Here is a 115,343-nt window from a genome sequence, read left to right on the forward strand (position 1 = left end):
CTCATGGTGCGAGTGCATGCCTACCTCAACGCGCGGAATGCACAGCGCTCTGCCTGTCCATCCCTGCGTCGAGCCGACCTCAGGCGTGCCTCCTGACGTCGTGCGGGAATCGAGATCGTTGGTTTAGAGCTTCTCGATGAGTAGCGTCAGGGCCTGACCGGGCGCGCTAAACGCCACACACGGCCGCACATTTTCCCTTCGAGATGTCGTTGTATGCGGACTGTGGTCCCATGATGACCCATCCGATGATGCCTCTCGCGGAAGAGGCGCGGCCTGCGTTTCAGGTGGATGCGCGTGGAGGGCTCCTGGGTCGTCATGCCGAAGGAACCACCACCGATTTAGAGCACGCACCTCCAGCGCGGCGCGGCTGAAGGAGACGGCGCCGCGAGTGGACTGGGCGGAGTTTCACAAGAGGATGTTCGACTTCGACGTGTTCGCGTGCGTGAGGTGTGGAGGCAGGCGGCCACGCCGCGCGGGATGGACTTCGGGGTGGCCGAGCACGTGCTGAACCGGCGGTACCACGGGGCGCCTGGTCAGGTCTGAGCCCGATTGGCAGAACCTGCTTGCTATCCCACCGGTCGTCCGATTCAGACTGTCCGTATGAACCGTATCCTCCTGCTGGCCGGATTGCTGAGCCTCGTTGCGTGCAAGGGCTCCATCACGCCAGGCACCGACCCCGGAGACCCCAACAACCCCGGTGGTCCCGGGGGGCCAGGTGGTCCCGGGGGGGGCTTGGGGGCCGCGTGCGTGGTGCAGTCGGTGCTCACCGATCGCTGCGCCACCTGTCACGGCGCGCTGCCAACCCAGGGGGCGACGATGCCGCTGCGCACCCTGCACGACATGCGGGTGAGCTCGGCGATGGATGGGAGCCTCAGCAACGCCCGGCGCGCGCTCATCCGCATGCGCGACGACGCGTCTCCGATGCCGCCGGCCCCGCATGCGCGTGCGAGCGCAGCTGAGCTCACCGCGCTCGAGACGTGGATCGGGGAGGGGATGCCCCTCTGCAGTGGCACGGGCGGCCCACCCGTGACGGTGGTGTCCGAGCCCAACCTGCTCGATCAGTCCACGCTCTTTAGCTGCACCGAGGGCGTGCGCTCGGATGCGTCGACGCGCATTCGCCGCATGAACCGGCGCGAGTTCACCCGCAACGTTGGTGGTTCGGTCGAGCGCAGCTGGACCGGGTTCAGCTTCTACGACAACCCGCTCGATCCCAGCGCCATCGAGCAGTACAGCTCCTGGGCCACGGACGAGACGCTGGACGAGGCCACGGTGGAGCTCTTCCTGCCGGTGGTCGGCGAGGCCGCCGCGCCGTGGACCATGAACTACCCGGACGGCAACCGGATGGAGCGTGTCTACACCGACAGGCGCTTCAACTGCATGTTCGTCGACGCGAACCCGAGCGACACCTGCAAGCGCTTCCACCTCGGCCAGATGCTCGAGTTCGGCGTCTTCTTCCGCCCGCCCACGGAGGATGAGCTCACCCGCCTCACCGCCTTCGCGACCGAGGTCATCGCGCAGGAGCCGAGCAACTCCCCGACAAACCGCGCGGCCTCCATCACGCGGATCTCCAACGCCGCGTGGATGATGACCGGCGCCGTGTTCCGCCGCGAGATGGGCGGCGAGCCGGCCGACGGTCGCGTGGAGCTGACCAGCCTCGAGCTGGGCTCTCAGCTGGCCTACGCGCTGGCGGGGCGGGCGCCCTCGGCCACGCCGAGCTTCGTGTACCCTCACTACTCCGCGCCCCTCGAGGGGCATCTGGCGGACGTGGCCACCGCCGCGAAGGACGGCTCGCTCATGCAGGATGCGACGACCACCGCCCTGATCGAGAAGTACCTGGGCGGAGTCGACGCCAACCAGAACGGGACGCCGCGCTTCGATCTGGTGCAGGACTACAACGAGGAGCAGCGCTCCAAGCGCGGGCAGTACTGGCTGGGTGACGGCGTCGCGGGTTTCTTCCGCGAGTGGCTCGGCTACGAGCACGTGTCCGCGGTGTTCAAGGAGTCTCCGGCGGCGACCTCGCGCTTCGAAATCGAGGGGCTCGGCTACATCAGCGCGGTCTCGTACGACAACCTGCTCACCAACTTCCATCCGCTGGAGCCGACCTTCATCCAGCAGTTCGACGATCTGATCGCGCGGGTGGTCATCGAGGATCAGGACGTGCTGGCGAATCTGCTCACCACGCGCACCTTCTACGTACCCTCCATGCAGCACGCGGCGTACGATTCGCACAAGGGCCTCTCGCACCCCTACAACGTCAGCGAGATTCTCCCGGCGACCGTCGCGGGCCGCTGGAAGACGCTGCCCGCCACCGAGCGCGCGGGCGTGCTGACCCACCCGGTGTGGCTGGCCGCGCACGGAGGCAACTTCGAGGATGATCCATCCATCGTCCACCGCGGCAAGTGGGTGCGAGAGAACCTCCTGTGCGGCTTCGTCCCGCCGCTCAGCAGCGTGCAGGTGGCAGCCCAGGTCGGCGCTCACGCGGCCGACAAGAACGCTCGCCGCCGCCTGCAGGAGGCGACCGCCGGATCGCAGTGTCAGGGCTGTCACCGCCTGATGGAGCCGCTCGGTCTGCCCTTCGAGATCTACAACCACGCGGGCTTCCTGCGCGCGCGGGATCACTCGCCCAGCGGAGGCTGGACCACGCCGGATGGAAGCTCGACGCTCACGTCGATGCCGGACCCCGCGCTGAACGGCACGGTGCGCGACGCGGTGGAGCTGAGCGAGCGCCTGGCGACCTCGCGGCACGTGAAACGCTGCTTCATGCGACAAGCCTTCCGCTACTTCATGGGCCGCCCGGAGAACCCGAGCGACGCCTGCACGCTGACGCAAATGGAGCAGGCCTATGATCAGAACAACGGCTCGTTCTCCAAGATGCTGACCACGTTGATGACCAGTGACACCTGGAAGACGCGGCGCGTGCCGCAGGCTGGAGAGTGACTGCCATGTTCTCGCGACGAACCGTCCTGAAGGGCATGGCCGCCGGCCTCTTCGCGCCCTACTTCCACGACGTCTACGCCCAGTCGTCAGCGCGGCCGGCGCGTCTGGTGCTGGTCCTCGAATGCAATGGCGTCTACCCCCGCGCGCTCCTGAGCACGGGCACCCGCACGGCGCTGGGTGGACGCGCCAACACCTCCGATCGCCTCTTCTGGGACGCGTACAAGGACGCGCCGCTGGTTCGTGAGGGCGACAATCTCGCCAGTGCCATCAGCCTCGGGCCGCTGGCGGCGTCTTCCGGCAACATCGACCTGGTGAACCGCTCCGCCGTGCTGCTGGGGCTCTCGAGCCTCATCGCGGGCGGCGGGCACTCCAGCGGGACGGGCGGGCTGAGTTGCGCGGTGAACGGCGCGGGCGCGACCTTCGACGCGGTGATCGCCCCTCGCCTGCGTCGTGGTGCACCGTTCGACGTGCTGCGCCTGGGCACCAGCTCCGCACGGGTGTCGATTGTGTACGAGACCTGCGCGCTCGGACCGCGCAAGCCCGCGGGCATCATCGTCAACCCGTCGCTCGCGTTCGACAGCACCTTCGGCTCGCTGCTCGGCGGCTCGACGAACGGGCGTGATCGCAAGATGCTCTTCGACTTCGCGCTGGCCGACTCGCGCAAGGCGCTGGCGGAGTTCAGAGGCAACTCCAACGAGCGGCTGAAACTGGAGCGCTACCTCTCCTCGCTCGAATCGCTGCGCACGCGGGAGGATCAGCTCGCGGGCATGGCGGACCGCGTGCGGCCCTACCTGCCGCTGGCGCCGAAGGACAACCCGCTCATCACTGGCGCGGGCTCACCGCCCGACTCGCTGAAGTGGTTCGAGGCGCAGTTCCAGATCGCCACGGCGTCCCTCCTGGGTGGGCTGACGAACACGGTGGTACTGGCGACGGGCACCTCGGGTTTTGACGTGGCCTACGGCCCGGACGTGGCCGACATCGCGCGACACAGCCTGCAGCACGGCCTGGATGCCGGGCAGAACTGGGATCGCGTCGCGGAGGTCACCCGCCGGCACGTGCAGTTGGTGGCGAACCTGGCGAGGACGCTGGCCGCTACGCCAGAGGTCGGCGCGAGCGGCTCGATGCTGGACCACACCGCGATTGTCTTCATGTCCGACAACGGCGAGCAGCACCACTCCACCTCGCGTGAGTGGCCGAAGCTCGTGGTGGGCGGCAACGCGCTGGGCCTGAAGACCGACGGGCGCACAGTGGTGTACCCGAAGTACGACGCGGCCCGGAACCGGCAGGTCTCCAACCTCTTCAACACGCTCGGCCACGCGTTCGGAGACGCGGACTTCAACACCTTCGGGCAAGAGGGCAGCACGCGCATCGCGCCGGGACCGCTGAGCGAGCTGTATGGCTGAGCCGCGAGAGTGGGCTGGGCGGGTGTGACGCCGCCACGGGCGCCCAGCAGGAAGCGGCGCGGTGCCCTCCATTTGTGGAGTGCCAGCCGCGCCGCGCGGGTGCCTCGAGTGTGAAGGCAGGCTGCAGTGGACTCGCGCCAGCGAGCGTGGAGAGGGTGGCCTGTACACGCTCCGGCTCAAGGTGGGCGCAGAGGGCGCGCGGGGACGGATTTTGACCTGAGTCCCCGCGGGCCGGCCCGGGTTACTTGTCCAGCACCACTACCGGCGCGAAGCCGCCGTAGATCATCCGCGCGCCGTCGAAGGGCATCGGGTTCTGCTCGGGGCTCATGCTTGGGTCCTTCATCATCTTCTCCATGCCAGCGTCGCGCGTGGCCTTGTCGGGCCATTCAATCCACGAGAAGACCACCGTCTCATCGTCCTTGGCCTGCACGGCCCTGCGGAAGTCGGTGAGCTTGCCGCTCGGCACGTCGTCCCCCCAGCACTCCAGCACGCGGAGGGCACCGTACCCGATGAAGGCGGGGTCGCCCTTGCGGGCATGTGCGATGAACTTCTCCTTGTTCGCGGTCGGCACGGCGATGACGAAACCATCGATGTAAGACATGGGATGCTCCTCTGGGAATGAGGGGACGCCGGCAGGGCGCCTTCAAGAGCGCGACGATTGGGCAGTACGGGGATCGACATGAATCGCTCCGCGGACTCGTGAATCTGGCGACGACGACGCCTCCGCGCGACATTCCGGGGGCAGAGGGCTGAGCCCTGGCTGGGGGGCCCACGGCCTGCCGAACCGGCGACTTCCCGTCCAAGGGGCGTACCGGACACCTGGGTCTGGGGGCACTCGTCGTGATGGCTCCCCCTGGACGTGGGCCTTGAGGCTTCCTGTTCAGTCCGGTGTCCCCCGGAGGGGGCGCGTCGCGGACGTAACGCCGTACTTCAAGCCCTGGAACCATCTCCAGAATGCGATTCGGGGTCGCCTGGAGGCCAGCCGAGTTCTGTCGAGCGGAAATTGTCAGCAGCCATGCTCGGCCCTCAGCACCAGCCCAACCCTCAACACAGCTCCTATTCGTCTTCCGCTCGTTTCCTTCTCACGGTTGGTTCTTCATTCTCCTTGATGAGACAATCACGGGCCGACCATGTTGAAACGCGACGACGTCATCCGCGGAATTGACCTCGCCTTCAGGGATGCGGCCATTCCACGAACCGAGGAAGAGCTTGCACCGCCGGGCATCGAGGCCAAGTACGTTGTCGACCACTTCTTCGGCAAGATGCGGCGCGACGTGGAATCCCAGCCATTCCCTGGCTCGCTGTACATGGAAGACTTCTCGTACATGACGGACGCCGCCGTCCTGTACTACCTGCCTTCGGTTCTCCGCGTCATGCTGGCGAATTCGACCGACTTCGAGCTGTGGATTCATCTCCACGGCTTTCTTTGTCGCATTGATGGTGACTATCCGGCCCCTGTGTTGACGACTCTCAGCGTCGCGCAGCGCAAGGCGATTGCGGACTGGGCAGACACTCTCAGCCAAGAGTGGGCATCGTCGAAGTGGATGTCGCGGTTCTCCAAAAAGTCCGCCCAGCTGGCTCGGACTTATCGCTCAGCAGGAACCTGAGCTTGTGTAGGACGGCGACGTTTGACGGCGGAGCACCTTGAGGATGCCGATGCTCTCGTCACGGACGCACAGCCACCCGCTGCTAGCGCAGCGCCGCGAGGGCCGCGCCGACCTTCGCCACCGTCACCGACACGGGCGTCGTCACCTCCGGCGCGAAGATGGCCACGCGGAGTTCCTCGAAGTCCCACCGCAGCGCCTGCACCGCCTCCTGGTCACGCACGGTGGCGCGCCTGGCGAGGAAGGTCTCCCACAGGGGGGTGAAGGGCGCGGCCTTCCCCGCGTCCTTGCCGGGGTTCGCCACCGCACGCGACAGCCGTGCCTGCGCTGCCCGGACGTAGCGCGGGTAGTTCAGCAGGCGCGCGAAGGGAATCCACTCGATGAGGTTCGCGGGGAACAGGTGCCCGAGCTGCGCGCGGATGTCCCGCACGGCCGCCGCGCCGCTCGGCCCCTTTGATGCCGCCTTGAGTGCGGCGAGCGTCGCGGAGAGTTCCGCGGAGGTGACAACGACGGCGTTCGCCCAGTCCCGGGCCGCGGGCTCGATGCGCGGTGAGCCCTCACGGACCAGCGCCTCGAAGGCCGCCTTCGTGCGGGGCAGCGGCGCGCCCGGTGCGAGCTTGAACGCATCGTCGACGCTGCGTGCGAGGACGAGCGCCCGGAAGGCGTCGGCCTGGCCCCGCGCGGGCGGCGCGCCGTCCAGGGACGGGAAGGGCAGCGGCATGCGCGAGGCGCTGACGGCCACGTGTCCGCGCGCGGCGAGCATCAGGAGCCGGCGGACCCCCGTGCGAGTGGCCGCCTCGGCGGCGGAGGATGTCTCGAGCAGCACCAGGTCCACGGCAGCACCCCGGTCGACGAGCGCGGGGTAGCTGCGGACGTCGAGCCCGCCGACGCGGCGGGTGACCACGGGGGGCAGCTCGCCGAAGGTCCAGGTCGTCAGTCCCTGGCGCTCCCAGTCCGAAGTCGGCGCTGCGCTGCGCAGCGCCGCCCGTGCGCGTCCCCCGTACTGCTCCAGCAGCGCGTCGGCGTCGCGGCTCCGCGCGAGCTCCTTTCCCCGCTCGTCGAGCACCCGGAGCGTGATGCGCAGGTACGGCGCCACGGTATCCGGCCGGAGGGACTCCTCGGGCACGTCCACGCCGCACAGCCGGGACACCGCACGCACGAGCGCCGGAATCATCGGCCCGCGGAAGGGCACCAGTTCCTTCTCGAGACGGTCGACCAGCGTTGGCAGAGGCCCCAACTGCTTGCGCTGGGCGCGGGGGATCTGCTCGAGCAGGGCGGTGAGTTTCTCCCGCTGCCACCCCGGGATGGTCCAGTCGAATTCACCCGGGACCAACTGGGCGAGCAGCAGCAGCGGCACGCTCAGGGTGATGCCGTCGTCCTCGGCCGAGGGGTCGAAGGTGTACGTCACCGGCACGGATGCGCCGTTCAGGGTGATGGCGTCCGGGTAGTGCGCGGGGGACAGGCCCGGGTCGTGCGAGAGGGCATCCTCCATCGAGAGGACGAGCACGTCGGGGTCGGCCGCCTCGGCCTTGCGGCGCCAGGCCTCGAAGCTCGCTCCGTCCGTCACGTCCGCCGGGAGGCGCTGGTCGAAGAACGTCAGCATCGCCTCGCTGTCGAGCAGCTCGCTGCGCCGGGCCTTGTCCCGCAGGCGCGCCACGCGCTCGAACACCTGGCGGTTCTTCTCCTGGAACGCCCCCCGGGTGCGGTACTCGCCGCGCACCAGGGCATGCTCCAGGAACATCAGCCGTGCCCGGGCGGGGTCCATGCTGGCCAGGGCCACGGGGCGCTCCTTGAAGACCTGAAGCCCGAAGAGGGTCGCGTTCTCCTTCACCACCGCGCGCGCGGACTTCTCCGACCAGTGCGGGTCGGAGTAGCTGCGCTTGAGCAGGTGGGGGGCCGCCGCCGCGAGCCACTCGGGGTCGAGCTTCGCCACGGTGCGCGCGAACAACTGGGACGTCTCCACGAGCTCGAACGCCATCACCCAGGCAGGGGGCTTTTTCGCGAGCGCCGACGAGGGGTGAACCATGAAGCGCGTCTGCTTCGCACCCGTATAAAGGCGCTGCTCCGGATTCCACTGGCCGATGCGGGACAGGAGCCCGGTGAGGAGCGCCTGGTGCAGGACGTCCCCGCGCGCCGGGGTGCCCCGGCCCTTGCGCGGCAGGCGCAGCTCTCGGACGGTCTCCTCGAGCTGGCGCTGGACGTCCCGCCACTCGCGCACCCTCAAGAAGGACAGGAAGTTGTCCCGGCACACGCGCCGCAGATGGGACGTCCCCCGGCCCTCGGCCTCGCTCACGAACGCCCACAGCTTGAGGAGCCCCGTGAAGTCCGAGTGCTCGTCACGGAAGCGCCGGTGCAGCTCATCCGCCTTCTGCGCGAGCTCCCGTGGCCGCTCGCGCGGGTCCTGCAGGTTGAGCGCCGCGGCGACGATGAGCACCTCGTCCAGACACCCGTACTCGGCGCCGGCGAGAATCATCCGTGCGATGCGCGGGTCCACCGGGAAGCGCGCGAGCTGGTGCCCGAGCGGCGTCAAGGTGCGCTCCTGGCCCTCGATGGCCCCGAGCTCCTCGAGCACCCGCCAGCCCTCGGCGATGGCTCTCGGCTGGGGCGGGTCGAGGAAGGGGAAGTCCTCGACGTCACCGAGGCCCAGGGACTTCATCCGCAGGATGACCCCCGCGAGCCCGGTGCGCTTGATTTCCGGGTCGGTGAAGGCGGGGCGCGTGGTGAAGCTCACCTCGTCGTAGAGGCGCACGCAGATGCCCTCGCGCACGCGTCCGCAGCGCCCTTTGCGCTGGTCGGCGCTGGCCTGGGAGACCGGCTCGATGTGCAGGCGCGTGGTGCCCGAGCGGGGGTCGTAGCGCGACAGGCGCGCCACCCCCGTGTCCACGACGTAAACGATTCCCGGGATGGTGACCGACGTCTCCGCGACGTTGGTGGCGAGGATGACCCGGCGCTCAGGGATGGTGGAGAAGACGCGCGACTGCTCGGCGGCCGACAGGCGCGAATACAGGGGTTGCACCACCGTGCCGCGGAGCGCGCGCGCGTTCAGGGCATTCTCGGCCTCGCGGATTTCCCGCTCCCCGGGGAGGAACACGAGGACGTCCCCGTCCGGGTCGAGCGAGAGCACGTTTGTCACCGCATCGGCGACGGAGTCGGTGAGCTCGTCGTCCTCGGGGGGCGGCTCGTAGAGCACGTCCACCGGAAAGGTGCGGCCCTCCACCTGGATGACCGGAGCCCCCCCGAAGAACTGCGAGAAGCGCTCGGTCTCGATGGTGGCCGAGCTCACCACCACCTTGAGGTCGGGGCGCCGGGGGAGGATGCGCTTGAGCCACCCCAGCAGGAAGTCGATGGTGAGGCTGCGCTCGTGGGCCTCGTCGAGCACGATGGTGTCGTAGCGGTTCAGGAGCGGGTCGCTGTGAATCTGAGCGAGGAGGACTCCGTCGGTCATGAACTTCACGGCCGTCCGCCGGGACGAGCGGTCCTCGAAGCGAATCTGGTAGCCGACGTCCGTGCCCAGCTCCGTGCCGAGCTCGCGTGCCACGCGCGCCGCCACGCTCGTCGCGGCGATACGCCGGGGCTGGGTGACACCAATCTGGCGCGGGCGGCCGCGCCCCATGGCGAGCAGGACTTTCGGCAGCTGCGTCGTCTTCCCCGAGCCGGTGGCCCCCGCGACAATGACCACCTGATGGGCGGTGATGGCCGCGGTGATGTCCTCCACCCGGCTCGAGATGGGGAGCTCGGGGGGGAAGTGCAGGGTGGGCAAGCCGCCGGGGGCGGGGACGGGGGAGTCGCCGGACATGACAGCAGGGCCTAGCATTGAAGCGCGCGCTCCGCCCCCGACGAATCGGCTGGGGAGGGCGGGATGCGTCTCCGTCTTGGAGACATCCTGGAGACGAGAAGCAGCCTGAAAAGAATCGGGGCCGGAAGCCGCTGAGATTCCAGCGGCTTCCGGCCCCGATTGCAGTGTCCCCGACGGGATTCGAACCCGTGTTACCGGCTTGAAAGGCCAGCGTCCTGGGCCTCTAGACGACGGGGACGTCGCCACCTACATGAGTCGCGGGGGGATCGAACCCCCGACCCTCGGCTTAAAAGGCCGGTGCTCTACCATCTGAGCTAGCGACTCGCACTATTCTTTTGTTCAAAAAAACTCGCGCGGCCCGCCTGGGCCCGAAGGCAGGCGCTTCCTACCCGAACTCCTTCGCGCTTTCCACTGGCGAGCGCATGTCTCCCATCCTGACGGCGCTTCCACCGCCTCCCGGTGAACGCCTGGGGCCCCGCCACACGCCGCCGTCAGTCATCGGTTGTATACAGCAGGCATGGCCCAGGACCTCCCCCCTGAAGAACACGAAGACACGGAGGCCGAGGACGGCGACGAGAAGGCTCCCTTCCGCCGCTACCTCACCCGCCCGGGCGCCGAGCGGATGCACCGGGAGCTCGTCCGGCTGCTCAACGAGGAGCGCCCCAAGGTGACCGCCGAGGTCTCCGCCGCCGCCGCCCAGGGGGACCGCTCCGAGAACGCCGAGTACATCTACGGAAAGAAGCGCCTGCGCGAAATCGACCGCCGCATCCGCTTCCTACAGAGGCGCCTGGACACCGCCACCATCGTCACGCCTTCTGAACAGAGCGACCGTGCACGCGTTTACTTCGGCGCCACGGTCACCCTGGAGGACGAGGACGGGGCACGCACGAAGTACCAGATTGTCGGGTCCGACGAAATCGACGCCGCCGGAGGTCGCATCAGCGTGGAGTCCCCCATCGGTCGCGCCCTTCTTCGCAAGAGCGTGGGTGACTCCGTCGAGGTGCACCGCCCCCGGGGCGAAATCGAGCTGACCGTCATCGACATCCGCTACGACTAGGAGGCCCCATGCCTCGGACGCTGCCCATCAACCCCCGCTTCCGCCGCATCTATCAGCACCTGAGCGGGGCGGACCTGGCCGCGCTCGACCCCGAGGAACTCTCCCTCGAGGACCTGGGCCTGGGCGACTCCCAGAAGACCCGCGTGGGCCTGCTGTTCGGGACCTACAGCCACCAGGGCCTCGAGCGCGTCCTGCGCACCTACGGCCTGTTCCAGCGCGCAGAGGAGCGGGTGGGGCCCATCGAACTGCGCATCCAGGGCGAGGATCCGTTCCGCCCCCGGGTCGTCTTGTGGAGCCGCCGCTTCTACGCCCCCGTCGCCGACCTGTCCCTGCGCATGGCCACCGGCGCCGAGGTCGGCCTCGGTGACGCGCTCGCCACCGCGCCCCTGCTCTATGTGGACGCGCTGCTGCTCCAGAATCCGGGCCGCTCGTTCGACTGGCACCGCCCACCGCTGCCAGGGCAGAGCCACCCCGGGCTCGCGCTCTCCGCGCCCCTGTTGGAACTCTTGATGCTCATGGCCCGTCGCATCGGCGCTGAGGCCCTGGCCCTCACGCCCTCCACCTTCGCCGCCGCGAGCGTCTATGACCGGCGCTTCCTCTTCGTGGACGGCGCGGCCCAGGGGCGCTTCCTCGCGTTGCGCGGCGCTGGCGGCAAGCGCCCTCGCTGGCTGCTCGCGTGGGCCGTGGAGCTGGGCTGCATGCGCGACGCGGAAGGGCAGCCGCTCCCCTTCACCCCCATGCCCATGTTGTCTCCGCTCAGTCGCCGGCTGATCCGCTCGTTCGACGCCAAGGCCTGGGCCGAAGCGCGCGAGCAGACGGGGCGACAGGTGGTGACGCTCGACGAGGAGGCGCTCCAGCAGCGCTTCCCCTGGGAGCGCATGCCCCCGGGGCCGCCCCCCGAGCGGCTGGCGGAGCTGCTGGGGTACGACCCGCTCGCCCCCGTGCTCGCGCACTGAGCGCCAAGGCGTGGGGTTTCGAACAACCGGCGTCCCCGACGCCAACCTGGCTGCTTCCGTCGGAGCCGCTGTCTATATTGGAGTGGGCGTCAGGCTCAGCCACGTCGCACGGTCCCCAGCGGTCGCACCCGAACCAATCAGGTCGCGCGAACCCACGATGCGAAAGAACTTCATCCTCGATACCAACGTCCTCCTCCATGATCCGCGCAGCATCTACGGCTTCGAGGACAACAACGTCATCATCCCCATCTACGTCATCGAGGAGATTGATCAGTTCAAGAGAGATCTCTCCGAGCTGGGGCGCAACGCCCGCATGGTGGCGCGCTACCTGGACACCTTCCGCGCGGAGGGCTCGCTGAAGGAAGGGGTGCCCATGCCGAGGGGCGGCCTCTTGCGCGTGTGCTTCACGGACCGCGACCTGCCGCTGTCCATGGCGGACAGCAACCTGATGGACAACCGCATCCTCGCGGTGGCCATCGACCTGATGGAGCAGGAGCCTGACACCCAGGCCGTCTTCATCACCAAGGACACCAACCTGCGCATCCGCGCGGACGCGCTGGGCCTCATCGCAGAGGACTACGACACCGAGCGGGTGGAGATCACCGAGCTGTACACGGGCTTCACCGAGCGGCTCGTCCCCAAGGAGCTGGTGGACCAGATGTACAGGCCCGGCGCGGAGGTGGAGCTGCCGGACGTGGACACGCTCTTCCCCAATCAGCTGGTGCTGCTCAAGGACGAGACGAACCCGTCGCACACCGCCATGGGGCGCCTGCACGGGCTCAAGAACCGGCTGGTGCCGCTGCTCCGCCAGAGCAAGGAAGGCACCTGGGGCATCCGTCCGCGCAACATGGAGCAGGCCTTCTGCCTGGACCTGCTGCTCAACGACGACATCAAGCTCGTCACCATCGTCGGCAAGGCGGGCACGGGCAAGACGCTGCTGGCCATCGCCGCGGGGCTCCAGAAGGTGACGGAGGAGAACCTCTACCAGAAGCTCCTGGTGAGCCGCCCCATCTTCCCCCTGGGGCGGGACATCGGGTATCTGCCCGGCAGCGTCGAGGAGAAGCTCAACCCCTGGATGCAGCCCATCTTCGACAACGTGGAGTTCCTGATGAACCTCAGCCGCGCGGACAAGAAGGCCGGCCGCGGCTATCACGAACTGCTGGACCTGGGGCTGATGGAAATCGAGCCGCTCACGTACATCCGTGGCCGGAGCATCCCCAACCAGTTCATCATCGTGGACGAAGCGCAGAACCTCACGCCTCACGAGGTGAAGACCATCATCACCCGCGTGGGTGACAACACGAAGATCATCCTCACGGGGGATCCGTTCCAGATCGACAACCCCTATGTGGATTCGACCAACAACGGCCTGGTGCACGTGGTCAATCGCTTCAAGAGCGAGAAGATCGCCGCGCACATCACCATGGCCAAGGGCGAGCGCAGTGCCCTGGCCGAGCTCGCCGCCAACCTGCTCTAGGCACCCGCGGGTGCCTGCGCGAAGAGACGTGTCATGACGAACGACGGCCCTGGAGACACCCCTCCGGAAGACGGAGAGAAGAAGCCCCTCATCGAGTACCCCGCGGTCTACACCTTCAAGGTGATGGGCCTGCAGGGGCCCGGCTTCGCCGAGCACGTGAGGGACTTGTTCCGGAAGATGATGGGCTCCGAAATCTCTCCGGACTCCATCCACGAGCAGCCCAGCAGCAAGGGCAAGTACCTGTCCCTCAGCGTGTCGGTGTACCTGCTGTCCGAGGAGCAGCGGCGCTCCATCTATGAACAGCTGAAAAAGGACCCGCGCGTCGTCTACTACCTGTGACGCCGGACGCGCGCGGCCTCCTCTGTCGGGTGGGGGGCCCGCGCCGTCTCTGGAAGTCCGGGCGGGGTTGGGTATATGAGGAGCCCATGAGCCCGGCAGATCCCTTTCCGCTGTACCACCCCGCGGACGCCCGGCGCGCGTTCAGCTCGGACGACGTGACTCGGCGGTTCGCCAAGGTGGCCCAACTGGAGCCGGGCGCCCGGGTGCTGGTGCTCGGGTGTGGCGCGGATGGCAGCGCGGCGCTGCTGCTCGCCCGGGAGATGGGCTGCACCGTGCTGGCCGCGGACATGGACGAGGCCCTGGTCTCCTCCGCCCGCGAGCGGGTGCGCCATCAAGGGCTGACGGACCGCATCGATGTGCGCGGCGTGGCCCTGGATTCGCTCGGACTGCCGGACGGCGCTTTCGACGCCATCCTCGTCCAGGGCCGGGTGCTGTACACCCTGCGCGGGACGCTGTCGGCCCTGCGGCCGCTCCTGGCGAGAAGAGGGCGGCTGGGAATGACCTTCCCCGCGAGGGTGGCGCGAGTCGTCCCCAAGGCCGCCGCCGAGCTCTGGGAGCGCCGTCTGGGCGCCCCCCTGTTGCTGCCGCGCGAGCTGCTCCAGTCGCTGGAGCTGGGCGGATTCGAGCCCGAGTCGGCGGAGACGCTGCACGACGTGGAACTCGACGACTACTACCGAGAGGTGGAGTCCAGCCTGAAGCCCATGTCGGGTTCCCAGGCGTCCGCGCTGCGCGAGGAACTGGCGCTGCACCGCGAGAGCAACGGCAAGGCCACGGTCAGCTACGCCTTCGTGGTGGGACGCCGCAAGGAGCCGGGCGAGAAGCCCCCGGCTTCACGCGACAGGGGCTAGTCGGCCAGGCGGGGGAGGGCGGCAATCTGGCCGCCCCCTTCCAGCCCAGCGGGCTAGTTCAGCGCGCCGTTGAAGTCGACGAGCTCGATGGACTCGGGCGCCACGGACAGCGACACCTGATCCCGATATCCGGCCGCGTCGCCGCCCACCTGGAAGGGCATGGGGCGCGCGAAGCGGATGGTGGCGTCGCGGACGTGGAAGTCGTGCAGGCCCTCGGGGAACCAGCGCCCGTTCCAGAGGCGGGGCAGGTTCGCCAGCACCTGCGTGGGAGTCACCTGGCCCAGCCGCAGTTGCATGAAGCCGCGCCGGCCACACGCGAAGGGGAACATGCGGAAGCCATAGCCGTAGAAGGGCATGGTGCCCGCGGCGGCCATCATCAGCCTGCCCCGGAAGAGCAGCTCGCCAGGGGCCACCGGCTCGCCCATGGGCTGGCCGTCCGCGCCCAGGCGGTACGCCTCGCCGGCCTGCCCGTTGACGACCTCGCACTCCACCCAGGTGGAGTTCGTCAGGTAGTGCGGCACCGTCTTGCAGGCCACCGCGGAGAAGTAGCCACCGCTGCCGGACAGCACGCTCTTGAGGAGACCCTTGCCCAGGTTCTCCTTCACCCAGATGTAGTCGTTGAGCACCTTGCCATCCACGCCCAGCCCCGCGAAGGGCGCGCGCTGCCCATCCACCATCAGGAGGTCCATTGGGCGGAAGCCCGGGACTTCACCGGTGCGGGCGCGCAGCACGTCGTTGAGGATTCCGTCGCCCCGGGTGCCGGAGGCGTTGACGTGGGCGGCGATACCGTTGCCCGTGCCCAGCTTGAGGATGCCGAAGCGGGGCGCCTGCTGACCGGCGAAGCGGCCTCGGGGGCCGACCAACTGGAGGACCTCGTTCACGAAGCCCATGAACGTGCCGTCGCCGCCGCCCGTGAAGACCAGGGGATAGCCGCGCTCCAGCACCGTCTGGGCGATGCGGCGGCCGTCCAACTGCGAGCGGGAGAGGAACAGGTCCTGCTCCGGCACCACGTGCGACAGCGACTTCACCACCCGGGCGTCCACCTTCCGGGCATTGGCGTTGAGGAGCACCGCGACCTTCGGTTCAGCGGATACGTCCGCCGACGGGGAGCGGCGGAGGTCCGGAGAGCGCAGGGGCTGAACCAACATGAGGATGGCTCCAGGGTAGGTGCGGGTGGGGGAACCCGACATCGACGCGTCGCCGCAATGTGCACTTTCATTGCCAACCGGTGACGCGAGGCGTCAGCAGGCGGGCAGGCATGTCATTCCAAGGGGTTGCAGCGTTGGTTGCTGTTCGAAAGGTCGCCCGGTTGCTACCTGGAGGTGACGGCGGTGTAGAGCGCGTTACGCACCCGTGCCGTGAAGGTGGCGATGACGTGACGCGGCAACCAGCCTCGTGCGCACTGCGCTACGCACCCGGGAGCACCACCTTGTGCCAGAGGGCCCGACGCCACCTCCGGTTTGACACAGGGGGGTGGGTGGTTACGTTGGGCGTACATCAGGAGCTTTCGCAGAAAACGCAGTTATTTCCGGAGGATACGAACCGTGGGCAAGATTATTGGGATCGACCTGGGCACCACGAACAGCGTGGTGGCGATCATGGAGGGTCGCGAGCCCAAGGTCATCGTCAACGAGGAAGGCAGCCGCATCACGCCCTCGGTCGTCGCGTTCACCAAGGACGGCGAGCGACTGGTTGGTCAGGTGGCGAAGCGCCAGGCCATCACCAATCCGGAGCGCACCATCTACTCCAGCAAGCGCTTCATGGGCCGGCGGCATGACGAGGTGACCGAGGAGGCGAAGCTCGTCCCTTACAAGGTTGCTCGAGGGCCGAACGGTGACGCGCGCATCGAACTGGACGGCAAGCAGTACAGCGCGCCGGAGATCAGCGCGCAGATCCTGCTGAAGCTGAAGCGGGCGGCGGAGAACTACCTGGGTGAGAAGGTGACGGAGGCGGTCATCACCGTCCCCGCGTACTTCAACGACGCCCAGCGCCAGGCCACGAAGGACGCGGGTGAAATCGCGGGCCTCACGGTGCGGCGCATCGTGAACGAGCCGACCGCCGCGGCGCTCGCGTACGGCCTGGACAAGAAGAAGGACGAGAAGATCGCCGTCTACGACTTCGGCGGCGGCACGTTCGACATCTCCATCCTGGAGGTGGGTGAGAGCGTGGTCGACGTGCTCGCGACCAACGGCGACACGCACCTGGGCGGTGACAACATCGACCAGCGGATCATGGACTGGCTGATCTCCGAGTTCAAGAAGGACACGGGGCTGGACGTCAGCAAGGACAAGATGGTCCTCCAGCGCCTGAAGGAGGCGGCGGAGAAGGCGAAGATCGAGCTGTCGAGCGCGACGGAGACGGACATCAACCTGCCGTTCCTCACGGCGGATGCGACCGGTCCCAAGCACCTCAACCTGAAGCTCACGCGCGCCAAGTTCGAGGCGATGATCGATGACCTCATCGAGCGCTCGCTGGAGCCGTGCCGCAAGTGCCTGAAGGACTCGGGCGTGGACCTCAAGGACCTCAACGAGGTCGTGCTCGTGGGCGGTACCACGCGCATCCCGAAGGTGCAGGAAGCGGTGAAGCGGCTGTTCGGCAAGGAGCCGAACCGTTCGGTGAACCCGGACGAGGTCGTCGCCGTCGGCGCGGCGGTGCAGGCGGGTGTGCTCTCCGGCGAGGTGAAGGACATCCTCCTGCTGGACGTGACGCCGTTGAGCCTGGGCGTGGAGACGCTGGGTGGCGTGATGACCAAGCTCATCGAGCGCAACACCACCATCCCCACGCGCAAGTCGGAGACGTTCTCCACGGCCGCGGATGGCCAGTCGCAGGTGGAGATCCACGTGCTCCAGGGTGAGCGCGAGATGGCGAACGACAACCGGAGCCTGGGCCGCTTCCACCTGACGGGCCTGCCCCCGGCGCCGCGCGGCGTGCCGCAGATCGAGGTGACGTTCGACCTTGACGCCAACGGCATCCTCAACGTCAACGCCAAGGACAAGGCCACCGGCAAGGAGCAGAAGGTCACCATCACCCACTCGTCCGGTCTCGCGAAGGACGAGGTGGAGAAGATGGTCGCCGACGCCCGCTCGAACGAGGCGGCCGACAAGGAGCGCCGCGAGCTGGTGGAGCTGAAGAACCAGGCGGAGGCCCAGTCCTACGCCGCGGAGAAGCTCGTCAAGGAGAACAAGGAGAAGCTCACTCCGGACGTGGCGAAGGCGCTCGAGGACAGCGTGGCGGAGCTCAACAAGGTGCGCGAGGGCCAGGACAAGGACGCCATCAAGTCCGCGCTCGAGAAGCTCCAGGCCGCCAGCTACAAGGCCGCGGAGGAGATGTACAAGGCCACTGGTGGGGCGCCGGGTGGCGAGCCGCCTCCGGGTGCTGCTCCCGGGGCTCAGCCGGGCGCGAAGAAGGACGACGTGGTGGACGCCGAGTTCCGCCAGTCGTGACGCCGGGGCCGTGAGGCCCGGGTGTTGAAGCAGAGGGCCGGTGCTCCCGCCACACGCGGGGGGCCGGCCCTTCTGCGTTGCGGGACTCGGGGCGGACCTTCCGAAAGGATGGATGGCCGTGTGCGTGGCGAGACTTGGGGCGGGTGCAAGGGATTGAGGGGACTGGGGTGGGGGCTGGTGACGAAGGTGCAACAGGCTGGGGCTCCACGTCTTCTTGAGAGGTGCCTGGCATGTCCCGCGTCTCGTCCCCGCTGTCTCCCGCCTCGTCCTTGCCCATCGAACGGGAGTCCGCGGCTGCTTCCCTCGACTCCGCTCCAGTCCGCGGCACGCTGTCTCCGACGAAGAGTCCGTCGGCCAGCACGCTGGAGGTCTTTCAGGGCCCGTCCGGAACGGTTGGAGCCTTCTCCGTGCCCGGGCCTCGCTGCGGGCCCAGGATGGGGGAGTCGAATGGCTTCGACTTCGCGGTGGGCGGCTCCTTTCCTCCTCGCCCCACGGGCAACGTGCGGGAGCAGATGAAGCAGGGGGCCTTCACGCTCGCCCAGTCGGAGGCCGCCACCGCGAGCCTGCTGATGAAGGGCGGCAGCGTCGTGGACGCCTATGCACGGGGGCACCTGCGGCTCCTGGAGCCCAGCCCTCCCATCCAGGGCGCGCCCACGTCCCTGACGGACTACACCAGCGCGCTTCCGGGAGTCCCTCCCGAGGCGGCCTGGGGCTACTTCGTGCGCAATCCCGGGCCGGTGTTCGAGTCCGCCGGCATCCGCATCCAGCCATCCACCGTCGCGCTGACGGATGGGGCGAAGGTGTTCCTGGAAGAGAAGGGGCCTCCTCCTGTCTGGGCCCCGGTTTCGTTCCGGTTGGAGGCGGAGACGAACACCGTGCACATCACCACCCTGGACGGGCACCCTCTGCGGGGGACGAACCGCTTCGTCTTCGAGGACGACGGGGAGGGTGGAACGCGACTGCGCCAGTACTCGGCCTTCCAGGGCAGCTCACCCGCGACGGCGGTGGGCCTCATGCTGATGGACCCCATCGAACGGCAGCATGACATCTGGCGCGGCGTACATTCGCATCTGCATGACACGCTCGTCTCACGCTGACATAGAACCGAGGGTTGGAGGTGACGCGGATGGTGCTGAGGACGACGCCGCCGGGACATGATGTGATCCTCTACGACGGGCATTGCCGCATCTGCAGCGGCGCGGCCCGCGAGTTCCAGAAGCTGCTGGGAGGGCGGGGGACGCAGCTGCGCTCGTTCCGGGACGAGGGCGTGCTGGTGGGCTTCCCGGGCATCAGCGCGGAGCGGTGCGAGAACGCCATGCAGCTCGTCCAGGCGGATGGGCGGGTGCTGGAAGGCGCGGAGGCCATCGTCCGGGCGCTGGGCAGGCACCCCCTGGGCCGCCTGCTGTACGTCTACTACGTCCCTGGCCTCCGCCAGCTGGTTGACGTCTTCTACCGGGCCTTCGCCCGCTACCGGTTCAAGATTGCCGGGCGGACCTGTTCGGACGGTGGTTGCGAGGTCCACTTCAAATAGACAGAGGCCGGCGGGTAGCATGGGGCCAACCCCGCTGCCCCTGGATTGTTCGTGCAAGCTCATCCGCCGCCGTACCTCCAGGCCGCTCGCGCCTTTCGCCACTTCTTCAGCGAGCTGCGGGATGTCTACCTGGAGCGAGAAACGCTCTTCACGCAGCTCGAGCTGGCGCTGCTGAGCCGGGAGCATGTGCTCGTCGTAGGGCCACCCGGGACGGCCAAGAGCGCCATCGCCAGCGCGGTGCTGGGGCGCATCTTCGACGAGCACACCGGCCTGCCCTCGCTGTTCTCCAAGCAGCTCGCCGAGTCCACCGTGCAGACGGACCTGCTGGGTCCGGTGGACTTCAAGGTGCTGACGGAGACGGGGCGCACGGAGTACCTCACCGACGAGGGCATGCTGGGCTCGCAGCACGCGTTCCTGGATGAAATCTTCGACGGCCGGGACATGCTGTTGCGCTCCATCCTCAACGTGCTCTTCGAACGGGAACTCAAGCACGGTCGGCGGGTGACGGCGGGACGCACCGAGTGCGTCATCATGACGAGCAACCGGTATCTCTCCGAGGTGCTGGCGCGCTCGCCGGAGCTGTTGCTCGCCTTCGCTGACCGGCTGAGCTTCATCAGCTTCGTGCCCAAGTCCTTCGCCCGGAAGGAGAGCCGGGCCGCCATGCTGCAGCGCTTCGCGCAGGGCGCGCGCGCGGACCTGCGGGCTCCTCTTTCGCTGCAGCAGATGGACCTGCTGCAGGACGCCGTTTCGCGGGTGAAGGTGCCCAGTGACGTGCTGGAGGGCGTGGAGTTGCTGGCGGATGCCCTGGAGCGGGCCCTGACGGCCCAGGTTTCCAAGCTGCCCGACTATGTGCCCACGAAGTACTTCTCCCAGCGCTCGGCGGTGAAGGCCCTGTGGGCACTCAAGGCGGCGGTGGTGCGGGACCAGATCTACCGGCGGCCGGAGCGACCGCTGGAGGCGTCCGTGGAGGACCTGGACGCGCTGCGCTGGTTCTTCCTGCTGGGCGGTCCCCCCTCGACGGAGACGGAGGCGCTGCTCAAGTCGGTGGTGGACCCCCGTGAGCGGGCGCAGCTCGAAATTGTCCGGTTGGAGCAGCGCACGTTCGACGAGGTCATCGCGAAGGTGCGGCAGGAGCTGGGCGGGGGCCTGGAACGCGAGGCCCAGGTGCTGGGCTCGGCGGAGGAGGCCTCGGCCGTGGAGGCCCTCTCACGCAACTGGCAGCCTTCCATGGCGTCCACCTCCGCGCGGGGCCTTTTGACGAAGCTCGTCCCCGGTCCGCGTCATGCGCAGAACCGCGCTCCGTTGCTGGTGTCCGCCCGGGCGCTGGTGGCGGCGATGGACCAGCGGCTCGCGCGCGGCATGGCGGGGCAGGGAGAGGGACGGGGAGGGCTGGCCCTGCTGTCCTCATTCCAGGACGTGCTGGAGCTGTGCCGCGTCATCCCTGAACTCAAGGTCGGCCTGTCCCCCCTGAGTGAGTCCACGGCCCGATTCCTCGAGGGGGCCCTGGAGATGATTGCCCTGACCGCGGAGAGCGCGGACTTCGAGGAGGGCCTCAAGCTGGAGGGGCTGGTGGGGCTGGCGGACAACCTGGAAGAGGAGCTGTCCAGGTCGGCGGACCTGGTGGGCATCCTGGCGGAAGGTGCTCCGGTGGCGGTGGAGCGGCTGCGCCAGTCGGAGGCCGCCGCGCGAAAGCGGGTGGTGGGGGCGTTGCGGCGCCGGGCGACCGTTGCCTTCCAGGGTGCATCCGCACGCGGACGCAAGGAGCCGCTGGAGACGCTGGCCGCGGACTCGCGCCGACTGTCGCAGCTGGAGCAGTCGCTGGTCGCGCTGGACCCGACGCAGCGAAGCTTCAAGGAGGAGCTGCTGCTGCCCCTGGGCCTCGCCTATGCGCGCGAGGTGCTGGCCTCCACGCCGTTCGAGCGCATCGAACAATACGGGCGCGCGGTGCAGGCCGTGGCGGAGAACCTGCGGCGCGAAGGACTGCCCGTCGACGTGGTGATGGGAGAGTGCCAGAGCCTCCTCGACGGTCGGCTGCGCGAGCACGCTCGACTCCTCACGCGCGACGTGCCGAGCCCGCCTCCGCCGGCCGCCTCCGTCCTCAACGGCGACGCGTACGTCTTCTACCGGGGCGAGTTTTCCGCCAAGGCCCCGGATGGCGAGCTGGCGGCGTTGTTGGGCCTGGACGGACAGCTCGCGTTCACCCGAGGGGGTTCAGCGTCGGCCTTCTTCTCGGAGAACGCCCGCGCGGCGGTGGCCCAGGCGGAGCTCACGTTCATCCAGACGCGCGTCAAGTACCTGCGCAGCTGGCTGACCCAACTGCTCACCTCGCTGCCCTCGCCGGAGGCCCTGACGGAGCGGCCCGAGGTGGAGCGCACGGTGGACCGACTGGTTCGCAGCCGCTTCCCCCTGCTGGCGTTGAAGGAAGGGGAGCTGGTGCGCCTCAAGGGGGTGCTGTCGCTGCTCGCGGCCATTCCAGGCGAAGTGGGCGAGAGCGCGCAGCGCCTGGAGGCGCAGCTACGGGGCATCGACGAGGACTTCGGGCGGTACAGCCGTCAGGTGCTGGAGCGGCGGTCCGCCGCATGAGCACGCCCGAGTCGCATAGGGCGCGGAGGGAGGGCTGAGCATGCTCTCCCGGCGGCTCACGGACCTGCGACGGCGCCTGGACCTGTTCCGTCAGCCCGCGCCCCCGGTAGGGGGCATGCGCCGGTGGACGTTCGGGCGCAAGGTGACGGGGCCCGGCGACCTCGCCCTTCCCGTGCTCGCGGTGCTGGACCGGGAACTCGACAAGGTGGGCATCCACACCTCGGCGGACGCGCAGTTGCTGCGTGAGCTGGGGGCCCGTCGAGGGCTCGCGGGGGCATTGTCCCAGGGGCTCCAGGCCCGGGCCGGGCAGGCACTTCAAGAGCTCGAGGCGTGTGTGGAGCGCGTGGAGCGCGCCTGGCGGGCGGGAGTGACGCCGCCGGGAACCCTCACGGTACTCGATAGGGCCTTTGTCCAGCTCGCGAGGGCCGTGAAGGTGGCCGACCTCTTCGCCCGTCCGCCCACCGAGGACGTCGACGACGACGAGGGCTTCATCGCCTTCGAGCGTCCAGCATCCCCGCGCAGGCAGCGCGCGCCCAGCAGCTCCCGGATGGCCGTGGCCGAGTACTTCGCGCTGCGCGCCCGGGAGAACGTCGTCGACGTCGTGCAGAAGCGCAGGGACCTGGACCTGGCCCACGAGATGTTGCTGCGCCTGGGAGCGGACCACGACCGGGAGCGCGGCCTGCCCCTGCGCCGCGAGGTGGCCGAGGCCCGGGAGCGCACTCGCGCGGTGCCGGCCGTGCGCTCCCTGGAGGAACTCCTGCGGCACGTGCGGCACGCGGCCCGGCATGACCCCCAGGCAGCCTACCGTTCGCTGCGCGGCCTCTACGAGCGGGCGGTGGAGGCGGGAGACCTGGAGCTGGCGGCGGCGGCTCGCGCGGCCCTGGAGCCCCTGTTGCCCTCACGCTCCCAGTTGACGGCCCTGGTGGAGCGCGCCGAGCGGGACGCGCTGGCCCACTGGTTCGGCGAGTCTCCCCCGGAGGAGAAGCCCGAGGTGGCCACTCCACGTCCGGACGAGCTGCTGGCGGACCTGGCCTTCTCGTTGCGACCCGAGCAGCTCGCCACCTTCGAACTGGCGGCGGGGTGTGCCCGTTACTTCGACGTGGAGGACGCGCTCTCCGAGGAAATCGTCCTGGCGGAGACCCAGGTGTCGAGGCCCGTGCCCCGGCGCGTTCCCTATCCCACCCAGACGATGACCTTCGAGGTGACGGGCGGCCTGCACGAGGTGAACAACTTCGTCCTGACAGACCCGAGGATGTTGCTGAGGGACCTCGCGGCCAACCGGCAGCTCGTGCGGGCCTACCTGGAAGAAGCGCCACCTCCCCAGTCGAAGAAGGTGAAGCGCACCGCCGTGCGCGTCTATGTCTGTGACGCCTCCGGCTCCATGCATGGCGCCCGGGCCCGCTTCCGTGACGCCCTCATCATCGCGGAGCTGAACAACCTGCGCGTCAAGGCGCGCCGTGGGGAGACGTTCGACCCGCTCTACTTCAGCTTCTTCAACGACGTGCCCACCGAGTTGGCCCGCGTGGACACCGCCGCCGAGGCCACCCGGCAGATAGAGCGACTCTTCCGAGACTCGCCCGCCGAGGGGCAGACCGACATCTCGCTCGCGCTGATGTCGGCCTTCGACTCCATCCGCGCCGCGCAGGGCAGGGACCCCTACCTCGCCCGGGCCACTGTCGTCCTCGTCACCGATGGCGAGGACCGCGTGGACCTGGAGCTCATCCGCCGCACCCGCGCGCCCATGGGTTCGCTCGACATCGCCCTGAGCTTCATCTCCCTGGGCGAGGAGAACCCGGACCTCCGCTCACTGGTTCGCGAGCAGCGCGCCTCCGGCATCCGCGCCTTCTACCACCACCTCTCCGACGAGGAGATTCAGTGGGCCCGTACCGAGTTCGACACGCCCTGGCGCACGCTGCTGCCTCGGGACGTGCCCGCCACGCCGGATTCGCTGGAGCAGCTCGCGCCTCACCTGGAGGCCCTGGAGCGCGTCGCCGGTGGGCGGAGCACCTCGGCCACCGTCGCCGTGGAGGCCTCGTTCGAGGCCCTCTTCCCCGAGTCACCGCCGCGCCCTGAAGGCGGACAGGTGCCCGGCTCGGACGTCGTGGGCCGCGTGGTGGACATCCTCGGCGCGCTGGTGGAAGCCGCCTCGCTGGCTCCGGCGGACAAGCGCGCCACGGAGAGCGTGGTGCTCCTCCAGCACCTGTTGGCGGTGTATGGGCTGACCCCGGCGCGGTACCTCGCCGCCCTGTCCGTGGGTGGACCGTCGGTGACGGATGCGCTCGCGCGGGTGCGGCTGTTGTGCCGGCCCTTCGGGTAGTCTCCGGCCCACGCCATGTTCTTCGGCCTCTGGAAACGGAAGAAGGAGCCCGCCCGCCCGGCGGACCCGCTCGTCGCCTTCGACGAGCTGCTCGAGAACCTGGACCGGCAGGCCGCCGAGCTGCGCAAGTCCGCGGCCACGCTGCTCGCCCTGAAGGGGGACCTTGCTCGCGCCGTGGAGCGCTACTCCCGTCGCCTGGAGGACCTGGCCTCGCGCCATGCCACCGCCGCGTCGCGAGGGGACTCGAAGGCCGTGGGGGTGCTCGCGAGAGACTCCACCCAAGCCGAGGCCCTGCTGGCCACTACCCGGGAGTCGCTGGAGCGCGCGGACTCGGATGGAAAGCTGCTGCTGGAAGCCGCCGCGGAGCTGGGGGACCGGGTGGAGGAGCTGCGCCGCGAGCGGGAGAGCGCCTCCGCGCGCCTCACCCTGGGCGGCATCGTCACCGACGCGCTGAAGGAGCGTGTCGCCCGCTTCGAGCAAGCGTTGGTGGTGGATGCGGCGCGTGACGAGGTGGAGCGCGCGCACGCGCTGGCGGAGGTCTACCGGGAGGAGCGCCGGGAAAAGGCGGACTGAGCCAGCCGTCTCAGGTGCGGCGCGCCGTCTGGTGCAGCTCCAGGACGATGTTGCCGCCCTTGAAGAGGCGCACCGCGCCGGACGTCTGGCTCACCACCAGCGCGATGCAGGCCGTAGACGAAGTGATTCCCGCGGCGGCCGCGTGCCGGGCGCCCAGGCCGAGCGGAATCTTCACCATCTCGTCCTGCGCGGACAGGTAGCGTCCGGCGGCCAGCACCACGCCGTCCTCGCGGATGACGAAGGCTCCGTCCAGCACGGAGAAGTTCTTGATGGCCTCGCGAATCTTCGGGTCCAACACGTTCCGTTCGGCCTCGGAGAGGCCCTGGAACGGGTTGATGGTCATCTGCCGGCTCTTCTCCAGCACCGTCGTGTGGTCGCCGATGGTGATGATGGTGCCGATGGGATGACCCTCGAAGCCCTCCTGACCAATCTGGAGCGCCAACTGGATGAGCGCGTCCACCACCTGGGAGTTAAACTCCTCGCCCAATTTCACGCCTTCAATCGCGAGCCGATCATCCAGCGAACCACCAATCCGCATCTGCATCAGCGTGTCGGGAGCACGACCCACACGCCCCGTCATGCAGAGCACCAGGTCGCCTTCCTTGAACGCTCCCTGCGAGAGCGCGGAGACGAGGGCCACCTTCACCCGTTCGGTGCGCGAATAGTCGTAGGCGGGGATGACGAGCGCACGGACCTTCCGAAGCAGGTGCTCCTGTGCCAGCTTGTCCAGCGTCACCGCATACACGAGCTTCTTGCGAGCAGGCCGGCCCCGGAGTTCCTCGGGAGGGATGGGCGTGTCACAGATGTAGAGAAAATGATCCACATCGCTCTTGGCGGCCAGCGAGAGGGCCGAGCGCAGGAACTCCCGATCAAACTTCGTGTTCTCGCTCAACCGCCCTCCCGTTCACCCGCAGTCGTGACTGGGTCAGCTTGACACCGACGGCTCTCTGAATAAAGCTTTCGGGCCCGTTTTTTGGGGGACAGGGCCCAAAAACCCTCGCGCACTGGAGCGAAGGCTGTGAACCAGAAAGATCTCAAGCGTTACAAGAAGATGCTCGAGGACAGCAAGACGAGCCTGCTCGAGAGCGCCAAGAAGACCCTGGTGGAGGAGTCGAATTTCGACACGGACGACCTCCCCGATGAGATTGACCTGGCCTCTTCCGAGTACGCGCAGTCAATGGTGTTCCGACTGCGGGACCGAGAGAAGTTCTTGCTGCAGAAGATTGATCGGGCGCTGACCCGGATCGAAGACGGCACGTTCGGCGTCTGCGAGCGTTGTGAAGAGGACATCTCCCCCAAGCGGTTGGAGGCACGTCCGGTGACGACGCTCTGCATCCGCTGCAAGGAGGAGCAGGAGAAGAAAGAGAAGTCCTACGGCTGAGTGCCGTGGGAGCCCAGGGCCGCGCGGGAATCCCCCGTGCGGCCCGGGTGAGTCCGGGGAAGAGCGGCGCCGCCTCAGGCGAGGGGCGCTTGGATCTCCACCCGGAGCAGCTGTCGGCCGATGAGGTAGTGGTCGCCGTTGTCCACGAAGGTGGGGCCGGCCAGCCGCATGAAGGTGCCGTTCGACGAGCCGACGTCACGCACGGTCAGCCGGTCCTGGCGGACCTGCAGCACCGCGTGACGCCCGGAGACGAAGCCGTCCGTGGGGAAGGTGAGGTCGCCCTGCTCGCGTCCCAGCAGGTTGTCGCCCTCGCGAAGCGGATACGCCGCGCCCCGGAGTCCCCCCTCGAGCAACTGGATGAGCCGCAGGCGGTAGCCGGGATCCGGCGAGCCCCAGATCTGCGTTCCTCCAGGCCCCTGCGTCGCGGTGGGGATGGGCTCCAGCACCAGCCGCTGACGTCCCAGGCGCACTTCACCGCCGGGTGACAGCTCGCGCTCCTGGCGCAGCCGCACGAAGACGCCGTTGGCGCCGCCCACGTCCTCTACCGCCAGGCGCGAGCCGGAGAAGAAGAAGCGCATCTGGACGGGCATGATGAAGGGGTCGTCCGGGAGCGAGAGTTCCCCCTGCTGGCCGCAGGTGAGGGTGTCTCGCTGCATGCGGACGACGGACTCGGGGCCGCCGTCGGCCCGCACCACGCGGATGGAGACCTGGGGGCGGGAGGACAGGCTGGCCACGGCCATGACCATCGTTCCGGAGCGCAGCGGCGAGCCGCACGCTCGGCAGACGGTGGCGTCCCGGGGGTTTTCGGTATCACAGCGGGGGCAGTATTCCATCGCTTCCATGAGGGCTCCGCGTTTCTACCAGGGGTGACGCGAGGTTGCTCGTCTTGCGAGCGGCTTGCTCAGTACCCGAGCGACGTGGTGAACTCCGTGACCCACCCTTCGGGGAAGTTGACTTGCACTGCCCCTCCTGCGGCGCTGACGCCCAAGAATCCTCCCGTTTCTGCCCGGCCTGCGGTGCGACCCTCGTGCGCACGCCGGATGCTGACGACTACGTCGGCCTGACCATTGCCCAGAAATATCGGGTCGAGGCCCTCATTGGCGAGGGCGGCATGGGGCGGGTGTTCCGAGCCCGGCAGATTTCGCTCGACAAGGTCGTGGTGCTCAAGGTGCTCCGGCACACGTTGCTGTCGGACGAGCGCACCGTGGCGCGCTTCCAGCGCGAGGCCAAGGCCGCCAGCCGACTGAACCACCGCAACTCCATCAGCGTGCTGGACTTCGGCCAGGCCGAGGACGGGGCGCTCTTCATCGCCATGGAGTACGTGGCGGGGCAGGACCTGCACCAGATTCTCAGCCGCGAGTGGCCCCTGGGCGAGGGGCGCGTGGTGCGCATCGTGAGCCAGGTGCTCGGCGCGCTGTCGGACGCGCACGGCGCTGGCGTCATCCACCGGGACCTCAAGCCCGAGAACATCATGGTGGAGCAGCGGCGCAACGAGCCGGACTTCGTCAAGGTGCTCGACTTCGGCATCGCGAAGATCACCGACTCCACCGACGACGGACCGGCGCTCACGCGCGCGGGCTTCGTCTGCGGCACGCCCGAGTACATGTCGCCGGAGCAGGCGCGCGGCGCGACGTTGGACCACCGCTCCGATTTGTACGCGGTGGGTGTCATCCTCTACCAGCTCATGACGGGCCTACTGCCGTTCGAGTCGGACTCGGCGGTGGGGTTCGCCACCAAGCACCTCACCGAGGAGCCGCCGCCCCCGACGCGGCGCCGGCCCGACGCGCGCATCTCCCCGGCGATGGAGCGGCTCATCCTGCGCACGCTCTCCAAGAGCCCGGATGACCGGCCCGCCAACGCGGAGGCCTTCCGCGCGGAGTTGATGGCGGTGGAGAAGGAGCGTCGTCGCTCGGAGGCGCCTCCTCGGCGGCCCCAGCCCTCGGCGGTGCTCGCGCCTCTGCCGCGCAAGTCGACGGGACGCAACGACGACAGTCGCGATGCCACGGCTCCAGGGTGGGGCAGCGAGGTGACGGTGGAAGCCACCGTCCGCGCGCTTCCGGACGTGCTCTCGCCGCTTCCCTCCAATGCCGACGCGATGCCCGCGACGCGGGAGAAGACGGACTCCATCATTCCCACCCAGCCCGGGGTGGGGGGCGGAGGGCTGGGCTTCTTCTTCAAGTCGCTCACCGTGCTGCTGGTGGTCGGCGCGGGCCTCTTCTTCGCGTACTACTTCTATTACTTGAACGGCGGGGGGAAGCCGGGCGTTGTCTCCCCCTTCTCGCTGCCTCGCAACGCGCCCGTTCCCGGGAACGTGGGGAGCACGGCGGGGGACTCCGAGCAGCCGCTCTACGAGCAGCAGATCCCCGCGGCGAACCGCAACCTGGAGGAATCCAGCCGCCATGCGCAGGCGGGAGATCAGGCGCTGGAGCGCGGCGACCTGGGGCTCGCCAAGTCGAAGTACAAGGACGCCTTCCAGAGCAACCCGGACCCGGAGCTGGCCCTCAAGCTGGGCGAGCTGTACTGGCAGCAGGATCAGCTCGACGAGGCCAGGGGCTGGTGGTCGCGGCATCTGCGCGAGGTGTCGAACTCGAAGGCCAGGCCTCTCATCGAGCAGCGCCTGGGGGGCACCGTGGCCCGCCCGTCGAGTCCGTAGCGAGGAGCCACTCGACTCCCTCGAGACGCTTGCTCTGGCTGGGTGTCTCTCCCTCGAGTACGCGGTGCTCGGTACCCCGGGCCGCTCGCGCGGGAGGACAGGCTGGGTGTCTCTCCCTTGAGTACGCGGTGCTCGGTACCCCGGGGCCACTCGCGCGGGAGGACAGGCTGGGTGTCTCTCCCTCGAGTACGCGGTGCTCGGTACCCCGGGACCACTCGCGCGGGAGGACAGGCAGCGTGTCGTCTCGGCGAACACGCGACGCGTGGCCCCCAAACGGGTGCTCGCAATGGCCGCGCGTCGTCTCAGCGAGCAGGTGATGCGCGGACCCAGAAGAGGTGCTCGCAATGGCCGCGCGTCGTCTCAGCGAACAGGTGACGCGCCCGCGCCCCGAGATGCTCACAGCGACCGCTCGCCGTCTCAGCGAACACACGAGGCGCGGTGCCCCACGAAGCGCGCAATGGCCCGAGGCGCGGTGCCCCTCGAAGCGCGCAATAGCCGAGCATCGTCTCAACGAACACGTGACGCGCGGTGCCCCACGAAGCGCGCAATGGCCGAGCATCGTCTCAACGAACACGTGACGCGCGGGTGCCCCGAGACGCTCGTAACGACAGCTCGCTGTCTCAGCGATCACATGATGCGCGGTGCTCCCGGAGGTGCTCGCAATGGCCGTGCGTCATCTCAACGAACACGTGACGCGTGGACACCATCAGTGCTCGCAAGGGCCGTGCGTTCTCTCGACGAGCACATGAATCGCGGTGCTCCCGGAGGTGCTCGCAATGGCCGCGCGTTGTCTCAGCGAGCACATGACGCGCGGTGCCCAGAGGTGCACGCAATGGCCGAGCGTCGTCTCAACGAACACGTGACGCGTGGACACCAGAGGTGCCCGCAATGGCTGTGCGCCGTCTCAGCGATCACATGATGCGCGGTGCTCCCGGAGGTGCTCGCAATGGCCGTGCTTCGTCTCAACGAACACGTGACGCGTGGACACCATCATTGCTCGCAATGGCCGTGCGCCGTCTCAACGAAGACGTGACGCGCGGACACCAGAGGTGCTCGCAATGGCCGCGCGTCGTCTCAGCGAGCACATGAGGCGCGGTACCCGAGCCGCTCGCGCTAACCGAGCGTTTCGACCTGGAGCACGTGCTGTCCCAGCCGGACCCGGTCTCCGGGACGCAGGGGGCGCTCCTCGCCCGCGGGGATGCGCACGTAGGTGCCCAGGCCGCCGGACAAGTCCCGCAGGAGCGCTCCGGTCGGCGTGGGGGACAGCTCGCAGTGGCGACCCGCGAGGCCCTCGTCGCCCGGGAAGCTCAGGTCGCAGTGCGCCTGTCCCAGCGTGAGCAGTGGGGCGGCTGTCACCACCGCGCGGCCTCCCCGGCCACCGAAGATGACCTCCTCCACGCCGTACACGGCCTGCCCGAGCGGCACGGGAGCGCCGTAGACGATGGGGCGACCGGCCACCGGCGCGGGCGTCTCCAGTCGGCCCGTGAAGCGGAACAACCGCTGACCCGCGCTGAAGTGGGTGCGCGCGGTGATGGCCTCCGTGCCCGCCACCGTGACGAACACACCGGAGGCGCTGGACTCGTCCCGCACGAAGAGCGCGCCGTCCTTCACCAGGAAGGTGGCGTGCAGCGGCGACACGAAGCCGTCATCCGGGAAGAGGATGGCGCCGCGCTGGCGGCCCACCACACAGCCCGTGACGGGAAGCTTGTAGCGCTGACCCCGCGTCGAACCCGCGATGACCGCCAGTCCGAAGCGCGAGGCCGCGGGGGCGGGGCGGGGGGCCGCGACCGGGGGCGCCGTGGCACCTGTCCGGCCAGGGAGGGCGGAGTCGGGCACCGGGGGCGGCGGACGCGTGTTGGCGGGCCCTGCGGGCGCGGTGCCTCGAGGGGACAGGGAGGGAGGGGTCGCCGGAGGCGCGGTCGGAGCAGGGGGGCGGGTGGCGGCGGGCCGCTCCACCATCAACCCGGCAGCGGCCGTCGGAGGCGGCGTCCGGGCCGAGGGGCGCATTCCCGGAGGGATGGCGCTGGGCGGAGGCGGCGTGACGGGGGGGCTGGCGGGCTCCGCCGGCCGGGGGCCAGGGAAGGAGGCCACGGCCGCGGGCCGGCCCCCCTGGGGCGTCGCGGCGGGTGGGCGCGCCGTCGCCGCGGGCTTCGCGGCGGCAGGCCGAGCGGCCGGGGCATCCCCGAGGGCCTGGCCGCAGAGCACGCAAGAGGCCGAGCGCGGCGGATTGAACCCGTCACAGTTCGGGCAGACCACGGAGAGAGCCGACAACAAGAGCTGTGACATGGGCGAACCAGAATCTACGGGCGCGTAAAACGTCGGGTCAACGAAAGCGAACGCGATGGGTGGGACAAGCCCGGAAGAGAAATGTGACAGGTTCCGTGGGGCAACGTTGCCCCCCCTCCGGCACGAAGTTACGATTCCCCCTGCTTCGATGATCCGCCTGAACGACATCCTCCAACGGGTTTCCTCGTACCACCCGGACCCCGACCTGGACATCATCAAGAAGGCCTACGTCTACTCGGCCAAGGTGCATCAGGGCCAACTGAGGAAGTCAGGCGAGCCCTATCTCGTCCACCCGCTCGAGGTGGCCGGCATCCTCGCGGACCTCAAGCTGGACGAGGCGTCCATCGTCACCGGTCTGCTCCACGACACCATCGAGGACACGCTCGCCACCGCGGAGGAGCTCACGGAGCTGTTCGGCGCGGAGGTGGCCCAGCTGGTGGACGGCGTCACCAAGCTGTCCAAGTTCTCCGCGTCCGCCACGCTCTCCCAGGAGGAGAAGCAGGCGGAGAACTTCCGGAAGATGATCATCGCGATGGCGCAGGACATCCGCGTCATCCTCGTGAAGCTGGCGGACCGCACGCACAACATGCGGACGCTGGACCACATGAACGAGGAGAAGCAGGCGCGCATCGCCCAGGAGACGCTGGACATCTACGCGCCCCTGGCGAACCGGCTCGGTATCTCCTGGATCAAGACGGAGCTGGAGGACCTGAGCTTCCGCTACGTGAAGCCGCAGGAGTTCTTCGGCCTCCAGGAGAAGCTCAACAAGCGCAAGAAGGAGCGGGAGAAGTACATCGAGGACACCTGCGACCTCATCCGCTCCAAGCTCGCGGAGCGCGGACTGAAGGGCGAGGTCTCCGGCCGCTTCAAGCACGTCTACAGCATCTACAAGAAGATCAAGTCGCAGGGCATCGACTTCGATCAGATCCACGACATCATCGCCTTCCGCATCATCTCCCCCGCCGCGCCCGCCTGCTACGAGGCGCTGGGCCTGGTGCACGAGATGTGGAAGCCGGTGCCGGGTCGCTTCAAGGACTTCATCGCGATCCCGAAGCCCAACATGTACCAGTCGCTGCACACCACCGTGATTGGCCCGTTGAGCGAGCGCGTGGAGGTGCAGATTCGCACCGCGGAGATGCACAAGATCGCCGAGGAAGGCATCGCCGCGCACTGGAAGTACAAAGAGGGCAAGGCCGTCATCTCCAAGGATGACGAGAAGTTCGCCTGGCTGCGCCAGCTCATGGAGTGGCAGCAGGACCTGAAGGACCCGAAGGAGTTCCTCGAGACGGTGAAGGTGGACCTCTTCACCGACGAGGTCTTCGTCTTCACGCCCAAGGGCGACGTGCGCTCGCTGCCGCGCGGCGCGACGCCGGTGGACTTCGCGTACGCCATCCACTCGGACGTGGGCAACCGGTGCGTGGGCGCGAAGGTGAACGGCAAGATTGTTCCCCTGCGCTACAAGCTGAAGAACGGCGACACGGTGGAGGTCCTCACCAGCCCGCAGCAGCACCCGTCCAAGGACTGGCTCACCTTCGTCAAGACGAGCCGCGCGCAGCAGCGCATCCGCGGCTTCATCAAGCAGCAGCAGCGCGAGAAGAGCCTGCAACTGGGGCGCGAGCTGACGGACCGCGAGTTCAAGCGCTTCCAGCTCAACTTCAACAAGCTGCTCAAGTCCGGCGAGGTGAAGAAGGTCGCCGAGGAGCTGGGCTTCCGAATCGAAGACGACCTGCTGGTGGCCATCGGCTACGGCAAGGTGACGCCGCAGCAACTGGTGCAGCGCCTGGTCCCCGAGGAGAAGCGCAACGAAGCGGAGGCCACGCCCCGAGGCGACGGCTCCGGCAACGGCTCGCACGCGGGAGGCTCGTCCATGCTCCCCGGGCTGTCCCGCGTGACGGACCTGGCCAAGCGCCTGGTGGGCCGCAGCAACCGCAGCGGCGTGCAGATTGGCGGCGTGGACGATGTGCTCGTGCGCTTCGGACGGTGTTGCAACCCCGTCCCCGGCGACCCCATCGCCGGCTTCATCACCCGGGGACGGGGAGTCACGGTGCACACGGTGGGCTGCGAGAAGGCGTTGGCGACGGACCCCGAGCGGCGCGTGGACGTGAGCTGGGACGTGCGGGGTGACTTCAAGCGCCCCGTCACCCTGCGCGTGCTGACGGCGGACCGGACGGGTCTGTTGGCCGACATCTCCAACATCTTCTCGAAGAAGGGCGTCAACATCTCCCAGGCCAACTGTCGGGCCACGGGCGATGACCGGGCGGTGAACACCTTCGAGGTCATCATCTCGGACCTGAAGCAGCTCACGGACCTGATGCGCACCATCGAGCGCCTGAGCGGCGTCTACTCCGTGGAGCGAATCTAATCCGCCGCCTTTCGTGCTAGAGCGCCCGAGAAATCCGGCGGCCTGTCTCTCAGGGCCGCCCGAACCCTCGAGGTGCGCTCCATGGCTCGGAAGACTCTTCACTCGGACCAGGCTCCCAAGGCCATTGGCCCGTACTCGCAGGCGGTGCAGGTGGACGCCGGGAAGCTGACCTTCCTCTCCGGACAGATTCCCCTGGACCCCGTCACCATGGAGATGGTGCAGGGGGACGTCGTCGCCCAGGCGGAGCGGGTGATGCTCAACCTCCAGGCGGTGCTGGCGGCGGGCGGGCTGGACTTCAGCCACGTCGTGCGCTGCACCATCTTCCTCACGGACCTGGGTGACTTCGCCAAGGTGAACGAGGTGTACGGCCGCTACTTCACCGGCGCGCCGCCGGCCCGCGCCACCGTGCAGGTATCCGCGCTGCCCCGCGGCTCCAAGGTGGAGATCGACGCCATCGCCGTCTCCTGAGCGTCCTTCCCCCGTCGTCCAAAGCAAGAGGCCGCCGGACCTTGTCGGTCCGACGGCCTCTGGTGCTTCAGGGCTCGAGAAGCAGCCCGGTGGAGCGGATTACTTCCCGTCCGCCGCGACGGCGCCGGCCTTCTTCAGCTCTTCATCGATGATGCGCTTGAAGCCGTCCAGCGGCTGGGCGCCCACGAGCGTCCGGCCGTTGATGAAGAACGTGGGGGTGCCGGTGGCGCCCAGGCGGGAGCCCTCGGCGGCGTCCGCGTCGATCTGCGCCGCGAACTTGTTCTCGTCCAGGGCGGCCTTGAACTTGGCGACGTTCAGGCCCAGCTCCTGCGCGTACTTGTCCAGGGACGCGCGGTCCAGCGCGCGCTGGTTGGCGAAGAGCTTGTCGTGCATCTCCCAGAACTTGCCCTGCTCGTGCGCGGCCAGCGCGGCGGCCGCGGCGGCCTTGGCGTTGCCGTGCATGGGCAGCGGCTGGTTCTTGAAGGCCACCTTCACCTTGCCCTGGTACTGCTCCTCGATCTGCTTGAGCGTCGGGACGACGCGGCTGCAGAAGGGGCACTCGAAGTCGGAGAAGGCGACGATGGTGACGGGCGCGTTCTTCGGGCCCTTCACCGGGGCGTTGCCCACGTCCACCTTCTGCACGGGCGGCTCGGCGGGGGCGCCCGCGGGAGGCGCGGCCGGAGCCTCGGCGACGTTCTGCGCGTTCAGCTTCGCGTAGAGCTCCTCGGCCTTGGTGCCGGAGGCCAGCAGCTTGTCGGCCTTGGCGATCTCCTCGTCGATGAGGCGCTTGAAGGAGTCGAAGGGCTGCGCGCCCACGAGCTCACGGCCGTTGACGAAGAACGTCGGCGTGCCACTGGCGCCCACGGCGGTGCCGGCGGCGCTGTCGGCCTCGACCTTCGCCTTGTACTTGCCGCTGTCCAGCGCGGCCTTGAACTTGGCGACGTTCAGGCCCAGCTCCTGCGCGTACTTCTCCAGGGAGGCGCGATCCAACGCCTTCTGGTTGGCGAAGAGCTTGTCGTGGAACTCCCAGAAGCGACCCTGCTCGTTGGCGGCCTCGGAGGCCTCGGCGGCCAGCTTCGCGTTGGCGTGGAAGGGCAGCGGCTGGTGACGGAACACCACGCGCACGTCCTTCGGGTAGTCCTTCTTGATCTGCGCGAGCGTGGGGCCCGCGCGGCTGCAGAAGGGGCACTCGAAGTCGGACCACTCGACGATGGTCACCTTGGCGGTGGCGGGACCGAAGGCGGCCGCGTCGGCCGGCACGTCGATCTTCCGCACGGCGGGCGCCTGCTGCTGCGGGGCCGCCTTCGGCGCGGCGCGCTCGGCGCCCTTCTCGATGATCTTCGCGTACACCTGGCTGGCGGGAACGCCACCCTTCACCAGGGCCTCGGCCTTGCCCAGCTCCTCGTCGATGAGGGCCTTGAAGTTGTCGATGGGCTGCGCGCCGGAGAGGAAGCGGCCGTTGATGAAGAAGGCCGGGGTGCCGCTCGCGCCGAGCTGGCTCGCCAGGGCCTGGTCCCGCTGGATGGCCTCGGCCAGCTTGGGGCTGGTCAGGTCGGCCTTCCACTTGTCCAGATCCAGACCAATCTCCTGCGCGAACTGCTGCAGGGACGCGTCATCGAGCTTCTTCTGGTTGGCGAAGAGCTTGCCGTGCATCTCCCAGTACTTGCCCTGCTCACCGGCCGCGAGAGCAGCCAGGGCCGCCGGCTTGGCGCGGGGGTGGAAGGACAGCGGGTTCTGACGCATCACCACGCGCAGCTTCTTGCCGTAGTCCTCCTCAAGCTTCTCCACCGTCACATTGGCGCGGCTGCAGAAGGGGCACTCGTAATCCGAGAACTCCACAATCGTGACAAGGGCATCGGCGTTACCCCGGGTGGGGGAACCTTCGATGGGAACCTTGAACACGGTGGGGTCCACCGGACGACGCGCGGGGTTGGCCTGACCAGCTTGCGCAGCGGGCTTGGTGGTATCGGTCTTCGAGGACGGGCCGCTGTACACACGGCCGCCAACGAAACCAAGCACCAGGCCGACCAGCAGGGCCACGATGATATTGGGCTTCATGGGTGGGTTCTGCTCCTTCGCCATAGGTCCGACTCCGGCCCCGAGCGTGGATGTGCGAGAAAGATTGAGAGGGCCGGGGTACTTAACAGAGGGATTTCCAGACACGCAAGCCGAGTGGAGACGCACTCCGCTCGGCGAACAGGCCCCTCAGGGGCCCGGAAACTGGGCGGTTCTCGGAAAAATTCCGCATGCTCGGATCTGCGCGGTGCGAGAGAGTCCTTGAATGGACATCGCAGTGCGCGTGGACACCTCTGGGGCATATTGCCCCGTGCCCATCCTGGAGATCGCCAAGGTGATGAGGCGCCTGCCCGTCGGCGCCCTGGTGGAGCTCATCTCCACGGACCGGGGGCTGGAGGCGGATCTGCCCGCCTGGTGTGAAGCGACGGGCCACGAGCTCGTCCGTCTGGAGCGCAGAGGGACGAGCTACGTGGGCTGGGTGCGCAAGGCGGGCTGACGCCCGAGCGCACTCCCTCTCTAGAGCAGCTGGAGGACGCGGTCCTCGAGGCGCCGGCCGCGGCTGACGCCGAGGATGAGCACGCCGCTCTGGAGCAGGTGGGCCACCACGCGGCTGATGACTTCCTCGGGCTTCGCCTGTCCGCCGAAGCGCACGACGAGGATGCCCTCACCGTCCATGCGCGCGTCGGTGACGTCGGGCAGGGCGGTCAGCTCCGGGGGGATGACCATGCCGCTGGCGATCTGCACGCGGAACTCCGCGCCCTGTCCGGTGAGCTCGGACATGGTGCCCGCCTGCGCGAGACTGCCTTTGTCGAGGATGGCGGCCGCGTCGCACAGCTCCTCCAGCTCCTGGAGGTTGTGGCTGGAGACCACCACCGTCTGTCTGCCCTTCATGTCTTTGATGACCTGACGCACCTGCGCGGCGATGCGCGGGTCCAGGCCGGCGGTGGGCTCGTCCAGCAGCACCAGCGGCGGGCGCCCCATCAGCGCCTGCGCCATGGCCGTGCGCTTGGCCATGCCGTGGCTGAGCGCCTGCGTCTGGACCTTCCACGCGTCCATCAGCCCCACCTGCTCCAGCGCTTCACGGGCCTCGTTCTCCGGAGTCGCGAGCCCCGACAGCTTCGCCCAGTACGTCAGGAGCGCGCCCACTTCCCAGCCCGAGGGCAGCACCGCGTCCTGCGGCAGCGCCCCGACGCGGCCCTTGAGGGCCCCGGGCGTGGAGGGGTCCACGTCCATGATCTTGAGCGTGCCCTCGGAGGGGTAGAGGTACCCACACATCATGGAGAAGGTCGTGGTCTTGCCGGCGCCGTTGGGGCCGATGAGGCCATACACCGCGCCCCGGGGCACCGAGAAGCTGACGCCGTTGACGGCGACCTTCGGGCCGAAGCGCTTGGTGATGCCGAACAGTTCGATGGCCAGGTCGCTCACAGGTCCCTCGCGCGCAGGGCCCCGTAGGCGCCCAGAAGAAAGAGGGTCGCGAAGCCCGCGTAGGCCGCGCCGCTGATGCCGAACTCGGTGAACTTCGGGTGCAACAGGTCCCCCGCGTAGTTGGAGGGCGACAGGTAGCGCAGGAAGCGCAGCGTGCCCGTCTCTCCCGAGGCCCGGCCCACCGTGTCCATCAGCCAGAAGACGAACAGGAGGATGAAGTTGAAGACCAGGCTCACCCCGGGCGTGCGGAAGAGGCTGGAGCACAGCGTGGTGAGGGCCACGTACGCCAGCGAGAAGACGATGGCGGCGAACCAGAACTTGAGCAGGTTGATGATCAACGCCGCGGAGCCGAAGTCGGGGTTGGCGATGCGCGCGTAGATGAAGATGGCCAGGTCGATGACGAGCACCAGCCCCACCAGCAGCGCCGCCTGCGTCAGGAACTTGCCCAGCAGCACCGACGAGCGCCGCGCGCGCACCGTCAGGTAGCGCATGGAGCGGGGGGCCACCTCGCCGCTGATCTGATCGAACCCCATCAGCGCCACGTAGGCTGGCAGGAAGAAGAGGGTGACCTTGAAGACGAGCAGCACCTCGATGGGAACCTGCGCGAGCGCCTCCATCATCGAGGTGTCGTTGCTGGTGAGGAAGCCCAGCACGCCCTTGCGCGTCTCCTCCATCAGCCTCGTGGCCGACTCCGCGTCGGCACCGGCGCCCGCCAGCCGCTCGTTCATCGCGGTGCGCAGGTCACTGGTCAGCTTGCCAATCACCAGCAGCACCAGCGCGGAGAACATGCTGTAGAGCCCGAGCAACACCACCGCGCGACCACTGCGCACGGCCCGTTGAAGCTCGGCGCCCCAGATGACCAGGGTTTCTTTCAGTCCGTCCAAAGTGTGGGTGACCCTATCGGACTTGCACACTCCACCGCCAAGTTTCTGACAGGAGCGGCAATCAGGCGGGCAGGGAAGCGTCCGTGGACAGCGAGCCTCCAGCCGCTAGGATTCGCGTGCTGCTCCTGCCCCCTCTCAGCCGCCCCCCTCGCGCCGCACATGACGATTCGCCGCCGCCTCCTGTCCGCCGCCGCGCTGCTTCCCCTCGCTCTGCTCCTGGGGGCCCAAGAACCCGTCCAGGGGGGCGCCTCCGTCGAGGCCCCGGCCGCCAGTGACTCTGGAACGGGGGCGAATGGCGCGAGTCAGGCCGCTGCCTCGACACCCACGGCGGGTCCTTCTGGGACGGCGAGCGGGTCCGGCGCCGGTGTGGCCATCTCGGGCGCGGGGGATTCGGGAAGCGACCCGGGCGCGCATGCCGGAGGAGGGGGCACCATCGCGTCCCCGTCTCCCGCTGGCGGAGAGGACGGCGGAACGAGCGCCGAGGCCGAGGCGGTGGCGGCCGCCGCGGTGCAGGGTGGGGCCGATGCGGGGTTGACCACGCTGGTGACGGTGCCGGGGCTGCTGCCGCCCACGCCGGTGCCCTCGCGACTGACGGCGCCTCCCATGGCGAAGCTCCAGACGATGCCTCGCGCCGCGGACCTGATGGCTCGCGCGAAGCTGCAGGGCGAGCGGCTGGTGGTGAAGGAGAAGGACGGGCACACGCGCGCGCTCACCGTGGACCCGGTGCTCCAGGCGTCGCTGACGAAGATCCTCCGCGACTATGAGGTGCCGTATGGCGCCGCCGTGGTGCTGGAGCCCTCGACGGGGCGGGTGCTGGCGCTCGCGGAACACTCGCAGGCGCAGCCGGAGCTGCGAGGGCTGCCCTACCGCGCGGTGTTCCCCGCCGCGAGCATCTTCAAGATCGTCACCGGCAGCGCGCTGCTGGAGGCCGGCGTCACGCCCACCATGGAGGAGTGCTTCCACGGCGGGAAGCGGCGGCTCACCGAGAAGCACCTGGAGGACAGCGAGCGCGACGGGGCCTGCTACTCGCTGGCGCTCGCGATGGGCAAGAGCGCCAACGTCATCTTCGCCAAGCTGACGCAGAAGCACCTCACTGCGGATGTGCTGCGGCGCATGGCCGCGCGCTTCCGCTTCAACCGTGAGATTGACTTCGTGGTGCCCACGGACGTGTCGCTCGCCGCCGTGCCGGAGGACGGCTTCGCCCTGGCCAACACGGGCGCCGGCTTCGGCGACGTCTACCTCTCGCCCCTGCATGGCGCGCTGCTGGCCTCGGTGGCCGCGAATGACGGACGCTGGGTGGACCCCGTGCTGGTGGAGCCGGAGCAGGGCTCGCTGCTGCCTCCCGAGGGCGAGCGCGTGCTGACTCCCGAGGCGGCCCGCGCGCTGACGGACATGCTCGAGGAGACCGTCACGCACGGCACCGCGCGCGGCATCTTCCGCGAGCGCAACTTCCGCGTGGACAACGCCGTGGGAAAGACGGGCACGCTCGCGGACCGCAATCCGTTCCGGGACTACTCGTGGTTCGTCGGCTTCGCGCCTCGCGACAACCCGCGCGTCGCCGTGGCCGCGCTCATCGTCAATGACCCGAAATGGCGCATCCGTGGCACCTGGCTGGGGCGCGAGGCGCTGCGGCTCGGCCTGGAGCGCGTGCCCGCCCCCGTGGAGCTGACCGCGCCCGCGTCCGCCGCGGGCAAGCACTGAGCGGGTGGTCGACGCGCCACGCGGTGCGCTTCACCAGCGGGGCCGCCGCCGTGGATGCACGTGCGTGCGGCCCGTTTCCTTGACGGAGCAGGCACTGTGCGGGAGGACGACTCGCCGCGCGGTGCGCTTCACCAGCGCAGTGACGACGCCTCCGTGGATGTACTGGCGTGCGGCCGGCCTCCTTGATGGAGCAGGCACCGCGAGGGAGGACGACTCGCCGCGCGGTGCGCTTCACCAGCGCAGTGACGACGCCTCCGTGGATGTACTGGCGTGCGGCCCGCTTCCTTGAGGGAGGCAGTCACCGCTGGGGTGGACGACGCGCCGTGCGGTGAGCTTCACCAGCGCGGGGACGACGTCTCCGTGGATGCACTTGCGTGCGGCCCGCTTCATTGACGGGGCAGGCACCGCGCGGGAGGACGACTCGACGCGCGGTCAGCGCGCGGTGAGCTTCACCAGTCCCATGTCCACGAAGCCGTGGAAGAACTTCAGCGCTTCGAGTTCTTGCAGCGGAGACACGTGGACGATGGCGGCGATGTCCCGGCGGCCGTCGACGCGTGAGAGCAGGTAGCGCTCGGGCGCGGTGAGCTGGAGCGTCTTCAGATGCGCGGGCGACACCTGGAGCGCCGGCACCTTCGTGGCGTCCATCAGCTCCCGGCGCAGCTCCGCCAGCAGCTTCTCCTGCGCCGCCTTCACCAACGCCGCCGAGCGGGACGTCGGGGACATCTCGTGCGCCCGTCGCGCCAGCGCCTCGCCGTCGCGCACGTTGCCAGCGTCGAGGAAGAGCTGCGCCGCCTGGAGCACCTCGTCCGATGACGACTCCGAGCCGATGACGCCCGTGTCCTCCGGCTTCTCCACCTCCACCACCGCGGACGTGACGGGCACGGGGGCCTCGTCCGAGACCTTCACCGCGTCCAGCCGGTAGAGCGCGTACAGCCGCTGATAGAGGAAGAAGTCCGTGGCGTGCAGCGCCCTGGCCAGCCCGTCGATGCTCAGGCCGTCCTGGATGAGCTGGACGATGCGCTCGTCCATGCTGCCGGGCTTGCGCTCGGGCAGCTTGCGTTCATCCACGGACAGCCGCACCGCGCCGGAGGGGAACACCGCGCGGATGGCCTCCCACGCCGTCTCCCGGAACTCGCCCTCGCGGTGGATGTCCATCAGGTCCACCTCGATGTCGAGGCCGGCGATCTCCGGGGCCGTGTCCGACGCCTCGAAGGTGAACTCGCCCTCCCTCCAGTGGAAGGCATCCAACATCATCTCCCGGAACTTGTGGCTCAGCGTCGAGCGCGCCGTCGCTTCCGGCACCACCCCGGTCATCACCAGCACCTTGCCCAGGAAGACGCGCGTCTGGGCCTGGGTGCTGAACGCCTTCTCGAGCTGGGCCTCCGTCAGATGCCCCATGGTGATGAGGAATTGACCGAAGTACTCCCGATGCTGATTGGAGCTGGCGCAAATCACCTGGCCATCACGGAGGACCCATTGCTTGCGGACCTCCCCTCGCTCCACCTTCAGCGAGCCAGTGGCTCGACGGTTCCCGAGGTAGACGACGAGGTCCTTGAGGGGCATCGTCGGTAAGTCACCAGTCAGACCGCGCATCGACCGTCCATCCTGCCCGCCATGAGAGTCGAGATCTACTCGAAACCCAAATGCTCCCTCTGCGACAAGGCAGCCGACGTCGTGGACGCCGTCCGCGCTCGCATCCCCTTCGAGCTGAGGCTCATCTCCATCCTGGAGGACCCGGCGCTCTTCGAGCGCTGGCGCTACGACATCCCCGTGATCGTCATCAACGACGTGCCCGCCTTCAAACACCACGTCACCGAGGCCGAGCTGGAGGCCCGGTTGCGTGAGGTCCAAGGTGGCATGTCCATTGCTAAAACCGATGCCCAGGATGGGTAGCCGAGCGCCCTTCCCTTGGAAATCCGGGGGGATGAAGAGAGCAGGGAAGGGCTGGGGACTGTAATTCCGGGCACGTGCCGGGGGAGTGGTGGAGAAAATTCTGGTGGGGAGGCGGACGTGGTGGGCGTGAGACGCAAGCGGGTGGGGAAGGCGGCGCAGCCGCCCACCGTGCTGCTCATCGAGCCGCGGGCGGACGACCTGGAGCGGACCCGGATGCTCCTCGGGGAGGCCGGCTTCCGGGTGGTGCCAGTGACTCGCTTCGACGCGGCGGTGCCGCTGTTCGAGGTCATCCGCCCGGACGCGGTGCTGCTGGCGGTGCAGGCGCCGGACTATGGCGCCGTGCAGGTGGCGAGGAGGCTGCGGCAGATCAGCCGGGGCACCGTGCCGTTGCTCTACATGGTGGACCCCCACGACGTGGGGGCCTACCAGCACTGTCTGGAGAAGGGGCAGTGCGTGGACGTCGTGCCGCGGTCGGGCAGCGGGTCGGAGCTGGCGGTGAAGCTGCACGCGCAGCTGCGACTGAAGGCGGCCGTCCTGCGGGCGGCGTCAGGTGAGGAAGAAGACACGGCGCTGGCGCTGCATGACCCGGTGACGGGGCTTTACAACAAACCGTTCCTGCTCTCGCTCCTGGGCCTGGAGGTGCGCCGGTGCGAGCGGTATGGCGGGAGCTTCTCCGTGATCTCCGCGGAGGTCGGGGGCTGGAGTGCGATGCGCAAGGAGTACGGGCGCGGCATGGCGGAGCGTCTCTTGGTGTACAGCGCGGTGGTGCTGGGACAGACGGTGCGGGAAGCGGACGCGGTGGCCCGGGTGGGTGAGAGCCAGTTCGCGCTGATGTTGCCGGGGACTCCGGCGGAGGCGGTGCCGGTGATGCTGTCGCGGGTGGCCGCGCGCTTCGAGTCGGCGCGTTTCCAGGTGGACGGTCGAGTGGTGCGCACCACGTTGGAACTGGGGGCGGTGAGCTTCCCGGACACGGTGGGCACGCCTCAGCAGCTTTTGAGCGCGGCGCAGCAGGACATGCGGCGCACGCGTGAGTTTCGTCGGATGGCCGGGTCCATGACCCGGCTCTCGGTGTGAGGATGGGCGGAGGTTCGATGCAGAGGGCGAGCGGAGGCGAGGGGATGGATCGGATCGCGGTGCTGGTGGTGGATGACGAGGAGTCGGTTCGCACCTTCCTGTCCGAGTTGCTCGGCAGCGCGGGCTATCAAGTGCGCTGCGCGGGGAGTGGCGCGCAGGCGTTGGAGATGCTCGCGGGGGGCTCGTTCGACGCGGTGTTGCTCGATGTCGTGATGCCCGAAATGAGTGGCCTGGAGGTGCTGCGTCGCTACCGGGGCCAGGGTGGCAATGCCCCCGTGGTCGTGCTCAGCGGCCTGACGGGCGCGGACGACGCCGTGCGCGCCATGAAGATGGGCGCCAGCGACTATCTGTCGAAGCCCCTGGGCAATGATGAGTTGCAGGATGCCCTGGCCCGGGCGCTCGGCACGCGCGTGCCTGATCGCCAGGTGGTGCCTCCGCCCCTGGCGCCGCGTCCGGCGGTGGACACGGCGGCGGAATCCCGGGTGCTCATCTCCTCGTCTCCCTCCATGCGGCGGGCGCGGGCGCTGGTGGAGCGCATCGCGAACGAGAACGTCCCGGTGCTGCTCCTGGGCGAGTCCGGCACGGGCAAGGAGGTCATCGCGCGGGAGATCCACGCACGCAGCCAGCGTCGCGGACGGCCGTTCATCAAGGTGAACTGCGCGGCGCTCCCTGGCGAACTCCTGGAGAGCGAGCTGTTCGGACACGAGCGCGGCGCGTTCACGGGAGCCACGGCGGAGAAGCCCGGCAAGTTCGAGCTGGCCGACCAGGGCACCATCTTCCTGGACGAGATTGGCGAGATGGCCATCCGGCTCCAGGCCAAGCTGCTCCAGGTGCTGCAGGACGAGGAGTTCTTCCGCGTCGGTGGCAAGAAGAGCGTCCGCGTGGACAGCCGCGTGGTGGTGGCGACCAACCGCGACCTGGAGAAGGAGATTGCGCTCGGCAACTTCCGCGAGGACCTCTACTACCGCCTCAACGTGGTGGCCATCCGCCTGCCGCCCCTGCGCGAGCGGCGCGAGGACGTGGTGCCGCTGACGGACCACTTCCTCAAGAAGTACGGCCGCCAGTACATCGCCGGCGTCTCGGAGCTGCCCACGGAGGTGCTGCAGGCCTTCGCGGACTACGACTGGCCGGGCAACGTGCGCGAGCTGGAGAACATGGTGCGCCGGCTGTGCGTGCTCAAGGACCCGACGCTGGTGCTCGACGAGCTCAACGCCGCGGGTCGCTCTCCGGCGAGCGCGCCGTCCCTTCCCACCGCCTTTGGTGGCGACGACAGCGGCTACGGGCACCGCGCGGTGGAGGAACATCCGCGTGGGCACCAGGGCTCGTCCGTCCAGGTGCTGGAGATGCCCTCGCGCAGCGTGTCCCCGACCACGGCGGCTGCGCACAGCCAGGCCCATGCGTCCGCGGTGATGGAGCCGATGAACTCCGTGATTCCGGCGCCGCGCTACGTCAATCCGTTCGATGTGCCGCAGCCTCCGCCTCCGCCTCCACCGGCGGGAGAGCTGTCGCTGAAGGACATCGGCAAGCGCGCGGCGATGCTGGCCGAGCGCGAGGCCATCCTCGCCATGCTCCAGCGCACCGCGTGGAACAAGCGGCGCGCGGCCGGCAAGCTGCGCATCAGCTACAAGGCGCTGCTCTACAAGATCAAGGAGTGCGGAATCATCGACCCGCGCGCCAGCGCGGAGCTGTGATCGGTACGCCACGGCTTGCCTTTGCCCCCCGGCTTTCGCTATCGCGGGGGGCATGACTCCTTCCCTGGTCTTCCTGGGCTCCGGTTACACGCTGACGCGACTCGCGGTGGCGCAGGCCCAGGCAGGACGAGACGTCCTCGCGGCCACGCGGGATTCCGCCCGACGCGAGGAACTGGTGCGCGCGGGTGCTCGCGTCTCCTCGCTGGAAGACGCGCTGCTCCAGACGCAGGGCGCGCACGTCGTCGTCTCCGTTCCACCCGAGGCGGGGCTCGACGGCGCCATCGCCAGCGCGCTCGCGGCCCGGCCTCCCGCGCGACTCGTGTACCTGTCCTCCACCGGTGTCTACGGCAGCGCTCGGGGAGCGGTGGACGAGGACACGCCGGTGGACGTCGCCTGGCCCTCGTCACTCGGTCGCCTGGAAGCGGAGTCGCGCTACCTGCCGCTCGGAGCGATGGTGCTGCGCATCGCCGGCATCTACGGCCCCGGGCGCGGTGCCCACTCCCGCCTGCTGTCCGGCAACCTCCGCCTGCCGGAGCGCGGAGGGCGCATCTCCCGCGTCCACGTGGATGACCTGGGCGCGGCCATCCTCGCGGGGCTCGAGCAGGGAACGCCCGGGGCCCTGTACTGCGTGGCGGATGATCGCGCCGCGCCCCTGGAAGAGACCGTCACCTGGCTGGCGCATCGGCTGGCCATGTCGGTGCCTCCGCGTGTGCCCCTGGAGACGCTGCATGAGTCCCTGCGCGGTGACAGGGCCATCTCCAATGCCCGGCTCAAGGAGCTGGGCTGGCTGCCGCGCTACCCGGACTTCACCGTGGGCTTCGCCGCGGTGCTGAAGGAGGAAGGGCGCACGAGCGGGGAGGGCGACATCGTCATCCGCCCGGTGTTTCCCGACGAGGTGGAGGCCTTCCGGGCGATGCGGCTGCGCTCGCTGACGGAGCACCCGGAGGCCTTCGGGTCCTCGTTCGAGGAGGAGTCCCAGTTCGCGCTGGAGGTGTTTCGCGGGCGGCTCGAGTCGACGGATTCGCAGCGGGTGCTGGGGGCCTACGACGGGACGCGGCTGGTGGCCGTGGTGGGCGTGCGCCGGGAGCCCCGTCTCAAGTCCGCGCACAAGGCCTTCGTCTGGGGCATGTACGTGGCCGAGGAGGCTCGCTCACGCGGTGTTGGCCGCCGGCTGCTCGTCGCCATCCTCGCCGAGGGGCGAAAGCTCCCAGGCGTCGAGCAGCTCCTCCTGGCCGTCGTCTCCGGCAACGCCGCTGCCCACACCCTGTACCGCTCCGTTGGCTTCCAGACATATGGGGTGGAGCCCCGGGCGCTGAAGATCGGCGGCGCCTATGTCGACGAGGAGCTGATGGTCCTCACGCTCTGAGTTGGCCCCAGGCGCACATCCCCGCACCCGGCCTGTCGCTTCAGGTCGAGCCCGTGACGTGTCGTTTGTTTGCGCCACCCGGCGATGGCGGGTGACAGATCCACGACGCCATGGTGTTCCAGGGAACGGAGGACGCGGAGGTGGCCTGGATGGAGGGCCGCGCTGACCGCGCTGGAGGCTTCGTGAGTATGGCCCTGTGCACCCCTGACTGGCTGCTGGAGCGAATCGCCCTGGGTGAACTGCCCTCGGACGCGCTCGCCGCCGCCCGCGCCAAGCTGGAGCAGGAACCCCACGGGGCCGCGCGGCTCGCCCGGTTGGAGTCGGACTCGCGCGAGACGCTGGCCCGTCACCCCCCCGAGTCCGTGAGCCGGGAAGTGGCTCGTCGCCTCCGCACCGCCCAGCTCCAGGCGAACGCCGCTCCGCAGCCGGAGCGCCAGGGCTGGCACGGGTGGTCCCTGAGCATGCCGGTGGCCGCGTCCCTGGTGCTGCTGTTCCTGTCCGCGCAGCAGGACGTGGTGGAGTCGCCTTCGCTGCTGCCCGTGCGCGTCGAGCTGCTCGAGACGGTGGGCATCAAGGGCGATGCCCGGTTGCTGGTGTATCGGCAGGACGCGGGAGCGCCGGAGCTGCTGTCGGACCACACGCCCGCCCGCACCGGAGATCTGCTCCAGCTCAGCTACATTTCCGGGGGCCATCGCCATGGCGTGGTGGTCTCCGTGGACGGACGAGGCGCTGTGACGCTGCATCACCCCACCACCCTGGTGGGGCCCACGAAGCTTCAGTCGGGAGACGCGGTGTCCTTGACGCATTCCTACGAACTCGATGACGCACCGGGTTTCGAGCGCTTCTTCCTCGTCACCTCGGATTCGCCGCTGGACGTGGGGTCCGTGCTGGAGGCCGCGCGCCTGCTGGCCCGTCACCCCACCGAGGCGAGCATCCGGCCGCTCCCGCTTCCGGGTACCCTGGCCCAGACATCCTTCACGTTGGAGAAAGTGCCGTGATGCCGCGGTCGCTCCTGTTCCTGTCCCTGTTGCTTCCCACGCTGGCCATGGCGGCTCCCGCCACGCCCGCGCCCGTCGCCGTCCGTCGCTTCGCGCTGCTGGTGGGCGTCAACGATGGAGGCCCTGGCCGTGCCCGACTCCGCTACGCCGTCACCGACGCGAGCTCCTTCGGCAACGTGCTGGAGGAGCTGGGCGGAGTGTTGCCTCAAGACCGGCTGATGATGCTGGAAGGAGACCGCGCGGCGCTGGAGCAGGCGCTGGCGCGCTTCAAGGCCATGGTCGGCGCGGCGAAGGCCCCGGGGGCTCGCACCGAGGCGCTCATCTACTACTCGGGCCACTCGGACGAAGAGGGCCTGCTGCTGCACAAGGACCGCTTCGGCTACCGCGAGCTGCGTCAGGCGCTGGAGCAGCTCCCCGCCGACGTGCGCATCGCCATCCTCGACTCGTGCGCCTCCGGCACGCTGGCGCGCCAGAAGGGCGGCGTGCGCCGTCCCGCCTTCCTCGTCGACACGTCCTCCGCCGTGCGCGGCCACGCCATCCTCACGTCCTCCTCCGAGGACGAGGTGTCGCAGGAGTCCGACCGCATCGGCGGCTCGTTCTTCACGCACAACCTGGTGTCGGGCCTGCGCGGCGCCGCCGACTCCACGGGCGACGGGCGCGTCACGCTCCACGAGGCCTACCAGTTCGCCTTCCACGAGACGCTCGCGCGCACCGAGCGCACGCGCGCCGGCGCCCAGCACCCCGCCTATGACATCGAGCTGGCCGGCACGGGCGAGCTGGTGATGACGGACCTGCGCACCACGTCGGCCGTGCTGGTGATGGGCGAGGGCGTCGAGGGACGCCTGTACGTCCGTGACGAGCCCGGACGTCTGGTGGTGGAGCTCAACAAGCTGGCGGGCCGCGCCACGGAGCTGGGCCTGCAGCCCGGTCGCTACACGGTGATGCGCGAGTCGCGCGGCGCCAGCTCCCAGGCCGCGCTGGTGGTGGGCGAAGGCGGGCGCACGGTGCTCGCCGACACCGCCTTCGTGCCGATGGCGGGCGAGCTGACCGCGATGCGCGGCGGCGCTCCCGTCGCGGGCGCGGGCTCGCAGCCGATGGTGACGCCGGTGGACCGCGCGGGGCACACCTACCGCTTCCTGAACCTGGGGCTCGCTCCGAAGCTCCAGACCAACGACCTCTTCGGCGCGAATGGCGAGGTGGACAACGCCCTCTCCGTGTCGCTGGGTGTGGCGAGCCTGGGACGGCTGGATGGCTTCGCGATGGCGCTGGGGGCGAACTGGAACTCGGACTCCATCCGCGGCGTGCAGACGGCCATCGGCGGCAACGTGGTGCGCGGCGAGGTGGACGGCATGCAGCTCGCCGTGGGCGGCAACTGGGCCAGTGGGCCGGTGGGCGGCATGCAGCTCGCCGTGGGCGTCAACGTCGCGCGGCAGGGCGGAACGCTGGGCCAGCTCGCGGTGGGCGCCAACGTGTCCAGCACGTCGATGTCCGGCACGCAGATGGCGGTGGGTTCCAGTTGGGTGGATGGCGATTTCGAGGGTTACCAGGCCGCGGTGGGCCTCAGCATGGTGCGCGGCAAGATGTCCGGCGTGCAGATGTCGGTGGGCATGAACTGGGCCGATTCGGCGCGCGGCGCGCAGCTGTCGCTCATCAACATGGGCGGTGACGTGGACGGCATGCAGCTGGGCCTCATCAACGTCGCGGGGAAGATGAACGGCGTGCAGCTGGGCCTCATCAACGTGGTGAAGGACCTGGAATCCGGCGTCCCGGTGGGCCTCTTGAACATCGTGAGCAACGGCCAGTTCCACGTCGAGGCGTACGGCAGCGACGTCAACTACGCCAACGTCGCGCTCAAGGTCGGCAGCCGCTACCTGTACACCACGCTCGTCGTCGGCATGGGCTCCACGGCGAACGCGCGCGGCCCCAGCCACTGGACGACGGGTGTGGGCATCGGCGGCCACGTGCCGCTGACCGAGCGCTTCTTCTTCGACGTGGACGTGGTGACGAACAACATCCACGAGTGGGGTGGCGCGTTCGAGGGCAACCGGCTGCTGCACCAGGCCCGGCTGATGGCGGGCTTCCAGCTGGCCTCCCGTTTCGCCATCATCGCCGGCCCTACCTTCAACGTCATGCACACCACGGACGGTGAACCCGTGACGTCGCTCAGCCAGTTCTCCAAGACCTCCGACCGGGACGTCCTGTTCTGGCCTGGAGTCCAGGTAGGTCTGCGTCTCTGATGGACGGTGTCCGGAGTGGAGCGGATGGCTCCCATCAGCCGGACGAAATCGAAGCCCCCCAGAACGCCTTTCCAGCCGGTGCTTACCGGTGAGAGGCTGGCCGAACGGCCGTTGGATGGCCGGGCAATCCTTGCCCTGGGGGCACGATGTCCAAGTTGCTGTTCGCGGCATTCAACGAGGGCGCCAAGCTCTCGATGACCGGCCAACACGAAGCCGCGATCTCCGCCTTCGACAAGGTCCTCGCCGTGGACCCCAAGCACTTCCCGGCCCTCACCGCGCGGGGCTCCTCGCTCGCACGGCTGGGCCGCACCGAAGAAGCCCTGCGCTGCTTCGAGCGCGCCATCGACGTGGACCCGTCCGCCGCGGACCCGCATCGCGACGCCGCCCTCTGTCAGCTGGAGCTGGGAGAGCCGGAGGCCGCCGCGCAGCTGATGGAGCGCGCCATCCAGCTCAACGCGGACCCTGGCTACCGCGAGGCCTCCGCCATCGAAGTCTATGAGCGGGGCAACGCGCTGCTCACCCGGGGCCCTCGGCGCCCGGACAAGGCGCGCTACCGGCAGGCCCGCCACACCTTCGAGCTGGCCCTGGAGCTGTCTCCCGCCTACGTCGAGGCCGCCAAGGCCCTGGCCGACGTGTGGGAGCACCTGGGCGACACCGCCCAGCGAGACCACTACGCCCAGCTCGCCCTGCGCCTGCGGCCCGTGGGGGGCTGAGCGAGCGACGGAACAGGGGGCCGCGCGCCCCGACGCGCGCTCATCCCCGTCCTCGAAGGGATGGCGCCCTTCGTGGACGCATTGCTCCGCTCCCGATGTTACCCATCCGCGCGGGCATTCCGCGCTACAATTCCAGATTAATACGAAAACACTGCCCGGAGAATCCAGAAGATGATTGTCATGCTCGAGCCGGACTCCCCCGAGTCCGTGGTGTCCGCCGTCCTCCAAGCCGCCTCTCAGTACAAGGGCGTGACGCCTCGGCCTCACGTCATGGAGGGCGCGGAGTACACCGTGACGGAGGTGTACCTGCTGGGCCCCACCGCGCAGATTCCCACGGAGGTCTTCGAGCAGATTCCGGGCGTGCGGCAGGTGGTGCGCGTCTCGCAGAAGTACCGCGTCATCGGCCGGCACAAGGGCCAGCGGGCGTCCACGGGCTTCGACTACAACGGCGTGACGTTCGACGAGCGCTCGGTGCAGTTGTTCGCCGGCCTGTGCGCGGTGGACACGAAGGAGAACGTGGATTCGATGATGGCGGCGCTCGCGCGCTGCGACATCCGCACCACGCGCATGGGGGCGTACAAGCCGCGCACCAACCCGTACGAGTTCCAGGGGCTGGGTGCCGCGTGCCTTCCGTGGGTGTTCGAGTCCGCGGGCAAGCACGGCATCAAGGTCGTCGCCATGGAGGTGACGCACCCCCGGCACATCGACGAGATTCGCGACGCGCTGGAGCGCTCGGGCAACGCCACGGGCGTCATGCTCCAGGTGGGCACGCGCAACGCGCAGAACTTCGAACTGCTCAAGTCCATTGGCCAGCAGCGCGTCTTCCCCGTGCTCTTCAAGCGCGGCATGGGGATTACGTTGGAGGAGTCCCTCAACGCGTGCGAGTACATCGCGAGCGAGGGCAACCCCAAGATTGTCTTCTGCCTCCGCGGCGTGAAGACGCACCTGGGTGACCCGCACCGCAACATGGTGGACTTCGCCCACGTGCCGGTGGTGCGCCGGCTCACACGCATGCCCGTGTGCGTGGATCCGTCGCACGCCATTGGCCGCGCGGACGCGCCGCCGGACGGCCTGCCGGACATCTTCCACTCCATTGGCCAGGGCCTCATCGCGGGCGCGTCCATGGTGCTGGTGGACTTCCACCCGCACCCGGAAGCGGCCCTGTGCGACGGCCCGCAGGCGCTGCGACTGGAGCAGCTCGCGTCGCTCCAGCGCTACACGCAGATCGTCCGCGAGGCGTACCTGTCCGTCGTGAAGAACGGCGACGGCAGCCAGCTCATCCCGGCGTAGCGGCTCAGGCCACGCCGTAGCTGCCGAGGACCCGTAGGGTGATGCAGGCCGCCTGTGCGGCCTCCACCGCTTCACGCACCCGCGGGTCCTCCAGCGCGCCGTCCACGTCCAGGCACCACACGTACTCCCACGCGCGGCGCTGGGGCCGGGACTCCAGGCGGGACACTTCCAGTCCCCGTCCGGAGAAGGCCCCCAGCACGCGGTACAGCGCGCCGGGCTCGTTCTGGACGGTGAAGGCCAGCGCCGTCTTGCGCCGCTTCCACGCGCGCGGCGGCGCGACGCCCACCGTGACGAAGCGCGTGTGGTTGTCGGGCGAGTCCTCCACGCCTTCTTCCAGCACCGTCAGTCCGTACAGCTCCGCGGAGACGCGGCTGGCGATGGCGGCCGTGCGCGGCGGGGCCTGCTCGGCGACCTTGCGCGCGGCGACGGCGGTGTTGGCCTCCGCCACGGGCTGGATGCCGCGCCGTCGCAGGTAGCCCGCGCACTGCGCCAGTGCCTGGGGATGTGACAGGGCCCGCTCGACGTCCTCCAGCACGAGGCCCGGCGGCGCGACGAGGCAGTGGTGGATGCGCAGCGACAGCTCGCTGGAGATCTGCAGGTCATGCTCCAGCAGCAGGTCCACGTTCTCCACCACGGGCCCGCCCAGCGAACTCTCCACGGGGAGCACGCCTGCCTCCACGCGGCCCTCCGCCACCGCCTCGAAGACGGCGCGGAAGGTGGGGCAGGGGATGGCCTCCACGTCCGGTCCGTAGAGCGCGCGCAGCGCCTCTTCTCCATACGCGCCGTGCTCTCCCTGGAAGCCGACGCGGCGCCTGGACTGCTCAGCCATGGCTCCCCTCGGCGCGGCCATACGTCCCCAGCACGCGCAGGAAGGAGGTCAGCGGTCGGATGTCCTCCAGCGCGGCCGTCAGCGGCGCGGAGGCCGCGTGCCCCTCCACGTCCACGTAGAAGCGGTACTGCCACGGGCTGCCCGGAATGGGACGCGACTCCAGCTTGCTCAGATTGACGCCGCGCAGGGTGAGCCGCTGGAGCATCTCCCCCAGCGTGCCCGGCTTGTGCTCCAGCACCATCAGCAGCGACGTCTTACACGGCACGCCCGGGGCCAGCGGCGTGGCCTCGCGGCCCACCTCCACGAAGCGCGTGTAGTCGAACTCCGGCTGCAGCTCCCGCGCGAGCACCTCCAGGCCGAAGCGCTGCGCGGCCGTCTCGCTGGCGATGGCGGCGACGGTGGCGTCGTTGCGCTCACGCACCTTCTGCGCCGCGCCCCCTGTGTCCGCGTCCGGCACCGCGCGCGCCCACGGCAGCTTCTCACGCAGGAACGCCTCGCACTGGGCCAGGGCCTGCGGATGGGAAATCACCTCGCGCAGACCCTCCAGCTTCGCGCCCGGCAGGCCCAGCAGCCGATGGTCCACCTGACTCACCAGCTCCGCGGTGATGACCACGCCGCCCTCGGCGAGCAGGTCATACGTCTCGTTCATGCTGCCGGCGGTGGTGTTTTCAATCGGCAGCAGCGCCAGGTCCATCTCCCCGCGACGCAGCGCCTCCACCAGGTCGCGCGAGTGGTCGAACCCGGTGAGCAGCACGCCCCCGGCGCGGCCCGTATAGCGGCGACGCGCGGCCAGGTGACTGTACGAGCCTTCGACGCCCGGATACCCCACGCGCAGCGGGGTGGTGTCCAGCCGCGTGACGAGCGCCTGCTGGCGCGCGACGGACATGTCGATGACCAGCCGCCAGAAGCGCTCCACCTCGTGCGGGTCCAGGCCGTGCTCGGCGGCGCGGGTGCGGATGCGGCGCAGCAGGAGGTCCTCGCGACGCTGGTCCCTGAACGGCGCGGCCGTGGCCAGCTTGGAGCGGGCCACGTCATCGGCCAGGTCCATGCGGCGGCGGAGCGCGTCGAGGATCTCCTCGTCGATGTTCTCGATGGCGGTCCGCAGCGCGTCCAGGTCCAGCGGCGACGTCATCGCGCGGACTCCGCCAGGTTCCGGGACATGAGGTGGTGCGGTCCGATGCCCGGCAGCTCGAACGCGTCTCCATGCTGCACGAAGCCCAGCGAGCGATAGAAGCCCGAGGCCGTCGACCGCGCGTTGCACCACAGCTGCGTGCCCTTCTGTGTCACGGCGTGCTCCATGCAGGCCTTCAGCAGGGCCGCGCCCAGGCCCTGTCCCTGTCGTCCCTGCTCCACGGCCATGCCCCGCAGGCGCCAGGCGGTGATGGCCTTCAGCGCGTAAGGTGGCGGCTCCCGGTACAGGGAGGCCACTCCGAGCAGGCGGCCTTCCGCATACAGGCCCAGATGGAGGGTGTCCTTGTCGTCATCCCCTGGATAGACGACGGCCTCGGGAGGCTGGTGGGGGCGGAGGACGGCGCGGCGCAGCCCGCGGGTCTCGTCGGCTGGAATCCGGCGGATTTCTGATGAGCTCACGATTCGAGTATGCCGGTTTCCGACCTCGTGCGTCCTCATTCCGTGGAAGCCGACGAGGAGGTCGTTTCACCGTGAAGGGTACCGCCATCCTGGAGGAGCCTGGAAGCCCAGCGCGCGCCGTGGCCGCGTTGGATTTCGACGCGCTCCTGGAGGCGGAGCAGGGCGTGTTGCTGCGGCTGGCTCGGCGGTTGGTGTGGGATGGGGAGGAGGCGAGGGACCTGGTGCAGGCCGCCCTGGCTGATGCCTACGAGAAGCGTCATTTGCTGAGGGACGCGAAGGCCGGGCCCGCCTGGCTGCGCCGCATCCTGGTGTCGCGGGCCATGGGCCACTTGCGGCGGCGGCGCGTGTGGAACGTGCTGCGTGAAGCCCTGGACTGGGGGACGCCGCTGGACCTCTCTCCGGAGGAGCGTTTCGTCGGCGCCGAGCGGTGGCGGGCGTTGGGCCGCGCGGTGCGAGCGCTCCCCGCGCAGCAGTCCACGGCCTTCACCCTGCGCTACCTGGAAGGTTTGGAGCTGGACGCCGTCGCGGAGGCGATGGGCATTGGCCGGGGCACCGTCCGCATCCACTTGTATCGCGCACTCAAGAAGCTCAAGGCCGAACAGGCCCTGGAAGGAGACACGCCATGAGATGCCACGACGTGGCCACCGCCCTCCTGGAGTCCTCGCCACCGTGGCCTCCGGAAGCGCGGGTCCACCTGGAGGGCTGTGAGGACTGTCGCACGCTGGCCGCCGTGCATGCCTCGGCGTCCGGGCTGCGCCTGCCCCAGCCGCCGCCCCTGGCCCCCGTGCCTCGCGAGGCCGTGCTGCGGGAAGTGCGTCGCCGCAAGGTGCGCCGTCGCGCCGTCGCGGGGGTCGTCGCCTCCTTCTGTGTCGGTCTGGTGACGTGGCTGTCGGGCCCCGGGGCTCCGCCCTCACCAGGGGCCCCCGCGCTCCACGAGGCGCGGGTGGAAATGCCCGACGAGTCTGGCACCGCGCCGCATCCCGAGCTGGGCCTGCGTCGCGCCGAGGGGGCCGACGACGTCGACCTGGACTCCGTGGCCCGGGCCGTTCGCGCCGAGCGCGGCTCGCTGTCGTGGCTCGTCACGGAGGTGCGCGGCTACTCGCGCCGAGACGTGGTGTTCCGCGACGACACCTACAAACCTTTTGGGACGATGGCCGCGTGGCTGCGTCCCCCTGATTCCCGCGCGCTGGAAAACCCGCCGTTCCGAACGGCGGTCCTCCCACTCAATCCACAGGAGTCGTTGCCATGAAGAAGACACCCGTTGCCACGCTGCTCACGGCCGCGCTGGCCCCGCTGCTGCTGTCGCCCATGTCCGCCCTGGCCCAGCCGGAGGATGACTTCGTCCTCCACCGCCAGGGTCCTGGCGCCCCCATGATTCACCACGTGGGGCCCGGCGGAGGCGCGCTTCCTCCGGGACAGTTCCCCGCCGCCGCTCACGGTATCCCCCCGCACCTGGTGGAGAAGCTGGGTGTTCCGCGCGAGGTGGCCAAGCAGGTGCAGGAGCTGACGTTCGATGCCAACGAGGCCATCATCCCGCTGGAGGCGGACCTGAAGCGGGCGCAGCTCCAACTGGAGCGCCTGTTGAGCGCGGACTCCACCGACGAGAACGCCGTGCTCAAGCAGGTGGACGAGGTGGGCCGCGCGGAGACGGCGGTGCGCCGCAACCGCCTGGGGTTGATGGTGCGCATCAAGAAGCTGCTCGGCCCCGAGCTGTGGCGCAAGCTGGAGGCGGAGCTGGGCACGGTGCGCATCCAGAAGCGCATCGAGATTCGCAAGGGTCCTCCGGGTGACGGTGAGGCCGGAAGCCCCCCGCCGCCGCGCAAGCCGTAGCGTTCCGGACAGACGCGGGCCCATTCGACCTGCCCCTCCAAGGTGTCGCGGATGGGCCCGCGTATCCTGGGCGTCATGGCCAACCTTCCGGACCATGAGCGTCAGCTGGAGGAGGATGCCGCCCAGCTCCAGCGCCTGGGGTATGCGCAGCAGCTCTTGCGCGGCATGGGCGGCTTCTCCAACTTCGCCGTCTCCTTCTCCATCATCTCCATCCTCACCGGAGCGGTGACGCTCTACGGCCACGGGCTGCGCTTCGGCGGGCCCTTCGTCATGGGCGTGGGCTGGCCCCTGGTCGCGGTGATGACGCTGGCGGTGGCGGCGAGCCTCGCGCAGCTCGCGTCGTCGTTCCCCACCGCGGGCGCGCTCTACCACTGGGCCGCGATGCTGGGCGGCCCCCGGGTGGGCTTCTTCACCGCGTGGCTCAACACGCTGGGCCAGTTCGCAATCACCGCGGGCATCGACTACGGCCTGGCCGAGTTCCTCGCGGACATGCTCGGTTGGCCTCGCGAGCGCGCCTCGGTGCTGCCCCTCTACGCGGCCATCCTCCTGTCCCACGCGGTGCTCAACCACGTAGGCGTGCGCGTCGTCGCGTGGCTCAATGACTTCTCCGCCTGGTACCACGTCGCGGGCGTCGCGGTGCTCATCGGCGCGCTCGCGGTGTTCGCTCCGAAGCAGGACGCGGCCTTCCTGCTCACGCGCTTCAGCTCGGAGACGCCGTGGTACGCCTACGGCTTCCTCATTGGCCTCTTGCAGGCGCAGTGGACCTTCACGGGCTACGACGCCAGCGCGCACATCTCCGAGGAGACCCGAGACCCCACGCGCAACGCCCCCTGGGGCATCTTCCTGTCCGTGGCCGTCAGCGCCGTGGCGGGCTACCTGCTCCTGGGCGCGGTGACGCTGGCCATCCAGGACCTGCCGACGACGGCCGCCGCGGCCAATCCGTTCCTGTACGTGCTGACGCAGGCGCTGGGCCCCTCGCTCGGGGGCGCGCTGGTGTGGGTGGCCATTGGCGCCATGTGGTTCTGTGGACTGTCCTCGGTGACGTCCAACTCGCGCATGCTGTTCGCCTTCGCGCGCGACAACGGGCTGCCCGCGTCGAAGTGGCTGGCCCAGGTGTCGCCGCGCTTCCGGAGTCCCGCCGTGGCGGTCTGGGTGTCCGTGGCGGGCTCGGGACTGGTCGCCCTGTGGGCGGAGGCGTACGCGGCCATGGTGGCGCTGAGCACGCTGGCGCTCTACGCGTCCTACGCCTTGCCCGTCTGGGTGGGCTTGCGCGCCCGCCGCGCCGGCACGTGGTCCCACCGGGGGCCGTGGGACCTGGGCCGCGCGTCGCCGTGGGTCAACGGCGTGGCGCTGACGTGGAGCGCGGTGGTGATGGTGCTGTTCGTGCTGCCGCCCAACCAGCTCGCCGGCTACACGTTCGCCGGCGCGCTGGTGCTGCTGGGGCTCTACTGGGGCTTCTTCCAGCGCCACACCTTCACGGGGCCCCAGGTGACGCTGCTGAGGCCTCCCGCGTCCAGGGCTACTTCGGCAGCGCCGTCTTCCCCATCTTCAGGATGAGCTTGAAGTGCTCGGCGGTGACGGAGGCCACGCTGAGCCGGCTGCGGGTGATGAGCGGGAAGTCCTTCAGCGTGGCGGTGGCCTTGACGGTGGCCAGGTCCACGGCCTGCTTGAAGGGGAGGAGGGCCGCCACCTTCACGGAGGCCCAGTCCTCGTCGGGCGCCGTGGAGTCGGGACCCGCGGAGGTGAGCACCTTCGCAATGCCGACCACGGCCTTGCCTTCATTGGAGTGGTAGTAGAGGCAGAGGTCGCCGGGCTTCATCGCCCGCAGGTTGTTGCGCGCCTCGAAGCTGCGGATGCCCGTCCACTCCGTCTGCTTGTCCTTCTCGAGCTGCGCGTACGCGTAGACCGACGGCTCGCTCTTGATGAGCCAGTACTGGGGGTTCGCCATGGCGGCGCACCATAGAGCAGCACGGCCGCTAGTGCAGCCAACGCGACGGTGCGCCGGGACTCCCGGGCGATGTGCTCGAGTCGTCCACGCTCCCCGTCGTCACCCGCACCTCCAGCAGGGTGCGCTCGACGGACCGGAGCCCCGAGGCCAGGGCGAGCGCCACGCCCTTCGGGTCGTGGAACGTGGACCCACCCCCGGTGTTTCCCCCGGTCAGCGCGGACTCGAGCAGGGCGACCTCCTGCTCCCACAGGTCCGTGAGCAGCGGGTCCAGGCGGGGCAGGACGTCGAGCAGGGCCTCCGAGGACACGTGCAGCTCCTGGAGGATGCGCTCGACCTGCTCCTGTCGGGTCTCCACGAAGGCCGCCACCTTGGTCTCCGGGGTGGGCGCTCGCGCGACTGCCTGCTCTATCCGCGCGAAGGCATCACACCAGACCTGCCTCACCACCACCGCGAACAAGGCCTCCTTGCTCTCGAAGTGGCCGTGGACGCGCCCCGGCTCCAGGCCCGCGCGCCGGGCGATGTCCTCCAGCGAGGAGGCGGAGAAGCCGAGCCGGGCGAAGCTCTCCGTGGCGGCGGCGAGGATGGCGGTGCGGTGCTCGGTGCTCATGGTCTTGTTCGGGGTCTCGAGGGTGAGGACTGCAAACGGCTGTGCGTCGCGGGTGACTTCGATGCCACCCCCAGGGCCGACCTACTTCGAGCCGCTGCTCATGAGCGTGAGGAGGCGGTCCGCGAGCCTGAAGGTGATTTCCTGCTCCAGCGGGTCCATGGTTCCGATGAAGAAGCCCAGGCCCGTCTCGATGCGGTTCGCGATTTCGGCGTAGAGCGCGCGGCCCGCCGCCGTGAGCGTGTTGACCACGGTGCGCCGGTCGTCGGGATGCCGGGTTCGTGCGACCAGGCCCCGGTGCTCCAGCCGGTCCACCACGCCGGTGATGCTCTTGTCATTGATGTCCGCGAGCCGCGAAAGCTCACCGGTGTGCAGGGGCCCGTCGTAGCCCAGCCAGAGAATCACGTGGAACTGGGGCGAGCTGAGGTCCTCTTCCTGGCAGAGCTGGCTGATGGGGTCCCGGAGGACGGCCCGTGCCCGGTTGAAGCTCATCAGCTTCTGCAGAAGGCTGGCCCCCAGCTCGCGCTGCGCGGGGGTGCACTTGAGCGGGGAGGGTGTCGCCTTCTTCGCGCCCTTCTTCGTCCGGACCATGCCCGGCGAGAAATACACCACATCACGGATACTCCGCAATGTGGGCTGACCACGCCGTGACGGACGGGGCGACCGGGAGCGCCGAACACCGGGCTGGCGAGGGGCCCCCCCAGCCGTTACCAACCGCCGCCTAATTCGAGAGGGAACGAATGGACCTGGATCTGAAGAACAAGGTTGCGCTGGTGAGCGGCTCCACGGCGGGCATTGGCCTGTCCATCGTGGAGGCCCTGGCCCGGGAGGGCGCGGAGGTCATCGTCAATGGACGCACGAAGGAGCGCGTGGACGCGGCCATCGCGGAGGTCCGCCGCAAGCAGCCGGACGCGAAGCTGCGCGGAGTTCCGGGAGACCTGGGCACGAGCGAGGGCGCGGCGCTGATGGTCAAGGCCGTTCCCCATGTGGACATCCTGGTCAACAACCTGGGCGTGTTCGAGCCCAAGCCCTTCGAGGCCATCTCCGACGAGGACTGGCTGAACATCTTCGACGTGAACGTGATGAGCGGCGTGCGGCTCAGCCGGCACTACCTCAAGGGCATGCGCGAGAAGAACTGGGGCCGCATCGTCTTCATCTCCAGCGAGTCCGGTGTGCAGATTCCCGTGGAGATGATTCACTACGGCGTCACGAAGACGGCGCAGATTGCCCTGGCGCGCGGAATCGCGGAGGGCCTGTCCGGGACGAACATCACCTCGAACTCCATCCTCCCCGGGCCCACTCGCTCCGAAGGCGTGGAGGAGTTCCTCAAGAGCCTGTCGAAGCAGCAGGGCGTGGACGTGGCCACGGTGGAGCGCGAGTTCTTCAAGAGCGCGCGGCCGTCGTCGCTGCTCCAGCGCTTCGCGCGCACGGACGAGGTCGCCTCGCTGGTGGCCTTCGTGTGCAGCCCGCAGGCGTCGGGCATCAACGGCTCGGCGCTGCGCGTGGATGGCGGAGTGGTGCGCGCCATTCCTTGAGTGCGACCCCTGACGGGGTTGACGTCTGAAAAACAAAAGGCCCGATGTCCTCGCGGGCATCGGGCCTTGTACTGATATCTCGTGTCGAGGCGTCAGGCCTGGTTCGCCATGCCTCGCGTCGTGTCCTCGGCCGTCTTGCCGCTCAACAGCGCGCTGCTCGCGTAGAGGGCCAGCCCCATCACCCCGAGCGCCGCCGCTTCCGTCTGGGCCGCGAAGGCGACGCCCATCCACGTCATCACTCCGGTTCCCATCGCGAACGCCGCCGCCACCGCCCCCGCTGCCTTCCTCATCCGCTCGCTCCCTGTCTGCCGGGCCCAGGGGCCCGTTGTGGAACCAAAACTCCTCTCCCTCAACAGACTTCAATTCGCGTGCCGCGCACACACGGTGCGGAATGAGAAGCCACGTGCCCCGCAGTGGGAAAATGTCTTCCATCAACAGGAGGGAGACTGTCGAAAACACCGGGCCATCCCCCCGTCCGATGCCAGTAATTCTTCCCGGACCGCGGGAGGTCGAATCGCTGGGCATTTCGTAACCCACGACGATCCATGGGTTTTCCCTCCCAGGGCTGCATGGCACACCCGCTGCTATGGCAACCGCGCCGGGTAGGACGGGACGAGTTCCGCGGGTGCGGGACTCCAAGAGACATCCGCAGCGACGAGGGAGAGGACGATGGGCAAGACGAGCGCGGGGTTCTGGACGGTGTTGGGGGTGATGCTCCTGGGCGGGTGTGCGCACCAGCCTGCGGTGAAGGTGGACAACGCCGAGCAGCCTTACCGCATTGGACGGGAGGATGTGCTGGACGTCGCGGTGTGGCGCGACGCGGAGCTGTCTCGCACGCTGCCGGTTCGCCCCGACGGCTACATCTCCATGCCGATGGTGGGCGAGGTGCTGGCCGCGGGCAAGACGCCGACGGAGCTGGCCGAGGCGTTGAAGAGCAGCTTCCAGCCGTATGTGCAGGAGCCGCGCGTGACTGTGATTGTCCGCGAGGTCAACAGCAGCCGCGTGTTCGTCACCGGCGAAGTCACGCATCCGGGCGCCTATCCGCTGCGCGGCCGCGTGTCGCTCATCCAGGCCATCGCCCTGGCGGGCGGCTTCACCGACTTCGCCAACTCGGATGGCATCGTCGTCATCCGCAGCGACGGCAACGGCGGGCAGATTCCGGTGCGCTACAGCGACCTCATCTCTCCCGACGGGAGCCAGGACGTCATGCTTCGGCCCGGTGACACCATCGTCGTGCCGTGAAGCGTCGTCGGAAGTCGAGTGAGGGGTCCATGGACGGTGGGTGGCGTAGGCGAGGGAGGACGACGGTGAAGGGCGACTGGAAGAAGTGGCTGCTGACGGGCCTCATGCTCACCGCGCCGGCCGTACCGGCGGCGACCGTGTGGGAGCCTCGGCTGAGAATCGCCGCCGAGGAACGCTACGACGACGACCTGCGCCTGGGCGCGGGCGCCACGGGCGGCCAGCTGATGACGAAGCTGTCGCCGCGCCTGGGGGTCGAGGGCAGGGACGAACGGCTGAACCTCAACGGCTACTACGGCGCGGACGTGCTGATGCGGCACGGCTCCGGCAAGGTGACGTTGGACCACCGCGGGGCACTGGAGCTGCGGCACCTGTTGTCGCGGCGGCTCCGGGTGGACACGAACGTGCGCGTCTTCCGCGTCACGGACCCCACCTCGCTGCCTCGCGATGGTCTGGCCCGCTCGACGTCACCCACGTTCTTCACGCAGGCCCGGTTGGGACTCACCGCGCGCGCGTCGGAGCGGGTGGACGTGCGCGTGGGTTACGGAATCGAAGTGGTGCGCATCCTCGAGAGCGGCCAGGAGCCGGGCTATGCCCACACGCCGTCCCTGGAGGTGATGTACCGCACCACGCGCCGGCTGACCCTGGGCGTGGAGTACCGCTACCAGGGCTTCTATTACGACAACTCCCTGTCCCAGGCGCATGGCGTGGCGGGCACGTTGCGCTATCGCCTGACGCGGCCCACCACGCTCATCGTTCGCGGTGGACCGGTGCGCTACCTGGCGCCGGACGGGCAGGAGGGCGGGTGGGTTCCTCGCGTGAATGTGGAGCTGGCGCGCGAGGGTGAGCTGTTCGACCTGGGCTTCGCCGTGGGGCACGACCTGGTCGGCGCCAGCGGTTTCGCCACCGCGCTGTGGGCGGACTACGCGTCGCTGATGCTGGCGCGGCGGTTCGACCACCAGTTCTCGGCGTTTGGAGCGGCCAGCTTCTTCCGCAACGGGCGAGCGCCCTCGCGGGACTGGACGACGTTTGGCAGCACCCCCCTGGTTTCCCAGGGGTACGCGGTAGGTGCAGGGGTGGAGTACCGCTTCAGCCGCCAGGTGGCGGCTCAGGGAGCGGTGGACCGGATTGCCCAGGTGGGCGTGGCGGAGTCGGCGGGCGCTGCGGGAGATCTGACGCGCAACGTTTTCGCTGTCCGTCTCATCGTGACGGCGTGGTGACAACACGTGAGTGGGTTGGTGGAGGAGCGGATCATGGAGCGTGGGATGACGGCGGACCAGCTGTTGGCCTCTCTCTGGCGCCGCAAGGCGTTGGTGGGAGCCATCACAGCAGCGGTATTCGCGGTGGGAGCGGCCATCGTGATGACGCGGCCGAGCATGTACGAAGCGTCGGCGGTGGTCCGCGTGGAGCCGCAGCGGCCAGGGGAGGAAATGGTGCAGCGCACGGTGAGCGAGCTCATCGAGCAAAGGCTGCTCACGGTGCGCCAGGAGCTCATGGCACGCCCCGTGCTCCAGAAGGCCATCGAGGAAATGAACCTCTATCCGGACATCGTGTCCGAGAAGGGCATGGAGACGGCGGTTGCGCAGATGCGCAAGGACCTGCAGGTGCGCGTGGAGGGTGAGACGGCGTTCGAAATCACCTACACCAACCGCGACCCGCAGGTGGCCGCGCAGGTGGCCAACCGGCTGCCGACCATCTTCTCCGAGGAGACGCTGAAGCTGCGCCAGGCGCAGGCGGCGCGTGCCACGGACCTCTTCACCGAGGAAATGGGCAGCATGGGCAAGGCGGTCTCCAACTGGGAGCGAAAGATTTCCCAGTTCAAGGTGGACCACCTGGGCGAGCTGCCCGAGCAGATGGAGATGAACATGCGAGGGCTCGAGCGCGTGTCGCACGAGCTGCAGACGAAGTCGGAGGAGCTGCGCGTGGCGGAAGCGCGCCGTTCGGACCTGGCGCGGGCTCGCAACGCGGTGGACAGCGAGGCCGGTCGCCTGGAGTCGGCGGAGAGCGGGCTGACGCGGGCCCTGGTGAATGCACGGACGACGTGGACGGAGGACCACCCGGAGATCAAGCGCATGCAGTCCGAACTGGACGGGATGACGACGCGCCGCAAGGAGGCCGAAGGCCGCCTGTGGGCGGAGCGTGCCGAGCGCGGCCGGGTGGTGGGGCTCATCGAGGCCATCCAGAAGGACATCGTCGACCTGCAGGGCAAGGCGGAGGCGTACCAGGCCCGGCTGAACAACACGCCGAAGTGGGCGCACGAGCTGGGGGTGATGAACCGCGACTACGAAATCGCGCGCACCAAGTACCAGAGCGTGGTGAGCCGCAAGGTGGAGGCGGAGATTGCCCAGGAGCTGGAGGCCAAGAGCTCCAAGAGCCTGTTCAACGTCATCTCCCCCGCGGGCGTGCCGGTGACGGCGGCGAGGCCGGACCGGATGACGGGGCTGGTGATTGCCCTGCTGGTGGCGCTGGGCCTGGGCATCCTCACGGGCGCGGTGCTGGAGATGCGTGACGACAGCCTGCGCGATGGCTCGGAAGTGCGCCAGCGCCTGACGCTGCCGGTGTTGGCGGTGGTGCCGGACATGCAGGGCAAGACGGAGCGGCGCGTGCTGATGCCGTCCCAGGGCGGACGCAACAACGTGTCCTCCCCCACCTCTTTGAACTGACACCCAAAGGAAAGGACGGAAACCGAACATGGACCAGACGATGGAGCGGGCGGGCAACTTCCTCCCGCGGGTGGATGAGAACTCGACGAACCCGAACGCGGTGGACCGGCGGGTGGTGACGCTGACCGCGCCGGCCTCGGCGGCGGCGGAGCAGTACCGCAGCCTGTATTACCGGCTGGAGCGGATGCGGGAGCTGCGCCCCATGAAGGTGGTGGCGCTGACCTCCGCGATGCCCGGCGAGGGCAAGACGGTGACGAGCGTCAACCTGGCGATGGCGGCGGCCCGGGCGAATCCGGACCGGCGCATCCTGCTGGTGGACGCGGACCTGCGGCGCGGCGGTGTGGCGGCCACGCTGGGGGTGCGCAACAAGACGGGCCTGGCGGAGCTGTTGTCCGGCGAGGTGGAGGTGCGGGACGTGGTGCGTCGCTTCGCGGCCACGCGCCTGGCCCTCATCCCCGCCGGCACCGCGCCGGAGGAGCCCTCGCAGGTGCTGGCCAGCCCTCGGATGAAGCAGTTCCTCAAGGCGGTGCGTGAGGGCTTCGACGAGGTGTACATCGACCTGCCGCCGACGCTGCCGTTCGCGGACGCGGCCATCCTGGGGCACCAGGTGGACGGGGTGCTGATGGTCATCCGCGCCAACGTGACGCCGGGCAAGACGGTGCACCAGGCGGTGGAGCAGCTGGCCGGCGCGCCCGTGTTGGGGTGCGTGCTCAACGGCGCGGAGGTGCATGCGACGCCGTACCTGAAGAACTACGAGAAGCAGAAGTAGAGGGCGGTAGCCTCCGCCCCGCGTCCCGGTGACGGGAGTGGGGCGGAGGTGACGAGTCGAGGGGGCGGGTCGTGAGTCGGGCGGGTTGGTTGGAGGGGCACGTGCTCCGGGTTTTTCACCACTATTTTTCTGCCAAGAAGCTGACGTTCTTCCTCGCCGAGAGCTCGGCGATCGCACTGGCCTGCGTGATGGGCGCGGCGGCCTGTGCGGCACTCTTCGCGCCTGCTGGGACACGGCCGCCGCTCACGGCGCTGTGGCCCACGCTGCTGGGCCTGGGCGCGGCCTTCGTGGTCACGTTCCAGTTCACGCTGTACCTGTTGGATTTGTATGACTTGCGCGTCGCCGCGGAGGACCGGGCGCGGGGCTACCGCTTCCTGAAGGCCGCGGGTGTCACGGCGATGGTGACCGGTGGGGTGATGCTGGTGGCCCCGCTGGTGCTGCCCGTCGCGCTGCCTCCTGGCGCGCTGCTCGGTGGAGCCATGGGGGCGCTGGCGGGCACGCTGGTCGTCCGGGTGTCCATTCGCGCGCTGGTGGGGGCGCCGCACGCGGTGCTCATCGTCGGTGATGGCCTCAAGGCCCGCGCGGTGGCGACCGCCATCGAAGCGGGCGGCGAGGGCAGCTACCGCGTCGTCGCGCTGGTGGACCCACGCACCACGGAGGAACCCCTGGAGCAGATGGCGGCCCGCATGGGCGCGGCATATGTCGTGCAGGCTGCTGACGACATGCGCGGGGCCAACTGGGTGGACTCACTGCTGAGCTGTCGGCTGCAAGGCCGCCGCGTTTATGACGCGACGGGCTTCTGCGAGCGGGTGCTGCGGCGGATTCCGGTGCAGTTCCTCCGGGCGAGCGACTTCGCCTTCGCGGACGAGCTGACGGTGTCTCCGTTGCGGCGGGCGCTGAAGCGGGCCTTCGACCTGGCGGTGGCGTCGCTGCTCCTGGCGTTGTCGGCACCCTTCCTGCTTCTGGTGGCGGTGGCCATCAAGCTGGATTCGAAGGGGCCTGTCTTCTACCGACAGGAGCGCACGGGGCTGGGAGGCGTGACGTACTACCTGTGGAAGTTCCGCAGCATGCGGACGGACGCGGAGAAGAACGGCGCGGTGTGGGCTCGTGCGAACGATGACCGTGTCACCCGGGTGGGCAAGTTCATCCGGCGCACGCGAATCGACGAGATTCCCCAGGTGTTCAACGTGTTGATGGGGGAGATGAGCTTCGTGGGTCCGCGTCCGGAGCGGCCCGTGTTTGTCGAGCAACTCAAGCAGCAGATTCCCTTCTACGGACTGCGTGAGGCAGTGAAGCCGGGCCTGACGGGCTGGGCCCAGATTCGCTACCCCTACGGAGCCTCCGTGGAGGATGCGCGCAACAAGCTGGAGTTCGACCTGTACTACGTGAAGAACGGCTCGCTGTTCCTGGACGTGGGCATCATTTTCCACACCGTGAGGCATGTTTTGCTCGGGCGTGGAGCTCGGTAGGCACACCTCTCGTCGGCCTTCCCTCGAGGGAGGGAAGGTCGGGCGGGGACTCGCCAGGGGTGGCGGGTTTGGGCGTCGTGGATGGGGGTTGGGTCATGGTGGGGATGGACATGGATTCGCAGCTCCCGGAGTCGTGGGAGGAAGCCCGTGCTCGCAGGGAGCGTGAGCGTGAACGGGAGACGGACCGCAACGAGCTGATGCAGCCGCACCTGCAGCGGCCCACGCGCATCGTCGCCATTGGCGGCGGCACGGGGTTGCCCATGGTGCTGCGCGGCCTGGCGAAGCGCGCGGCGCCCAAGCCGGGCGACCCGGGCGTGGACATCACCGCCGTGGTGGCGATGAGCGACGACGGGGGCAGCTCCGGCCGCCTGCGCCGGCTGCACGGCGCGCTGCCTCCGGGTGACATCCGAAATTGTCTGGTGGCGCTGGCCGGAGGGCGAAGCGCGCTGAAGGAAGTGTTCCAGTTCCGCTTCGGTGGGGCGCGGGGGTTGGCCGGTCACGCGGTGGGCAACCTGCTCATCGCCGCGCTGGCGGAGCTCAAGGGCGACTTCATGGAGGCGGTGCGCATGTCCGGCGAGCTGCTGGGCGCGCGCGGCACGGTGCTGCCGTCCACGCTGGCCTCCGTGCAACTGGTGGCGCAGATGCATGACGACACGGAGGTCGTCGGCGAGCGCAACATCTGCCGGGCGCAGGGGAGGGTGCGCAAGGTGACGCTCAGCCCGCGCTCGCCGCCTCCGGTGGAGGGCCTGCTGGAGGCCATCTACACCGCGGACCTGGTGGCGATTGGCCCGGGCTCGCTGTACTCGAGCCTCTTGCCCAATCTGCTGGTGGACGGCGTGGCCCAGGCGCTGAAGGAGACGCGCGCGCTCAAGGTCATGGTGGCCAACCTGATGACGCAGCCGGGGGAGACGGACGGCATGTCGTGCCTGGACCACGTGCAGGCGGTGCGAGAGCACGTGGGCCCCGTGCTGGACGCGGTGCTGGTGAACGGCACGCTGCCGGCGCCGGACGCCATGCGGCGGTACGGGCGGCGGGGCTCGTTCCCCGTCGACGTGGACACTCGCGAGCTCATCGCCGCGGGGGTGGTGCCGGTGCGGGCCGACCTCCTCAAGGATGGGTCGAGGATCCGACACGACAGCCGCAAGGTCGCCGCCTGCCTGTTGAAGATGGCGCGCAGCGGCTTGTAGCCACGCCTTCCCATCACCACCTTGGGCGCCCGAACATGGAAGCAACCCTGAGCAACCCCGGGCCGCGCGTCGTCGAAGTCGACGACCGTGCGGCCTTCATGGCCCTGGAGTCGGAGTGGAACGCGCTGGTGGAGGCGACGTCCGGCGAGGTGTTCTACCGGCACGAGTTCCTGCGCATCTGGCTGGACAACTTTGCCCCCGGCGCGCGCCTGCGCGTGCTGACGCTGCGGGACGCGGATGGCCAGCTGAGCGCGGCGCTGCCGCTGTGGGAGGAGCGCACCACGCTGTACGGCGTGCCGGTGCGTCAGCTCTCCGGCGCGGCCAATGCGCACTCGTGTCGCTTTGACCTGCTGGCCCGCGAGCCGGAGGTCGCCGCGGCCCTGTTCCTCTCGCACCTGCGACGGCGGGGCGGGTGGGACGTGCTGCGTTTGACAGACGTGCCGGATGGGGGCTCGGCGTGGCGACTGCACGCGGCGGCCCGCAGCGCGGACATGCCCGTGGGGGCGTGGGAGTCGCTCCAGTCTCCGTACATTCCGCTGCCCGCCACGCGGGAGAAGTACCAGGCGTCGCTTCAGGCGAAGTTCAAGGCGAACTGCCGGCGTCGGCGTCGCAAGCTGGAGGAGAAGGGCCGCGTCACCTTCGAGCGGGTGGAGGGCGGGCTCGATTTGGAGCGCACGCTGGAGGACGGCTTCCTGCTGGAGCAGAGCGGCTGGAAGGGCGAGCGCGGCACGGCCATGGCGCAGGACGCGGCGACGCGCGGCTTCTACACGGAGCTGGGGCGCGACGCGGCCTACCGCAAGAAGCTGGCGCTGTACTTCCTGCGGCTGGATGGCCGGCCGGTGGCCTTCCACTACGGCCTGGAAGACGGCGGGCGCTACTTCCTCTTGAAGCCTGGCTACGACGAGGCGCTGCGCGAGTGCAGCCCGGGCCAGCTCCTGATGGAGGAAGTGGTGGGAGCCTGCATCGACCGGGGCCTGCGCGAGTTCGATTTCCTGGGGCCGGACATGGTGTGGAAGCGCGACTGGACCGACCAGGTCCGGCGCCACACGTGGCTCTACATCTTCAACGACTCCGCCTTCGGCCGGGCGCTGTGCGCGGCCAAGTTCCGGTGGAGCCCGGCGGTGAAAGAGGTGGTGGCGAAATGGAAGCGATGACTCCCCCGGGCAAGATGTTCGTGCCGTCCCTGCCCACGCTGTGGCCTGGCATGTTGCTGTCCAAGCCCCGGCCCGGAGCACTGCCGCCGTTCTCGTCCCCCAACGTCCGCTACTTCTACTTCGCCCGCAACGCCGTGTGGCTCACGGTGAAGATGCTGGGGTTGGACAAGGGCGAAGTCCTGATGCCGTCGTACCACCATGGCGTGGAGGTGGAGGCGCTGGTGGACGCGGGCGCCACGCCGCGGTTCTACCGGGTGGGCAGCCGGTGGGACGTGGACCTGGAGGACGTGGCGCGGCGCATCGGTCCGAAGACGAAGGCGCTGTACCTGACGCACTACGCGGGCTTCCCGGGCCCGGTGGAAGAGATGCGCAAGCTGGCGGACCAGCACGGGCTGGTGCTGATTGAGGACTGCGCGCTGTCGCTCCTGTCGTCGGATGGCTCGGTGCCGCTCGGGACGACGGGGGACGTGGGCATCTACTGTCTTTACAAGACGCTGCCCGTGCCGAACGGTGGCGCGCTGGTGGTGAACGGGCCGCGCTCCTACAGCCTGCCGGAGCCTCCGTCGCCGCCGTCCGCGTCGACCTTCAGTCACACGGTGTCCGCGCTGCTGCAGAACCTGGAGCTGCGCGGCGGAGTGGCGGGGCGCACGCTGCGGGGCTTCGTCCGCACGCTGGGGCACGGCACGGTGAAGGCGGCGAGCATCGAGCGCGTGGCCACGGGTACGCAGCACTTCGACCGCAAGCATGTGGACCTGGGCATGAGCCCGCTGACGAAGCGGATCGCCCTGGCGCAGGATTTGGAGTCCATCGTCGAGAAACGGCGACGCAACTACTTCTACCTGCTGGGCCGGCTGCGGGACGTGGTGCCGCCGCTGTTCAACCAGTTGCCGCCCGGCGCGTGTCCACTCTTCTTCCCGATGGTGGTGCAGGAGAAGGCGGAGGTGCTCGCGCGGCTGAGGGCGAAGGGCATCGATGCCATCGACTTCTGGAAGCGCTTCCATCCGGCGTGTGACGCGGGGGCGTTCCCCGAGGTGGCGCAGTTGCGGCGCAGCATCGTGGAGATTCCGTGTCACCAGGACCTGTCGCCGGAGGTGATGGCGGACGTGGCGCTGGTGGTGCGCGACGCGGTGCGAGCGGAGAAGCGGTCGAAGAAGCGCGCGGGATGAGTGGGTCTGCGGGGATGGGAGGGGCGGTTCTCCCCTCCGAGGAGGCGGGACGGTGATTCGCGAAGACGAGCTGAGGCAGGGGCCGCGCGCCGCGCAGCGGCTGGACGTGAGCGCCGTGGGCAGTCTGTCCGCGCTGGCGGGAATGCGCGCGGAGTGGGATTCGCTGCTGGATTCGAGCCACGCGGGGCCCTTCAATTCATGGGAGTGGTTGTATCCGTGGTGCCGGCGCATCGAACCGGGGCGGAGGCCCTTGGTCCTGACGGCGCGAGATGCGGCGGGGACGCTGGTGGGGCTGTTGCCGCTGGGGTTGGAGACGCGTCGGGTGACGGGTGCTCGGGTGCGGCGCCTGGGCTTCCTGGGCGAGACGCACGTGGGCAGTGACTACCTGGACGTCGTGGCCCGGAGGGGCGCGGAGCGCGAGGTTGCGGGGGCCTTCGCGCGGATGCTGGTGGCGCTGCGCGAGGAGTGGGACGTGCTGGATTTGACGGACCTGCGCGAGGACTCCGTCACGGTGGACGTTCTGCGCGCGGCCTTCTCCGGACAGGACGTGCGGCTGTCGGAGCGGTACGTGTGTCCGTACGACGTGTTGGACCCGCGCGAGCCGTTCGACGCGTTCCTCAAGCGCACGGGTCGGCGTGACAACTACCTGCGGCGGCGCAAGTGGCTGGAGAAGCAGGATGGCTACCGCATAGAGCGCACCGAGGCGCCGGGTGAGCTGGCCGGGCCGATGACGGACTTCTTCCGACTGCACTCGGCGCGGTGGGCGGAGGACGGTGGCTCGCAGGGCATCAAGGGCACGGGTGTGGAGTCGTTCCACCGGGACGCGACGCAATTGCTCGCGGAGCGGGGACGGCTGCGGCTGTACACGATGAAGGTGGGCGGCCGGGCCGTGGCTTCGGTGTACGGCATCGTGCACGGGGACCGCTTCGTGTACTTCCAGTCCGGGTATGACCCGGAGTGGCGCAACCGCAGCGTGGGCCTGGTGCTGGTGGGCGAGACGTTCAAGGACGCGATGGAGGCCGGGCTCACCGAGTACGACTTCCTGCGAGGCACCGAGACGTACAAGTCCGACTGGGTGTCGAAGCAGCGGCGCACGGTGTCCGTGCGCGTGCACAGCGGGACGCGCGCGGGGGCCTGGTTCACCCGGGCGGAGGAGCTGGCGCGCAAGGGGCGCAACGCGGCGAAGCAGGTGATGCCGGGCACGTGGGTGGAGAAGGTGCGCCGGTTCCGGCGTCGCCGTGCCGCGGTGGATTGAGGACGTCGCGGTGAGGCCAGGCGACCGGCATCGTGCGTAGGGCGAGGCCGGAGGCGGGCGTCCGATGCGAGCAGAAGAGGGCGGCGGCGTGAATGGCCGCGCGCCCTTTCGCTCGCGGCCTTTCGCTCAGGGCGTGCTGGTTGCGTCGGGCGGCATCGCGGCGACGTACGTGAAGCCCGACTCACTGGGGCTCTGCCAGGCCGCCTTGAAGTCCGCCCACGAGTAGACCTCCTCGCGGTTCTGATAGGGATTGTAGACGCGTACGTACGTCTGTCCCTGGGCGTTCTCGGTGATGTCGACCACGCTCACCCAGTGGGTGATGTCCTGGTCCGAGGTGCGCACCGACTCCAGCATTCCGTTGTCGGCGCCGTCGATGTTGACGAGGACCATCAATGCGCCGCCGTCGTCGAGGATGCGTTGCACGGCCTCGGGCGTGGGGTTCTGCGCGTGGTTGTTGTTGTACGTGTTGGTGGCGCTGAAGCTGCCGTCCAGGTCCGTCATGGTCGGGTCGTTCTCGGAGCCCGCCTGCTGACCGACGATTCTCCAGCCCTCGCTGGCCAGGAAGGTCTCCAGGTGGGTGGAGTTCGTCAGCATCTCGCCGTTGCTCAGGATGCCTCGGTAATCGGAGCCGAGGTTGGCGAAGCGGGTGAGGCCGTCCACGAGCTCCATCCCCATGACGGAGAGGGCGGACAGCTCTCCGCACAGGTTGCCGTGGGTGTAGTCCTTGCCCTCGCCGTTGAGGATGGCGCCGATGTTCAGGTACTGGGCGATGGGGTCTTGTCCCGCGGAGTGGTTCGCGGCCCACTCGCCGACGCTGCCTTCGCCCCAGGGCCACCCGCGTGAGGTGCCGATGAGAGGCGTCTCCGCCGCCACGCCGGTTTCAGGCAGGGGCCCGAAGTAGAGGGACATCTCTTCCTCGACCAGCGTGGCCCAGTGCTCTTCGGCCGTCGCGCGCTGCTCTTCCGGCGACAGCTCGCTCCAGTCCTCCGTCAGGGGTGGAGGAGACAGGGACGGGTCGCGAATCCACGCGGGGGCCATGTCCTCGACGTGCTGGCTCCAATTCTCACGGATGCCGTTCAGGACGCTCGCCTGGGCCGTGGCATCCAGATGGTGCCAGGCGCCGTGCAGCCATGGCGGAGGGCCGCCTTGTTCGAGCCAGGCGGGGACGGGGAGCGAGGTGCCCGTGTCCGCCACCACCATGTTCGCGATCTCCGGTGGAAGGTTCGCCCGGGCCAGCGCGGCCTCTCGTTCCGGGCCAGGGGGAGCGGAGAGAATCGTGTTCACCGTGCTCCCCGGCACGGAGCCCGCGATGGAGTACTCGGGGTGCTGCTTCAGCCAGGTCTCCGACGCGGTCCATTCGCGCGTCGTGGGGTCGTAGATGTTGTTGCCCTGGCGGATGACGACGTGGCCCGTGGTGCCCTCGGCGCCGGGGCGGCTGTCCTTCAGGAAGAGGACCTCCGAGCGTGCGCGGATGACGGCGGGCGCCAGCGACAGGAAGTCCGCGATCGCGTCCAGGCAGTTTACCCGGCCGTCCTTCGCGTTCTCGCTCGCGAGCGAGGTGCCGGGCGCGGAGGTTCCATCGGTCGCGAGGTCAGGGCCTCGCGTCTGGGGTTGCGCGGTCTTGAATGAGTCGGGCTTCTTGGCGTCCAGGCTCGCGGCCTGGGCGGCGAGCCTCGTGAGTTCTTCCAACATGCGCCGGGCCGCTTCTTCCGCCGCACGCCGCGCGGCTTCCTCCGCGGCACGACGGGCCTGCTCCGCCGCGACATTCGCGACGGGCGATGCGTCCTTCGAGATACGAGTCGACATGTCTCCCCCTCTTCAGTCACGGTGCTGCACTGCGGTCACGATGTAACACTGTGACGGCACGCGAAATCAACGGCTCGGGATGTTTCAGGGTGAGCAGGTGCGAGCGCTTCTCTTCCAGGGGCTCGCGGAACAGGATGCAGGAGGATGTCTGTCCCCGTCTTTCGTCGGCCCCGTTGTCAGCGCTGCAACCTCCCGCAGCACCTGTGCCTGTGCGCAGAGATTCCCCAGGTCGCGACGCGCACCCGCATCGTCCTGCTCCAGCACATCGTGGAGACATGGAAGAAGAGCAACACCGGGCGGGTGGCCGCGCTCGCGCTGTCGAACGCGAAGCTGCTCACCTACGGCGCGCCGGACGAGTCCTTCGACACGTCGGTCCTCTCCGAGCCGGGCACCTGGATGCTCTTCCCAGACGGTCCCTCCGCACCGCCGGATGCCCCCGCGCCCCGACAGCTCGTGGTGCTGGACGGGAGCTGGTCCCAGGCTCGGCGGATGTCTCAACGCATCCCCGTCCTCCGGACGCTTCCAAGACTCGTCCTCCCACCGCCCGAGTCCGGAATGCTCATGCTCCGCGCGCCCACGCATCCGTCCGGGATGTCCACCCTCGACGCGATAGCCCGCGCGGTGGCGATGCTGGAAGGACCCGAGGCGGCGGCGGCGCTGGAGCGACTGGCCGCGCTGCGAGTTCAGCGCATCGCCGAGTGCGGCACGCTCAACTGACTCCGCCGCACAGGGCCCGTCCACTCACGGACCCAGCTCGACAACTGTGTGGACCACGCGGGCTTCCAGAGTGGAAGCCCGGACCCATCACGGAACCGCGGCCACCTCGGAGCGCAGCTGGGCAATCGCGGGCAGGAGCTGCGGAGGCTGCATGTTGCGCGGCACCTCGACGGAGAACCGCTCGAAGTGCTCCAGCGCCTTGAGCTTGTCGTCGCGGCGCAGCGCGAGGCTGCCCAGGAAGATGAGCGCCTCCTGCGCGTCGGGCCACGTGTTGACCAGCTCGGTCAGCTCCGCCTCGGCGCCCTCCATGTCCCCTCGAGTGGCGCGCAGCACGCCCCGGTGCACGCGCAGCTCGACGTGGAACGGGTCCACCGCCAGGCCCTTGGCCGTCACCGTCGCGGCCTCGTCGAACTGCTGACGACGGATCAACTCGTGGCTGAGCATGGACGCGGAGTCCAGGTCGAACGGATTGGCCTCCAGCCGCGCGCGCGCCTCCTCCATCTCCGCGCCTTCCGGCTGCTGCGCGCCCATGCCGCCCTGCTGCGGCGCCTGACCCTGCCCGGGGGCGCCCGGAGGCATGCGGCCCGTGGCCTCCTGCCCGTCGGTGCGCGCCTGCTGCTCGGAGACGAGCAGGTAGCCCAGTCCTCCGAAGAACAGGACGATGCCGGCGCCCCACAGCGCGCCAGACAACTGCGGATTGCGCGCCGACCAGCCAGTGGGCGCGGGCGCCTGCTGCGTCCGGGCGCGCGGCTCCCCACTGGACGCCTTGCGCTTGAGGTGCTCGTCCTTGGCGCGAAAGGCCGCGGCGGCCTCGTGCTCCAGGCGGGACTTCTCCGCGGCGTACTGCTCGGCGGCCAGGTTGTGTTTGTCCGCCTCCAGGGTGCGCAGCTGGTCGATGAGCGACTGCGCGCGCTGGCCCAGGTCGTCGAGCACACCATCCTTGGGCTCGGGCGTGGTGAGCGCGCCCTTGCGACGCATGAAGAGCAGCCACGCGGCGGCGGCGATGAAGGCCACGGCGAGGACGATGATACCGGGCAACCAGTTGGTCGGCTGTTGCTGCATGGCTTAGCGCTCCAGCTCCCGGCGCACGGCCTGGAGGTAGGGGTCGGCGTCATCCGCCGCGGAAGGGGTGCCCGGAGTGGGGGCGGAAGGAGTGGCCGGCGTGGCCGCCGTGGCCTGCGGGGGCGGTCCTTGCTGGACCTGTCGCCAGATGACGAACCCGCCCACCATGAGGAGCGCGACGGGGCCCAGCCAGACGAACCAGTTGAAGCCCTCCGCCTTGGGCTCCAGCAGCACCCACTCTCCGTAACGCGACACGAAGAAGTCGACGACTTCCTGGTCGTTCTTCCCCTCGGAGACCAGCTCGCGGACCATGTCGAGCTGCGCGCGCGCCATGGAGGACGGGCTGTCGGAGATGGAGAGGCCCTGGCACACCGCGCAGCGCAACGTCTTGCCGAGCTGCTGGACGCGGACCTCGAGTTCGGGCGCGAGAGGCTCGCTCGCCGCCTGCTGGGGCGCGAACTGGCCGGTGATGAGGCCGAATGCAAGGGTCAGGGAAAGCAGGGCGGCGGTCATCGGAACTCCCGGGAGCCGTCTCTACCTAGCTCTACCGGGCCCGTGTTGGACAGTGAAACCTGAGCGCCGGACGCCCGCCCCGCCGCCCGGGCTGTAGGTGGGCATCCGTCACGGTGTCAGCGCAGGGGCTCGAAGGAAGGTCCGAGCACGGGGTCCACGGTGAGCACGTACGTGTCCCGGGCCGGGTAGAGCTCGAGCGGCAGGGCCACCGGATGACGGGGCGTTATCGGGCCTCCATTCTTCGTGGAGGAGGTCACCATCCGCCCATCCACCAGCAGGATGGCCCAGAACAGCTCGCCCTTGCTCAGGTCCTCCGGATGGTGCCGGGCGATGGCCGCGCGAGGTACCGCGGGGAGCTCCGCCAAGGCCTTCACCCGAGGGGGCGACTCCAGCCTCCCATCCGCCCGGTAGCGCACCTGCGCGAGCATGGCCCGGCGTGGGTGCTTCAGTGACGCTGCGAGCACCGCGACGTTCAGCCTGCCCGCCGGGTCCATCCACAGCCCGGGCTCCGAGCTGGGAAGCGCTCTGAGCCCAGGCAGGCGGGTGCTGGCGACGCGGGTGAGCCCACCTCCGGCACGGCTGCGCACATGGTGCAGGTCCAGTCCTTCGGCCGTGTCCTCGACGAGCACCACGCTGATGGCGTCTCCCAGGGAGTCGGGCTGGATGGTGGCGCGCGAGGCGATGGGTTTTCCTGGCAGCCGCACGCGCCCCACCTCGCGGCCGGGGGTGACCTCCGTCGAATCGAGGGTGGACTGGAAGCGGAGGAGCCGAAGCTCCCTCCCGCCCGCGGCGATGAAGGGAATGAACAGCTCACCGGCGGCTGTCTGGAGGGGCGGACGCACCAGGGACTCGGGGGGCGCCTCCAGGTCCATGCGAAACGGATGCTCGGTGGTTGCGGGCTCCGCCAGGGCCATCACCGAGGCGCCCTTGCGCCAGACCACCCAGTCGACACACGGCGCGCCCTGTGTGTTGTTGGTCCACGGCGCCAGGGCGTCTCTGGAGCCGGGCTCGACAGGGCCGAGGATGGTCGCGGGACTCCACCGCACGCCCCACTCACTGTCGTCCGTCGCGTCCGCATAGACGCCCGCGACGAGCATCGGCTGGCCCTCAATCTCCTGGAACCACGTGGCGAAGACGCTGCTGCGATACCTGGCCGCCACGTCGAAGCCCAAGGACGCGGAACCCGAGGTCGACGCGACGATCTCGAACTCGACGGGCGTCGACTCCACCGAGAGCGCCGGCTGCTCCAGCCGCGCCTCCAGGCGATAGCGTCCGGGACGGGTGACGGGAAGCCACTCGTGCAGCTCCAGCACGGACTCGAGCGCCTGTCCCACGCCGAGCCTCACGCGCGGGGCGGCGTCGGGGGAGACGGCGTGGTCTGGATTGCGAAGGGTGAACTCGCGCGCGTTGGCGCTGCGGCCCTGGGGATACTCCGGGCCCGTGAGCGTGTACGTGAGCGTGTCATCTGCGTTCCGGAAGGGGTCCGCCAGCTCCACCGGAGATGGGCCCTCGTTGCGCACGGTGACGCGCGGGATGCGGTCCTCGATGGCGGTGAAGCGCTCCTGGGGCAGGTTGATCTGGATGCGCACGGAGGGACCTCCAGTCGGCTTGGAAGGACTCGGGGTGGGGCGAGGGGGCGTGCTCGCGAGCGTCAGCGACACGAGGACCGCGTGGCAGGCCAGGAGAATTGGGCTCATGGCCGGGCGTTCCGACTTCCGATGCTGCTCAGCGCCTGTTTGTTCCAGCCCCGGAGTCGTAGCAGGCACATGCCACAGAACCGTCGTTCCACGGAGAAGTCGTAACCCATCAGACAATCGCTCCCGTCCTGGTCATGCTGTTCAGTCCTCGCGCCGGTGGGCACCCGGTGGACCGGGAAGGGGGCATGGGGAAGGAAGAGCTGATGGCCCACCTCGTGGGCGATGGTCTGCACGAGCGAGTTGGCGCCGCCGCTGTAGTTCCTCGCGGTTCCGCATTGCACGACGGCGCAGCGAGCGCGGTCCTTCGAGGGAAACTCCTGGGAGAATCCATTGACGCGACTGCTCCCAGGTTCTGTTTCGAGATTGTAGAGGCCATTGAACTGCAGGAGCACGATGCCCGGCGTGCCGCCGGTGGGCTCGTCGAAGGCCGTGACGAGGATGCTCTTGGCCCAGTCCTTACAGAGACGATGGTACCTGTGTTCCTTGTTGTCCCTACTCGCGACCTTGCCGGAATCGAGCCAGAGAGAAGCGGTGGCGCGCCCACCTCCGCGCAGCCGCTTCACTTCGTCGAGAAAGTTCGGGTAGGTGCGAAAAGTGAGGGCATGCGGGCCCGCAGCGTATTGGTCCACGGAGGGGTCGATGGCGGCGCGGACCTCCGGCGACAGGGCAGCGACGGCTCGGGCGATGCGTGAGTTGTAGGTGGCCGCGTCCATGGCGGTGACACCGCCGCTGCGGTCTTCCAGTCGAAGAAAGGCACGCGCGAAGTGTTGCTGGAGGTCGGCGATGCAGACGCTGGTGACGCTCGGGTGCTTGCGCAGCACGCGCGAGATGTGGACCTCGCGCCAGGACTCGAAGATGCCGGTGCGGGCCTGGATGGCGGCGGGGAGCGGAGCCTCGTCCTCGACGTCCAGCACGACGCCGCCGTCCTTCCGCTTGTCGTAGGCAAGCTGCACCGTCACGCGCCAGGCGTCACCCGCGATGCGTGAGGGCTGGAACACCACACCCGTTCGCCCCGCGAAGGCGCCGCGGGTCCACGGCAGGCTGTACGCCGCCCACTTGCGCTTCGAACACGGCACGACGCGGAAGGGGAACGCTCCGTCCCGGGGCTCGGCCTGCGGGGTGTAACCGGTCTGCCGAGGGAAGACCGTCGCGGAGGGCTGGCCGCGCTTGCCGCCCACGTCGCGGTGCGCGTTGTCTCCCTTGGGGCGTGAGGTCTGGCATTGCCGCGCCAGCGCGTGCTCCAGATAGGCGCGGGCGAGGGGCGAGTGCGGGGTGAGGTCCTCGGACTCGTCTTCCCAATCCCAGAGGAAGCGCACCCTGCCGAGCGCGCGGGGAGCGTCGACGCGACGGTTCCGTGAGTCCTTGAGCCACGCGCGGGCGAAGATGGGGACATCGGGCCCCATGCCCCACGCGCGGCGGTATTGCCGGACGTCCGTGTCGTCGCTCATCTCCTCGATGCGTGTCTTGAAGAGGTTGCTGACGAGTCGAATCTCCGCCCGCTCTCCGTCGGACGGAAGCCGCCCGAGCGCCGTCGCCACGTCGCGGTCCCGTTGTCGCGTGAGCACGCGGGAGTCACCCAGCTCCAGCTCAATCCCATCCACCAGGACATGGAAGAACGTCCAGGCGACAGGGCACTCCGGGAGGCCCGCGCCCTGGAGTGTCAGCTTGAGCTTGTAGGGCGAGTGCTCCACGGTGACGACGCCATCGGGAAAGGCCTCGCACGCGGTGACGGTGCCGTCCCAGGGCAGGCGGTGCTCGCCGCCCGTGAGCTCCTCGGCGGTCAGGTCCCGGGTCCACAGGGGCTTCTTCGCGTGGCGGGTGAACAGCTCCAGGCGACCGACGCGCACGAGGTGGGCGTCATTGGAGAGCCGATAGGTCAGCTCCGCGGGCTCCACTTCGGGCACGAAGTGGAAGTCATCTTCGGGAGCCTCGGTGGTGCGTGTGCGGAGTCCCGGGCGATGGAAGCGGGAGGTCGCGCCGCCGGGGATGGAGAGCCGGAAGTCCGTGACGCCGAAGCTGGCGAGACGAAGCCGGTTGCGATTGCGTCCACTGGGAGGAGTGAGCGCGACATGGGCCGAGAGAGCGAGGCGTGCCATGGCGGGGGCTCACGTGTCGTGACGGCGAATCAGCTCGCGTTGCACGTCCGCGAGCTGACCTGTTTCCGCGAGTCCATGGTGGCGCTGGAAGGCGCGCACCGCGGCGCGAGTGCGGGGCCCGGGAGCGCCGCGCTCGCCTTCGATGAGGAAGCCCAGGTTGTGCAGTCGTTCCTGGGCGGCCGTCATCGCGTCGGCGTCGAAGGTCGCGGGGGATTCGAGGTGCAGCGCCCAGCTCAGCAGGTCGGGCGAGGGCTCCACCGAGGCGTGCGTGTCCATGAAGTCGCTGGCGACGATGGACGGGGGATATCGGGGAGGCTGGCCGGGGCGGGTTGCTACGGGGGGCGGAGGCTCGTCGGGGCCCGGGTCGGGCGGAGGCAGGTGCAACAGCAGCTCACCGGTGGCGAGGCCGGGGACCTCGTGGGAGAGCGAGCCATCGGAGGCTGTCGTGCCGCAGTGCTCGGTGCGTCCCACTCGGAGGACGTACTCACGTCCCGCGTAGGGCTGTTCCCTCGGGTCCAACAGGATGATGTGCAGGCGTCGTTGCTTCAGCGTGAAGGTGCTCGTGTTACCTGTCCGGATCGGTGCCGTCCTCGGACTGACCATGCCGCGTCCCCCGTGCTTCGACTCGCCCAGGTGCCGTCACCGTGATGCCGTTGACGCCAAAATAAGCGCAGTGCTCCTGAACCCGGAATCGAGTGACAGTGAGGAATCCACAATTCTGTCGGTTGGGTGAAACCCGCCGAACCTGTCAGGTCATGGAGGTGACGCGGTCCTGGCCTGGTGGGTAGGGCGAGTGATCGCTCCTCGACGCGGTCGTGTCCCAGGGGGAGAGGTGCCCGAGCAGGTGGGTCAGCCCGCCGCTGATTTGTGAGCGTCGAGAAGGGCCTCCGCGGGTGGCGGGGGTACTTCTTCCCGTGGGTGCGGGGGCCGTTGCCGTCCGGCTCCGAACACGGCGTAGAGGACCGGCAGCACCACCAGGGTGAGCAGGGTGGAGGAGATGACTCCGCCGATGACGACGGTGGCGAGAGGTCGTTGGACCTCCGCTCCCACGCCGGTGTTGAGCGCCATGGGCAGGAACCCGATGGCGGCCACGGCGGCTGTCATCAGCACGGGTCTCAAGCGTGAGAGGGCCGCTTCGCGGAGGGCTTCGCTCAACGCGTGGCCTTCATCGAGGAGGGCGCGTACGCGTGAGACGAGCACCATGTCTCCCAGCACCGATACGCCGGAGAGGGCGATGAAGCCCACGGCGGCGGAGATGGAGAAGGGCAGGCCCCGAAGCAGGAGCGCGAGCACGCCGCCCACCAGGGCGAAGGGCACGCCCGCGAAGATGCGCACGGCGTCGAGCACGCGCCGATAGGTGAGGTAGAGCAGGAGGAAGATGAGGGCCAGCGCCAGCGGCACCACGATGAGCAGGCGCGCCTGTGCCCGCTCCAGGTGTTCGAACTGTCCGCCGAAGCGGAGGTAGTAGCCCGAGGGCAGCTCCAGCTTTTCGTCCAGGCTGTGGCGCACTTCATCGACGAAGCCGCCGAGGTCCCGGTCGCGCACGTTGGCCTGCACGACGATGCGGCGCTTGCCCCACTCGCGCTGGAGCGTGGTGGGCCCGGACACCTCACGGATGCGGGCCAACCGCCCCAGCGGCACACGCGCTCCCCCGGGCGCCGTCACCGGTACCGTGGCCAGCTTCGCCGGGTCATCGCGGTACTCCTCGGACAGCCGCACGGCCAGGTCGAAGCGCCGCTCGCCCTCGCGCACCTCGCCCACGCTTCGGGTACCCACCGCCTCCACGATGTCGAGCACCGCGCGGGTGGAGATGCCGTGGCGGGCCACGGCCTCCCGGTCCACCGTCACCTCCAGCACGGGCTGACCCGTGAGCTGCTCCACGGTGACGTCGGCGGCGCCTGGGATGGCCTTGACGAGACCCTCCAGCTCACGGGCCTTGGCCTTCAGCACGTCCAGGTCATCCCCGAAGAGCTTGATGCCCACGTCGCCTCGCACGCCGGCGATCATCTCGTTGACGCGCATCTCGATGGGCTGGAGGAACACCATGCGCATCCCGGGCAGGTCCGCCAGCTCCGCCTTCATCTCCGCGACCAGTTCATCCTGCGTCGTGGCTCGCTTCCAGGTGTCCCGAGGCTGGAGGGTGATGAAGACGTCGGACAGCTCGATGCCCATGGGGTCCGTGGCCACCTCCGCCGTGCCGGTGCGCGTCCACACGCGCCGCACTTCATCGGGGAAGCGGGTGAGGAGCACCTTCTCTATCTGCGTGCCGTAGCGGACGGATTCGGTGAGGGACACCTCGGCCAGGCGCACGGTGTTGATGACGAGCGTGCCTTCGGACAAGCGCGGGACGAACTCGCTGCCGAGCTGCGTGGCGGCGATGAGCGCACCCACGACGAGCAGCCCCGCGCCGACGAGGACAGCCCGGGTGTGACGGAGGGCCCAGTCGAGCACGGGCTGGTAGCGGCGCTTGAGGAAGGTGACGAGGCGCGGCTCGCGGTGCTGTCCCCCGCCGCGCTTCAGGGCGAAGGATGCCAGCACCGGCATCAACGTCATGGAGAGCAGCGCGCTGCCCAGCAGGGCGAAGATGACGGTGAGCGCCATGGGGCGGAACAGCCTCCCCTCCACGCCCTCCAGCGCGAGGATGGGCAGATACACCACCAGGATGATGAGCTCACCGAAGAGGGTGGGCCCGCGCACCTCGACGGCGGCGTCGCGCACGACTTCGAGGAGGGAGCGGCTCCCTCGGGCCTCGGCGAGCCGCCGCTCCGCGTTCTCCACGAGGATGACGGACGAGTCGACGACGAGCCCGAAGTCGATGGCTCCCAAGGACATGAGGGTGCCGGCGATGCCGAATTGCAGCATCGCGTTGAAGGCAAACAGCAGGGACAGGGGAATCGCCGCCGCGACGATGAGGCCCGCGCGCCAGTTGCCCAGGAACAGGAAGAGGACGGCGATGACGAGCAGCGCGCCTTCCAGCAGGTTCGTGCGCACCGTGCGCAGCACATGGTCCACCAGTTCGGTGCGCTCGTAGACGGGCTCCACGGAGAGGTCCTGGGGCAGGGCGCGCTTCACCTCCTCGAGTCGCTGCGCCAGCGCCTTCGTCACCGTGTGGGAGTTCTCTCCCACCAGCATGAAGCCCAGGCCCAGGACGGCCTCTCCTTCGCCATCCGCCGTGGTGGCGCCCCGGCGGATTTCATGGCCCACCTCCACGCGGGCCACATCGCGGATGCGCACGGGCACGCCGTCATGCGCCGCGACGACGACGTCCTCGACGGCCTTGCCGCTCTCCAGGATGCCCACGCCGAGGACGAGGCTCGCCGCGCCTCCGCGCTCCACCACGCCACCGCCCACGTTCGCGTTGTTCTCCTCCAGCGCCCGGTAGACGTCCTGCAGGGAGAGGTTGAACTGTTGCAGGCGGCGCGGCTCCACCACGACGTGCCACTGCTTCTCCTCACCGCCCCAGGCGTTCACCTCGGCGACGCCGGGCACGCTGCGCAGGCGCGGCGCGATGATGCCGTCATGCAGGGTGCGCAGCTCCTCCAGGCTCTTCGTCCGGCTCTTGACGACGTAGTGGAAGACCTCGCCCAGGCCCGTGGCCACCGGTCCCAGCGAGGGACGCTCGATGCCCGCTGGGACTTCCACGCGGCCAAGCCGCTCGGCAACCTGTTGCCGTGCGAACCACAGGTCCGTGCCGTCGCTGAACTGGAGCGTCACCTGGGACAGCCCGAACTTGGAGATGGAGCGCAGCTCGCTGACGCGGGGCAGGCCCGCCAGTGATTGCTCGATGGGGATGGTGAGCTGCCGCTCCACCTCCAGGGGCGTGAGGGCCGGGGCCACGGTGTTGACCTGCACCTGCGTGGGTGTCGTGTCCGGGATGGCGTCGATGGGCAGCGCCCGGAAGGACAAGAGCCCCGAGATGATGAGGGCCAGGGTGCCGACGAGGACGGCTCCGCGATGCGTCAGCGACCAGTCGATGACTCGGGTCAGCATGGTGGCTATTCGCCTTCCGCCGTCTCGCAGCAGCCCGCGCCGATGGACTCCTTGAGGATCTCCGTCTTGAGGAGGAAGGCGCCCGTGGTGACGACCTCTTGACCCTCGGAGAGGCCCTTCACCACCTCCACGACCTCACGAGTCCCGGCGCCCAGCTCCACCACGACGGGCTCGTAGAGTCCCGCGTCCTTCTTCACGAAGACGAGCGTGCGGCCCTCGGCGCGCTGGATGGCCGCGCGAGGGACGAGCAGGGCCTGATGTTCGGCGGCGACCTGCACGCGGGCTCGAAGAAAGAGGCCCGCCTTGAGGGCGCCCTCGGGGTTGGGCAGCTCCACGCGAGCGCGCACGGTGCGAGTGGTCGGGTCCACGGAGGCCCCCACGCGGGTGAGGGTGGCCTCGCGGGTTTCGCCCGGCATGCTCTCGAACGAGAGGGTGACGGGCTGTCCCGCGCGCACCACGCTGGCGTCCGCCTCGGGCACTTCCAGCAAGGCCCACAGGGTGCTCAGGTCGGCGATTTGAAGGAGCGTCTGTCCCGCGCCCACCTGTCTGCCGGGGACCGCGTCGCGGCTCACCACCGTGCCTGCGAATGGAGCTGTCAGCGTGTACGTCCCCTGCTGGCTGCTGGCGGAGGCGCCCGTGGCCGTCAGGGAGGCGCGGGCGGCGTCGCGCTCCGCCTCGGCCGCGACCACATCCGCCTGGGCCTGTTCAAGGCTCTTGCGCGCGCTGATGCCACTGTCGACGAGTGCCTGTTGGCGAGCGAGCGCGGCACGTGAGGCTTCCACGCGCGCCTGGGCCGAGGAGAGCCGACCCTGGTCCGCGCCCACCGCACCGGACGTCACCACCACGAGGGCCTGTCCGGCCTTCACCTCGTCGCCGACGTCGGCTCGGACTTCGACGATGAGCGCTTCGCCGCGAGTCGAGAGCTGGGCCCGGCGGTTGTTGTTGAAGTCGAGCTGACCGACGACCTCCAACGTGCGGGCAAAGGACCGCTTCTCCACGCGCCGGGTCTGGATGCCCGCCTCTCGTGCCGTCTCCGCCGAGGCGAGGCGAACGCGCGTGCCCGGCTCGGGGAAGGCGGGTGGCTCCGCGCCGGCGGCCTTCACGAGCTCCGGGTGGCAGTACGGACAGACGGACTCCGGGAAGCCGTGCTCCCGGCAGTAGTCACCGGCCTCGATGAACTTCGCGACGAGGGCTGGATGACACTTCGTACACTTCGACTCGGGGACCGCGTGCTCCTTGCACCAGTCCTTCGGCGCGGTGGCCTGCGCGGTGAAGGTGAGGTTTGGGTTGCATTGGAAGCACTGTGACTCGGGCACTCCGTGTTCCGCGCACCAGTCGTCTTGTGCCTTGAAGACGTCGATGAGGTCCGGGTTGCATTGAGTGCACAGCTCCGCGGGCACCTTGTGTTCACACAGGGGGATGGGCTGGGCGGGCCCGGAGGTGCCTCCCGCGACGGCCGACGACGCGGCGCGCTTCTCCGCCTCGGCGGGCTTGGATTCCTTGGAGCAGCTCGCCGCGCTCAGGCAGAGCAGGGCGCACAGCATCACCGGACCGACGCGGGAGGCAGGCATCTACTTCACGCCCTTCTTGGCGAGGTCGGGGTGGCAGAGGGAGCACTGGGATTCGGGCCGCTCGTGCTCCGCGCACCAGTCGCCCTTGGCCTTGAAGACGGCGGCGAGCTTCGGGTTGCAGCGCGTGCACAGGGACTTCTGCACGCCGTGCTCACACTTGGGCTTCTCGGCTTCGGAGGTCTGGGACTTCTCGGGGGCCTTGGGCGCTTCGGCCAGGGCAGGGGAGACGGTGAACAGCGCGACGAGCACGGACAGGGTACGCAGCGAACGCATGAGGAGACTCCAGCCGGGGCAGTCGCCCACGGCGGTGAATTCCCGCGCGACCAGGCGCGGGGACGTTGGACAAGGCTTCAGGCGACGAGGACGCGCATGCACGCGCACGCCCGGTGGGCATGCGGAGGGCACACGTCTCCCGTGAAGGGAGGCGTCAGGCTCTAGGCGGCTGGAAGATGTCGTCGGCCAGCCCGGAGAGGACCGGCTCGTCCACGCGGCCCGGCACGGGCGGCGGAGTGGGCGCGTCCGCGAGGTTCTCCAGGACGGGAACCGGCGCGGGAGTGGCCCTCAGCGGGCAGCACGGGCAGAGGACGCAGCTGGGAGCGCAGTCGGTGCACTCGTCGTCTTCTTCCTCCGCGCAGTCGGCGTGCGTATCCGAAGCGAAGGCCAGCGTCTGAAAGACGCCGCCCGTCATCAGGACGAGGAGCACGGCCAGGAATCGCAGGAGGAACCGCATCCACCCACTGGCTTAGCCAGGACGAAGGGTCGGAGTCAATTCGCCGAGCCGGCGGCCCGACTCTCCGGAGGGACGGTCAACTTCTCCAGGAGGCGTCGCATGGCCCGCGAGTCCCAGTCACGAGGGCCTGGGAAGCGGGCGACCAACCTGCCATCGACCACGAGGAGGCTGGTCGGGAGCAGCTCCACGCCGAAGGCATGGGCGACCTGCTTGCCCACGTCCAGGCGAAGTCGAAACTCGGGTGGGGGAGGGCCCTCGAAGTACGACTCCACGTCCGCGAGGTCCGTGTCGTGGCTGAGGACGATGACCTGGAGTCCCTCGGGAGGCGATTCGGCCAGGGAACGCAGCTGAGGTGTCTCCCCGCGGCAGGGAGGGCACCACGACGCCCAGAACACCACCAGCAACGCGCGCGAGTCCGGTGCATCCGCGATGATCGGCGCGGGGCCTTCTATCCGGACGTAGCTGGGCGGAGGGTCACTCCGGCAGGCCCAGGTCATGGCGAGCAGGCCGAGCGCCAGGGCATGCCAGGGGTGAGGGATGCGCATCAGGCCCTGAAGGTAGCGCGGGCCCTTGGCCCATGCCATGCCCGCACGCAATCGAAGGGGTCTTCGTTCGTGCAGGGGACGTGGTTGTGGGCCTGAACCGGTGGAGATGGCGGGTTCTGGCTGTTCTATGTGTCGCGGGAGTCCTGAATGAAGCGCGGTTGGATGGATGTGGGTGTTGTCGCGGGACTGGCGCTGTTGCTCGTGGTGTCACCGGCCGCCGCGGCGAGCCGGAAGGACTCGATTGACCGCCTGGCGGCGAAGTACCACGAGCTGAAGCAGTTCAACGGTGCGCTGCTGGTCGCCGACGAGAAGGGCATCATCCTCAAGAAGGGGTACGGCCCGGCGAACTTCGAGTGGCAGATCCCGGTAACGCCGGACACGAAGTTCCGCATCGGCTCCATCACCAAGCAGTTCACCGCCGTGCTCATCCTGAAGCTCGTGGAAGAGGGCAAGGTGGGGCTCGAGGACCCCATCACGAAGCACCTGCCGGACTACCGCCAGGACACGGGCGCGCGCGTCACGGTGACGCACCTGCTGAACCACACGTCGGGCATCCCCAGCTACACGTCGCGGCCAGACTTCAGTGCGAAGTTCGCTCGCAATCCGTACAAGGTTCCCGACTTCGTGAAGCAGTTCGCCAGCGGCGACCTGGAGTTCGAGCCGGGGTCGAAGTACTCGTACAACAACTCGGGCTACTTCCTCCTGGGCGCCATCATCGAGAAGGTGACGGGCAAGACCTATGCGCAGGTGCTGCGCGAGCGGATCTTCGAGCCGGTGGGGATGAAGAACACGGGCTTCGACGTGTCGGCGACGGTGCTGGCGAAACGCGCGAGCGGCTACGAGCGCAACCCGGGCGGCTTCGTGAACGCGGCATACATCGACATGGGCCTGCCTTATGCCGCCGGGTCGATGTACTCGACGGTGGAGGATCTCTACCTGTGGGACCGCGCGCTCTACGGGGACAAGGTGCTGCCGGCGGCGCTGAAGCAGAAGATGTTCACCCCAGGGCTGGACGACTACGGCTTCGGCTGGAGCGTGGCCCCGACCCAACTGGATGACGGGAAGACGAAGGTCGCGACCACGAGCCACGGTGGAGGCATCCACGGCTTCAGCTCGTTTCTGGTGCGCGTGCCGGAAAAGAAGGAAGTCGTCATCGTTTTGAGCAACGTGGGGCGCGGGGTGAGGGCGCGCAGCGTGGCGGTGGGAGCCCTGAGCATCCTGCACGGCGTCACGCCCCAGACTCCGCTGAAGCCGATGGGTGAAGTGGTGTGGGAGGTGCTCGACAAGGGGACCGCCTCGGACGCCATCGCGCGGTACAAGACGGTCAAGGAGAAGAAGCCCACCGAGTACTTCTTCGGTCCGGGAGAGCTCAACACCGTTGGCTATCAGCTGTTGTCGGCCGGGCGCATGCCGGAGGCCATCGAGATCTTCAAGTTCAACGTGGAGCAGTTCCCGCAGGATGGGAACGTCCATGACAGCCTGGGCGAAGCGTATCTGGCCAACGGCGACAAGGCCCTGGCCGCGTCGAGCTATCGCCGGTCGCTGGAGTTGGATCCGACCAACACGAACGCGGAGAAGGTTCTCAAGGAGATCGAGAAGCCCGCGGCGAAGACGCCCTGACGTATCGACTCCCGCGGGGCTTGGGCTCCGCGGGAGTATGTTTCCCGCTCATGAGCGACCCGGTTCTCTACCGCCCCTTCGACATCGTCCAACGCCTGGGGACAGAGAAGGCCGTCATCTACCGTTGCATTGAAGTGCTTCCCGGACGGGGCTTCATGGTCCAGAGCGCTGACAGGGTCTGGTTGCCCGTGGAGCGAGAGATGCTCCGGGGCCACGAGCAGCGCTTCTGGGAGTTGCTCTGTGAAGAGGCGCCCGAGGTGAGGCGCAGACTGTTCGCGACGGTTGAGCAAGCCATCGCTTCATTCGACGCCGACTTCAACGAGGACTGAGCGGGCACCCAGGCGTCGGCTACGGTCACTGCGCTTCTCGCCGTCATAGGAATGCCGCCGGGCAGCTCGCCGTTCACTTGCCCCTGTGGTGTGTTTTCCGTGAGGCGAGACGGTTGGCGAGCCAGCCGGCGGGCAGGGCGCGTCGCGCGAGTGACGCCGTGTCCGCCCACGACCGCTCGGCTCCAGTGGTATGAGCCTGGGATGCGCACCGCGCGCGCCGCCTCGTGGTCTCGGTTCCTGGTTGTTCTCATGTTGCTGGGGTTGAGCGCCGGCGTCGCGTCAGGCGCCCCGGCACTCGAGCTGGTGCAGGTGGGAGGCGCCCGCCCCTTCGAGGCCGAGTACATCACCGAGGTGATGTACGACCGCGTGGGCCTGCTCTGGATTGGCACTCGCGAGGGGCTCTACCTCCACGACGGTCAGCGCTTTCGCAAGTTCCAGTACGAGCTCGGCAACCCCGCATCCCTGGCGAGCAACGCGGTGCGGACCCTGTTCGAGGACCGTCTCGGTCGTCTGTGGGTCGGCACCATGACGGGCGGGCTGAGCCTGGTGGACCGGGCACACTGGTCTTTCAAACACTTCCGCCACGACTCCTCGGACGCCACGAGCCTTCCCCACGACGGCGTGTTCGCGCTCGCGGACGCGGATGACGGCCAACTGTGGGTGGGGACGAGCGCGGGCCTGGCGTTGCTGGACCCATCGACCGGGCGAGCGATGCGCGTGCCGCTCGTACCGGGAGGCGGCGAGGAGTTCGTGATGGCGCTGCGTCACGACCGCGCCGGCGTGCTCTGGGTGGGCACGCTCAAGGGAGGCTTGTTCCGGCTGGACCCGGGAACCCACGCCTTCGAGCACGTCTCTCCAGACGAGGGAGGCCCCGACGCGAGGGATGTCTTCAGCCTCGCCCCGGACCTGGGCGGGGGAATGTGGGTGGGGACGCGCGCGGGGCTCTATCGGATCGTGCCGGGCGAGCAGGTCCTTCGCCGCGCCAGGCTCACGCCGTCCAGCGTCGTGGACAAGCTGCGCACCGTCACCGAGCTCGAGCCCGATGGGCGAGGGACGCTGTGGGTCGGCTCCTTCGGCTCAGGCCTGTTTCGCGTGGACACCGTGAGCGGAGTGGTGAGCGAGGAGCGGCTTCCTTCGGCGGGGCCCGGCTACGAGCAGCGCATCGACGAGGGCTCGCTCGCCGTGGGCGCGAGCGGAGACCTGTTCATCGGCACGTTTGGAATGGGCCTGTTCCATGCGCCGCTGCGCTCCGACGTCTTCCAGACGTTGCGGGCGAGGGGTGGGGACAGGACCTCCGGGCTGACGAATGAGGACGTGTGGGCGGTGATTCCCGAGGACGAAGGCCACCTGCTGGTGGGCAGCTTCGGCGGGGGCGTGGACCGCGTGGACGTGCGCACCGGTCAGGCGGAGCCCCTGCGCGTGCCCGTTCCCGAGGGCGCGGATGCGCGCGGTGTGCTGAGCCTGCTGCGCACGAGGGAGGGCATGTTGTGGGCGGGCTTCACGCAGGGCTCGTACCGCTTCGAGCCCGGGACGGGCCGGTTGAAGATGTACCGCAGTCGCCTGGACACCGGCGCGGGTGACAATCCTCGCTACGTCACCGCGCTGCTGGAGGACTCGCGCGGACGGGTATGGCTGGGCAGTGGCGGCGACGGGCTGCAGCGCTATCGCCCGGAGACCGACGACTTCCAGGCCTTCCGGCACGGCGCGGATGCACCGCGCTCGCTGTCCGACGACTATGTGACGGCGTTGATGGAGGACCGGCGTGGGCGCTTCTGGGTGGGCACGCGCTCGGGCGGGCTCAATGTCTGCACGGCGGGAGAGGACACGCTCGACTGCACCCGACTGGGCGCGAGCTCGGTGCCGCGCCTGAGCCACTTCTACGTGAGCACATTGATGGAAGACCCGACAGGGGCGGTCTGGGTGGGGACGGTGGGCGGTGGGTTGCAGCGCGTCTCCCTCGACGAGGCGGGCGTGCCCGTGGACGTGGCGTTGTGGACCAGCGCCGAGGGGCTCATCGACGACAACGTGATGGCGCTGGCGCGTGCCCCGGATGGCGCGCTCTGGGTGAGCACCCGCGCGGGACTCTCCCGCCTCGAGGTGCACACCCAGGCGTTCGAGAACTACGCCGCGTCGGATGGACTGCCCACGGGGGTGTTCAACCCAGAGGCGGTGGCCCTGCTGGGAGGACGGCTCTACTGGGGAAGCTCCAAGGGACTCGTGGACCTGGACCCCACGGTGCGTCCGCCGCGAGAGCCGCCGCCGCCCCTGGTGCTCACCTCCATCGAGGGGCTGGAGCGCGACGCCCTGCCAGACAAGCCCGTGTGGGAGCTGTCCCGCCTGGACGTGCCGTGGCATCAGCCGTTCTCGCTCGAGTTCTCGTTGCTCGACTACGGACGCAGCGGCACGGAGTACGCGTACCGCTTCACCTCCGACGAGCCCTGGCTTCCGCTGGGCACTCGGAACCAGATTTCCTTTCACTCGCTCCCGCCGGGGGAGCACTCCCTGCAACTGCGCGCGCGCAGTCCGGGGCGTGAGTGGGTCCGGATGCGCCCCTTCGTCCTGCGCGTCGCCCCGCCCCTCTGGCAGCGCACCGACGTGCGCTTCGGCACGCTCGCGGTGGTCCTCATCCTCTTGGTGGCGGGGCTCGCGTGGCGCACCCGCCTGCTGGGCCGGCGCAACCAGGCGCTGCGCACCTTGCAGGTCGAGCGCGAGCAGGCCCTCGAGGAGGCGCAGACGGGGCGCGACCGGCTTCGTCGCCTGACCATGCGACTGGAGGCGGCGAAGGAAGAGGAGCGCAAGCACCTTGCCCGGGAGCTGCATGACGAGTTCGGCCAGGCGCTCACCGCGGTGAAGCTCAACCTGGGCCTGGTGAGCGCCACGGTCCCCATCACCGGTCCCGCGGCGGTGCGCCTGCCGGACGCCGTCGCGCTCATCGACCGGCTCATCGGCCAGGTGCGCGCGCTCTCGGTGGACCTGCGTCCCCCTCAGCTCGACGAACTGGGGCTGGTCTCCGCGCTGGAGTGGTACCTGCGCGGGGTGACTCAGCGCAGTGGGGTGGAGCTGGTGTTCACCTCGGCGGCGGCGCCTCCCTCGCTGGGCGCGGGGCGAGACATCGTCGTCTTCCGGGTCATCCAGGAGGCGGTCACCAATGCCTTGCGCCACGCGAACGCCCGGCGCATCGACGTCAGGTTGGAATCGGTCGGGCAGCTCATCCGGCTCGAGGTGCGAGACGACGGGAAGGGCTTCGAGGTCGACCAGGTCCTGACAGGCCGTGCCCCCGGAAGCTTCGGGGTGTTCGGCATGCAGGAGCGGGTTCGAGACCTCGGAGGACGTTTCGAGGTGACCTCGCGCCCAGGGGAGGGGACGCGGGTGGTGGCGGAAGTGCGACTGGAGGACGACTCCATCGGAGGAACGCATGCGCGTGTTGCTGACGGATGACCACCAGTTGGTGAGGGCGGGGCTGCGCGCGCTGCTCGAAACCTTCGGTGGGGTGACGGTGCTCGCGGAATGCGGCGACGGGCAGGAGGCGCTGGTGTTGACGAACAAGCTCCAGCCGGACGTGCTGCTGCTGGACCTGTCGCTGCCCGGGCTCAATGGCATCGAGGTCGCGCGGCGGGTGCCGAAGCTGAGCCCCTCCACGCGGGTGCTCGTGCTCTCCATGCACACCTCGGCGGAGTACGTGGCGCAGGCGCTGCGCGCGGGGGTGGCGGGCTACCTCGTCAAGGACTCGGCGGTGGAGGAGCTCAAGGTGGCGCTGGACTCCGTGTCGCAGGGGCGCACCTACCTGAGCCCCGCCATCTCCCAGACGGTGGTGGCGGGCTTCTTGCGCATCACCGAGGAGACGCCCGCGGCGAATCCCCTGGACCTCCTCACCTCGCGCCAGCGGGAGATCCTCCAGCTCATCGCGGAGGGGAACGGCACGCGTGCCATCGCCGAGCGGCTGGACGTGAGCGTGAAGACGGTGGAGGCACACCGGACGCAGTTGATGGACCGACTGGACATCCACGACGTCCCCTCGCTCGTCCGCCTCGCGGTGCGCCACGGGCTCGTCCCGGGGGAGCCCGTGGGGCCGTAGGGGATTCCTGAGGGACGGCTAGGGGGCTCCCCGATGGTGGGCTCATCCGAGGGTTATCTAGCGTCGCGCCGTGTCCTCGTCCCTCACGGAGCGCCCCCACCGCATGAGTCTCCATCCCCGTCCCCGTCTCTCCAGCGCCTTGCTGGTGGGACTCCTGAGTGTCGTGCTCACCGCTTGCGGTTCGGACCCGAAGTCGCCAGGCGAGCCAGATGCCGGAGGCGGGATAGATGCCGGAGGCGAGCCAGATGCCGGAGGCGGGACAGATGCCGGAGGCGAGACACCTGTCAGCCACGCGGTGGGCGGCACCGTCACGGGCCTGCGTGAGGGCGCCCAGGTGGTGCTGCGCAATGGCGACGATTCGCTGCGGGTGAGCGCCAATGGGGCCTTCGTATTCGGCCAGAAGGTGGCGGAAGGGAGCGCCTACTCGGTCGTCATCCAGGAGCAGCCGGCGGGCGCCACATGCACCACGGGGGAGGCGAGCGGCACCGTGGGGGATGCGGACGTCACCGGCGTCCTCGTGAGCTGCGCGGCGAACCTCCACGCGGTGGGAGGCAGCGTGTCCGGCCTGGTTGCGGGCTCCACGCTGGAGCTCCAGAACAATGGAGGGCCAGTGCTCACCATCACGGAGAGCGGAGCCTTCCGTTTCGCGGAGGAGGTCGCGGACCTCACGGACTACGCGGTGACGGTGAAGGCGCAGCCCGAGGGCCACGACTGCATCGTGGAGCACGGCGCGGGCACGCTGAGCGGCTCGGCGGTCACCGATGTGGCGGTCCATTGCACGGCGCGGACCTTCGCCCTGGGCGGCTCGCTGTTCGGCCTGACCCCAGGGAAATCGGTCGTGCTGAGGAACAACGGCGAAGACGCCGTCACCGTGTCCTCCAACGGCCTCTTCACCTTCGCCCGTCCGGTGGCCTTCGGGGCGCCGTACGCGGTCACCGTCGAGGCGACCTATCCCGTCACGTGCAGCGTGTCGCGGGGCGAGGGCACCATGGCGGCGCAGGCGGTGACCAACGTCGCTGTCACCTGCACCACCACGCGATACCAGGTGGGCGGAACGGTGTCGGGCATCATCAAGGGAGGCGTGCTCAAGCTGCAGAACGGCGCCGAGACGCTCCTGGTCAACACCAACGGCCCCTTCACCTTCGCGCAGCCCGTGGACGACCTCGCGGGCTATGCGGTGAGCCTCGTTTCCTCGCCCATTGGACATGACTGCGAGATGGTGGGGGGAACGGGCACGCTGAGCGGAGCCAATGTCAGCTCGGTGGTCGTCACCTGTGGAGCGAAGCAGTACCCAATGAGTGGGACGGTGACGGGCCTCTCCAGCGGTCAGTCGGTGGTGTTGAAGAACAACGGGACGGACGCTGTCACCGTCACGGCCAACGGCGCCTTCGCCTTCCCGACCGGGGTGCCCTTTCGCGGCACCTACGCCGTCACCGCGGAGGCCACCTATCCGCTGAGCTGCGTCGTGCCGAATGGCACGGGCACGCAGGGCTCGGCGGCCGTCACGAATGTGGCTGTCGCGTGCCGCACCTGGTCCTTCGCGGTCGGGGGCACGGTGACAGGATTCGTCGAGGGAATGACGTTCGAGCTGTGGCTCAACGAGAGCGAGGTCCTCACCGTCGACTCCAACGGTGCCTTCACGTTCACCCGTCCGGTGGCGGACCTGGGGGCCTACGCCGTCGCGGTGAAGACGCAGCCTGCGGGGCAGTCCTGCTCGGTGCAGCAGGGTACGGGCACGGTGGGAGGCTCGAATGTCACGCAGGTGGCTGTCACATGCAGCCCGGACTCCTTCGTCGTAAGGGGCACGGTGGCCGGGCTCGACGGCTCGCAGTCCGTGGTGCTGCGGAACAACGGAGGGACGGCGCTCACCGTGGCCGTGAATGGTGCCTTCGCCTTCCCGACGCCGGTGGCGTTTGGTAGCGCCTACTCCGTCTCGGCGGAGATCGCGTCCCCGCTGGGGTGCAGCGTGGCGAAGGGCTTTGGCACCATGGGCGCGGGGGATGTGACCGACGTGACGGTGCTCTGTGGAGGGACGTCATACCCTGTCGGAGGCGTCGTGGCGGGGCTGGCGGCGGGCGCCACGCTCGAACTCCAGAACAACGGCGACGACGTGCTCGCGCTCTCCGCCAACGGTCCGTTTACCTTCACCCGGTCCGTGGTGGACCAGGCCACGTACGCGGTGACGGTGAAGACGCAGCCGGTGGGGCAGCGCTGCTCCGTCCAGTCCGGGGACGGCGCGGTGAATGGAGGTCCGGTCTCCGACCTCGCGGTCTCCTGTGAGGATGTCTACGCGCTGGGGGTTCACGTCGCGGGGTTGACGGGCACGTTGGGGCTGCGCTCCGGAACAGACACCCTCACCGTCGTCGCCGATGGAGAGCACGCCTTCGCGCAAGGGCTGCTCCCCGGTGAGTCGTACTCGGTGCAGGTGAGCCGTCAGCCGCTGGGGCAGACATGCGAGGTGCTGAGCGGCACGGGCACCATGGGCGATGCGGGCCTCACCGTGGCCGTCTCCTGCGCGCCCAACGTGATGGTGCTTCACGTGGGGGGCGGCGCCTCGGCCCTCAACGCGTCCGCCACCGAGGCCTTCCTCGAGGAGTACCGCCCCACGGGGGGGGCTCCGGTGCGGACCCTCGCGATTCCCGCCATGGGCCTTGCTGGCGCGAACCGGCTGACCGTCTCCGGCAGCGATGACTATCAGGGGTTCCTCTCGCTCTCCGGGGACGGCCGCCTGCTCACCTTCGCGGGGTATGACGCGGAGGTGGGAACCGCGAATGTCTCCGGCACGTCCGCGGCGCAGACGTCCCGCGTGGTGGGTCAGGTGGATGTCGCGGGAGCCTTCACCATCGGCGCTCGCCTGAGCGATGCCTATGACCTCGACTCGGTGCGCTCGGCCACGACGGTGGATGGCTCCGCGTACTGGCTCGCGGGGCGGGGTGGTGGCATCCGCCACGTCCTGGCGGGCGCGAACCCCAGGGCATCGACCGTCCTCTCCAACGGGGTGAATGACTGCCGTGTCGTGAATGTCTTCGACGGGCGTGTCTACTTCACGCTCGGCATCGCGCCGGTCCCGAACCCGCAGGGCTACCGTCAGGGCGTGCACGCGTTCCCTTCCGCGCTCCCCACCGTGATGGAGACCCCGGTTCAACTGCCCTCGTTCGCCATCACGCTCACGACCTCCGGCTTCGCGCTGCTCGACCTGGACCCCGAGGTGGAGGGAGTGGACACGGCCTACGTCTCCATCAACATCAGCCTCCCTGCCTCGCAGGGTGGAACGCCGGACACGTTGCGCCTGGAGAAGTGGACCTTCGACGGAGTGGCCTGGAGCAAGAAGGACTCCTTCGTGCCCACCTTCGCCGTCGCGGGGACGACGACCAACCGCATGGCAGCCCATGGTGTCTCCGCGACGAAGACTCCCTCGGGCGTGAGGGTCTACGTCACCACCTACCTGAGCAGCTCGGGTGGCGCGGGCAACATGGTGGTCACCTTCCTGGACGACGGGAGCACGGTGACTCCCTCGGTGACCGTGCTGGCGACGGCCCCGGCCAACACCGCCTTCCGTGGCGTGAGCGCCAGTCCGCGCCCCTGAGCCGTGCGCGGCGCCACGCGCCCCTAGGGGATTCCTGAGGGACTCCTAGGGGCGCCCCCGATGGTTCGCGGTTCCCTCCTTCTTCACAGTCACCATTCCCCATCCCCGGTCCTCGCGTGTCGGATGCGCGGCGCCGTGCAGAGAGGTCGATTCATGAGAGAGCGTTCCGGTCGTCGTTGGCTTCACCGCGCGTTGCTCGGGCTTGTCTCCGTGGCCGCCATCGCGGCGTGTAGCAGCGACAAGTCTCCCTCCTCCGTGAAATCCCTGCGGATCGCGCCCACGAGCTTCACGCTCGCCGCGGGCCTGGGGGGCGAGGTGGTGGCGACGGCCACCCTCTCCGATGGCAGCACGCGCGATGTCACGCGGGAGACGACGTGGTCCTCGGATGACGCCGCCATCGCGACGGTGTCCCAGGACGCGAGTGGCGCGCCCCAGGTGCGAGCGCTGGCCCAGGGCCAGACGACCGTGCGGGCCCGGTGGGACGCGGTCTCCGCGGAAGCGCCCGTGCAGGTGACCGACGCCACGCTGGTCTCCATGGTGATTGCTCCCGCGGCGCCGTCCCTCGCCGTGGGGCTCTCCCAGCAGCTCACGGCCACGGCCACCCTCACGGATGGCGGCACGCACGTCGTCACCAGTGACGTCCAGTGGAACTCCTCGGACGCGACGGTGGCCACGGTCTCCGAGAGCGGCCTGGTGCGCGCCATCGCTCCGGGGCAGGCCACGGTCCGGGCGGTGCTCGGCACGGTGGAGGTCTCCGCCTTGGTGACTGTCACCGACGCCGTCGTCACCGCCATCGCCGTGACGCCCGATGCGGCCTCGCTCGCCCGTGGAAGCACCGTGTCGTTGGTCGCCACCGCCACGCGCTCCGACGGCACGGTGGCGGATGTCTCCACCGAGGCGACTTGGAGCTCCAGTGACACGGCGGTCCTGTCCCTGAGCCAGCGCCTCGCGAGCGGTCAGGGGATGGGCACCGCGCGCATCACGGCGACGTTCCGTGAGGTGAGCGGGAGCACCCAGCTGACGGTCGCGGAGGCCACCGCGCTCACGCTCTCGCCAGCGGAGGTCACGCTGGTGGAAGGACACCCGCGCCAGCTCCATGCGACGGCCACGCTCGATAACGGCACGAGCCAGGACGTCACCGCCAGCGCCACGTGGAAGAGCAGCCAGCCCACGGTGGCCGTCGTCTCCATGGATGCCTCCACGCGCGGCCAGGTCACGCCGGTGGGTCCGGGTGCTTCGTCTCTCACGGCGACCTTCAACGGCCTGAGCGCCAGCGCCCAGGTGAATGTCGCGCGCCTGAGTGTCTCCGCGGTCGTCCCCACCTTCCAGACGCTGGAGGATGGGGTGGTCTCCTTCACGGCTCAGCTCGCCAAGGCGGTTTCCCCCTCCACGAAGCTGCGCTGGCGGGTGACGCTGAGCCGCACGAATCCCCCCATGACTTCGTCCGAGCCGGAGATCCAGTCTCCTGTCGTGGGGCAGGCCCTGCGCTACGACACGGGGACGGCGGGCGAAGTGTCGGACCGGCCCGAGACCTGGATGGGTGGCTTCGAGACGGACGCGAGTGGTGTCACCTATCTGGGCCCGGAGGAAGGGTTCGAGGTGGGCACGACGCGGCTCCAGACGAGCGAGGGCCAGACCTGGGCCTTCCGCACGCGCTTCGCCATCAAGGGCCGCTACACGCTGCTGCTCGAATTGCTCGATGTCAGCGAGGCGGGCGCTCCCGTGCGCCTCGGCGGAGAGACGGCGCTGAGCGCCACCGTGGGCACCCTGCGCGCGCCGGACGCGTCCGAGTTGCTGCTGTATGCCGCGTCACCGACAGGGGAGGCCACGAGCGAGGAGACGGCCTTCCCGCAGGCGTACGCCGTGGCTCCGGACGGCACACGGCTTCGTCAGCTCACGCCGGTTCCCGCTCCCTTCGTCTCGCCTCGCGACGTGCACTCCGAGCTGACCCGTTCGCCCGACCGCAAGACGATGGCGTGGGTGGATGGGCGCGACATGTTCGGAGGCATCTTCTTCCGGGGCGTCGTCTACCTCGCGGATGCGGATGGCAGCCATGTGAGGCGCCTCTCGCAGGTGAGCCCCGCGCTGTGCGGAGAGCGCTCCGTCGAGTTCTCGCCGGATGGGCAGTGGATCTCCTTCGTGAGGTCCTGTTCGTACGACCCATTCCCGGGCCGTGCCTCCATGGAGTTCCAGTACATCATCCGCCCCGACGGGACCGACGAGCGGCGCATCCTCATCGCGGACGTCAATGACATGCCGTCGCCCACGCCCATCTCTTCCGTGGTCTACGGCACCTTCTCGCGCGACAGCGCCACGCTCTACACGGTCGAGTATCTGGCCAAGGGCACCCGGCTCTGGGCCTACTCCCTCGCGGACAGGAGCGCGCGCAAGGTGCTCGACTTCGCGGTCCGGGGGCAGGAGATGGCGTCCCTCTCGAAGTTCCCGATGGTGCTGCCCAATGGTGACCTGCTCTATCACTACCGGAACCTGGACGTGACCTCGGACACCTGGCTGGAGCGTGTGAAGCCCGATGGTACCGGGCGAGAGATCGTGCGTCCCATCGGGCTCGGCAATGGCGGCAGGTACCTGCAGTCGCTCTTCACGCTCTCTCCGGACGGTACGCGCGTGGCCTACGCGCAGTCCGATCCGGAGACAGGGATTGAGACCATCATGGTCTCCAACATCGATGGCACGGACGCTGTCTCCATGGGCAATCCGCCCGCGTACTTCGTGAGGCGCGTGTCTTGGGTTCGCTAGCGCCGTCCCCGGCCCGTCTCGCACTTCGCCCGCTCTCGAGGTCCCTCTCATGAAGACTCTGCTCAGAACCCTTGCCGGGGTGGTCCTGGCGCTCGCCGGCACGCGGGCGGGTGCCAGTGCCCCTCCGAACCACGATGCGCTCCTGGAACACGCCCCCGCGCGGGACGCCGGTGCCATGCCACCGGAAGGAGCGTTCCCGGATGCCCGGGTGCTGCACACCGACTCCCGGCTCGGAGTACCCACCTTCGTCTGGGCCTCCAAGCCCATGGCGGGTGCCGCGCGGCCCCTGGCGCTTCGAGCCGACAGCGCCTACGCCCGGATGACTCCGGCCACGGCGGCTCGCGCCCAGCTCGACGCGCTGGCGCCCCTCTATGGGGACCGCTCGCTCTCGCAAGAGGGTGTCTTCGTCGCCAGCACCCGCCGCAGCCCGCTGGGCTCCTCGGTGGTGACGCTGAGACAGGAGGTGGGCGGAGTCGAGGTGTTCCGAGGCGGCGTCAGGCTGCTGCTCGACTCGCGCAATGTGCTGGTGGCCGCCTCGGGTCACCTGGCTCGGGATTCGGGGCAGGGCGCCAAGCGCTCCGCTCGGGGCGACTCGCTGGGGGCCACGCAGGCCGCGGCCGTGGCGTTCGCGGACCTGACGGGCCGGTCGCTCGACGCGAGCCTGCTGCGGACCACGGGGCCTGGCTCCGGGCGCTACACCCGCTATGAGCTGGCCTCCTACGCGCGCCCGCTCCCGGTGAGCCTGCGACTTCCCGCGCGCATCAAGCCGGTGCTCTTCGAGCTGCCCGAGGGGCTGATTCCCGCCCACTACGTGGAGCTGAACACGGGAGTCCCGGAGTCATCGACGTCGGACTACTACGCGTACGTCATCGCCGCGGACGACGGCCGCGTGCTCTTCCGCAATGACCTCACGGCGGACGCGGCACACAGCTATCGGGTCTGGGCGGATGCCACGACGCCGTACACGCCGTTCGCGGGCCCCTCCGGCAACGAGCAGATTCCTCACCCGACGGGGACTCCGAACGGCTACGTGCCGCCCTTCGTCGAGCGAAACCTGGTGACGCTCGACAGCGCGCCCTTCAGTCGCAATGACCCCTGGCTCCCGGTGGACGCCACCGAGACGACCGGCAACAACGTGGATGCCTACGTGGACGCCAGTGCGCCGGATGGGTTCGGTCCTGGGGACGTGCGTGGCCACATCAGCGGGCCGGCGACCTTCGACTATCCCTACAGCTTCGACCTGCTGCCGTATGAGACGCCGCAACAGCTCCAGTCCGCGGTGACGCAGTTGTTCTACGTGAACAATTGGTTGCACGACGACTACTACGACGTGGGCTTCGACGAGGCGGCTGGCAACGGCCAGCAGGACAACCTCGGACGGGGCGGGCTGGGCGGAGACCGCATCAAGGCCGAGGCGCAGGACTACAGCGGCGTCAACAACGCGAACATGGCCACGCCCGCCGATGGGGCCAGTCCCCGCATGCAGATGTATGTCTTCACCGGCACGCAACCGCAGCTCACCTTCGAGGTGACGGCTCCCGAGGAAGTCGCGCGGCCGTACACGTTCATCACCGCGCAGTTCAGCCCTCGCTTCTTCGCGGCGAGCGCTCGGGTGGTCCAGGCGCTCGACGCGGCGGATGCGGCGGGCCCCTCGACGACGGATGGCTGTTCGGCGCTGACCAACGCCGCGGAGATCGCGGGGCAGATCGCGCTCGTGGACCGGGGCACCTGCGGCCTTCACCTCAAGGTGCTGCTCGCGCAGGCCGCTGGGGCCACCGGTGTCATCATCGCCAACAGCCCGGGCCAGGCGTTGCCCGCCGGCATGGGGGCCACGGAAGGGCTGGCGCTGCCCGCCATCGGCGCGGTGATGATCCAGTCGGGGGATGCGGAGCTTCTGCGCAAGCACCTGTCCACCGGCGTGTGGGTCACCCTGGCCAAGCGGTCCGTGGGTGACCTGGACGGCACCATCGACACGGGCATCGTCGCGCACGAGTGGGGGCACTACATCAGCAACCGCCTCGTTCACGACGGCGCGGGTCTTGGAAACAACCAGGGGCGCAGCATGGGGGAGGGGTGGGCGGACTTCCATGCCCTGCTGATGATGGTGCGGGAGGAAGATGCCCAGGTCGCGTCGAATCCGAACTGGACCGGCGTGTTCCCCACGGGCGAGTACGCGACACGCAACATGGGGCCGGACTCCTCCTACTTCGGCATCCGTCGCGTGCCGTACTCGGTGGACTTCCGGAAGAATCCATTGACGCTCCAGCACATGAGCAATGGCATCCCGTTGCCCTCGGGTGTTGCGTATGCCTTTGGCGCGGATGGCTCCAGCAATGCCGAGTACCACAACGCGGGTGAGGTCTGGGCCAGCATGCTGTGGGAGTGCTACGTCGCGCTGCTGCGCGACACCTCACGGCTGACGTTCGCGGAGGCGCAGCGGAGGATGAAGAGCTATCTCGTCCTGGCGTACACGCTGACTCCGGCTTCGCCCACCTTCCTGGAGGCTCGCGATGCGTTGCTCGCGGCCGCGTATGCGGGAGACCCGGTGGACTTCGAGCGCTTCTCGGCGGCCTTCGCCCGGCGCGGCGCGGGCATCGGCGCGGTGGCTCCGGACCGGGCCTCCGCGTCCCATGCTGGCGTGGTGGAGAGCTATCGCACGGGCCCGGACGTGATGTTCGTCTCGGCGGAGCTCACCGATGAGGGCGCTGGAGACGCCTCCGCGCGGACGTGTGACGCGGATGGGTACCTGGACAACGGTGAGACGGGTGTCCTGCGCATCACCCTGCGTGGCACGGGAAGCGAGCCGCTGCGAGCGACGAGCGTCACCGTCACTGCGGACAGCCCCGGCGTCAAGCTGGCCAACGGAGGCCAGCAGTCCTTCCCCGTCGTGGGCCTCTTCGAAACCGCGACCGTGGACATTCCGGTGTCGCTGACTGGAGCGGCGCCGCGTTCGCTCATTCGCTTCGCCATCGCCTATCGCGATGCCAATGGTGTCGTGGCGGGCGACAAGACGGCGACGCTGGTGGCCCGCGTGGAGCAGGATGAGCTGCCAGGCGCGTCCGCGGTGGAATCGGTGGATGCGAGGTACCTGCCGTGGGAGATGACGTCCGCGCTGGGTGATGTGTCCTTCCGGGTGAATGAGAGTTCCACGCTCGAGCGGGCCTTCCTGGGCGAAGCGGTGGGACGGGTCGCGGACTTCGCGCTTGTCTCGCCCGAGCTTCAGGTGGGGCAGGGCGCGCTCTCGTTCTCGTTCCGCCACCGGTACTCCTTCGAGACCTCCGGTGGGGAGTACTTCGACGGAGGTGTCATCGAGCTGTCCGAGGATGGCGGGAAGAGCTGGACGGACATTGGCGAGAGCATCGTCCTGAATGGCTATACGGGTGTGCTCACGCCGTATGAGGGCAACGTGAATCCCCTGGTGGGGCGCCGCGCCTTCCGCGGTGCCAGCTTCGCCTTCTCCCAGAACACGTGGATCACCACGAATGTGAATCTCGGCACCCGCTACGCGGGGAAGGCCGTGCACATCCGCTTCCGCATCGGCACGGACGAGGCGGTCGGCGCCGCCGGCTGGTTCATCGATTCCGTTGGCTTCACGGGCCTTACCCAGACGCCGTTCACGGTGCTCACGGACGAGCAGGGCCTGTGCACCTCGGGGCTGGTGCGAGCCGAAGCGGGCGAGGGGCTCGCCGTCGACGAGCACTCCCTGGTGAGTCTGCACGGCAGCGGGAGCAGCGAGCTGCCCGGTGTCCTGGCCTATCGCTGGGAGCAGGTGGCGGGCCCGGTCGTGACGCTCAGCGACGCGCAGACGGCCACCCCGAGCTTCACGGCTCCGGAAGTGATCGCCGATGCTACGCTGACGTTCCGGCTGACGGTGTTGAACGAGGGGCTGCAAGACCGGGACACGGTCCAGGTCCTCGTGCGCCAGGTGAACCAGGCGCCCGTGGCCTTCGCGGGACCCGCCCAGACGGTGGACGAGGGCGGTTCAGTGACGCTCCAGGGCAGTGGCGAGGACCCGGAAGGGGACGTGCTCGTGGGCTATCGGTGGACGCAGGTGTCGGGTCCGGCCGTGACGCTCACGGGGGCGGAGACCTCGACGCCGAGCTTCACGGCTCCGGCGGTGGTGAGGGGCTCGGTGGAGCTCACCTTCCAGCTCAAGGTGGGTGATGGCTTGCTGGAGAGTGAAGGCGCGACGGTAAGCGTGACGGTGCGCCATGTCGCGCTCGCGCCCACGGTGAGCGCGGGTGAGGACCTGTCCACGGAGGCCACGAGCTCCGTCACGCTCACCGCCTCCGCCGAGGATCCGGAGCAGGGCACCCTGACCTATGCATGGCGCCAGAGCGAGGGGCCTTCGGTGTCGCTGAAGGACGGGGCGACGGCGGGTGCCAGCTTCACCGCGCCGGAGGTGAGCGCCCCCACGACGCTGACCTTCATCGTGAAGGTCACCGCCGAGAGTGGCTTGTCCGCCGAGGACAGCGTGACGGTGTCCGTGAGCCCGAAGGTGGTGCCACCGAAGGAGTCCGGGTGCTCAGCCACGGGCACACCGGCCATGTTCCCACTGACGCTGTTGTTGCTCGCGCTGCTGGCGCGGCGGCGGCACGAGGCCCCCTGACGGGGTGATTCAAGCGGGGTGGTGGCCTGGTCGCCACCGCCTCGCTTGGAGGACGGACTCACCGCCCGCGATGAGGAGTCGGGATGAAACCGACCTGCTCCGGGCCTTCGAGGCAGGCGAGGGCCGCATGTCTGAAAGAGTGCGCTTCCGGGGGGGCCTTCGTCGTCTACGACAATCAGTAGGACGCGAGGCTACTTGTCGAAGACATCGAGCAGGTCATGCGATGCGGGGCCCGGAAAGAAGCGGAGCGTACTCCCGGGAAGTACACCTAGGTCGTCAAGCGTCTTGTCCTTGACGCTTACGAACGCACGACTCTGTTCAGCCAAGGTTGGCGCGGGTGTCACGGACACTCGCCAGCCGCTACCCTCGATGTCTAAGTACTCCGCGATTCGAGCAATCTTGGTATCGCCATGTCTGAAGAGCAGTTGGCGATCAAATTCGTTCGTGTCGACGTCGGAGACGCCCGCCCAGAACCGAATATCCTCGCAGCCGAGGAGTTCTGCAATGTCAATGCGGCCAGCTGTGAGTTCGTATGTTACGTCGCGAGCGTAGACGTGAATGATCATCCGAATTCGAGGCGCCCCTGGGTTTGTTCGATGCCAAGAGGCATAGGCTCGAATCATCTGAGCCAGGGAGAACCGCGCATGAAAATGCCGACTCTTTCCAGCGGCTAGAAGTTGGGTTCTCAGGACGCGAAATCCGAGCGACGCGGCTTTCTGAAGAAGGGCTTGCGTGGTCCTGAAGATGATTCTTAGGTCGCGCTTGTCCCAAGGCGAGTCGATGTCGCGTGCAACTCCAACGAGTATAGGGGAGCCAGGGAACCAAGTAATGCAGTCCCCAGAACTCAAGGGCTCCGCTGGGGTTTTCTCGTGAAGCAATCCCTCGGTGCGCGCTTGCTCGAGTAGCGCTTCTGTTGAGGCGTTGAAGATCAGGCGGCGCTCAGTTGTGTTGTATCCAGCGCTGAGCGCGATGCATTCCTGTTTCTCTTGAGGGGCGGTGATCCATCCTCGAATCAGTTCCAGATCGGCTTTATCGCTGGGCTGCTTGACTCTCACAGGGGCTGACAGAGAGTACGACCAGTTCGCGACCCTGCTTCGTTCAGAGGATGCTGCCGTGACGAATTGCTCCAAGAAGGGATCAAAGTCGTCATAGCTAGGGAGCTCGATGAGGTTGGTGTTGAGGCGAGTCTCAAGATAGCGCCGGTCAATCGAGTCTTTCTCAAACACCACGGCGAAGTGCGGGAGTGGGTTTGCTCCACCAAGCGCAAGAATCTCCTCGAAGAGGCCCAAGAGATGAGGGTCGCTGAGACTGGTTCCAAGGAACAGGAACGAACGGTTTCTGAATACTTCCGCGAAGGCCCTTCTGAAGTGGGGCTCCTTATGGATGACCTGGCGATACTCTTCGTGTCCTACTACCAGCTCGCTAGGAGTTGCCTGTTCTAGGTCCTTTGAGGTGAGAGGCTTACCTTGTCCACCGAGAAACCCATGCAGTGCCCATAGGATGGGCTCCATCGGCTCGTGGAGAGAGGAGAGGACTCGCTGCGAATGAACGAGACTTCGCCCCAAGACGACGAAAGGGTCATCTAGGTTTTCTTTCTTGAACTCATCCAGGGCCGCACAAAGGAAAAGGTCGTCGTAGTTGGTGGTGAGGACGAGTGGCCAGTAAGCCTTGGCGAGGAGGCGGGTCCTCAAAGGGGGCGATTGGATACCGTCGCAGAGAGCTTTGCGGACTTCCTGTGGAAATCCCTGAGCGTCTCGTCGACGTAACCGCCTGACGGCTTCGAACGAGCGCTGCAGGGGATTTGTACTCGTGGGAGCCTTTACTGCCGCTGCCCTCTCTATCCTTTCGACAAACGTTCCCCAAAGGGGACAAGTCGGATAGCTCATCCCTGCACCCAGGAATGGAACCAGCTTTCCTGATTCGTAGATGGAAATGAGGCGATTGAGCTGCGCATTTCGAGTCGCGCAAGGAATCGGCATACTGCAAGTGTATGCTAGCTCCTTGGACCGTGGCGACCGTGCTCGGATTGGGTCGACTACCGGGGGGCAGCTCTCACCGCCCGCGAGGTTTCAGGTCCTCTTCCTCGTCGTCCGGACCCATGGCATCCGGGTCCGGCTCCGGCTCTTCATCCGGACCCATGGCGTCCGGGTCCGGCTCGTCTTCCATGCGCTCGGTCTCGTCGAGGCCATCGTCGTAAGCGGGTGCGACGGGGGCCGCCGCATGCGCTTGCAACTGCGACTCACGCAGTCGACGGAACGCCTGCACGCCCACCGCACCGAGCCCGATGACGAAGATGATGGGGCCCGGCGACAGTCGGATGTGCAGCAGCGCCCAGAGCAGGCCCACCCCGACGACACCGGCCGGCGCGAAGCGCGTCCACGCGGGCCGGGTGACTTCCGGTCGCAGCGCGAGCAACCCCAGCAAGGACAGCAGCAACAGCTCCACCACCACGGACCCGGACAGGTCCCATCCGGACAGCGTGGTGATGCCCGAACCCGCCGTATAGAGCACGTCGTCCGCGGCGCGCTGCGCGGGGATGACGTGCAGCTCCGGGGGGCCCGCGGGCACCGGCGCATCCGCCACTACGGGCAGCGTGCTCACCGTCGCCCACGGCGCGAAGAGCGTCAGCACGCACAGCGCCACGCCTCCCAGCGCCACCACCTCCGGAACGACCAGCAGCTGCTTCACGTCGAAGTAGCGCGCCAGCACGCCTTCCGGGCCCGCAATCACCTTGCGGTACTGGTCATGGACGACGAGCCCCGCGCCCAGCAGCCACAACACGGGCGTGAAGCCCAGCCCCAGCATCCGCACCGCCAGCGCCGTCAGCAGCGCCGCGTACGCCGCCGGCACCTCGGGGCGGTAGAGCACCATGGGAAGGAGCTTCGTGACACCCGTGGCCTCGCCGGCCAGCCGCAGCTCGCGCGCCAGCACCAGGACCGCGCCCACCAGGGCCAGCACCGTGCCCACCACGCCCACGCCGTCAAAGGCGGGGAGGATGGAGAGCGCCAACGCGAAGGCGAGAATCGCGAGCCCCACCACGCTCTGCGAGTGCGCCGGCACGCTCGCCAGCCACCGGGGGCCGTCGAACCTGGGCCCCGTCTGTCCCGGGTCCGTGTCCTCGGCCGTGTCGGCCGGCGCGGCAGCCTTCGCCGCTGCTGGGACGTACGCGGCGCCCAGACTGTGCGCCTCCGCCTCGTCGAGGATATCCGCCGCGTAGGACGGCTCATCCATCGCGCGCTTGGGCCGGAGCGCGGGACGCGAGCCCGTGCCTCCCTGGGGGGCCTCCGGCATCTTCGCGCCGCAGTTCTCGCAGTACCTCAGCCGACTGTTCGAGGCTTCGCCGCACTCCGGGCACCGCATGGGTCACCTTGCTGTGCGGAGGGCGGGGGGAGGCCCTCTCGGTCCAGCGCAAGCCCTGGAATAACACGCCGATTTCACCGGAAGCGAGAGGCCCCCGGTGGAGCGGCTACGGGCGGGCCGCTTCGGCTGCGGTGGGCGCCTCCGCCGTGGCCGTCAGCTCACGGATGCGCCTGGTCAGCGACTCCGGATCGATGGGCCCCACGTGTTTGCCCTGGATGATGCCCGCCGGGTTGATGAAGTACGTCTCAGGCACACCCGCCACGCCGTAGCTCACCGCCATGCGCGAGCGAGGATCCACCAGCTGCGGGAAGCTGTACCCCTGGCGCCGCAGGAACGCGCGGGCGTTGTCCTCGGAGTCCTCGAACACGACCCCCAGGAACACCGCCTGCGAGCCGAACTCCCGCTGGCCCCACTCCAGGACCGGGTGCTCGTACTGACACGGCCCACACCAGGACGCCCAGAAGTTGATGACCACCGGGCGGCCCTTCAGGTCCGCCAGGCTCACCTTCTCACCCGTGTCCAGCGAGCGCAGCACGAAGTCCGGTGCCGGCTTGCCCGCGAGCATGAAGGGCACCTCGTGCGGATTGCGCCCGAAGCCCTTGGCCAGCACCACCAGCAGTCCCACGCAGAGGGCGGCGAAGCCCAGCGTATAGCGCCACCGACGCATCAGGCCGCCCCCCGCTCCGCGTCACCGCCCGGCAGGGGCGAGGCCCCCGCTTCCGAACTGGCCATCGCCACCGCCGCCCGACGGCGCGGCCACAGCGCGATGATCGTGCCCAGCACGAAGAGCGGGATGCACCACCAGATCCACCCCACCAGCGGGAAGACCCAGACGTTGAAGCTCGCGTTGCCCGCCTGCTCGGAGAAGGCCATCAGGGAGATGTACAGGTCCTCACCCGCCGTCTCGCGCACCGCGGGCGTGCCGATGGGGTCCGTGCTCCGCTCGTAGTAGTTCAGGCGGGGCTTCATCTCCTCCACCTTGCCGCCCGGCGTCGTCACCTCCACGCGCGCCGCGACGAAGGTGCGGTGCGGCTCCTCTCCGCTCACCAGCCCCAGGTACTTGAGCTGATAGCCGTCCAGCATCATCGTCTGGTCCTTCTTCAGCGTGCCGGACGTGTGCTTCACGTACGACGACGACGCGGACACCGCGACGATGAGAATCACGATGCCCAGGTGCACCACGTAGCCGCCGAAGCGGCGCTGCGCCTTGGTGGCGCTCGTGAGCACCGCGGTGACGAGGCCCTCTTTGCGCTCCGTCATGCGGACCCGGATGGGCGACACCAGCTCCCGCAGCGTGACGACGGTGACGAAGCCCGCCAGTCCGAAGGTGAGCAGCGGATACACGCCGCGCAGCCCCACCGCGAAGCAGATGGCCGTGACGATGAGGCCCACCGCCGCGGGGATGAGGAACTGCCGCCGGAGCGTGGCCTTGTCCGGCGTACCCCACGGCAGCACCGGTCCCACGCCCATCAGGAAGAGCACCGCGATGCCACCCGGCACCGCCATCTTGTTGAAGTACGGCTCACCCACGCTGACGCGCACGCCGCGCACGGCCTCGGACACCAGCGGGTACAGCGTGCCCAGCAGCACCGTGAACGTGATCGCCACGAACACCAGGTTGTTCATCAGGATGCTGGCCTCGCGTGACGCCAGCGAGCTCAGCCGTCCTTCGGGCACCAGCAGCGGACCGCGCACCGCGAGCAGTCCCACGCACACCACCAGCAGCACGCCCAGGAACACCAGGAACGTGGGGCCGATGTCCGACTGGGTGAAGGAGTGGACCGAGTTGAAGATGCCCGAGCGCGTCATGAACGTGCCCAGAATCGTCAGCACGAAGGACGCGAGCGCGAGCGACAGCGTCCACAGCTTCAGCATCCGCTTGCGCTCCTGCACCATCGTCGAGTGCATGAACGCCGTCGCGGTCAGCCACGGCAGGAAGCTGGCGTTCTCCACCGGATCCCACGCCCAGTAGCCGCCCCAGCCGAGCACGGCATACGCCCACCACGCGCCGAGGATGATGCCAATCGACAGGAACAGCCACGCCACCAGCGTCCAGCGCCGCAGGGGCGCCATCCACGCCTCGCCAATCTCGCCGCGCAGCAGACCCGCCACCGCGACGCCGAACGGCACCGTCATCCCCACGTAGCCCAGGTAGAGGAAGGGCGGGTGGATGACCATCAGGATGTGGTTCTGGAGCAGGGGATTGGGGCCGGGGCCGTCCGCCGGCACGGGCGACACAGCGCCCCAGGGGTTGGCGGGACCGGCGATGAGGAACGCGAAGAACACGCCCACCGCCAGCATGGTGCCCAGCGCCAGTTGCATGTAGCGCGCGTGCTCGCGGCGGTGCATCCACGCGAAGGCCGCGATGTACAGGCCCATGATGAGGCCCCAGAAGAGGATGGACCCCTCCAGCGCGCTCCACAGCGACACCACCGTGTACAACAGCGGCGTGTCCCGGCTGCCCACCTGCGCGACGTACTTCACGCTGAAGTCGTGCGTGACGAGCGCGAAGACCATCATCAGGTTCGCGGCGACCATGCAGCCGGCGAAGCCCCACACCGCGCGCATCACCCAGGGGAAGCCCGCTTCACTGCGGCGCAGCCCGGTGACCAAACCCACCAGCGCGCCGAAGGTCGCGAACGCGAGCCCTCCGAGCACCAGCCCGTATCCAATCGACCCGTTCACCGCGCCTCCGCGCCCGTCCCCGTGCTGGCCGTCGTCGTGCCTTCGGAGAGCGTCTCACGCCACTTGTTCGGGTCCTCGCCCTCCTTGGGGGCGCGGTACTCGTTCGAGTGGTTCACCATCAGCCGGTTGGAGCTGAACACGCCGGACGCGTCGTAGGTGCCCTCCACCACGACGCCAATCTTGTCGCGGAACATCTGCGGCGGCGTCTCCGTGGAGCGCACCAGCACGCTGGGGGTGCCCTCGTTGGCGTCGTTGGCCACCCGGAAGTGCAGGGTGGTGTGCTCCGCGTTCCACTGGATGCTGCCCGGCTGCACCACGCCACCCAGGCGGATGGTGGCCGAGTACGCCTTCTCCCCCTGGGCCAGCATCTCCGAGGGGCTCCAGTAATAGACGAGGTTCTCTCCGATGTTGCCGAAGGCCACGAAGCCCAGGCCAGCGCCCGCGACGAGCAGGGCTCCCAGGGCGAACAGTCGATTGCGAGCGACAGGCGTCATGACGGGCTCACTCCTTCGCGGCCTGGGGCCGGCGCAGCCAGAGAGACAGCGAGTAAAGCACGAGCGCCACCACGGTGATGCCGTAGCAGGCCCAGACATAGCCCCAGCCGCCCTGGATGCGGCCACTGCCCACCTGGCCCGCGGCCTGGGCGAGGACTCCCAGCGTCGTCAAAGTCGTCATGTTCAGGCCACCTTCGGGGTGTCGTGGACGGAGGCCGCGCCGCCCGTGCCAGGCAGGGCTTCCGGGAGGGCCACTTCCGCCCGGCGCTCGGCCAGGGCGATGCGATAGCGGTGCATCAGCATGGCGATGGTCAGCAGCAACAGCCCGATGGCCGACACTCGCAGGCACAGCACCATCTGCGGATCCACCGTCTTGGGGCTCGACTGCACCTGATGCAGGCTGCGCCACCAACGCACGGAGAACCAGACGATGGGAAGGTTGATGGCGCCCAGGATCGCCACCACCGCGCTCCACGTCGCGCGCTTGTCCGGGTCCTCCACGAAGCGCCGCAGGACGAGGTAGCCGGTGTAGGTCACCAGCATGATGGCCTCCGACGTCAGGCGCGGATCCCACGACCAGTAGACGCCCCAGGTCGGACGGCCCCAGATGGCCCCCGTCACCATGCCCAGCGCGCCGAGCACGAGGCCGACCTCCGCCGCCGACTCCGCCGTCGAGTCCAGCTTCCAGCTGGCGTTGGAGCGCACCAGGTACGCCACCGCCGCCACGAAGTTCAGGAACATGGCCAGCATGGCCATCCACTGGAGTGGCACGTGCACGTACATGATGCGCTGCACGTCCCCCATCTCCCGGTCCGGCGGTGCCCACGCCAGCCCCAGCCACCATCCGGCGGCCAGCACGCCCAGCCCCACCACCGGCAGGCCCCACTTGATGAGCTTGTTCATCCGTCAGTCCTCGATGATGCGCGGGAACAGCACGAAGCCTACGCCCCAGTAAATGAGATTGAACCCCAGCAAAAGCCCCAGCCATGAGCCCAACTGATTCATGGGGTCTCCCTGAAGCACGAGCGAGGTCGCCTTGGCCAGGGACAGCAGGGCAGGGATGACCAGCGGGAACAATAGCAGAGGCAGGAGCACATCCCGCGCCCGGGCATTGCTGGAAATCGCGGCGTACACGGTACCCGGCGCGCTGAGGGCCAGGCTGCCCAGAAGGAGGACTGTTCCCAGGTCCACGAAGCCGGTGACGACCTTGACTCCGTAGAGGGCCACCATGACGGGGAGCAGCACGATGCCCAGGGCGATCAGCAGGAGCGCGTTGCCCAGGGCCTTGGACAGGTAGATGGCGCGCGCGTCCGCGGGGGCCAGTCGGATGCCGTCCAGGCAGGCGTTCTCGGATTCGACGCGGAAGGACTCGCCCATGGCCAGCACGCTGGCGAAGAGGATGGCGAGCCAGAAGTAGCCGCCCGCGTTCTTCTCCAAGAGGCGCGTGTCCGGCCCCAGCGCGAAGGAGAACATCAGGAGGGTGGCCAGCGCGAAGAAGACGATGGCGTTGAGGCGCGCGCGGGTGCGCCACTCGATGAGCAGGTCCTTGCGCAGGAGCGCCAGCGTGGCGCCGATGAGGCCGATGGGCCTGGGGCGGGGCGTGCTCATGCGGCCACCGCCCGGCCGTCCTGAAGATGCAGGCGCTCCTCGCACAACGTCATGCCCTGCTCGACCAGGTGCGTGGCCAACACCACCGTGACGCCGCCCGCCTTGAGCTCCGCGATGATGGCCTCCATGTCGCGGATGCCGGAAGGGTCCAGCTCACCGAAGGGCTCGTCCAAGAGCGCGATGCTCGGGGCCTTGAGCAGGAGCCGGGCGATGGCCAGGCGCTTGCGCATCCCCGCGCTGAAGCCGCGCACGGGATTGTCCGAGCGCTTCTCCAGGCCCACGCGCGACAAGAGCGCGCTGGCGCCATCCTTGGGCGAGGGGTGACCCAGCAGGCGCGCCAGCACGGTGAGGTTCTGGTGCGCGGTGAGGTCCTCGTAGAGGAAGCTCGCGTGGGACAGGAGCGCCACGTCGCGCCGCACCGAATCCCGGTCCGTCACGGCGTCGCGACCTAGCACCTCCACGCGTCCGGCCGTGGGGCTCAGCGCGGTGGCCAGCATGCGCAAGAGGGTCGTCTTGCCGGAGCCGTTGTGGCCGGTGAGCAGCAGCGAGCGCCCGCTGGGCAGCGCGTACGTCAGACGCGCGAGCGCCCAGCGACGCCCGTAGCGCTTGCTGACGTCGTGCAACGCGAGCGCGGGGGCGGAGGTGGATGGCATCGGGAAGCCGGTTCGTAGCCGGAATCGCAACTGTCATCCAGTGAAACCCGGGCGGCAGGCCGGGCAGGGACGGAGCGGGCCTGAAGACAGGAAAGTTTTTCCAATGGGTGGGGCCTCGTGTGCCCGCGGGAGCCGTCGATTTTCCACCGCGCGTCGTGTCCACCGGTGACCACGCGTCCCGTCCCGCCGGGCTCCCCCCGCGAAGAGGTGGTTTCGCCCAGGATTCGGGTGTGGCATCCCGCCTGCAATAACCCCCCGCGCGAGTTGGGGAGTTCCGTTGGGGAACGTGGGCCAGAGGAAGCTTTTCCGCGGAGGGGCGTGATGGCGACAGCGAGGGTCTTGCGGAGGGCGGTCAAGGCGGCGGCCGCTGGCGTGCTGCACTACAGTGGGATGCGCAGGGCGATGGCGGCATATCGGAGGGTGCAGTCGGGCGGCCGGCGCATCCTCATCGTGAGCTATCACCGCGTGGTGAGCGACTTCACGGGGGAGCTGCAGCGCTCCATCCCCGGGTTGCTCATCAGCCAGGAGACGTTCCGGCGCCACCTCGAGGAGGCCTCGGCGGCCGGCTTCGAGCTGACGTCGATTGGTGACGCGGTGGATGTGATGTCGGGCCGGAGGGTGGCGAAGAAGGACCTGTGCGTCATCACCTTCGACGATGGCTACCGGGACGTGTACCGGTACGCGTACCCCATCCTGAAGCAGATGGGGATTCCGGCCATCACCTACCTGCCGACGGCGTTCATCGGCACGAAGCGGCGGTTCAATCATGACCGCCTGTTCCACCTGCTGCGCCGGGCGCAGGAGCGGCACTACCACCCGGTGTACGCCGCGCTGCCGGAGGCGTCGATGGAGCTGCTCGGCCCCATCCTCTCCGGACAGAAGACGGTGTCGGCCGCGCTCGACGACTTCATTGGCGAGCACCCCACGCGGGTGCTGACGTCCATCATCGATGCGCTGGAGCAGCAGCTGGGGGGCGGGCAGGACCTGGTGCCGGAGCAGGGCGACATCATGAACTGGGACGAGGTGCGCCGCATGGCGCGCGACGGCTTCGAGTTCGGCGCTCACACGCTGGGGCACACGGTGCTGACGCTGGAGCCGCAGGAGGTGGTGGAGCAGGAGATCCTCGAGTCCAAGCGGACGATTGAAGCCGAGGTGGGCATCCAGGTGCGCGACTTCGCGTACTGCAACGGGTGGTACTCGGATGAGGTCATCCGCGTGCTGGCGTCGCACGGCTTCCGCTCGGGTGTCACGACGGAGGACCTGCCCAACCGGATTGGCGGAGATCCATTCACCCTCAAGCGCAAGGTGCTGTGGGAGAACTTCAGCCTGGGCATGCTGGGGGACTACTCGTCGCCGCTCACCGGCTGCCAGCTGGATGATTGCTTCGGGTTGCTCGGCATGAGCCACCCGGTGCCTGGCAGGAGGACCCACTCGTTCCGGGAGACCCTGCTGGGCAACGTGTTGCTGAAGCCGACGGGGGCTTCCTTGAAGGAGGCTCCGTGAGCGGAGGTGGCTCGTCGGCCGCGTCTGGGAATTCATTCCTCGGACGCGCCGGCCCCCTGGTGTTGGCCCGGCTGTTCACCGCCGGGTTGACGCTGTCCATTCCACTCGTCCTCGCCCGGGTGCTGCACCTGGACGAGTACGGTACTTATTACCAGCTCTTCCTCATCGCCACGACGCTGTACTACGTGCTGCCTTTTGGTGTGGTGCAGAGCCTTTATTACTTCCTTCCGCGCACCAGCGAGAAGCGGCCCTACCTGGGACAGACGCTGCTGTTCATGTCCGGTGCGGGCCTGCTGGGCGCGGTGCTTGTCTATGTCTTGCTGGGCCCGGTGGCGGCGTGGTTCTCCAATCCGGCGTTGCTGGAGTACCGGGGGGCGCTCGCGGCCTATACCGCGTTCCTCCTGGGCAGCTTCCCGCTGGAGGTGTCGCTCACGGCGCAGGGACGCACGCGCGCGTCGGCCTGCGTGTATCTGATTTCAGACGCGGTGCGCGCGGCGGTGATGGTGGTGCCGCCCCTGCTGGGCGCGTCGCTGCACGGGATGATGGTGGCGGTGGCCGTCTTCGCGGCGCTGCGGTTCGTGGCGACGTGGGTCGTCTCGCTCAGGGGGTCCACGGGGCCGCTGGCGAGCGCGTCGCTGTTTCGCGCGCAGCTGGCCTACTCGGCGCCCTTTGGCGCGGCCATGTTGTTGGCCATTCCGCAACAGAACGCGCACCTGTACGCGGTGGCGGGCGCGGTGGCGCCGGCGCTCTACGCGCTGTACCGGGTGGGGTGCTTCCAGCTTCCGGTGGTGGACCTGCTCTACACGCCCACCAGCGAGGTGCTGATGGTGCGCCTGGGGGAGCTGGAGCGCGAGGGCCGCCTGGAAGAGGGCGTGGATGCGTTCCGAGACGCGGCCGGTCGGCTGGCGTATGTCTTTCTTCCGTTCGCGGCGTTCCTCTTCGCGGCGGCGCCGGAGTTCATCGGCGCGCTGTTCGGCGAGACGTTCCTGCCCGCGGTGCCTGTCTTCCGCGTCAGCGTGCTGGGGGTGGTGCTCTCCATCCTCCCCATGGATGGGACGCTGCGGGCGCGGGGGCTGACCCGGGCCATCTTCGTCTCGTACGCGGTGAAGGCGGCGGTGACGGTGCCGCTGGTCATCCTCGGGGTGAAGCACCTGGGGTTGATGGGAGGCATTGGCTCCTGGGCGGTGGCGGAGGTGGTGGGTAAAGCGATGCTGCTTGTCCGGGTTCCGGCGGCGCTGTCCACTCCCCGACGCCAGCTCCAACTGGTGGACATCATTCCCTGGCAGGCGCTGGGGCGCTCCGCGCTCGCGGCGGGCGCGGCGGGCGTGGCTGTCTTCCTGTTGAGGGCGGGCGCGCAGGGCGCGTGGATGCAGCTGCCGACGGGCTTCTTCTGGCGCGTGTTGCCGCTGGCGGTGGCCGGGGTGCTGTTCTGCGTGGGCTACGTGGGGGTGCTGTACGCCGCGGGTGTGCGGCCGCTCACGGTGCTCGCGGGGTTGAGGCCTCGTAGGACGGCTTGAGGAAATCAGGGTGGCGCTTGAGGGCCTACTTCCCACTTGGGGGGCCGGTACCTAGGTTCCACCCCGTCGCGCGGTTGGGTCAGGGAGGCGTGGATGGGTGTCGATGCGATGATGTTGTACCGGGTGGCTCGCGGCCTGCGGCTGAAAGGGGTTCCCTTGCTCCCGGCCTTGCTGCGAAAGGCCATCTACTACCTTCACAGCTCCTACGTTCCGGACGAGGCCGACATCGGCGAGGGGACGCAGCTGGGGTACGGCGGAATCGGCGTCGTCATCCACAAGGCGGCGAAGATTGGGCGGCACTGCCTCATCTCCCAGCAGGTGACGATTGGCGGGCGCTCGGGGCTCGAGGGTGCGCCCGTCATCGGTGACTACGTGCGGGTCGGCGCGGGCGCCAAGATTCTCGGCAACATCCAGATTGGCGACTTCGCCGTCATCGGGGCCAATGCCGTGGTGCTCAAGGACGTGGCGCCAGGCACTGTCGTGGCGGGCATTCCGGCGCGGATCATCCGGCAGGACCCTGATCCCCTCACCACGTATCAGCGGGAGATGGGGTTGTTGCCCCGACGCTCGCCCCTGTCGGCGGTGCCTCCGTCGGCGTCCGTTCCTCGATAGGGCTCCTCATGCGTGTGCTCCTGGTTGGCGACCATCCTCCGCCTTTCGGCGGCGTGGCGATTCACGTTCAACAACTTCACCGCTTCCTGCGCAGCCGTGAGGTCGAAGCGAAGGTGCTGGACATCGGGAAGGGCGGCCGGCCGGTTCCGGACGTACTCCCGATGCGAGGCCCCGCGCACTTCGCCCTCAGGCTGACCGGGTTTCTCGCCTCGGGGTGGACGGTTCATGTCCACACCAGCGGGAACAACCCCAAGGCCTGGCTGCTCGCGGCGGCGGTGGGCAGTCCGCCGGGGGCACGCGCCCCCCGCTTCATCACCCTGCACTCGGGGCTGTTGCCCGACTACCTCGCGGCGGCGCCCTCTCGGCGGGCCTTCGCGCGGGTGGCGCTCGCGGGCTACTCACGCATCATCGCGGTGTCCGCGGCGGTGCGCGACGCGCTCGTGTCGTGTGGCATTCCGGAAGAGAAGCTCCTCGTCCACCCGGCCTTCTGTGCCTCGCAGGTTCAGGCGGGGGCCGTGCCCGTTCGAGTCGAGGCCGCGCGTGCGCGTCGCCGCCCGTTGCTGGTGATGGCGCACCATCCGTCGCCGGTCTACGGGCGCAAGCTCGCGTTTCGCGCCTTGCGGCTGCTGACGGAGTCTCATCGAGGCGTGGGCCTGGCGTTGTTCGGT

At 68.9% G+C, this 115,343-nt stretch carries 91 protein-coding genes and 2 tRNA genes (1 of these 93 running past the window's edge); 54 read left to right on the forward strand and 39 right to left on the reverse strand.

Annotated elements, in window-relative coordinates; translation table 11 throughout:
* The first annotated feature begins 600 nt into the window (after positions 1 to 600).
* Together HUA74_RS38700 and HUA74_RS38705 are read left to right on the forward strand one after the other, a co-directional pair.
* A complete protein-coding gene (locus tag HUA74_RS38700; protein WP_174458605.1) occupies positions 601 to 2,937 on the forward strand; it encodes a DUF1588 domain-containing protein in 2,337 nt (778 codons plus the stop codon).
* Positions 2,938 to 2,942: 5 nt separating this feature from the next.
* Complete coding sequence (locus HUA74_RS38705) at positions 2,943 to 4,340, forward strand: DUF1552 domain-containing protein (RefSeq protein ID WP_141648851.1); 1,398 nt, start codon at positions 2,943 to 2,945, stop codon at positions 4,338 to 4,340.
* Positions 4,341 to 4,581: 241 nt separating this feature from the next.
* Here HUA74_RS38705 and HUA74_RS38710 read toward each other — a convergent pair whose 3' ends face one another.
* Complete coding sequence (locus HUA74_RS38710) at positions 4,582 to 4,941, reverse strand: DUF1428 domain-containing protein (protein ID WP_141648852.1); 360 nt, start codon at positions 4,939 to 4,941, stop codon at positions 4,582 to 4,584.
* 529 nt (positions 4,942 to 5,470) lie between these two features.
* Here HUA74_RS38710 and HUA74_RS38715 point away from each other — a divergent pair.
* The gene (locus tag HUA74_RS38715) at positions 5,471 to 5,947 is read left to right on the forward strand and encodes a hypothetical protein (protein ID WP_174458606.1); all 477 of its coding nucleotides are present in this window, start codon (positions 5,471 to 5,473) and stop codon (positions 5,945 to 5,947) included.
* A gap of 82 nt (positions 5,948 to 6,029) precedes the next feature.
* On the opposite strand, the gene hrpA is transcribed toward HUA74_RS38715, so the two are convergent.
* The 3 genes from hrpA to HUA74_RS38730 form a co-directional block, all read right to left on the reverse strand.
* Positions 6,030 to 9,740 (reverse strand): ATP-dependent RNA helicase HrpA, encoded by a 3,711-nt coding sequence (hrpA, locus tag HUA74_RS38720; protein ID WP_254625454.1) that lies wholly within the window; start codon positions 9,738 to 9,740, stop codon positions 6,030 to 6,032.
* A 165-nt stretch (positions 9,741 to 9,905) separates the two neighbouring features.
* Positions 9,906 to 9,978 (reverse strand) — tRNA-Glu (locus tag HUA74_RS38725).
* A gap of 13 nt (positions 9,979 to 9,991) precedes the next feature.
* A tRNA-Lys gene (locus tag HUA74_RS38730) sits at positions 9,992 to 10,064 on the reverse strand.
* A gap of 193 nt (positions 10,065 to 10,257) precedes the next feature.
* On the opposite strand from HUA74_RS38730, the gene greB reads away from it, so the two are divergent.
* The 5 genes from greB to HUA74_RS38755 all read left to right on the forward strand — a co-directional run bounded on the left by greB (position 10,258) and on the right by HUA74_RS38755 (position 14,417).
* Positions 10,258 to 10,797 (forward strand): transcription elongation factor GreB, encoded by a 540-nt coding sequence (greB, locus tag HUA74_RS38735; RefSeq protein ID WP_174458608.1) that lies wholly within the window; start codon positions 10,258 to 10,260, stop codon positions 10,795 to 10,797.
* An 8-nt stretch (positions 10,798 to 10,805) separates the two neighbouring features.
* A complete protein-coding gene (locus tag HUA74_RS38740) occupies positions 10,806 to 11,753 on the forward strand; it encodes a deacetylase (RefSeq protein WP_141648843.1) in 948 nt (315 codons plus the stop codon).
* Positions 11,754 to 11,910: 157 nt separating this feature from the next.
* Complete coding sequence (locus HUA74_RS38745) at positions 11,911 to 13,230, forward strand: PhoH family protein (protein WP_141648842.1); 1,320 nt, start codon at positions 11,911 to 11,913, stop codon at positions 13,228 to 13,230.
* Between the two features lie 33 nt (positions 13,231 to 13,263).
* Positions 13,264 to 13,569 (forward strand): YbeD family protein, encoded by a 306-nt coding sequence (locus HUA74_RS38750; protein WP_141648841.1) that lies wholly within the window; start codon positions 13,264 to 13,266, stop codon positions 13,567 to 13,569.
* A gap of 86 nt (positions 13,570 to 13,655) precedes the next feature.
* Positions 13,656 to 14,417: a cyclopropane-fatty-acyl-phospholipid synthase family protein gene (locus HUA74_RS38755; RefSeq protein WP_174458609.1), complete on the forward strand. Its 762-nt coding sequence runs from the start codon at positions 13,656 to 13,658 to the stop codon at positions 14,415 to 14,417.
* Positions 14,418 to 14,470: 53 nt separating this feature from the next.
* On the opposite strand, the gene HUA74_RS38760 is transcribed toward HUA74_RS38755, so the two are convergent.
* A complete protein-coding gene (locus HUA74_RS38760) occupies positions 14,471 to 15,565 on the reverse strand; it encodes a diacylglycerol kinase family protein (protein ID WP_141648839.1) in 1,095 nt (364 codons plus the stop codon).
* A 396-nt stretch (positions 15,566 to 15,961) separates the two neighbouring features.
* On the opposite strand from HUA74_RS38760, the gene dnaK reads away from it, so the two are divergent.
* The 6 genes from dnaK to HUA74_RS38790 all read left to right on the forward strand — a co-directional run bounded on the left by dnaK (position 15,962) and on the right by HUA74_RS38790 (position 24,864).
* The gene (gene dnaK / locus HUA74_RS38765; protein ID WP_174458610.1) at positions 15,962 to 17,860 is read left to right on the forward strand and encodes a molecular chaperone DnaK; all 1,899 of its coding nucleotides are present in this window, start codon (positions 15,962 to 15,964) and stop codon (positions 17,858 to 17,860) included.
* Between the two features lie 230 nt (positions 17,861 to 18,090).
* A complete protein-coding gene (locus HUA74_RS38770; protein WP_174458611.1) occupies positions 18,091 to 18,957 on the forward strand; it encodes a hypothetical protein in 867 nt (288 codons plus the stop codon).
* Between the two features lie 29 nt (positions 18,958 to 18,986).
* A complete protein-coding gene (locus tag HUA74_RS38775; RefSeq protein ID WP_141648379.1) occupies positions 18,987 to 19,391 on the forward strand; it encodes a thiol-disulfide oxidoreductase DCC family protein in 405 nt (134 codons plus the stop codon).
* A 51-nt stretch (positions 19,392 to 19,442) separates the two neighbouring features.
* The gene (locus HUA74_RS38780; protein WP_174458612.1) at positions 19,443 to 21,974 is read left to right on the forward strand and encodes a MoxR family ATPase; all 2,532 of its coding nucleotides are present in this window, start codon (positions 19,443 to 19,445) and stop codon (positions 21,972 to 21,974) included.
* A 40-nt stretch (positions 21,975 to 22,014) separates the two neighbouring features.
* On the forward strand, positions 22,015 to 24,291 hold the full coding sequence (locus HUA74_RS38785) for a vWA domain-containing protein (protein ID WP_174458613.1): 2,277 nt from the start codon (positions 22,015 to 22,017) through the stop codon (positions 24,289 to 24,291).
* Between the two features lie 15 nt (positions 24,292 to 24,306).
* Positions 24,307 to 24,864 carry a hypothetical protein gene (locus HUA74_RS38790; protein ID WP_174458614.1) on the forward strand — a complete coding sequence of 186 codons (558 nt, stop codon included), beginning with the start codon at positions 24,307 to 24,309 and terminating at the stop codon, positions 24,862 to 24,864.
* Positions 24,865 to 24,874: 10 nt separating this feature from the next.
* Here HUA74_RS38790 and HUA74_RS38795 read toward each other — a convergent pair whose 3' ends face one another.
* A complete protein-coding gene (locus HUA74_RS38795; protein ID WP_141648375.1) occupies positions 24,875 to 25,756 on the reverse strand; it encodes a diadenylate cyclase in 882 nt (293 codons plus the stop codon).
* Positions 25,757 to 25,882: 126 nt separating this feature from the next.
* Here HUA74_RS38795 and HUA74_RS38800 point away from each other — a divergent pair, with 126 nt between their 5' ends.
* Positions 25,883 to 26,245 carry a TraR/DksA C4-type zinc finger protein gene (locus HUA74_RS38800; RefSeq protein WP_141648374.1) on the forward strand — a complete coding sequence of 121 codons (363 nt, stop codon included), beginning with the start codon at positions 25,883 to 25,885 and terminating at the stop codon, positions 26,243 to 26,245.
* A 74-nt stretch (positions 26,246 to 26,319) separates the two neighbouring features.
* Here the strand turns inward: HUA74_RS38800 and HUA74_RS38805 are convergent, their stop codons facing one another.
* Entirely contained in the window at positions 26,320 to 27,087 is a 768-nt protein-coding gene (locus HUA74_RS38805; protein WP_174458615.1) for an FHA domain-containing protein, read from the reverse strand.
* 113 nt (positions 27,088 to 27,200) lie between these two features.
* Between HUA74_RS38805 and HUA74_RS38810 the strand changes: the two genes are divergently transcribed.
* Entirely contained in the window at positions 27,201 to 28,898 is a 1,698-nt protein-coding gene (locus HUA74_RS38810) for a serine/threonine-protein kinase (protein WP_141648373.1), read from the forward strand.
* Positions 28,899 to 30,011: 1,113 nt separating this feature from the next.
* Here HUA74_RS38810 and HUA74_RS38815 read toward each other — a convergent pair.
* Positions 30,012 to 31,184, reverse strand: a complete 1,173-nt coding sequence (locus tag HUA74_RS38815; RefSeq protein ID WP_174458616.1) for an FHA domain-containing protein — start codon at positions 31,182 to 31,184, stop codon at positions 30,012 to 30,014.
* A gap of 148 nt (positions 31,185 to 31,332) precedes the next feature.
* Between HUA74_RS38815 and HUA74_RS38820 the strand changes: the two genes are divergently transcribed.
* Positions 31,333 to 33,546: a bifunctional (p)ppGpp synthetase/guanosine-3',5'-bis(diphosphate) 3'-pyrophosphohydrolase gene (locus tag HUA74_RS38820; protein WP_174458617.1), complete on the forward strand. Its 2,214-nt coding sequence runs from the start codon at positions 31,333 to 31,335 to the stop codon at positions 33,544 to 33,546.
* A gap of 81 nt (positions 33,547 to 33,627) precedes the next feature.
* Positions 33,628 to 34,014 (forward strand): RidA family protein, encoded by a 387-nt coding sequence (locus tag HUA74_RS38825; RefSeq protein ID WP_217443685.1) that lies wholly within the window; start codon positions 33,628 to 33,630, stop codon positions 34,012 to 34,014.
* A 99-nt stretch (positions 34,015 to 34,113) separates the two neighbouring features.
* On the opposite strand, the gene HUA74_RS38830 is transcribed toward HUA74_RS38825, so the two are convergent.
* Positions 34,114 to 36,072 carry a thioredoxin domain-containing protein gene (locus HUA74_RS38830; protein ID WP_174458619.1) on the reverse strand — a complete coding sequence of 653 codons (1,959 nt, stop codon included), beginning with the start codon at positions 36,070 to 36,072 and terminating at the stop codon, positions 34,114 to 34,116.
* Positions 36,073 to 36,295: 223 nt separating this feature from the next.
* Here HUA74_RS38830 and HUA74_RS38835 point away from each other — a divergent pair, with 223 nt between their 5' ends.
* On the forward strand, positions 36,296 to 36,526 hold the full coding sequence (locus HUA74_RS38835) for a sulfurtransferase TusA family protein (protein WP_174458620.1): 231 nt from the start codon (positions 36,296 to 36,298) through the stop codon (positions 36,524 to 36,526).
* A gap of 20 nt (positions 36,527 to 36,546) precedes the next feature.
* Here HUA74_RS38835 and HUA74_RS38840 read toward each other — a convergent pair whose 3' ends face one another.
* Positions 36,547 to 37,455, reverse strand: coding sequence for an ABC transporter ATP-binding protein (locus HUA74_RS38840; protein WP_174458621.1), 909 nt, complete (start codon positions 37,453 to 37,455; stop codon positions 36,547 to 36,549).
* Complete coding sequence (locus HUA74_RS38845) at positions 37,452 to 38,339, reverse strand: ABC transporter permease (RefSeq protein ID WP_217440346.1); 888 nt, start codon at positions 38,337 to 38,339, stop codon at positions 37,452 to 37,454. Before HUA74_RS38845 ends, HUA74_RS38840 begins: the two co-directional genes overlap by 4 nt.
* A gap of 159 nt (positions 38,340 to 38,498) precedes the next feature.
* On the opposite strand from HUA74_RS38845, the gene HUA74_RS38850 reads away from it, so the two are divergent.
* Complete coding sequence (locus tag HUA74_RS38850) at positions 38,499 to 40,040, forward strand: penicillin-binding transpeptidase domain-containing protein (protein ID WP_174458623.1); 1,542 nt, start codon at positions 38,499 to 38,501, stop codon at positions 40,038 to 40,040.
* Between the two features lie 432 nt (positions 40,041 to 40,472).
* Here the strand turns inward: HUA74_RS38850 and HUA74_RS38855 are convergent, their stop codons facing one another.
* Positions 40,473 to 41,633, reverse strand: coding sequence for a DUF4388 domain-containing protein (locus HUA74_RS38855; protein WP_174458624.1), 1,161 nt, complete (start codon positions 41,631 to 41,633; stop codon positions 40,473 to 40,475).
* Positions 41,634 to 41,654: 21 nt separating this feature from the next.
* Between HUA74_RS38855 and HUA74_RS38860 the strand changes: the two genes are divergently transcribed.
* The 8 genes from HUA74_RS38860 to HUA74_RS38895 all read left to right on the forward strand — a co-directional run bounded on the left by HUA74_RS38860 (position 41,655) and on the right by HUA74_RS38895 (position 51,302).
* Entirely contained in the window at positions 41,655 to 41,933 is a 279-nt protein-coding gene (locus HUA74_RS38860) for a glutaredoxin family protein (protein ID WP_141645295.1), read from the forward strand.
* A gap of 120 nt (positions 41,934 to 42,053) precedes the next feature.
* Complete coding sequence (locus HUA74_RS38865; RefSeq protein WP_246137420.1) at positions 42,054 to 43,007, forward strand: GGDEF domain-containing protein; 954 nt, start codon at positions 42,054 to 42,056, stop codon at positions 43,005 to 43,007.
* 44 nt (positions 43,008 to 43,051) lie between these two features.
* Positions 43,052 to 44,698 carry a sigma-54 dependent transcriptional regulator gene (locus HUA74_RS38870; protein WP_174458625.1) on the forward strand — a complete coding sequence of 549 codons (1,647 nt, stop codon included), beginning with the start codon at positions 43,052 to 43,054 and terminating at the stop codon, positions 44,696 to 44,698.
* A gap of 52 nt (positions 44,699 to 44,750) precedes the next feature.
* Complete coding sequence (locus tag HUA74_RS38875; protein WP_141645297.1) at positions 44,751 to 46,064, forward strand: GNAT family N-acetyltransferase; 1,314 nt, start codon at positions 44,751 to 44,753, stop codon at positions 46,062 to 46,064.
* A 188-nt stretch (positions 46,065 to 46,252) separates the two neighbouring features.
* On the forward strand, positions 46,253 to 47,062 hold the full coding sequence (locus HUA74_RS38880) for an ActD protein (protein WP_141645317.1): 810 nt from the start codon (positions 46,253 to 46,255) through the stop codon (positions 47,060 to 47,062).
* A complete protein-coding gene (locus tag HUA74_RS38885; RefSeq protein ID WP_174458626.1) occupies positions 47,062 to 49,299 on the forward strand; it encodes a caspase family protein in 2,238 nt (745 codons plus the stop codon). The genes HUA74_RS38880 and HUA74_RS38885 overlap by 1 nt, the downstream gene beginning before the upstream one ends.
* A 146-nt stretch (positions 49,300 to 49,445) precedes the next feature.
* Positions 49,446 to 50,012 carry a tetratricopeptide repeat protein gene (locus HUA74_RS38890; protein ID WP_174458627.1) on the forward strand — a complete coding sequence of 189 codons (567 nt, stop codon included), beginning with the start codon at positions 49,446 to 49,448 and terminating at the stop codon, positions 50,010 to 50,012.
* Positions 50,013 to 50,183: 171 nt separating this feature from the next.
* A complete protein-coding gene (locus tag HUA74_RS38895; RefSeq protein ID WP_141645300.1) occupies positions 50,184 to 51,302 on the forward strand; it encodes a 3-deoxy-7-phosphoheptulonate synthase in 1,119 nt (372 codons plus the stop codon).
* A gap of 4 nt (positions 51,303 to 51,306) precedes the next feature.
* On the opposite strand, the gene pheA is transcribed toward HUA74_RS38895, so the two are convergent.
* From pheA to HUA74_RS38910, 3 genes are read right to left on the reverse strand one after another with little or no spacing between them, the layout of a single operon-like run.
* On the reverse strand, positions 51,307 to 52,131 hold the full coding sequence (gene pheA, locus HUA74_RS38900; protein WP_174458628.1) for a prephenate dehydratase: 825 nt from the start codon (positions 52,129 to 52,131) through the stop codon (positions 51,307 to 51,309).
* Positions 52,124 to 53,263, reverse strand: coding sequence for a bifunctional chorismate mutase/prephenate dehydratase (locus HUA74_RS38905; protein ID WP_141645302.1), 1,140 nt, complete (start codon positions 53,261 to 53,263; stop codon positions 52,124 to 52,126). Before HUA74_RS38905 ends, pheA begins: the two co-directional genes overlap by 8 nt.
* Positions 53,260 to 53,721, reverse strand: a complete 462-nt coding sequence (locus HUA74_RS38910) for a GNAT family N-acetyltransferase (protein ID WP_174458629.1) — start codon at positions 53,719 to 53,721, stop codon at positions 53,260 to 53,262. The genes HUA74_RS38905 and HUA74_RS38910 overlap by 4 nt, the downstream gene beginning before the upstream one ends.
* Before the next feature lie 71 nt (positions 53,722 to 53,792).
* On the opposite strand from HUA74_RS38910, the gene HUA74_RS38915 reads away from it, so the two are divergent.
* The 4 genes from HUA74_RS38915 to HUA74_RS38930 are packed head-to-tail and all read left to right on the forward strand — an operon-like array spanning position 53,793 to position 57,108.
* Positions 53,793 to 54,347: an RNA polymerase sigma factor gene (locus tag HUA74_RS38915; protein ID WP_141645304.1), complete on the forward strand. Its 555-nt coding sequence runs from the start codon at positions 53,793 to 53,795 to the stop codon at positions 54,345 to 54,347.
* Positions 54,344 to 54,970 (forward strand): hypothetical protein, encoded by a 627-nt coding sequence (locus tag HUA74_RS38920; protein WP_174458630.1) that lies wholly within the window; start codon positions 54,344 to 54,346, stop codon positions 54,968 to 54,970. Before HUA74_RS38915 ends, HUA74_RS38920 begins: the two co-directional genes overlap by 4 nt.
* Positions 54,967 to 55,551, forward strand: a complete 585-nt coding sequence (locus HUA74_RS38925; protein ID WP_141645306.1) for a periplasmic heavy metal sensor — start codon at positions 54,967 to 54,969, stop codon at positions 55,549 to 55,551. The genes HUA74_RS38920 and HUA74_RS38925 overlap by 4 nt, the downstream gene beginning before the upstream one ends.
* Positions 55,552 to 55,602: 51 nt before the next feature.
* Positions 55,603 to 57,108, forward strand: a complete 1,506-nt coding sequence (locus HUA74_RS38930) for an amino acid permease (RefSeq protein WP_246137419.1) — start codon at positions 55,603 to 55,605, stop codon at positions 57,106 to 57,108.
* Here the strand turns inward: HUA74_RS38930 and HUA74_RS38935 are convergent.
* The 3 genes from HUA74_RS38935 to HUA74_RS38945 all read right to left on the reverse strand — a co-directional run bounded on the left by HUA74_RS38935 (position 57,071) and on the right by HUA74_RS38945 (position 58,715).
* On the reverse strand, positions 57,071 to 57,499 hold the full coding sequence (locus tag HUA74_RS38935) for an EVE domain-containing protein (RefSeq protein ID WP_141645307.1): 429 nt from the start codon (positions 57,497 to 57,499) through the stop codon (positions 57,071 to 57,073). The genes HUA74_RS38930 and HUA74_RS38935 overlap by 38 nt on opposite strands.
* Positions 57,500 to 57,527: 28 nt before the next feature.
* Positions 57,528 to 58,106, reverse strand: coding sequence for a TetR/AcrR family transcriptional regulator (locus HUA74_RS38940; protein ID WP_174458631.1), 579 nt, complete (start codon positions 58,104 to 58,106; stop codon positions 57,528 to 57,530).
* Between the two features lie 81 nt (positions 58,107 to 58,187).
* Positions 58,188 to 58,715 carry a MarR family winged helix-turn-helix transcriptional regulator gene (locus HUA74_RS38945; RefSeq protein ID WP_371817378.1) on the reverse strand — a complete coding sequence of 176 codons (528 nt, stop codon included), beginning with the start codon at positions 58,713 to 58,715 and terminating at the stop codon, positions 58,188 to 58,190.
* Positions 58,716 to 58,843: 128 nt separating this feature from the next.
* Between HUA74_RS38945 and HUA74_RS38950 the strand changes: the two genes are divergently transcribed.
* Positions 58,844 to 59,638 carry an SDR family NAD(P)-dependent oxidoreductase gene (locus HUA74_RS38950; protein ID WP_141645310.1) on the forward strand — a complete coding sequence of 265 codons (795 nt, stop codon included), beginning with the start codon at positions 58,844 to 58,846 and terminating at the stop codon, positions 59,636 to 59,638.
* 92 nt (positions 59,639 to 59,730) lie between these two features.
* Here HUA74_RS38950 and HUA74_RS38955 read toward each other — a convergent pair whose 3' ends face one another.
* Positions 59,731 to 59,928, reverse strand: coding sequence for a hypothetical protein (locus HUA74_RS38955; protein ID WP_141645311.1), 198 nt, complete (start codon positions 59,926 to 59,928; stop codon positions 59,731 to 59,733).
* Positions 59,929 to 60,307: 379 nt separating this feature from the next.
* On the opposite strand from HUA74_RS38955, the gene HUA74_RS38960 reads away from it, so the two are divergent.
* The 9 genes from HUA74_RS38960 (at position 60,308) to HUA74_RS39000 (ending at position 70,540) form a co-directional block, all read left to right on the forward strand.
* Positions 60,308 to 60,880 carry a polysaccharide biosynthesis/export family protein gene (locus tag HUA74_RS38960; protein WP_174458632.1) on the forward strand — a complete coding sequence of 191 codons (573 nt, stop codon included), beginning with the start codon at positions 60,308 to 60,310 and terminating at the stop codon, positions 60,878 to 60,880.
* A 65-nt stretch (positions 60,881 to 60,945) separates the two neighbouring features.
* Positions 60,946 to 62,097 carry a hypothetical protein gene (locus tag HUA74_RS38965; protein WP_174458633.1) on the forward strand — a complete coding sequence of 384 codons (1,152 nt, stop codon included), beginning with the start codon at positions 60,946 to 60,948 and terminating at the stop codon, positions 62,095 to 62,097.
* A gap of 33 nt (positions 62,098 to 62,130) precedes the next feature.
* Positions 62,131 to 63,540, forward strand: a complete 1,410-nt coding sequence (locus tag HUA74_RS38970; RefSeq protein ID WP_174458634.1) for a Wzz/FepE/Etk N-terminal domain-containing protein — start codon at positions 62,131 to 62,133, stop codon at positions 63,538 to 63,540.
* A gap of 28 nt (positions 63,541 to 63,568) precedes the next feature.
* Entirely contained in the window at positions 63,569 to 64,309 is a 741-nt protein-coding gene (locus HUA74_RS38975) for a CpsD/CapB family tyrosine-protein kinase (RefSeq protein WP_141645315.1), read from the forward strand.
* 101 nt (positions 64,310 to 64,410) lie between these two features.
* The gene (gene exoE, locus HUA74_RS38980; RefSeq protein WP_174458635.1) at positions 64,411 to 65,778 is read left to right on the forward strand and encodes a polyisoprenyl-phosphate hexose-1-phosphate transferase ExoE; all 1,368 of its coding nucleotides are present in this window, start codon (positions 64,411 to 64,413) and stop codon (positions 65,776 to 65,778) included.
* 95 nt (positions 65,779 to 65,873) lie between these two features.
* Positions 65,874 to 66,965, forward strand: a complete 1,092-nt coding sequence (gene yvcK / locus HUA74_RS38985) for a gluconeogenesis factor YvcK family protein (protein WP_174458636.1) — start codon at positions 65,874 to 65,876, stop codon at positions 66,963 to 66,965.
* Between the two features lie 35 nt (positions 66,966 to 67,000).
* Complete coding sequence (locus HUA74_RS38990) at positions 67,001 to 68,119, forward strand: GNAT family N-acetyltransferase (RefSeq protein WP_174458637.1); 1,119 nt, start codon at positions 67,001 to 67,003, stop codon at positions 68,117 to 68,119.
* A complete protein-coding gene (locus HUA74_RS38995) occupies positions 68,107 to 69,285 on the forward strand; it encodes a DegT/DnrJ/EryC1/StrS family aminotransferase (protein ID WP_371745776.1) in 1,179 nt (392 codons plus the stop codon). Before HUA74_RS38990 ends, HUA74_RS38995 begins: the two co-directional genes overlap by 13 nt.
* Before the next feature lie 52 nt (positions 69,286 to 69,337).
* Positions 69,338 to 70,540: a GNAT family N-acetyltransferase gene (locus HUA74_RS39000; protein ID WP_141648025.1), complete on the forward strand. Its 1,203-nt coding sequence runs from the start codon at positions 69,338 to 69,340 to the stop codon at positions 70,538 to 70,540.
* Between the two features lie 126 nt (positions 70,541 to 70,666).
* Here HUA74_RS39000 and HUA74_RS39005 read toward each other — a convergent pair whose 3' ends face one another.
* Positions 70,667 to 72,346 (reverse strand): hypothetical protein, encoded by a 1,680-nt coding sequence (locus HUA74_RS39005; RefSeq protein ID WP_174458638.1) that lies wholly within the window; start codon positions 72,344 to 72,346, stop codon positions 70,667 to 70,669.
* A gap of 144 nt (positions 72,347 to 72,490) precedes the next feature.
* Between HUA74_RS39005 and HUA74_RS39010 the strand changes: the two genes are divergently transcribed.
* Positions 72,491 to 73,063: a tRNA-uridine aminocarboxypropyltransferase gene (locus HUA74_RS39010; protein ID WP_174458639.1), complete on the forward strand. Its 573-nt coding sequence runs from the start codon at positions 72,491 to 72,493 to the stop codon at positions 73,061 to 73,063.
* Between the two features lie 87 nt (positions 73,064 to 73,150).
* Here HUA74_RS39010 and HUA74_RS39015 read toward each other — a convergent pair whose 3' ends face one another.
* The 10 genes from HUA74_RS39015 to HUA74_RS39060 all read right to left on the reverse strand — a co-directional run bounded on the left by HUA74_RS39015 (position 73,151) and on the right by HUA74_RS39060 (position 85,306).
* On the reverse strand, positions 73,151 to 74,125 hold the full coding sequence (locus tag HUA74_RS39015; RefSeq protein WP_141648029.1) for a tetratricopeptide repeat protein: 975 nt from the start codon (positions 74,123 to 74,125) through the stop codon (positions 73,151 to 73,153).
* Positions 74,126 to 74,128: 3 nt separating this feature from the next.
* A complete protein-coding gene (locus HUA74_RS39020; RefSeq protein ID WP_174458640.1) occupies positions 74,129 to 74,638 on the reverse strand; it encodes a cytochrome c-type biogenesis protein in 510 nt (169 codons plus the stop codon).
* A gap of 116 nt (positions 74,639 to 74,754) precedes the next feature.
* Complete coding sequence (locus tag HUA74_RS39025) at positions 74,755 to 76,335, reverse strand: hypothetical protein (RefSeq protein WP_174458641.1); 1,581 nt, start codon at positions 76,333 to 76,335, stop codon at positions 74,755 to 74,757.
* Positions 76,332 to 78,431 carry a hypothetical protein gene (locus HUA74_RS39030; protein WP_174458642.1) on the reverse strand — a complete coding sequence of 700 codons (2,100 nt, stop codon included), beginning with the start codon at positions 78,429 to 78,431 and terminating at the stop codon, positions 76,332 to 76,334. The genes HUA74_RS39025 and HUA74_RS39030 overlap by 4 nt, the downstream gene beginning before the upstream one ends.
* 9 nt (positions 78,432 to 78,440) lie before the next feature.
* The gene (locus HUA74_RS39035; RefSeq protein WP_174458643.1) at positions 78,441 to 79,034 is read right to left on the reverse strand and encodes a peptidoglycan-binding protein; all 594 of its coding nucleotides are present in this window, start codon (positions 79,032 to 79,034) and stop codon (positions 78,441 to 78,443) included.
* 246 nt (positions 79,035 to 79,280) lie between these two features.
* A complete protein-coding gene (locus tag HUA74_RS39040) occupies positions 79,281 to 82,421 on the reverse strand; it encodes an efflux RND transporter permease subunit (RefSeq protein WP_174458644.1) in 3,141 nt (1,046 codons plus the stop codon).
* A gap of 5 nt (positions 82,422 to 82,426) precedes the next feature.
* A complete protein-coding gene (locus tag HUA74_RS39045; RefSeq protein WP_174458645.1) occupies positions 82,427 to 83,992 on the reverse strand; it encodes an efflux RND transporter periplasmic adaptor subunit in 1,566 nt (521 codons plus the stop codon).
* The gene (locus HUA74_RS39050; protein ID WP_174458646.1) at positions 83,993 to 84,265 is read right to left on the reverse strand and encodes a hypothetical protein; all 273 of its coding nucleotides are present in this window, start codon (positions 84,263 to 84,265) and stop codon (positions 83,993 to 83,995) included.
* A gap of 154 nt (positions 84,266 to 84,419) precedes the next feature.
* Positions 84,420 to 84,722 (reverse strand): hypothetical protein, encoded by a 303-nt coding sequence (locus HUA74_RS39055; RefSeq protein ID WP_141643313.1) that lies wholly within the window; start codon positions 84,720 to 84,722, stop codon positions 84,420 to 84,422.
* A 35-nt stretch (positions 84,723 to 84,757) separates the two neighbouring features.
* Positions 84,758 to 85,306 carry a TlpA family protein disulfide reductase gene (locus HUA74_RS39060; protein WP_371817379.1) on the reverse strand — a complete coding sequence of 183 codons (549 nt, stop codon included), beginning with the start codon at positions 85,304 to 85,306 and terminating at the stop codon, positions 84,758 to 84,760.
* A gap of 108 nt (positions 85,307 to 85,414) precedes the next feature.
* Between HUA74_RS39060 and HUA74_RS39065 the strand changes: the two genes are divergently transcribed.
* From HUA74_RS39065 to HUA74_RS39095, 7 genes are all read left to right on the forward strand, one after another.
* Complete coding sequence (locus HUA74_RS39065; protein WP_174458647.1) at positions 85,415 to 86,887, forward strand: serine hydrolase domain-containing protein; 1,473 nt, start codon at positions 85,415 to 85,417, stop codon at positions 86,885 to 86,887.
* A gap of 50 nt (positions 86,888 to 86,937) precedes the next feature.
* Entirely contained in the window at positions 86,938 to 87,216 is a 279-nt protein-coding gene (locus HUA74_RS39070) for a hypothetical protein (protein ID WP_141643311.1), read from the forward strand.
* Between the two features lie 201 nt (positions 87,217 to 87,417).
* Positions 87,418 to 90,654 (forward strand): two-component regulator propeller domain-containing protein, encoded by a 3,237-nt coding sequence (locus tag HUA74_RS39075; RefSeq protein ID WP_217443686.1) that lies wholly within the window; start codon positions 87,418 to 87,420, stop codon positions 90,652 to 90,654.
* Entirely contained in the window at positions 90,632 to 91,291 is a 660-nt protein-coding gene (locus HUA74_RS39080; RefSeq protein WP_141643310.1) for a response regulator transcription factor, read from the forward strand. The genes HUA74_RS39075 and HUA74_RS39080 overlap by 23 nt, the downstream gene beginning before the upstream one ends.
* A 103-nt stretch (positions 91,292 to 91,394) precedes the next feature.
* The gene (locus HUA74_RS39085; protein ID WP_174458648.1) at positions 91,395 to 94,877 is read left to right on the forward strand and encodes a hypothetical protein; all 3,483 of its coding nucleotides are present in this window, start codon (positions 91,395 to 91,397) and stop codon (positions 94,875 to 94,877) included.
* A 153-nt stretch (positions 94,878 to 95,030) separates the two neighbouring features.
* Positions 95,031 to 97,634: an Ig-like domain-containing protein gene (locus HUA74_RS39090; protein WP_174458649.1), complete on the forward strand. Its 2,604-nt coding sequence runs from the start codon at positions 95,031 to 95,033 to the stop codon at positions 97,632 to 97,634.
* A 49-nt stretch (positions 97,635 to 97,683) separates the two neighbouring features.
* A complete protein-coding gene (locus HUA74_RS39095; RefSeq protein ID WP_174458650.1) occupies positions 97,684 to 102,243 on the forward strand; it encodes a myxosortase-dependent M36 family metallopeptidase in 4,560 nt (1,519 codons plus the stop codon).
* A gap of 191 nt (positions 102,244 to 102,434) precedes the next feature.
* On the opposite strand, the gene HUA74_RS39100 is transcribed toward HUA74_RS39095, so the two are convergent.
* The 9 genes from HUA74_RS39100 to ccmA form a co-directional block, all read right to left on the reverse strand.
* The gene (locus HUA74_RS39100) at positions 102,435 to 104,129 is read right to left on the reverse strand and encodes an SIR2 family protein (protein WP_174458651.1); all 1,695 of its coding nucleotides are present in this window, start codon (positions 104,127 to 104,129) and stop codon (positions 102,435 to 102,437) included.
* A gap of 166 nt (positions 104,130 to 104,295) precedes the next feature.
* Entirely contained in the window at positions 104,296 to 105,603 is a 1,308-nt protein-coding gene (locus HUA74_RS39105) for a zinc ribbon domain-containing protein (RefSeq protein ID WP_174458652.1), read from the reverse strand.
* 106 nt (positions 105,604 to 105,709) lie between these two features.
* Positions 105,710 to 106,270 (reverse strand): redoxin domain-containing protein, encoded by a 561-nt coding sequence (locus HUA74_RS39110; protein ID WP_141643304.1) that lies wholly within the window; start codon positions 106,268 to 106,270, stop codon positions 105,710 to 105,712.
* Positions 106,270 to 108,288, reverse strand: coding sequence for a heme lyase CcmF/NrfE family subunit (locus HUA74_RS39115; protein WP_141643303.1), 2,019 nt, complete (start codon positions 108,286 to 108,288; stop codon positions 106,270 to 106,272). The genes HUA74_RS39110 and HUA74_RS39115 overlap by 1 nt, the downstream gene beginning before the upstream one ends.
* Positions 108,285 to 108,782: a cytochrome c maturation protein CcmE gene (locus HUA74_RS39120; protein WP_174458653.1), complete on the reverse strand. Its 498-nt coding sequence runs from the start codon at positions 108,780 to 108,782 to the stop codon at positions 108,285 to 108,287. The genes HUA74_RS39115 and HUA74_RS39120 overlap by 4 nt, the downstream gene beginning before the upstream one ends.
* A 7-nt stretch (positions 108,783 to 108,789) precedes the next feature.
* Positions 108,790 to 108,963 (reverse strand): heme exporter protein CcmD, encoded by a 174-nt coding sequence (locus HUA74_RS39125; protein ID WP_141643301.1) that lies wholly within the window; start codon positions 108,961 to 108,963, stop codon positions 108,790 to 108,792.
* Between the two features lie 2 nt (positions 108,964 to 108,965).
* Entirely contained in the window at positions 108,966 to 109,685 is a 720-nt protein-coding gene (gene ccsA, locus HUA74_RS39130; RefSeq protein WP_141643300.1) for a cytochrome c biogenesis protein CcsA, read from the reverse strand.
* Positions 109,686 to 109,688: 3 nt separating this feature from the next.
* Positions 109,689 to 110,390: a heme exporter protein CcmB gene (locus HUA74_RS39135; protein WP_141643299.1), complete on the reverse strand. Its 702-nt coding sequence runs from the start codon at positions 110,388 to 110,390 to the stop codon at positions 109,689 to 109,691.
* On the reverse strand, positions 110,387 to 111,043 hold the full coding sequence (gene ccmA, locus HUA74_RS39140) for a heme ABC exporter ATP-binding protein CcmA (protein ID WP_141643298.1): 657 nt from the start codon (positions 111,041 to 111,043) through the stop codon (positions 110,387 to 110,389). The genes HUA74_RS39135 and ccmA overlap by 4 nt, the downstream gene beginning before the upstream one ends.
* Before the next feature lie 402 nt (positions 111,044 to 111,445).
* Between ccmA and exoL the strand changes: the two genes are divergently transcribed.
* The 4 genes from exoL to HUA74_RS39160 all read left to right on the forward strand — a co-directional run.
* The gene (gene exoL / locus HUA74_RS39145; RefSeq protein WP_306440883.1) at positions 111,446 to 112,546 is read left to right on the forward strand and encodes a spore coat polysaccharide deacetylase ExoL; all 1,101 of its coding nucleotides are present in this window, start codon (positions 111,446 to 111,448) and stop codon (positions 112,544 to 112,546) included.
* A complete protein-coding gene (gene exoM / locus HUA74_RS39150) occupies positions 112,543 to 114,063 on the forward strand; it encodes a spore coat polysaccharide flippase ExoM (RefSeq protein ID WP_174458654.1) in 1,521 nt (506 codons plus the stop codon). Before exoL ends, exoM begins: the two co-directional genes overlap by 4 nt.
* A gap of 93 nt (positions 114,064 to 114,156) precedes the next feature.
* Positions 114,157 to 114,675 (forward strand): serine O-acetyltransferase, encoded by a 519-nt coding sequence (locus HUA74_RS39155; RefSeq protein WP_174458655.1) that lies wholly within the window; start codon positions 114,157 to 114,159, stop codon positions 114,673 to 114,675.
* A gap of 8 nt (positions 114,676 to 114,683) precedes the next feature.
* Positions 114,684 to 115,343, forward strand: partial view of a glycosyltransferase family 4 protein gene (locus tag HUA74_RS39160; protein ID WP_174458656.1) — the 5' portion only. 402 nt of this gene lie beyond the right edge of the window; 660 of the gene's 1,062 nt are visible here — the first part of the coding sequence; the start codon lies at positions 114,684 to 114,686; its stop codon lies off the right edge, out of view.

The organism is Myxococcus sp. CA051A, from assembly GCF_013336705.1.
GTDB classification, from domain to species: Bacteria; Myxococcota; Myxococcia; order Myxococcales; family Myxococcaceae; genus Myxococcus; species Myxococcus llanfairpwllgwyngyllgogerychwyrndrobwllllantysiliogogogochensis.

Coding starts and splice junctions, on each gene's coding strand:
- HUA74_RS38700 (WP_174458605.1), top strand. CDS start 601: ATGAACCGTATCCTCCTGCTGGCCGGATTGCTGAGCCTCGTTGCGTGC.
- HUA74_RS38705 (WP_141648851.1), top strand. CDS start 2,943: ATGTTCTCGCGACGAACCGTCCTGAAGGGCATGGCCGCCGGCCTCTTC.
- HUA74_RS38710 (WP_141648852.1), bottom strand. CDS start 4,941: ATGTCTTACATCGATGGTTTCGTCATCGCCGTGCCGACCGCGAACAAG.
- HUA74_RS38715 (WP_174458606.1), top strand. CDS start 5,471: ATGTTGAAACGCGACGACGTCATCCGCGGAATTGACCTCGCCTTCAGG.
- hrpA (WP_254625454.1), bottom strand. CDS start 9,740: ATGTCCGGCGACTCCCCCGTCCCCGCCCCCGGCGGCTTGCCCACCCTG.
- greB (WP_174458608.1), top strand. CDS start 10,258: ATGGCCCAGGACCTCCCCCCTGAAGAACACGAAGACACGGAGGCCGAG.
- HUA74_RS38740 (WP_141648843.1), top strand. CDS start 10,806: ATGCCTCGGACGCTGCCCATCAACCCCCGCTTCCGCCGCATCTATCAG.
- HUA74_RS38745 (WP_141648842.1), top strand. CDS start 11,911: ATGCGAAAGAACTTCATCCTCGATACCAACGTCCTCCTCCATGATCCG.
- HUA74_RS38750 (WP_141648841.1), top strand. CDS start 13,264: ATGACGAACGACGGCCCTGGAGACACCCCTCCGGAAGACGGAGAGAAG.
- HUA74_RS38755 (WP_174458609.1), top strand. CDS start 13,656: ATGAGCCCGGCAGATCCCTTTCCGCTGTACCACCCCGCGGACGCCCGG.
- HUA74_RS38760 (WP_141648839.1), bottom strand. CDS start 15,565: ATGTTGGTTCAGCCCCTGCGCTCTCCGGACCTCCGCCGCTCCCCGTCG.
- HUA74_RS38770 (WP_174458611.1), top strand. CDS start 18,091: ATGTCCCGCGTCTCGTCCCCGCTGTCTCCCGCCTCGTCCTTGCCCATC.
- HUA74_RS38775 (WP_141648379.1), top strand. CDS start 18,987: ATGGTGCTGAGGACGACGCCGCCGGGACATGATGTGATCCTCTACGAC.
- HUA74_RS38785 (WP_174458613.1), top strand. CDS start 22,015: ATGCTCTCCCGGCGGCTCACGGACCTGCGACGGCGCCTGGACCTGTTC.
- HUA74_RS38790 (WP_174458614.1), top strand. CDS start 24,307: ATGTTCTTCGGCCTCTGGAAACGGAAGAAGGAGCCCGCCCGCCCGGCG.
- HUA74_RS38805 (WP_174458615.1), bottom strand. CDS start 27,087: ATGGAAGCGATGGAATACTGCCCCCGCTGTGATACCGAAAACCCCCGG.
- HUA74_RS38815 (WP_174458616.1), bottom strand. CDS start 31,184: ATGTCACAGCTCTTGTTGTCGGCTCTCTCCGTGGTCTGCCCGAACTGT.
- HUA74_RS38820 (WP_174458617.1), top strand. CDS start 31,333: ATGATCCGCCTGAACGACATCCTCCAACGGGTTTCCTCGTACCACCCG.
- HUA74_RS38825 (WP_217443685.1), top strand. CDS start 33,628: ATGGCTCGGAAGACTCTTCACTCGGACCAGGCTCCCAAGGCCATTGGC.
- HUA74_RS38830 (WP_174458619.1), bottom strand. CDS start 36,072: ATGAAGCCCAATATCATCGTGGCCCTGCTGGTCGGCCTGGTGCTTGGT.
- HUA74_RS38835 (WP_174458620.1), top strand. CDS start 36,296: ATGGACATCGCAGTGCGCGTGGACACCTCTGGGGCATATTGCCCCGTG.
- HUA74_RS38850 (WP_174458623.1), top strand. CDS start 38,499: ATGACGATTCGCCGCCGCCTCCTGTCCGCCGCCGCGCTGCTTCCCCTC.
- HUA74_RS38855 (WP_174458624.1), bottom strand. CDS start 41,633: ATGCGCGGTCTGACTGGTGACTTACCGACGATGCCCCTCAAGGACCTC.
- HUA74_RS38860 (WP_141645295.1), top strand. CDS start 41,655: ATGAGAGTCGAGATCTACTCGAAACCCAAATGCTCCCTCTGCGACAAG.
- HUA74_RS38870 (WP_174458625.1), top strand. CDS start 43,052: ATGGATCGGATCGCGGTGCTGGTGGTGGATGACGAGGAGTCGGTTCGC.
- HUA74_RS38875 (WP_141645297.1), top strand. CDS start 44,751: ATGACTCCTTCCCTGGTCTTCCTGGGCTCCGGTTACACGCTGACGCGA.
- HUA74_RS38880 (WP_141645317.1), top strand. CDS start 46,253: ATGGCCCTGTGCACCCCTGACTGGCTGCTGGAGCGAATCGCCCTGGGT.
- HUA74_RS38885 (WP_174458626.1), top strand. CDS start 47,062: ATGCCGCGGTCGCTCCTGTTCCTGTCCCTGTTGCTTCCCACGCTGGCC.
- HUA74_RS38890 (WP_174458627.1), top strand. CDS start 49,446: ATGTCCAAGTTGCTGTTCGCGGCATTCAACGAGGGCGCCAAGCTCTCG.
- HUA74_RS38895 (WP_141645300.1), top strand. CDS start 50,184: ATGATTGTCATGCTCGAGCCGGACTCCCCCGAGTCCGTGGTGTCCGCC.
- pheA (WP_174458628.1), bottom strand. CDS start 52,131: ATGGCTGAGCAGTCCAGGCGCCGCGTCGGCTTCCAGGGAGAGCACGGC.
- HUA74_RS38905 (WP_141645302.1), bottom strand. CDS start 53,263: ATGACGTCGCCGCTGGACCTGGACGCGCTGCGGACCGCCATCGAGAAC.
- HUA74_RS38920 (WP_174458630.1), top strand. CDS start 54,344: ATGAGATGCCACGACGTGGCCACCGCCCTCCTGGAGTCCTCGCCACCG.
- HUA74_RS38925 (WP_141645306.1), top strand. CDS start 54,967: ATGAAGAAGACACCCGTTGCCACGCTGCTCACGGCCGCGCTGGCCCCG.
- HUA74_RS38930 (WP_246137419.1), top strand. CDS start 55,603: ATGGGCCCGCGTATCCTGGGCGTCATGGCCAACCTTCCGGACCATGAG.
- HUA74_RS38935 (WP_141645307.1), bottom strand. CDS start 57,499: ATGGCGAACCCCCAGTACTGGCTCATCAAGAGCGAGCCGTCGGTCTAC.
- HUA74_RS38940 (WP_174458631.1), bottom strand. CDS start 58,106: ATGAGCACCGAGCACCGCACCGCCATCCTCGCCGCCGCCACGGAGAGC.
- HUA74_RS38950 (WP_141645310.1), top strand. CDS start 58,844: ATGGACCTGGATCTGAAGAACAAGGTTGCGCTGGTGAGCGGCTCCACG.
- HUA74_RS38955 (WP_141645311.1), bottom strand. CDS start 59,928: ATGAGGAAGGCAGCGGGGGCGGTGGCGGCGGCGTTCGCGATGGGAACC.
- HUA74_RS38960 (WP_174458632.1), top strand. CDS start 60,308: ATGGGCAAGACGAGCGCGGGGTTCTGGACGGTGTTGGGGGTGATGCTC.
- HUA74_RS38970 (WP_174458634.1), top strand. CDS start 62,131: ATGGAGCGTGGGATGACGGCGGACCAGCTGTTGGCCTCTCTCTGGCGC.
- HUA74_RS38975 (WP_141645315.1), top strand. CDS start 63,569: ATGGACCAGACGATGGAGCGGGCGGGCAACTTCCTCCCGCGGGTGGAT.
- yvcK (WP_174458636.1), top strand. CDS start 65,874: ATGGTGGGGATGGACATGGATTCGCAGCTCCCGGAGTCGTGGGAGGAA.
- HUA74_RS38990 (WP_174458637.1), top strand. CDS start 67,001: ATGGAAGCAACCCTGAGCAACCCCGGGCCGCGCGTCGTCGAAGTCGAC.
- HUA74_RS38995 (WP_371745776.1), top strand. CDS start 68,107: ATGGAAGCGATGACTCCCCCGGGCAAGATGTTCGTGCCGTCCCTGCCC.
- HUA74_RS39005 (WP_174458638.1), bottom strand. CDS start 72,346: ATGTCGACTCGTATCTCGAAGGACGCATCGCCCGTCGCGAATGTCGCG.
- HUA74_RS39010 (WP_174458639.1), top strand. CDS start 72,491: ATGTCTGTCCCCGTCTTTCGTCGGCCCCGTTGTCAGCGCTGCAACCTC.
- HUA74_RS39015 (WP_141648029.1), bottom strand. CDS start 74,125: ATGCAGCAACAGCCGACCAACTGGTTGCCCGGTATCATCGTCCTCGCC.
- HUA74_RS39020 (WP_174458640.1), bottom strand. CDS start 74,638: ATGACCGCCGCCCTGCTTTCCCTGACCCTTGCATTCGGCCTCATCACC.
- HUA74_RS39025 (WP_174458641.1), bottom strand. CDS start 76,335: ATGAGCCCAATTCTCCTGGCCTGCCACGCGGTCCTCGTGTCGCTGACG.
- HUA74_RS39030 (WP_174458642.1), bottom strand. CDS start 78,431: ATGGCACGCCTCGCTCTCTCGGCCCATGTCGCGCTCACTCCTCCCAGT.
- HUA74_RS39035 (WP_174458643.1), bottom strand. CDS start 79,034: ATGGTCAGTCCGAGGACGGCACCGATCCGGACAGGTAACACGAGCACC.
- HUA74_RS39040 (WP_174458644.1), bottom strand. CDS start 82,421: ATGCTGACCCGAGTCATCGACTGGTCGCTGACGCATCGCGGAGCCGTC.
- HUA74_RS39045 (WP_174458645.1), bottom strand. CDS start 83,992: ATGCCTGCCTCCCGCGTCGGTCCGGTGATGCTGTGCGCCCTGCTCTGC.
- HUA74_RS39050 (WP_174458646.1), bottom strand. CDS start 84,265: ATGCGTTCGCTGCGTACCCTGTCCGTGCTCGTCGCGCTGTTCACCGTC.
- HUA74_RS39055 (WP_141643313.1), bottom strand. CDS start 84,722: ATGCGGTTCCTCCTGCGATTCCTGGCCGTGCTCCTCGTCCTGATGACG.
- HUA74_RS39060 (WP_371817379.1), bottom strand. CDS start 85,306: ATGGCATGGGCCAAGGGCCCGCGCTACCTTCAGGGCCTGATGCGCATC.
- HUA74_RS39065 (WP_174458647.1), top strand. CDS start 85,415: ATGAAGCGCGGTTGGATGGATGTGGGTGTTGTCGCGGGACTGGCGCTG.
- HUA74_RS39070 (WP_141643311.1), top strand. CDS start 86,938: ATGAGCGACCCGGTTCTCTACCGCCCCTTCGACATCGTCCAACGCCTG.
- HUA74_RS39075 (WP_217443686.1), top strand. CDS start 87,418: ATGCGCACCGCGCGCGCCGCCTCGTGGTCTCGGTTCCTGGTTGTTCTC.
- HUA74_RS39080 (WP_141643310.1), top strand. CDS start 90,632: ATGCGCGTGTTGCTGACGGATGACCACCAGTTGGTGAGGGCGGGGCTG.
- HUA74_RS39085 (WP_174458648.1), top strand. CDS start 91,395: ATGAGTCTCCATCCCCGTCCCCGTCTCTCCAGCGCCTTGCTGGTGGGA.
- HUA74_RS39090 (WP_174458649.1), top strand. CDS start 95,031: ATGAGAGAGCGTTCCGGTCGTCGTTGGCTTCACCGCGCGTTGCTCGGG.
- HUA74_RS39095 (WP_174458650.1), top strand. CDS start 97,684: ATGAAGACTCTGCTCAGAACCCTTGCCGGGGTGGTCCTGGCGCTCGCC.
- HUA74_RS39100 (WP_174458651.1), bottom strand. CDS start 104,129: ATGAGCTATCCGACTTGTCCCCTTTGGGGAACGTTTGTCGAAAGGATA.
- HUA74_RS39105 (WP_174458652.1), bottom strand. CDS start 105,603: ATGCGGTGCCCGGAGTGCGGCGAAGCCTCGAACAGTCGGCTGAGGTAC.
- HUA74_RS39110 (WP_141643304.1), bottom strand. CDS start 106,270: ATGCGTCGGTGGCGCTATACGCTGGGCTTCGCCGCCCTCTGCGTGGGA.
- HUA74_RS39120 (WP_174458653.1), bottom strand. CDS start 108,782: ATGACGCCTGTCGCTCGCAATCGACTGTTCGCCCTGGGAGCCCTGCTC.
- HUA74_RS39125 (WP_141643301.1), bottom strand. CDS start 108,963: ATGACGACTTTGACGACGCTGGGAGTCCTCGCCCAGGCCGCGGGCCAG.
- ccsA (WP_141643300.1), bottom strand. CDS start 109,685: ATGAACAAGCTCATCAAGTGGGGCCTGCCGGTGGTGGGGCTGGGCGTG.
- HUA74_RS39135 (WP_141643299.1), bottom strand. CDS start 110,390: ATGAGCACGCCCCGCCCCAGGCCCATCGGCCTCATCGGCGCCACGCTG.
- ccmA (WP_141643298.1), bottom strand. CDS start 111,043: ATGCCATCCACCTCCGCCCCCGCGCTCGCGTTGCACGACGTCAGCAAG.
- exoL (WP_306440883.1), top strand. CDS start 111,446: ATGGCGGCATATCGGAGGGTGCAGTCGGGCGGCCGGCGCATCCTCATC.
- HUA74_RS39155 (WP_174458655.1), top strand. CDS start 114,157: ATGGGTGTCGATGCGATGATGTTGTACCGGGTGGCTCGCGGCCTGCGG.